The sequence below is a fragment of the Lentzea flava genome, from assembly GCF_014648475.1.
Classification (GTDB): Bacteria; Actinomycetota; Actinomycetes; order Mycobacteriales; family Pseudonocardiaceae; genus Lentzea; species Lentzea flava.
On record NZ_BMRE01000026.1, the window covers coordinates 1 to 115343 of the forward strand.

The window sequence follows — 115343 nt, forward strand, 5'->3', positions numbered from 1 at the left end:
CACGACATGCCGCCCGAGCTGCACATCTTCGGCAGGGCCGCTTAACTTAGCGGTATTGGGATCCAGCCAGGCCGGTGCGTAGAAGACCGGTAGGCCGTGCTCAATCTTCACTTCCCAGCCGCTGCGGTGGATCAGGGTGTGGTGGTGGCGGCAGAGCAGCACGCCGTTGTCGATGCGGGTGTCTCCGCCGTCGGCCCAGTGGTGAACATGGTGGGCGTCGCAATGCTTCGGTGGACGGCTGCAACCGGGAAACGCACAGCCGTGGTCACGCGCGACCAGGGCCCGGCGGATCCCCACGGTGAACAGCCGCGACCGGCGGCCCACATCGAGCGGCTGCGACCGGCCGCCCATCACCATCGGGATGATTCCCGCACTGCAGGCCAGCTGGCGGACCTGGTCGGCCGGAATCGGTTCGCCGTTGTCCAGCGTCGCCGCTCCCGTCTGCTCGGCCAGGTCCTGGTAGCGCATCGTCAAGGTCAGGGTGACCGGTTCGCCGCCGTGTTCGGGCAGCATGTCGGCGCGCAACGTCAGGTCGACCAGTTCGGCCAGCGCGTCGCCCTGACGCTCGTCGAGCGAACGCGGGTCCGGGCCCTCGTCGGTGGTCGGGCGGGGCTTGGCCAGCGGGTCGAGCAGGGTCGCGAACTTCGCGCCGGTGAGGGCGTCCAGGGTCGCCGCGAGCTTCCAGTGCCCGGTCTTGCTCTGGCGCAGCGTGAGCCGGTTGCCCGCAGGCTCGGGTTCGGGGTCGCGGGGTTCGGGGTCGTTCTGGAACAGCGCGTAGATCAGCCTCTTGCCCAGCACGCGCACCGCGGCGGGCGCGAACTGGCGCGCGTAGTCCACCATCTGCCCCTCGCGCTCAGCAGGCAAAGTCTTCATCGCCTCGGCGACCACCGCAACGTGATCGATCGACACCGCGCCCTCAGCCGCCGCCGCGGCGGCGATCGGAAGCCGGGCGGCGACCTCACTGCCGGTCGGGGTGATCTCACTGCTGAGCAGCGTGGCCTGCTCGACCCAGCGTTTCGCGGTGTTCTTGTCCCAGCGGACCGCATGCCGCAATACGTCCTGCAGATTCTTGTAGCCGAGGTCGGCGGCGGCTCCGCGCCGGTTCAGTTCGGCGATTTTCTGCATGACCGTGTATTCGCGGGCCCGGATTTCCGTCACCTCGTCGACGATGCCGCGCAGCAGCTCGCCGGTCGAGAGGAGAGGAAGGTCGGGGTCGCTCACGTGTTCGACTCTACCGCAAGATCACGAGAATATTACGATCTAAAATGAACACCATCGAGTGAACCGGACCACCGCGTAGCAATGCCACGCTGTTCAAGCGGTAATTTCCGGGAAACCGACCGCCCAAAAGCGACCACGCACGCATGCGATTGGGGCTTGACTTTGGGTGCGAGGTGCCAAGTCAAGCTCCAATCGTCGCGAAGCGGCGATGACGCAACCAAAGCTCGGCAAAGCGCCTACGCAACCACGCTGGGACGCAGGCTCATACGGGCTTGAGCACCACCACGTCGGCGTCGCTGGTCGGCGACCAGTCGAACGGCAGGCCGACGTGGGTCAGGTGCGCGGCGGAGTACACCTCGCCGTTCTCGTCCACATAGGACCGCGCGGTGAGGCCCTTCAGCTTCACGCGGGACGATCGGCCCGGCACCGCCGGTACGCCTGTCAGCGGTCCCGTGTTCCAGGCCAGGACCACCACGCGGTCGGGGGCGGAGTACTGGATCGCGTCGCCCAGCAGGTGCGCCTCGCCGTGGTGCACGACGTCGCGGATCTCCTTGTACCGCTTGATGAGCGTGGACGCCTCATCGCGTTCGCTCCTGGACCAGTGCCGGATGTCGGCGCCGATGCCGAGGACGCCCGCCATGGCCAGGACGAAGCGGAACTTCAGCGAGCGTGGGCGCGGGTCGAACAGGCCCGGGGCGTCGGTCACCCACGACGACATCAGGTGTGGGGCGTGCATGTGCAGGAAGCCCTGTTGGATGCGGAGGCGGTCCAGCGGGGCCGTGTTGTCGCTGGGCCACACCACGTCCACGCGGGCCGTGGTGGCCAGGTCGGTGCGGCCGCCGCCTCCCGCGCAGCCTTCTACCAGCACGTGCGGGTGGTGTGTGCGGAGGTGGTCCAGGATGCGCCAGTAGTTGCGGACGTGGGCGTTGTCCAGGTCGCCAGGGCGTTCGGTGGCGGGGCGGTTCAGGTCCCACTTGAGGTAGCTGATGCGGTGGTCGGTCAGCAGGCGGTCGAGGGTGGAGATCACGAAGTCGTGGACGGCGGGAAGGCCGAGGTTGAGGAGCAGCTGGTTGCGGATCAGCGTGGGCTCGCGGCCTTCCAGCCGGTACACCCAGTCCGGGTGTTCGGCGTGGAGCTGGGACTTCGGGCTCACGCACTCCGGTTCCACCCACAGGCCGAACTCCAGGCCCAGCGACCGCACGTCCTCCACGAACGTGCCGAAGTCCGGGGACTCCGGGTACCAGTCGCCGAGGCCGCCGGTGTCGTCGTGGCGGCCGGTGAACCAGCCGTCGTCGACCACGAAGAGTTCGACGCCGAGATCCGCGGCGATCTGGGCCAGCTCACGCTGTTCCGGGAGCGAGACGTCGAAACCCGTTGCCTCCCAGGAGTTGTAGAGGACCGGTTTGCGCGCGGGCCTCGAGCGCAGGCGGTCGTAGGCGTGCCAGACCCGAGCGAGACCGTCGACGCCGTACGCCAGCGCCACTTCCGGCGTGGTGAAGGTCTCCCCCGGCTCGACCACGACCGGGCCGAGCAGTCCGGCGCGCAGGCGCGTCAGTCCGGACGGCTCGACCTCGGCCGTGATCTCCCAGGAACCGGACCACGCCAGCGACACGCCCCAGGTGTCGTCCACGGACAACCAGGGCGCATAATTGTGCCCGGGGACGCCGTACGAGCTGCCGATTCGGAACCCGCCCGCGGGCAGGGTCACGTGGTCCAGCTGGAACTCGCGTGCCCATTCACCGTGCAGAAAGGACAGTCGCGGGGACGAGACCGGCAGGCAGACACCGGCCGATCCCACGCGGTCCAGACGCAACGGTGCGGTGGAGGTGTTGGTGATCTCGACCCAGCGGCACAGCACGTCGACGGTGCGTTCTGGGCGGTAGCAGAGCACGGCGCGGAACCCGGCGATCTTGTCGGCGAACGCCAGGCGCAGCACGCCGCCTGCCTCGGTGGCGCCGGCGAACGTGAACCACGAGTCGCCGGGCAGTTCCAGGTCGGCGCCGGTGAACGGGCGTTGGCCGCGTGGCGCGTACTCGATCGGGGCCGCGTCGGCCTCGGTGATGAAGTGGATCTCGCCGAGGTTCTTGAGTGGTGAAGGGCCTGCTTCTACGCCGTGCGGGCCCCACGCCACCAGTTCCGCCCAGCGGCCGCCGGGTTCGACGGCCACTGTGTAGGAGGTGGTCGCCATGCGGAGGGTCCAGGTCATTTCACAGCTCCCACCGCGAGTCCGGAGATGAAGTGCCGCTGGAACCGCAGGAACACCGCCACGGTCGGGATCGCCGCGATCACCGAGCCCGCCGCGATGACGTTCCAGTTCGACACGTACTGGCCCTGCAACGCCAGCAGTGCTGGTGTCACCGGCATGACGGACGACGAGCGCAGCACGGTGATCGCCCACAGCAGGTCGTTGAAGATCCAGGTGAACGCCAGCGCCGCCAGCGCGGCGAGAGCGGGCCTGGTCATCGGCAGCACGATCCGCCAGAAGATCTGCACCGGGCCCGCGCCGTCGATGGTGGCAGCCTCTTGGACCTCGTTCGGCATGGCGCGCATGAAGCCCTGCAGCACGAACGTGTAGAAGCCGAGACCGAAGCCCACCTGCACGACGATCAGCGCGATCAGCGTGTCGTAGATGCCGAGGAGCTCGGTCAGCTTCGACACCGGTACCAGCAGGATCTGCGGTGGTAACAGGTTGCCCGCCAGCATCAGCAGGACGATCGTGCGGCGGCCGGGGATCTCGAAGCGGCTCAACGCATACGCCGCGGCTGCACTCAGCGCCAGCGACAGGAACACCGTCGGCACCGTGACGAGCACGCTGTTCCACATCGCGCCCGCACCGCCGTTGGTCCACGCGTCAGCGAACCCGGCCAGCGTGAACGACCGGGGGAACGACCCGAGGCCGTTGGCGGCGATGTCGTCGAACGAACGAAAAGCAGTGTTGATCACCGCGGCGATCGGCAGGAGCCAGAGCACGGAGATCGTGCCCGCCACGGCGTGGAAGACGCGATTGGACATCTCAGTTCTCCCGGAACGCGCGGACGAGATAGGTCACGATCACGCCGAACGCCAGCACGAAGATCACGACCGCCAGCGCACTGGCGTAGCCGAGCTTCAAGGACTGGAACGCGGTCGCGTACATGTACGTGCTGAGCAGCTCGGACGAGTGGTAGGGCCCGCCGCGCGTCATCGACCACACCACGTCGAACGACCGCAGCGAGTCGATCACGATCACCGACAGCACGACCGAGTTGACCGACCGCAGCTGCGGCCAGGTCACGTGCTGGAACCTCTGCCAGGCCGTGGCACCGTCCAAAGTGGCCGCCTCGTAGAGCCCAGGGTCGATGCCCTTGAGCCCGGCCAGGTACAGCACCATCACGTATCCGGCCTGCCGCCACAGCGCCGGGACCAGCACCGCGTACAGCGCGGTGTCCGGGTCGGCGAGCGGCGAGGAGTCGAACAGCCCACCCGGCTGGTAGAGCATCTGCCAGATCAACGACGTGGCGACCAGCGAGAACACCACGGGCACGAACAACGCCGCCCGGTACACGCCGACGCCACGGCGTTCCTTCTGCAGCAACACCGCGAGCCCGAGGCCGCCGACCGCGGACAGCCCGCCGAACAGCACCAGCCAGATCGCGGTGTTGGTGACGGCGGTGTGGAACACCGGGTCGTCGATCATCCTGGAGAAGTTGCCGGCACCGGCGAACCGGGGCGCGGACACGCCGTCCCAGTTCGTCAGCGCGAGCCAGAAACCCTGCAGCGCGGGCCAGAAGACCCAGAACCCCTCCACGAGCAGCGGGATCAGCACGAACAACAGCAGGATCGGTGGTACCCGGCGCATGATCAGGCCGACCACACCTGCTCGGCGGCTTTCTGCCAGGTCGCGAGGATCGTGTCCAGCTGGTCGGGCTGCTGGAGGAACTTGACGAGCGCGGCGTCGGCGGTGGGTTGCAGCGCGTCGCTGGAGTCGCGGTTGAAGAACTGCGTGATCTCCGCGGCCTCCTCGAGGTGCCGGCGGCCCTTCTTGACCAGTTCGGTGCCGGAGTCCCTGGCCTTCGGGTGCGTGGGCAGGATGGTGCCGGAGGAGTTCCTGATGTAGACCTCCTGGCCCTCCGCCGTCGCCGCGTAGGTCAGGAACTCCTTCAGCTCCTTCACGTGTGGCGACTTCGAGCTCGCGAAGAACCCGTCGGTCGGGCCCTCCTCGGCCAGCGGCACGGCAGGGTCGATGATCGGGAACCGGAAGAAGTCGATGTCGTCGAGCGCGTCCTTCGGTGCCGCGTCGGCGAAGAACGCGCCGGTGAGCAGTATGCCGGTGCGGCCCTGCAGCATCGCGGTCGTGGCCTCCTGGAAGCCGATCGCGGTGCCGTTCGGGTCGGTGTACGGCAGGACTTCGCGCCACGGCGTGAAGATCGCCTTCACCTTCGGATCGTCGAACCGGTGCTTGCCCGCGAGCAGCTCCCGGTGGAACGGCGCTCCGTTGACGCGGATGTTGAAGTAGTCGAACCAGGCCGACGCGGTCCACGGTGAGTCGGACCCGGCGCCCATGCCCAGCGGGATGACGCCCTTGCCCTGCAACGACTTGCACAGCTCGACGAACTCGGCCCAGGTCTTCGGCGGGGTGACGCCCCACTTGGCGAAGTTCGACTTGCGGTAGAAGAAGCTCCACCAGTAGGTGGTGGTCGGCACGAAGACCTTGCCGCTCAACGTCCTGTACGCCTGCGGATAGTCGCCCATGGTCTGCCAGACGTCGCTGACGTCGAGCAGCAGCCCCTTCTCCTCGTAACCCTTGAGCAGCGAGCCGGGGTACCACGTGAAGAGGTCGGGCGGGTTGGCCGAGGTGAGGTAGCTCGGCAGCTGGGTGCGGAAGGTCTCCGACGCCACGGTGTTGACCGAGGCCTGCGAACCCTTCCTGTCGTTGAACGCCTTGACCAGCGCCTCGATCGCCGCCTTCGCCGCGGGCGCCGAGAGGTTCGACTGGATCGAGACCGTGCCCGCGGTCTGCGCGACCGGGCCGGAGGACGCCGACGTGGCGCAGGAAGCCGTGCTGCTGACCAGCAAACCTGCACCCGCGGCAGCGGTGACGCGGAGGAAGTGACGCCTGTCCATGGCCGACAAGACTGCGCCGCGATCATGATCAAGTCAAGAATAATTCATAATTTATGAGTGCCGTATGATCTGGCCCCATGAGCGAGAAACGGCTGCGGGGCGTGCACGGCCAGACCGTCGAGGCGCTGGCGGGCCGGATCCTGGCCGGCGAGATCGGCGAAGGCGACACCCTCGACCTCCCGGCGTTGCGCGAAGAACTCGACGTGTCGCTGACGGCCCTGCGCGAGGCGCTGAAGGTGCTGACGGCCAAGGGCATGATCGACGCCAGGCAGAAGCGCGGGACGTTCGTGCAGCCGCGCTCGTCGTGGAACCTGCTCGACACCGACGTGATGCGCTGGCAGACCCAGGCCGGCTCGGACCACGGCCTGTTCGGCGAGCTCACCGAGATGCGGGTGATCGTCGAACCCGCCGCCGCCCGGCTCGCCGCCGAACGCGCGACGGACGCGGACGTCGAGGCCCTCGCCGCCGCCGTGGAACGGATGGCCTCGGCACGCGACCTGGCCGCGACCGTCCGGGCAGACCTCGACTTCCACCGGCTGCTCATGGCCGCCACGCACAACACGTTCCTGACCCAGGTCGAACGGATCATCGCGATCGGCCTGGCCGAACGGGACAAGCTCGTGCACGGGACCGTGGAGGACGACCCGGTGCCGTCCCACCGCGCTGTTCTCGACGCGATCACGGCCCGCGACCCCGAGGCCGCCTACGCCGCGATGCGGGCGCTGGTCGACAAGTCGGGCGCGGACCTCGACCGGTTGCGCTGACGTTCATCAACGCTTGATCGATACGACACGCCCGCCCGGTTGTGAATGATTCTCACGTCCTTCACCATCGGGCCCCATGCGCCTGATCACGCTCGCCGCCGCCGTCGCGCTCACGATCCCGGCCGCACCCGCGGTCGCGGCACCGGCCGCCCCGAGGATCGCCACCCACAACGTGTTCATGCTGTCCCGCAACCTCTACCCGAACTGGGGGCAGGTGACGCGGGCCGACCTGATCGACAGCACCGGCGTGCTGACCGGTCAGGACGTCGTCGTGCTGCAGGAGGCGTTCGACAACACCGCCTCCGACCGCCTGCTCGCCAACCTGCGCGACACCTACCCGCACCAGACGCCGGTGCTGGGCCGCAGCACCGCAGGATGGGACGTCACCTCGGGCGCGTACCGCGACTCGACGCCGGAGGACGGCGGGGTCGCGGTGCTGAGCCGGTGGCCGATCACCACGCGGGTGCAGCACGTCTACCGCGACGCGTGCGGCGCGGACTGGTTCTCCAACAAGGGTTTCGCGTACGTGCGGGTCGAGGCGCCGACCGGGCCGCTGCACGTGATCGGCACCCACATGCAGGCAGAGGACTCCGCTTGCACCAGCGCTCCGGCCGGGTATCGCACGAAGCAGCGTGCCGAGATCAGGTCGTTCCTGGCCGCGCGGAACATCCCGGCGTCCGAACCCGTGTACGTGGCGGGCGACATGAACGTCGTCAAGGCGAGTGACGAGTTCCCGCGGATGGTCGCCGACCTTGGCGCCGCGACGCCGGAGATCACCGGGCACCCGTTCTCGTGGGACTGCGCGGACAACAGCGTCTGCCGCGACCAGTACGGGCCAGAGTACGCCTCCGAGCACCTCGACTACGTGCTCACGGTCCAGGGGCCGGTGCTGCGCAACGAGACCCGGCGGGTGAAGAGTCCCGAGTGGTCGACCTGGTCGTGGGGGCGCAAGTACACCTACACCGACTTCTCGGACCACTACCCCGTTTTCGCTAGCTGAGCACGGGAGCGACGGTCAGGCCGAGCTCGGGCATGCCCAGCCAGTCGAGGGTGCCGCCCGACTCGGCCAGCTTCACCCGCACCGCGTAGACGCTGAGCAGCAACGCCTGCAACGAGTCCACTCCGTACGCGGCACCGACCGAGTCGTCGCCGAGACCGGCGATCTGATGTGGACAGACCCAGTCGCCGTTGCCGCTCAACGGATCGGGGCGCGGGGCACCGAACCTGATCACCACCTCGAAGTGCGATCCGTCCGGTGCCACGCCCTCGATCTGTCGTTCCGCGACGACTTCTCCCAGCTCCATGCTCTCAGCCTAGTGCGGCGACCGGCCGAACGGCCGAACCTGGTAAGGGTGGAGGCATGTCAACGCAAGAGACCCGTGCCGTGATCGCCGAGTTCGACCGCCTGCTGAAGGCCTGGGACGTGGACGGCCTGGCCGCACTGTTCGCCGAGGAAGTGGACTGGGAGATCCCCGGCGACACCGCCACCGTGCCGTGGATCGGCAAGCGCACCACTCGGGCCGAGGTCCGCGCCTTCTACGCCGAGGACGTGCCGAAGTACCTGACGCCGGACCGGTTCGACGTCGACGCCACGCTGGTGGACGGCGAGCTGGCCGTCCGCACCGGAGACCTCCGCTCGCAGGTCCAGGCCACCGGGAAGTGGATCGAGACGCGGTTCGTGCAGGAGTTCACCGTCCAGAACGGCCAGATCACGCGCTATCTGATGCACGAGGACAGCTGGCTGGTCGCCGAAGCGGTCAAGCCCTAGGCGTAACGGCGCAACAGGTCCTCCTCGGTCTCGCGCCGCACGATCGGCCGCGCCGTCCCGTCCGCCACCGCGACGACGGGCGGCCGGCCGACCTGGTTGTAGTTCGAGGCCAGCGCGTGGTGGTACGCGCCCGTCGCCGGTACCGCGAGCACGTCGCCCGCGTGCACGTCGGCGGGCAACGGCACGTTCTCCGCCAGCACATCACCCGCCTCGCAGTGGCGTCCGACGACGGTCACCGGGTGCAGCTTCCCGCCGCGGCCAACGAGTCGAACCACGTATTGAGCGCCGTACAGCGCGGGCCGCGGGTTGTCGCTCATGCCGCCGTCGACGGCCACGAACGTGCGGCTGACACCACGCTTGACCGCGCACACCCGGTACAACGTCACGCCCGCGTTGGCGACGATCGCGCGACCCGGCTCGACGAGCACGCGCGGCACCGGGACGCGGTGCAGCCTGCATTCGTAGTTCAACGTGCCGCGAACCCGTTGGGCGAAGCCGAAAAGGTCGAACGACGGCTCCCCCGGCAGGTACGGCGCGCAGAAACCACCGCCGAGGTCGAGCTGCTCGATGCGGACACCGCAGGAGGCGATCAGCCCGACCATGCGCCGCACGGCTTCCTCGTACGACGCGACGTGGCGGACCTGCGAGCCGATGTGGCAGTGCAGGCCGACGAGCCGCAGCGAAGGCTGCTCGACCACCCGCAGAACGGCCTCCAGAGCAGCACCGGAAGCCAGTGAGAAACCGAACTTCTGGTCTTCCACACCGGTCGCGATGGCAGCGTGGGTGTGTGCGTCGACGCCGGGCGTCACGCGGATCATGACATGCTGGCCGTGCCGCGCGAGAGCGCCGAGCTGGGCGATCTCGTCGAACGAGTCGACCACGATCCGGGAGACGCCGTACTCCAGCGCGGCCTTGAGGTCCTCGCCGGTCTTCACGTTGCCGTGCAGGACGATGCGCGACGCCGGGAAGCCCGCGGCCCGCGCCAGGGCGAGCTCGCCGGCGGACGACACGTCGAGCGACAGACCGAGAGAGGCCATCCACCGGTAGACCTCGGGGCAGGGCAACGACTTGCCCGCGAACACGACCTCGGCGTCCGGCAGAGCGGCGGTGAAGGCCTGGGCGCGGCGTCGCACGGTCATCTCGTCCAGCACCTGGCACGGCGTGCCGAACTGGGCGGCCAGGCGCGTGGCGGGGACTCCACCGATGACGAGGTCCGAGCCGGACACGTGCGTCCCGTCCGGCCACAGACCCTCTTCCAGCACCGGCTCGGTGGAACACCCGATGCTGGGCAACAACTCCGCGAGTGTCATGACCTGATTGCACGCCGGAAGAACCTCGGTTCCCAGCGCTCGGACGAGACTCTGACACTCACGGCGCGAGCCTTGACGCGATCCTGACGAGCGCGGTGGCCCAGCTCACGGACGGGTCCACACCGCCACGTAGTCCACGGCCATCGACCGGCCCGGCGTGGTCTGCGGGGTCGGGGTGGCCCGGCCGGCCACGCCGTTGGGGAACGCGCCGCCCATCGCCACGTTCAGCAGGATGAAGTAGCCCTGGTGGGACGTCATGTTGTTCCAGGTGGTGGCGTCCATCTGGTTCTGCCGCACGGTGTGGAACTGCTGGCCGTCGACGTACCAGCGCAGCTGGTTGGGGCTGACCGAGCGGTCCCACTCGAAGCGGTAGGTGTGGAACGCGGACTGGCAGGCCGAGCCGGGGCAGGCACGGGACGCGCCCAGACCGTTGGTCTCGTTGCAGGGACCGCCGGGGTTGACGCCGCAGTGCAGAACGCCCCAGACGCTGTTGATGCCGTTGACGTTCTCCATGATGTCGAACTCGCCGATGGACGGCCAGTTCCAGTAGTTGCCGCGGTACGGCGCGCCCAACGCCCAGAACGCGGGCCAGTAGCCCAGCGCGCCGGTGCCGTCCAGGCGCAGGTTGGCGCGGTCGTTGGTGTAGCGCTGGATCTCGCCGGTACCCCAGTTGCCGGGACCTCCCGGATAGCCGTGGCCGGTGTCCACGATCCAGTTGTTCGCGTTGGGTGCCGAGTTGTTCGGACCGGTGAAGTCGTCCGACCAGGCCAGGGTCCAGCCGGGCGGAGTCGGTGGGACCGCTGCCTGGGCGGTGCCGGACAGCGGGAGTGCCAGCAGGAGGCCCAGCAGGGCGTACCGCAGTTTTCGAGCCACGATGATGACCTCTCTGTCACGATCGTGCGGCGGCTGACGTCCATGGAAGCGCTCTCACGCCCTGGAAGTCAACCGTCAGAGTTCCAGCCGGTACCCCATCCCGGGCTCGGTGATCAGGTGACGCGGGTGAGCCGGGTCGTCCTCCAGCTTCCGCCGCAGCTGGGCGAAGTAGACCCGCAGGTACTGCGACTCGTTGAGGTGCATCGGCCCCCACACGTCCTGCAGCAGCTGCTTCTGCGACACGAGCCGGCCGGGGTTGCGCGCCAGGATCTCCACGAGCCCCCACTCGGTCGGCGTCAGGTGCACCTCGCGTCCGTCCCGCCGCACCTTCTTCACCGCCAGGTCGACGACGAACGACGAGGTCTCGACAACCGGATCGCCGCCCTCGCGCGCCAGGCCCCGTCGCACGGCGGCACGCAGCCGGGCCAGCAGCTCGTCCATCCCGAACGGTTTGGTCACGTAGTCGTCGGCGCCCGCGTCGAGGGCCTCGACCTTGGCCGCGGAGTCGGTGCGGGCGGACAGCACGATGATCGGGATCGTGGACCAGCCGCGCAGACCGGCGATCACGTCCACGCCGTCGAGGTCGGGCAGGCCGAGGTCGAGCACGACGACGTCGGGTTTGCCCTCCACCGCGACGCCCAGGGCGGACTTGCCGTCATACGCCGTCATCACGTCGTATCCGCGCGCGCTGAGATTGATCCTCAACGCGCGGACGATCTGCGGTTCGTCCATCGACCACCAGCACTGACGTCATCATGACTCCTCGTGGGCGGGCAACGAGATCACGATGGTGAGCCCGCCGCCCGGTGTGTCCTCTGCGCTGATCTCACCGCCCATGGCGGCGGTGAAGCCCTTCGCGACGCTCAGCCCGAGCCCGACACCCGGCGTCGCGTCGCGGTCACCGAGTCGTTGGAAGGGCGCGAAAACCTTGTCCCCCGCCCGCTTCGGCAGGCCCTTGCCGTGGTCGACGACCCGCAGCTCGACCGACGAGCCGTGGCGGCTGGCCCTGATCGCGACCGGTCCCGGGGTGCCGTGCCGCACCGCGTTGTCCACGACGTTCGCGACGACGCGTTCCAGCAGGCCCAGATCGGCGAGCACGGGCGGCAGATGTTCGTCCACCTCAACGGAAACCGCGTGCCGTTCCTCGACACCGGCCAGCGCCCGCGCCACCGCCTCGTAGTAGCTGACCGGCCGCAACAGCGGTTCCACCGACCCGGTCGCGAGCCGCGAGGAGTCCAGCAGGTTGTCGACCAGCCCGGTCAGCCGGTCCGCCGACTCCTCGACGGTCGCCATCAGCTCCTTCACGTCCTCTGTGGACAAAGGCAGCGTGTCGTCGCGCAGGCTGCCGATCGCGGCCTTGATCGACGTCAACGGCGTCCGCAGGTCGTGCCCGACGGCCGAGAGCAACGCGGTGCGCAGCTCGGTCGTCTCGACCTTGCGCTGGGCGTCGCGGGCCTCGTCGGCCATGCGCTGCTGCCGCAACGCCATCAGTGCCTGTCCCGCGGCCGCCTCCAGCACCCGCTGATCGCTCGCGGGCAGGGTCCGTCCGCGCAACACCAGGTGCACGTCCGACGTCACCATGACGTCGGCATCGCCCTCGTCCGGTTCGTCGCACGGACGCGGTCCCACGCAGGCGACCCGTTGCCAGGCGCTGCCACGGCGTTCCAGCAGCGCGACCGACTCCAGACCGAAGTTCTCCCGGATCTTCTCCAGCAACCGTGCCAGCGGATACGGCGAGGTCAGCACCGTCCGGGCGTAGGAGGCGAGCAGCGCGGCCTCGGTCCGGGCGCGTGCTCCCTGCTCGGCGAGCCGTGCCGCGCGGTCCACGGTCAGCGCCACCACGGTCGCCACGACGACCATGGCCACCAGCGTGGTCACGTTCTCCGGGCTGTTCACCGCCAGGCTGTAGTACGGCTCGGTGAAGAAGAAGTTCAGCAGCCCGGCGCCGAAGAACGCGCACACCAACGCGGGACCGAGTCCGCCCGCAATCGCTACCACGCACGTGACCAGCAGAAACGCGACCAGGTCCGTGGAGTAGTCGACGTCGTCGCGCCACAGCATGCCGAGCCCGGTGACCGCCACGGGCAGCACCAGCGCCAGCGTCCAGCCGATCAGCCTGCGCCGCAACGACAACGGGTCCGTGCCGATCTTCCACCGCAGTCCGCGCCTGGCCTCGTCGTGCGTGACCATGTGCACGTCGATTGCGCCGGACTCCTGCACCACGGCCGCGCCGATGCCCTCGTCGAACGCCCGCGCGAGCCGTGACCTGCGGGACGTTCCCAGGACGAGCTGCGTGGCGTTCACCCCGCGGGCGAACTCCAGCAGCGCCGTCGGCACGTCGTCACCGACGACGGAGTGGAACGTGGCGCCGACGTCCTCGGTGATCTTGCGCGAGCGGGCGATGTGCTCGGGCGTCACGCCGGTGAGGCCGTCACCGCGCATCACGTGCACGACCAGCAGCTCGGCCCCGGCCCGCACGGCGATCCGCCGGGCCCGCCGGATCAGCGTCTCGCTCTCCGGGCCGCCGGTGATCGCGGCGACGACGCGTTCCCTGGTCTCCCAGGTGTCGGTGATCGACTTCTCGCTGCGGTAGCGCTGCAACGCCACGTCGACCTGGTCGGCCACCCACAGCAGGGCCAGCTCGCGCAACGCCGTCAGGTTGCCGAGCCGGAAGTAGTTGCCCAGCGCGGCATCGATCTTGTGGGCGGCGTAGACGTTGCCGTGGGCGAGCCGGCGGCGCAGCGCCTCCGGGGTGATGTCGACCAGCTCGACCTGTTCGGCGCGGCGGACCACCTCGTCGGGCACGGTTTCCCGTTGCCGCACACCGGTGATCCGCTCCACGACGTCGTTGAGCGACTCCAGGTGCTGCACGTTGACCGTGGACAGGACGTCGATGCCCGCCTCGAGCAGCTCCTCGACGTCCTGCCAGCGCTTCTCGTTGCGCGATCCCGGCGCGTTGGTGTGCGCGAGCTCGTCGATCACCGCGACCTCGGGCCTGCGCGCGAGGATCGCGTCCACGTCCATTTCGGACACTTCCACGCCGCGATGCCGCAGCACCTTGCGCGGCACGACTTCCAGGCCGTGGAGCAGCGAGGCGGTCTTCTCGCGGCCGTGGGTCTCGACGAGTCCCACGACCACCTCGGTGCCGCGCTCCCGGCGCCGGTGAGCCTCGCCGAGCATGGCGAAGGTCTTGCCGACGCCGGGAGCGGCGCCGAGGTAGATCCTCAGCTCTCCCCGGCGACCATCAACGAGTGGCTGCGTCGATGGCACGGTTCAACGCAGTCACGTTGACGGTGGTGGTGAAGGTCCCTCCGGTGCTGGCCGCGACCAGCTCCCGGACCTTCTCCACGGACAGCCCGGACGCGCGCGCCACGCGGGGCACCTGCAACGCCGCGTACTCCGGGCTGATGTTCGGGTCGAGACCGGACGCCGAGGCGGTGACGGCGTCCTGCGGCACCTGGCTCTCCGCCACGCCCTCGCGCTGGGCCACCGCCGTCCGGCGTTCGTCGATCACCTTGGTGTAGTCGGAGTTCAGCTCCCCCTTGTTCGAGCCACCGGACGCGGGCAGCGTCGCGGCGGACGGGCGCGGCACGAAGTACCTGTCGCCTTCCCGCGTGACGGCGACGAGCGTGGTGTCGACCGCCTCGGCGTTGGCGTGCAGACCGGGGAGGCGCGAGACGCCCCACACCGCCAGCGGGTACAGCACCCCGAGGAGCACCGTGAGGGCGAGCAGGATCCGCAGGCCCGCCCACGACTGCTTCAGAAAGTTGTCCATGTCAGCCGATCCCGGGGATGAGTCGCACGAGCAGGTCGATCAGCCAGATCCCGGCGAACGGCGTCACGACGCCGCCGAGGCCGTAGATCAGCAGGTTGCGCCGCAGCAACGCCGACGCGCTGGCCGGCCGGTAGCGGACGCCCTTCAGAGCCAGCGGGATCAGCGCCACGATGATCACCGCGTTGAAGATCACCGCCGACAGGATCGCGGACTGCGGCGTGGCCAGGTGCATGATGTTGAGCTTGTTCAGCGCCGGGTAGATCGCCGCGAACATGGCGGGCAGGATCGCGAAGTACTTCGCCAGGTCGTTCGCCACGGAGAACGTCGTCAGCGCTCCGCGCGTGATCAGCAGCTGCTTGCCGATCTCCACGATCTCGATGAGCTTGGTCGGGTCCGAGTCGAGGTCGACCATGTTGCCGGCCTCCTTCGCGGCCGACGTGCCGGTGTTCATCGCGACACCGACGTCCGCCTGCGCCAGCGCGGGCGCGTCGTTGGTGCCGTCACCGGTCATCGCGACCAGGCGGCCGCCCTCCTGCTCCTGGCGGATCAGGGCCATCTTGTCCTCGGGCTTGGCCTCGGCCAGGAAGTCGTCGACGCCCGCCTCCTCGGCGATGGCCTTGGCGGTCAACGGGTTGTCGCCGGTGACCATGACCGTGCGGATGCCCATCGCGCGCAGCTCGGCGAAGCGTTCCTTCATGCCGGGCTTCACGACGTCGGACAGCCGGATGATGCCGAGCACCGTGGCGTTCTCCGCGACGACGAGCGGGGTACCGCCCTGTGCGCTGATCTCGTCCACGATCTCGCGGGCCGTGTCGCTCAGCTCGAACGCGGACGCCGCGCCCTTGCGGATGCTGCGGCCGTCGAGGTCGATGCCGCTCATCCTGGTCTGCGCGGTGAACGGGACGAACTCGCCGGTCTTCTCGTGGTGGGTCGCGGGTTCCCCGCCCGCGAGCTCCAGGATGCTGCGACCCTCCGGCGTCTCGTCGGCCAGGCTCGCGAGCCGCGCCGCCGCCACGAGCGTCTCGGTGGACGTCGCCCCGACCGCGATGAACTCCGTCGCGCGACGGTTGCCCCACGTGATGGTGCCGGTCTTGTCCAGCAGCAACGTGTCGATGTCACCGGCGGCCTCGACCGCCTTGCCGGACGTCGCCAGCACGTTGCGCTGCACCAGCCGGTCCATGCCCGCGATGCCGATCGCGGACAGCAACGCGCCGATCGTCGTCGGGATCAGGCAGACCACCAACGCGGTCAGCACGATCACCGACTGCTCGCCACCGGAGTAGATCGCGAACGGCTGCAGCGCGACGACCGCGAGCAGGAAGATGATCGTCAGCGTCGACAGCAGGATCGTCAGCGCGATCTCGTTCGGCGTCTTCTGCCGTTCCGCTCCCTCGACCAGCGCGATCATCCTGTCCACGAAGGACTCACCTGGCTTCGTCGTGATCCGGACGACGATCCGGTCGGACAGCACCGTCGTGCCGCCCGTGACCGCAGACCGGTCGCCACCGGACTCGCGGATCACCGGCGCGGACTCGCCCGTGATGGCCGACTCGTCCACGGTCGCGATGCCCTCGACGACGTCACCGTCACCGGGAATGATCTCGCCCGCCTCGACGACGACCAGGTCACCGATCTTGAGCTCGGTGCCGGCGACGACGTCACCGTTCACGAGCCGGGCGACGGCGTCCTTCTTGGTCTTGCGCAGCGAGGCGGCTTGCGCCTTGCCACGGCCCTCGGCGACGGCCTCCGCGAGGTTCGCGAACAACACCGTGAACCACAGCCACAGCGCCACCGAGACGGTGAAGACGCTGGGGTCGGTGACGGCGAAGACCGTGACCAGCACCGATCCGGCCCAGACGACGAACATCACCGGGTTGCGCAGCTGGTGGCGGGGGTCGAACTTGCGGAACGCGTCGGGCACCGCGTCCTTGAGATGAGCCCGTGTGATCACTGCAGTGCCTCCGCGATGGGGCCGAGAGCGAGAGCGGGAACGAACGTGAGCGCGGCGACCAGGACGATCGCGCCGGTCAGCAGGCTCGCGAAGAGCGGCCCGGTGGTGGGCAGCGTGCCCGCCGTGACCGGCACCTTCTTCTGCGCCGCCAGGGATCCGGCCAGCGCCAGCACGGCGACGATCGGGATGAACCGGCCGAACAGCATGCACAGGCCGAGCGACGACTGGAACCAGTCGCTGGTCACCGTGATGCCGCCGAACGCCGACCCGTTGTTGTTCGACGCCGACGCGTAGGCGTAGAGGATCTCCGACAGCCCGTGCGAGCCGGGGTTGTTCAACGCTCCCTGCGTGCTGGGAAGAATCGCCGTGATGCCCGCGCCGATCAGCAGCACCGTCGGCATCGCGAGGATCGACACCGCCGCGGCCGTGACCTCCTTGCGCCCCAGCTTCTTGCCCAGGTACTCCGGCGTGCGGCCGACCATCAGACCGGCCAGGAACATCGCGATGATCGCCATCACCAAGATGCTGTAGATGCCGGTGCCGACGCCGCCCGGCGTCATCTCGCCGAACAGCATGTTCAGCAACGCGCCACCGCCACCGAGGCCGGTGTAGCTGTCGTGCAACGAGTTGACCGCGCCGGTCGACGTGCCGGTCGTGGCGTTCGCGAAGATCGCGCTGCCCGCGATGCCGAAGCGGAGTTCCTTGCCCTCCCACGGCCTGAGCCCGCTCGCCTCCGCACCCCAGATGACCGCGAGCATCGCGGTCCAGATCGTGGCCATGACGCCCAGCAGCACGTACCCCTGCTTGTTCTGCTTCACCAGCTGACCGAACGTGCGGGTGAGCGCGACCGGGATCACCAGGAGCAGGAAGATCTCGAGGAGGTTGGTCCACTCGTTCGGGTTCTCGAACGGGTGCGCGGAGTTCGCGTTGAGAACGCCGCCGCCGTTGGTGCCGAGTTCCTTGATGGCCTCCTGGCTCGCGACGGGAGCGTTCACGATGGCCTGCCCGTCGACGTCCACTCCGGACTTGAGGCTCATCGTGACGCCGAGCGCGATCAGCACGATCGCGAACACGAACGAGAGCGGCAGCAGGATCCGGAAGGTGCCGCGGACGAGGTCGACCCAGAAGTTGCCGAGCCGGTCGGTCTGGTGCCGCACGAAACCGCGGATGAGAGCCACCGCCACGGCCAGTCCCACCGCCGCGGAGACGAAGTTCTGCACCGTCAGGCCGATCATTTGGACCGCGTGGCCCATGACGGCTTCCGGCACGTACGACTGCCAGTTCGTGTTGGTCACGAAGCTGATGGCGGTGTTGAACGCCATGCCGGACGGGACGTTGCCGCGGCCGAAGTCGAACGGCAGCAACGACTGCAGGCGCTGGATCACGTACAGGAAGACGATGCCGACGAACGAGAAGCCCAGCACGCCGTACGCGTAGGTGCTCCACTTCTGCTCGCCGTCGGGATCGATCCGGGCGAAGCGGTAGACGGCTTTTTCGAGCTTCGAGTGGCTCTTCGCCTCGAAGACGCGAGCCATGTGGTCGCCGAGGGGCCGGTACGCGGCCGCCAGGGCCGCGACGAGGACGCCGACCTGAACCAGGCCGGCCACGAGAGGTGACATCAGAACTTCTCCGGCCTGATGAGTGCGATGAACAGGTAGACGATCAGCAGGAGCGCGAGGAGGCCCGCGACGGCGTTCGCGACGAGACCCGTGCCGCTCACAACTTCTCCAGTCCACGCACAGTCAGGGCCAGCACGACGAAACTCCCGATCAGCAGCAACGCGTAGGCCATGTCGGCCATGACGCCGCTCCCTTCAACGACGAGGTTTTTCTTGTGACGCCCGGAAGCGTGCATCAGGAAATCCCTGATCAGGCGGCGCCTGACAACGTCCTTACGGCGTTGGGGGCGGCCCTTACGCGTTCTTGATGCCCGCGAGACCCAGGTCTCATCCGAAAGGGGCCAACGCGGTGACGTTCCGTGAGATCGTCTGGGGCGTGACGCGAACTGGGGTGTTGGACGCCGTGGCCGACCTGCTGCCCGTCGAGGGGCTGGTCGCGGTGGACGGGGTCGACGGCGCGGGCAAGACGACGTTCTGCGACGACCTCGCCGCGGTGCTGCGCGCCCGTGGCCGCACCGTGGTCCGCGCCTCCGTGGACGACTTCCACCACCCGCGCGCGATCCGCTATCGGCGCGGCAAGACGTCGCCGGAGGGCTTCTTCCTCGACAGCTTCGACCACGAACGCCTCGTCGCCCGCCTGCTCGTGCCGTTCGCCGCCGGGCACCCGTTCCAGCGCGCGAGCCACGACCTGCGAACCGACGAGTACGTCGACGCGCCCTTCGAGGTCGCGACACCTCCGGCGATCCTGCTGGTGGACGGTGTCTTCCTGCACCGCGACGAGCTCGTGGACCACTGGGACTTCTCGGTGTTCCTCCACGTCGACTTCGCGGTGTCCGTGGCACGAATGGCCGTGCGCGACGGCAGTCCGTCCGATCCGGACGATCCCCGCAACCGCCGTTACGTCGAGGGCCAGCGGCTGTACCTCGCGACGTGCGCACCGGCGGCGCGGGCGAGCCTGGTGATCGACTACAACGACCTCGCCGAGCCGCGCGTGAGGACGACCTGAAGTACGGTGGCGCGCGTGACCGAGCCCGCCAGGAAGACAGCGCGACTCCCCCAGTGCCCGCAGTGCGAGTCCGACGACCTGCGCCCCTACGGCAACGGCTCCAAGTGGATCTGCCCGACCTGCCGGTTCCTGGCGCCGTGCTGCGAGCCCGACACCGCCTGCCGCTGGTAGATCGACCCCCCAATCGTTACCCGGCGTGATAACGCCAGGTCGCGTCGCGACGACGTACTCCCCACAGCGTCCGAAAGGCGTAACGAGGAGGCCGCCATGGCGACCACGTTCTGGGCTTGGCTCGTGTCCGCTCTCGTCATCGTGCTGCTCGCGGTCGTGGTACCCGGCCGTCTCGGCGCGCAGAACGTCCTGCGGGACGCGCGCGGCCGGTACAGCCTGTCGCGGCTGCAGATGATGTTGTGGACCGTCGTGCTGCTGTCGCTGATCTGCGGCATGGCGTTCGGGCGGTTCGCGGCCGGGCAGGTCGACGTCGCCGGGTTCCGCATCCCCGGTCAGGTGCTCACGTTGCTCAGCATCGCGATCGGGTCCGCCGTGGTGGCGGGCGCGATCAAGGTCGTGAAGAGCACGACGCGGCCGGGCTGCGTGGCGGCCTACCCGAAGGGGCGGGAAGGCGGGCGGCTGTGGGAGATGCTGACCGTCGAGGAGGGCGCGTCGGCCGGCAAGTCGATCGACCTGTCGAAGTTCCAGAACTTCCTCATCACGATCCTGCTGGTGCTGGCGTACGTCGCGCAGGCGGTGGCGGCGCTCAGGGCGGTCAGCAACCCCGCCGGCATCGGCGGGCTGCCCGCGTTCTCGGACACGTTCCTCGTGCTGCTCGCGGTGAGCCACGCCGGATACCTGCTGGGCAAGATCCCGTCGCCCACCGGCACACCCGAGAGCGGCACCATGGCGGACCGGCTGGCGGAAGCCGAACCCGAGGCAGCACCCGCCGCCGCGCCCAACGGCGTCGTTCCCGAGATGCGGCCGGCCGAAGCCGAGCCCCAGAAGGTCTGACGGCCCTCACCGCCCGGCGGCAACTGGTCAGCGGCTACGAACCGGCGGAGGGCAGGTGGTCCCCCGCCAGCACGGCACGGGCGACGACGGAGACGTCCAGCGCGTGCCGTGAGGCGTGGCCGGTGATCAGGTCGGACGCTTCGGCGACGGAGATGTCCCTGCGGGCGGCCAGCGCTCCCTTGGCCTGGTTGAGAGCGGCCTCGTCGGCCAGCGAGATCTGGAGGCGGGCGCCCGCGTGGTGGATGGCGGCGATGGTGTCGTCGAGCCGGTCGATGACGGCGTGCACGCGGTCGCGGCCCACCCCCTGTTGCCTGCTGAACACGCCCAGCACCGAGTGCAGGTCGAGATTGGCCGCGAGCAGCTGGTGCACGACCTGATCGAGCATGTCGTCGACCTCGGGCCGGCCGGTCCGCGACATGTGCGGCGCGGGATCACTCACCATTCCGACCTTGCCCGTTGGAGGGCCTCCAGGCAACCACTCGGCCGGCTGTCACGGCACCTGGTGACTCGTGCAAGGGCCTTTGTGGATCTCGACGTGGTCACAGGATTCGGACGTGATCGACCGGCAGATCCTTCCACCAGCGCGCGAAACGCCGGTAGATCTGCGTTTCCCGGTCGCCGAGGAACTTGTGCAACGCCCTGGCCTCCTCCGCGAGACCAGCCCACTGCCTCTTGCTCAGGGAGTGGAAGGCGGTCGCCTCGATGCCGCCGCCCTCGTGCGGACGCCAGACTCCCGCCACGTGGCCGTCGACGAGAAGCGTCGGCAGCGTGTCGCCGTTGTTGCGGATCACGAGCTTGCGGTACTGCTCAGGGATGATCCGGCTGCGGTCGGCGTAGGCGAGCAACGTGCTGTCCCACATGGCCATCAGCCGCGGTGGCGCCGGGGTGTCCTCGTCCGGGATCGTCCGGTTCGGAACGTCGTGGTAGTCGCCGTCCCGCACCAGGTCGAGCAGCTGCAGAGCGTCCCGGATCGTGGTGCGCGGCAGCATCGTGAACTGGTTCATGTCCGGGATGGTCGCCGGCCCGAACGAGGTGAGGTAGCGGCGCAGCATCTCGGCCAGCGCCGCCATCCGGTCACGCGGCTCGATCACCGCGGTCTGGAACGACAGCCGCGGCCCGAACGCCCACGGGCCGCCCGTCGGCACCCGCACCAGTGGCGCGTAGGACGCGAGCGCCCACCAGAGGCCCGGCTCCCCCACGTCGCCGACGTGCGAGTGCAGCAGCTCCTCCAGCTCCGGCTTGGTCCTCGGCTCGGCCGCGAACTCCACCAGGTGCGCGAGCACCTCGTCGGCCCGCTCGACCGTGAGCCCCATCGCTCGGAACCGCCTGTCGTTCAGCCGGGACGCCCTGAGCGCGGGCAGCATCGCGTGGTGGAACACCTCGTGGTCGGCCGCCGTCACCGCGTGCAGCGTGATGCGCATCAGCGACGCCTTGCGCACCGCGCCGCTGGTGAACGCCTCGTCCAGGTCGGCGGGGTCGAAGCCCTCGATCCGGTTCCACAGCGCGATGTACGGCGACGGAGGCTCCTGTGCCTGGATCGCCATGACCCTCTCGACCGCCGTGAGCACGTCCACCGGCTCGCGCCGCAGCAACATCTGCCGGTCGAGCGTCGCGCGGTTGAGCTGCCGTGCCGTGAAGGTCATGGCCGAGATCCTGGCTCACCGCAGCTTCGACGGCCACCAGATTCGGCCACCGATGTCCACCGCGAGCGCCGGCACGAGCAACGACCGCACCAGCAACGTGTCCAGCAGGACACCGAACGCCACGATGAACGCTATCTGCGTCAGGAACAGGATCGGCAGCACGGCCAGCGCCGCGAACGTCGCCGCCAGCACCACACCCGCCGACGTGATCACGCCACCGGTCAGGCTGAGGCCTCGCAACGTTCCCTCCACCGTGCCGAGGCGCCGGGTTTCCTCGCGGACGCGGGTCATCAGGAAGATGTTGTAGTCGATGCCCAGCGCCACCAGGAACACGAACCCGAACAGCGGCACCACCGGATCCGAGCCGGGGAAGCCGAAGACGTGGTTGAACACCAGCGCCGACACGCCCATCGTGGCCGCGAACGACAGCACGACGGTGGCGATCAGCAGGACCGGTGCCAGCAACGACCTCAGCAGCAGCGCCAGCACCAGGAAGATCACCACCAGCACGATCGGGATGATCAGCAGCCGGTCGCGCTCCGACGTCTTCCTGGTGTCCAGCAACGTCGCCGTCTGCCCGCCGACCTTCGCGTCGCCGATCCCGTGCACCGCCGCACGGATGCGCTCGACCGTCGCCACCGCCGCGTCGGAGTCCGGCGCGTCCTTCAGCGTGGCCTCGACGCGGACGAGCCCTTCCGCGGTACCGGCCGGCCTGACGTCGGCCACACCGTCCACCTTGGACTTCTGCAGGATCTCCGCCGTCTTGCTCTCGGCGGCGACGACGACCGTCGGCGAGCCCGTTCCGCCGGGGAAGTGCCTGGACAGCACCTCCTGTCCCGCAACGGATTCGACCTCGGTCAGGAAGACGTCGGACTGCGCGGTGCCGGACGCCTTGAGCTGCGGCAGGAACGCGGCGCCGACGAGCAGCACGATCGTGGTGACGATCCAGATCGCGCGCGGCCTGCGGCGCACCAGGTCTGCCGTGCGGCCCCAGAGTCCGCTCGTTTCCGGGTGCGGCGAGCCGAGTTTCGGCGCGAACGGCCAAAATGCAGCGCGTCCGCACAACGCCAGCGTCGCGGGCAGGAACGTCATCGTGGTCAGCAACGCGGCCCCGATGCCAATGGCCGCAACGGGTCCGAGGCCCTTGTTCGAGTCGAGGTCGCTGAACAGCAGGCACAGCACGCCGAGGATCACCGTGCCCGCCGACGCCGCGATGGGTTCGATGGTGCCGCGCCACGCCGTGCGGATGGCCGTGTACTTGTCCTGGGTGTCGCGCAGTTCTTCGCGGAATCTCGACACGAGCAGCAGCGCGTAGTCCGTCGCGGCGCCGAACACGAGGATCGAGAGAATGCCCTGGCTCTGACCGTTCAGCGCCAGCACGTCGTTCTTCGCCAGCAGGTACACGACGAAGCTGGCGAGCCCGAGCGCGAAGACCGCCGACAGCAGCACGACGACCGGCAGCAGCGGACTCCGGTAGACGACGAGCAGGATCAACGCGACCACCGCGCCCGCGACGACCAGCAGCAGCCCGTCGATCCCGCCGAAGGCTTCGACGAGGTCCGCGATCTGCGCCGCCGGGCCCGTGACCAGCACCTTCAGGCCTGGGGGCGCACCGCGCGTGCCGTCACGCAGCTGCAGGACCGAGTCACGCACCTCTTTCGCGGGGTCGAGCAGCACGACGAGCTGGGCGGCCTCGTTGTCGTTCGGCGCCGGGATCACCGGTGACGCCTGGAAGCCCTTGCCGCGGTCGGCGAGGTACTGCTTGTCCTGCTCGGTGAGCCCGCCCTGCCGTTCGACGACGACGATCGCCGGGATCGCGTTGCTGCGCTGGAACTTCTTCTGCAGCTCGGCGACCTGTGTGGACTCGGCGGAGTTCGGCAGGAACGCGCTGCTGTCGTTCTCCGCGACCTCCGACAGCTTGCCCGCGTACGGCCCGGTGAACCCGCCGAGTGCGAGCCAGACGACGAGCAGCACCCCGGCGAGGACTCGCATCAGCATTCCTTCGATCGTCGAACCTTTCGATGGACGAAACAGTATGCTGACCCCGTGAGCGACGCAAGTGACTACGACCTGAGCATGCTTCTGCGTGCGCTGGTCGCCGAGTCGAACCGGTTCTTGGAGATCTTCAGCGCGGCGCACGAGCTGCACCCGACCGACATGACGGCGCTGAACCTGATCATGACGGCCGACTCCCCCATGACACCGGGCTCGCTCGCCAAGGCGCTGAACCTGAGCGCGTCCGCGACGACGTCCGTGCTGGACCGGCTGGAACGGGCCGGTCACGTGGTCCGCGACCGCAGCCCCGACGACCGCCGCCGCGTCGAGCTCAGGGTGCTCTCCGCGGCGACGGCGCTGGCCTCCACGTTCTTCCAGCCGCTCGCCCGCGAGTTCTCCTCGACGTGGGAGCAGTTCAGCGCGGAGGACCGTCAGGTCGTGGCCCGGTTCCTCACGACGACGACCGAGGCGACGGCGCGGGTGCGTGCAGCGGTGAGCCCTCCGGCAGACGACGTCCGCAGATGAGCAGCAACAGCTCCTGAGCAGGACCTCTGACCGGCTCGCCCGCGCCGAACGTCCAGTCCATGTCCGTCGCCTCCAGCCTCTTGCCGCCGAGGTCGGCGCCGAAGTACCTGACGCTGCGCGGGGTCATGCCGTCGAGGACGAGCTTCAGGCGTTCGTGGGGCACTTTCCGGTTCAGTTTCAGTGCGACGGTGATGTCGAGGCCGTGGATGACGTCGTGCGAGAGCGCGCCGACCGGACCACCGCCGGGCGGGGTCCACGGGTGATCGATGTTGGCTTTGAGAACGTTGACCAGGTCGTTCGTGGACAGCGCTGCGGCGTCTTTGCGAGCCATGCGGTCGGAGGCGTGGTTGAACCGGCCGGCCGACCTGAGCATCTCGAGGAGCACGCGCCCGCCCGAGCTGCGGAACGGCAGCGTCGTGTGCGCGACGACCTCCTTGACGCGCCACCCCGCGCACAGACTCGGCGCGTTCCACTGCTCCTCGGTCAGGCTCGCGAGAAGTTCGGCCTGCTCACGTCGTTCCGCCGCCACCGCGGCCCTGATGTCTTCGGTCATGCTCGTGTGTACGGACCGGCCGACGAAAACTCATCGGTCCGCGTAGGGTCCTTCGCGTGATCGAGACGCTGGAGCCGTTCCGGATCGAGCTGACCGGCTACTGCTACCGCATGCTCGGCTCCGGCTTCGAGGCCGAGGACGCCGTGCAGGAGACCCTCGTGCGCGCGTGGAAGGCGTACGACAGCTTCGATCCTTCGCGCGCGTCACTGCGGACCTGGCTGTACCGCATCGCCACCAACATCTGCATCGACATGCTGCGCAGCGCCCAACGCCGCGCCCTCGCCATCGACCTGCGACCGGCCGGTGGCGATTTCGGCGCGCCCCTTCCCGAGCGGGCGTTCGTCCAGCCCGTGCCCGACGCTCGGGTCCTGCCAGAGGACACCGCGATCCGCCGCGAAACCGTGCGGCTCGCGTTCGTGGCGGCGCTGCAACACCTGCCGCCTCGTCAGCGCGCGGTGCTGATCCTGCGCGATGTGCTGGCGTGGAAGGCGGACGAGGTCGCCACGTTGCTCTCGATCTCGGTGGCGTCGGCCAACAGCGCGTTGCAGCGGGCACGGGCCACGCTGCAGACCGTTGATCCCGGCGAGCCCCTGAACCCCGCCGATCCGACGCAGAAGGCGTTGCTCAGCCGGTACTGCGAGGCGTTCGAGCGGCACGACGTGCGGACCCTGGTGGCGTTGCTGCACGAGGACGCGACGATGTCGATGCCGCCGTTCAGCTGGTGGCTGCGGGGCCGTGGCCCGATTTCTCTTGCGTTGAACGATCCGAACGCCGCCTGTGCCGGTGCCTGGCTGGTGCCGGTCGCGGCCAACGCGTCGCCCGCCTACTGGCAGATGCGGCCGGGTCTGGAGAAGCCGTTCGGGCTGGTGTTCCTCGACGTGCGCGGTGGGCTCGTCACGGGCAGCACGACGTTCCTGAACGTCGACGAGCTCCTGCCGCTGTTCACCTAGGGCGGTCTTCGTGATCCGGATCGTGCCGTCGGACGAGGTGCCGTGCGTGAAGGGCTGCGCGCCAGGTGTTCGAGGACGCCGGTTTTCGTCTGGCGCTAGACCGCCCCGACGAGGTCGCGTTCGCGCTTGACCGGTTGCGCCGGCTTGCGGATCCGGCCCCACGGCTTGAACACCGACAGGACGTAGGCGAACAACAGCAACGTCGGCGCGACGACGACCGGGTACATCAGGTCGGACGGGATCGCCGCGGCCTGGTCGCCCGCCATCATCCGCCTGCCGATCTCCGCCGCTTCGTCGACGCCAGGGCGGAGGGCGAACGCGATGAGCAGCGACATGCCGATGTTCATGAACAGCTTGATCGCCACCCACCAGTACTTGACGAGGCCGTACTTGCTGCCGAGGCCGAGGACCACGCCGGAGACCATGCAGACCGCGCTGGCGCCGAACATCGGCCAGATCGCGAAGATGTCGATCGACTGGACGGCGATGGCGGCGGTGGTCGCGTCCTCTGTGGACAGAGCTACCACGACCAGGATGCCCAAGGCCAGGTCGATGCCCAGCCACGCCGCTGACGACAGGACGTGCACCAGCAGCACTGCTTTGCGGGCGCGGCCGGTGAGCTTGCGAGTGGTGGTCATCGCGGTGCACTCCCTTGTCTCGTGGTGTTGTGCTCACTCTCGTCGTCGGGCTGGGGTGCTTCATCCGCTCACGTTCTGATCTCGCGTACGTCAGATTGCGTACGTGGTGGGATGCAGGTCGGGGGCGCGGGATCCGGCTTCGCCGACCGAATTTCTGTGGCCGGGTTGCGTGAGTGGTCACCAGGGCGCGGGTTGCGATCCGGAGGTGTCCCTGGGATCGCAACCCTGCGTGGCCGGTGGCCGTGGTCTAGAACGGTGGCGGGTCGTCGAAAACGTGGCCGTCCGGATCGACGCGCATCACCACCCGACCGGCCAGGCGCCGCACCTGCGCCCCCGTCCTGCCCTCGGCCTTGGCCAGCACCCGCTCCTCCACCTGCGCCGCCAGATCCGCCGACAACGGCATCGTCGAGTCGTGCAGCACCCGCGCCTTGTACAGGTCGATCTCACCCTTCTCCAGGGCGTCCAGCGTGCGCGGCAGCTTCGAGGCCAGATCCAGCGCCAGAGCGATCTGGTGGGACGTCCAAGCTGAAGTCCAGTGCATCGCGGCGGCGATCTCGGCGTCGAAGAACTCCTCACCCTCACACGCGAGGGCGTAATCCGCGAGAACCCGCAAACCCTGCGCCTGATGGTAGGCGACCTGTTTCTCGTGATAGGCGAGAGCATCGAGAACCTCGACGACGTCCATACCCCAATTCTATTCGAGATCAAATACAAAAACGGACATCGAGCGCCACACCATCGGGTGAAACCGCAGCTCAACCCCTATGGCACCGTATAGCAACCATCTCTCTCGACGTCACGCAACCACCTACGAAAAGCAGCCGCAGAAATTCGGGTTGGGCGAAGCCGAAAATCAGCCGCCCGGCGTCACAATCCCCTGCTCGTACGCGAATACGACCGCGTGCGTCCGATCCCGCAGCCCGAGCTTCGCCAGCACCCGCGACACGTGAGTCTTCACAGTCGTCTCACCGAGGAACAACGCGGCAGCGATCTCCGCATTGGAAGCACCCTTGGCCAGCTCCACCAGCACCTCGAACTCGCGATCGGTCAACGACGGCGGCCGGGTCCGCTGCTTGCCCACAGCGCTGAACCGCGCGATCACCCGCCGCGTCACCTCTGGCGACAACAAAGCGTCGCCACGCGCAACCACGCGCACGGACTCGACGAGGTCCTCCGGCGAGGCGTTCTTCAGCAGGAATCCGCTCGCACCGGCCTGCAACGCCTCGAACAGGTAGTCCTCGCGGTCGAACGTGGTCAGGATGACCACGCGGGTGCCGTGACCGGCGGCGAGGATCTGCCGGGTGGCTTCCAGGCCGTCCACGCGAGGCATCTGGACGTCCATCAGCACAACGTCGGGACGCAGGCGGAGGGCCAGGTCCACGGCCTCGGCGCCGTCGCCCGCCTCTCCCACCACCTCGATGCCCGGCTCGGTGCCCAGAATGACGCGGAAGCCGGCGCGGACCAGGTCGTGGTCGTCGGCCAGCACCACTCGCAAGCTCACGGCTTCTCCCCAGTTGGCAGTGATGCGCGCACGAGGTAGCCCGTGCCGCGGCGGGGACCCGCCTCCAGCGAACCGCCGTGCACCGCCAGGCGTTCGCGCATCCCCACCAGGCCGAAGCCCGAGACCGGTGCGGTGGACGGGCCGCGGCCGTCGTCGGCGATCTCCAGCTCCAGGGCGTTGTCCAGGTAACGCATTCGCACGTCGACGTGTTGAGCGGCCGCGTGCTTCACGACGTTGGTGAGGGCTTCCTGGACCACGCGGTAGGCCGACAACGCCACGGCTGACGGCACCTCTCGCGGTGCGCCGTAGACGCCGTGGGAGACCTCGAGGCCTGCGGCGCGGGCGTTTTCCAGCAGTTCTGGCAGGTCGTCCAGGCCTGGGGCGGCGCGGAGATCCGGTTCGGCGTCGGCGCGGAGCACGCCCAGCAGGCCGCGGAGTTCGTTGATCGCGGTGCGAGCCGTTTCCTCGACGGTGTGCAGGGCGTCGCGGGCCATCGCGGGGTCGGAGTCGAGGACTCGGCGGGCGGCACCGGCCTGGATGCCCATCACGGACACGTGGTGTGCCACGACGTCGTGGAGGTCGCGGGCGATGCGCATGCGTTCGGCGGTGATGGCTCCGCGGGTGTTCTGTTCCTGGGAGAGCCGCAGTTCCTCGGCCTGGTACCCGAGTTCGGCCTGGCGGCGGGCAGCGGTCCACGCCATTTCGCCCACGACGTACGCGAAGACGAAGAAGAAGATGTTGAACTCGAGCCCGTAGACGACGGAGGCGAGCACCGGGTCCAGCGGGCCCGCGGCGTTCTTGAAGTTGCCCGGCGGGCCCAGCAGGGCGCGCACGAGGCTGAAGCCCAGCCAGAAGAACATCGTGGCGATGACGCCGATGCGGGACCAGCGCGCCACGCGGCGGTTCTGTTCCCAGGCGCCGACGGTGAAGATCGCGAGGAACAGGATCGCGGACGGGACCAGGTTGTCGCCGAGCTGCCGCCACTGCGCGGCGATGAACAGCGCGGACACCACGAGCATGACGGCCAGCGGGTAGCGGCGGCGCACCACGAGGGGAAGCGAGAGGGCGAGCACCCAGGCGAGCTGCTCGCGCAGGTCGGGTGCGCGGCCCTGGGCGAAGGCGCCCATGCTGTTGACCAGCACGGTGAACTCGACTGCGCAGAGCATCACGAGCACGGCGATGCCGATGTCGCGTCGTCGCTGGGCGGGAGTGGGGCCTGGCCGCCGCCATTCGTTCCACACGGGCTCTTCCACTCGATCACGGTACCCGGCGGGACATTTCCATCGTTAATCGAAGGTTTCACCCCGGAGGGTGTTTCGGGCCACATGATTGGACTACCTGGTGTGGATTACTCAATACTGCGCGTTACCCACGAGTAACGTCCCCCTGCGACAAGGCCTCGAATGCGCATTCGTCCCCTGTTCCTGTCCGCCACCCTGCTCTTCGGCACGCTCACGGCGTGCGGGTCAGATGACCAGATGACTGAGCCTGTTCGCACTGGTCCTGGCGTCTCGGCTGAATCGATCTCGCTCGGCGTGTTGACAGACATGACAGGCCCGTTCAAAGGGTCGTCGATTTTCCGTATTCGCGGATATGAACTCTATCTGGACCAGGTCAACAAACGTGGCGGCGTGTGCGGGCGGCGCATCGAGCTGAAGCAGAAGGACCACGCCTACGACGTCCAGAAGGCGCTCGACGGCTATTTCGAGCTCGAACCGCAGGTGCTCGGATTCATCGACGTGCTGGGCCAGCCGATGACCGCCGCCATCGAACCGGACCTGATGCAGACGCGGGCGCTCACCGTGCCCGGCTCGTGGGCGGCCGACCTGCTCGGCAACCCGCACATGATGATCGTCGGCACGACGTACGACCTCGACATCATCAACGGGCTCGACCACTACAAGCGCAACGGCGTCCTCGCGGCCGGCGACACCATCGGGCACGTGCACCTGCGCGGCAGCTTCGGCGACAACGCCCTGGAGGGCAGCCGGTTCGTCGCCGAGAACTGGGGCATGAAGATCTCCGAGCAGGCGGTCACCGAGACGACGGCGAACTTCGCCGAGCAGATCGCCGCGCTCAAGGCCGCCAACGTGAAGGTGCTCGTGCTCAGCCTGACGCCACCGCAGGCCGCCGCCGCGGTGGGCATCGCCGCGCAGCTCGGGTGGAACGTGCCGATCCTCGCCAACGCCGTCAGCTACGACGCCGCGATCATGCAGTCGCCGGTCGCGCCGGTGTTCGCGAAGCAGGTGCTGATCCCCACGCCCGTCGCACCGTGGAGCGGTAACGCGGAGGGCGTGAAGGAGCTGCGCGACGGCTATCAGGAACGCTGGCGCGGCGAGGCGGGAACGCTCAACACCGTGCACGGGTACACGGTCGCGATGGCGTTCGTCGCCGTGCTGGAGAAGGCCTGCGGCAAGAAGGACCTGACGCGGGACGGCGTGCTGCGCGCGTTCCACGACACGACCGGTCTGACCACCAAGGGCATCACCGGCCCGCTGAAGTTCTCGTTGGTCGGACGGCCTTCCAGCACCCAGTCGTACATGACGCGGCCGGACGCGAACGTGCCCGGCACGCTCAAGGTCGTCGAGGACCTCTACGAGTCGGAGCTGGTGAAGCTCAAGGGCACCCGCGCACGTTGACCTAGAGTCGGCGAATGGGACTCAGCCTGACCGTCCTCGGGTGCGCGACGCCGTACCCGAGCACGGACAACCCGTGCTCCGGTTACCTCGTGGAGCACCACGACACTCGACTGTGGATGGACGCGGGCACCGGCACGCTCGGCCCGCTCCAGCGCTACACGAGGCTCGAGGACGTCGACGCGATCTGGATCTCGCACCTGCACGCCGACCACAGCGCGGATCTGCTGACCGCCTACTACGCGTTGCTGTTCGCGGACGTCAAACGCGACCCGATCCCGCTCTTCGGCCCGCCCGGCATCGCCGACCGCCTCGCGGGCTTCCTCACCAACGGCCCGACGCGCAGCCCGGTCGAGGACGCGTTCGAGATCACCGAGCTCCACGACGGCCACCAGACCACGATCGGAACGCTCCTGCTCACCACCAGGGCCGTGCACCACGGCATCCCCGCGTTCGGCGTGCGCGTCGAGGCGGACGACGTGTCGCTCACCTACTCCGGCGACACAGCGCCGTGCCAGAGCCTCGTCGAACTGGCCCGCGACACCGACGTGCTGCTGTGCGAGGCCGAGAGCGCCGAGAAGACGCCGGACATGGTCCATCACACGCCGGAGGACGCGGGCGACACCGCGACGAGCGCGAACGCGGGCAGGCTGATCGTGACGCACGTGGGCCGCTTCCTGTCGCCGCAGGAAGCGGTCGCACGCGCGTCGTCCCGCTATCAGGGACACGTCGACTACGCGGCTCCCGGAACCACGTTCACGCCCCGGTGATACGCGCCTCGTCTGTCCCAAGTGGACGGTAGCGGGTGGAACTGTTGCGCATTGTTGCCAGGTAACGCACCCTGGAGATCGAAAACGATTTCGACAATGCGCCACAAGTCGCAGAAATCGTCGAATGAGCAGTCGAATCTCGTTCGAAAGGATTTCGATGGGGAGACGGCGATCGGACGCGATCACACTCAGGGACGTGGCCCGGCTGGCGGGCGTGTCGATCGCCACCGCGTCCAAGGCGATCAACAACCGCGACGAGGTGGCTGCGGCCACCCGCGCCCGCGTGCTGCGTGCGGCGGCCGAGTTGTCCTTCCGCCCCAACGTTCTCGCGCAGGGTCTCGTGGCCGGCCGCACCCGTGCCATCGGCCTGCTGACCGACGAGCTCGACGGCCGGTTCGCCATTCCGATCCTGCTGGGCGCCGAGAACGCCCTGTCGCACCAGGAGATGTCGGTGCTGCTGTGCGACACGCGTGGCGACGCGATCCGCCGCAACCACTACATCCGCACCCTGCTGGCGCGCCAGGTGGACGGGTTCATCATCGTCGGCGACAGCAACGACGTGCACCTGTCGCTGACGGCCGACATCCCGGTGCCCGTGGTGTACGTCTACTGCAGATCCACCAACCCCGCCGACCTCTGCCTGGTGTCCGACGACGAGGGCGGCGCGCTGCTCGCCGTCGAGCACCTGATCGCGTTGCGGCGCAAGCACATCGCGCACATCACCGGCCCGCAGTCCTGGCGCGCCGCCCGCGACCGCGCCGCCGCGACCTGTGCCGTCCTGCACGACCACGGCCTGATGCTGGCCGGCGGGCAGCCGCTGCACGGCGAGTGGTCCCAGCACTGGGGCAGGCACGCCACGCGGTTGCTGATGGCGACGACGCCCGAAGTGGACGCCATCTTCTGCGGCAACGACCAGATCGCCAGCGGGGCCGCACAGGCACTGGCGGACCTCGGTCGCCGCGTGCCGGACGACGTCGCGATCGTGGGGTACGACAACTGGGAGATCTTCGCTGCGGACAGCAAGCCGCCGCTCACCACCGTCGACCTGAACCTGCAGCAGGTCGGCGAGACCGCGGTGCGGCACCTGCTCGCTGCGCTCGACGGCACCCCGGCGTCCGGCGTCTTCCGGCAGCCGTGCCGGTTGGTGATCCGCGAGTCGACGGCGTGAAGGGACACGCGATACGGCACTGCTCGCGGCCCAGCGACACACCGGAGCCGCGCGAAGTCCAGTCATGGCAACACTTCCTGACAGGGCGGTCCAGGAGCGCTCCCTCCGGGGTTCGTGTCCGGAGGGAGCGCTCGGCGGGGCCGGGACGGCCGAGCGGCAGGAACACCGTTCGACGCCGGGGAACAGAACGGCGAGACACCACCGCGCTGCCGTCGCGGGACGCGCGCTGACCTCCACGACGCCGCACCGTGTCGGTCCACATCCCAAGCCGACCCCGAGTCAGGGACCTGGGAGCGCTCCCAGGCGAAACGGGACTGTAACGGCCGCGAACAGGCTCGGGAAGCGTTGTCGAACGCCCGTCGATGTCCGAGCGAATTTCATGTTGCACGCAAAGTCACCGTCGCAAGGGGCGATCATGTGGCATTCCGGGCTCAACCACCACCGGAACAGCCCTGCAGGGATGCGCACGGTGTCCCGCTTTCCGGTTCGCTGCGCCATTTCAGTGATGAGCCGAAGAAAGTGATCGACAAGGTCTGCGCGATGATCGACGAGAAAAATACGACGAACGGTCACGGTTCGTTGTGCCGAACGGGCCAGCATTGCGGCGGCTGGCTACTTTCTGCCACCTGAACGATTGTGAACCCGTTCGGCACAGCGCCAGGGCGACATCCGGCCGACGTCCAGGGGCCGGCTGTCGGCATTTACGAGTGCATTCAGCAGGCGCCCCTTCCGGAATGTTTTCGTGACCGTTACAGTCGGCCGAACTGGGAGCGCTCCCATAAGCATCCGAACCCTGTCATCGGAGGCTCAAGTGCTCAATCGCAGGTCACGAGCCATCACCACCGCGATCGTCGTGCTGTTCGCCGGACTGGTGGTGCCACGAGCGGAAGCGGCGCCCGCGTTCAACTACGCGGAGGCGCTGCAGAAGTCGATCTGGTTCTACGACGCACAGCGGTCCGGGAAGCTGCCGGCGGACAACCGGGTGAGCTGGCGCGCGGACTCCGCGCTGCGCGACGGCTCCGACGTCGGGCTCGACCTGTCCGGCGGGTTCTACGACGCCGGTGACCACGTGAAGTTCGGGCTGCCCTTCGCGTTCAGCATGTCGATGCTCGCGTGGGGCGCGGTGGAGAACCGCGCGGCCTACGCGGACTCCGGGCAGCTCAAGCACTTGATGGCGAACCTCAGGTGGGGCACGGACTGGATCATCAAGGCGCACCCGTCACCGAACGTCGTCTACGGCCAGGTCGGCGCGGGCAACCCCGACCACGCCTGGTGGGGATCGGCCGAGGTCATGCCGATGGCCCGTCCTTCGTACAAAGTGGACGCCTCGTGTCCCGGCTCCGACCTCGCGGGCGAGTACGCCGCCGCGATGGCGTCGGCCTCGATGGTCTTCAAGGACACCGATCCCACCTACGCGGCCACGCTGCTCACCCACGCCAAGCAGCTCTACACGTTCGCGGACACCTACCGCGGCAAGTACAGCTCCTGCATCACCGACGCCGCGAACTTCTACAACTCGTGGAGCGGCTACCAGGACGAGCTGGTGTGGGGCGCGATCTGGCTGCACCGCGCGACCGGTGACGCGAGCTACCTGACCAAGGCCAAGGCGGAGTACCAGAAGCTCAGCACCGAACCGCAGAGCTCCGAGCGTTCCTACAAGTGGACCATCGCGTGGGACGACAAGTCCTACGGCGCCTATGTGTTGATGGCCAAGCTCACCGGCGAGCAGACCTACATCACCGACGCCAACCGCTGGCTCGACTTCTGGACCACCGGCTACAACGGCAACCGGGTGCGGTACTCCCCCGGCGGCCAGGCCGTGCTCGACAGCTGGGGTTCCCTGCGCTACGCCGCCAACACCGCGTTCGCGGCGCTGGTGTACTCGGACTGGCTGTCCACTCGCGACAGCGCGCGGGCCAGGACGTACCACGACTTCGCTGTGCGGCAGGTGAACTACGCCCTCGGCGACAACCCGCGCAACTCGAGCTACCTCGTCGGCTTCGGCGCCAACCCGCCGCGCAACCCGCACCACCGCACCGCGCACGGATCGTGGGCCGACAGCATCCAGGAACCCGTCACGAGCCGGCACGTGCTCTACGGCGCGCTGGTCGGCGGCCCCAGCACCAACAACGACGCGTACACCGACAGTCGCAGCGACTACGTGATGAACGAGGTCGCGCTCGACTACAACGCGGGCTTCACCGGCGCTCTCGCCCGCCTGTACCGGGAGTTCGGCGGCACCCCGCTGGCGAGCTTCCCCGTGGCGGAGACCCCGGACGGGCCCGAGCTCACGGTCCAGGCGTCGGTGAACCAGAGCGCCGCCCAGTTCACCGAGATCAAGGCGTTCGTGCTCAACAAGAGCGCGTGGCCGGCGCGGACGTTCAACGGCACGCTGCGCTACTTCTTCACGCTCGACGGCGCCACCACGCCCGGCCAGATCTCCGTGACCACCAACTACAACCAGTGCGGCACGGCGAGCGCGCCGACGCAGTACCGCGGAGCGGTGTACTACGTGGAGATCCCCTGTTCCGGCATCGCTCCCGCCGGGCAGTCCGCGTACCGCAAGGAAGTGCAGTTCCGCATCACCAGCACCGGCACGTGGGACCCCGCCAACGACTGGTCGTACGCCGGGCTCGGCAGCGGCAACACCGTCGCCCAGACCGACCGGATCGTGCTACGCCAGGACGGGAAGACGGTGTGGGGCACCGAACCCGGCGGCGGCGTCGACGACAACGAGGCGCCGACCGTCCCGACAGGACTGACCGCGTCGAACGCCGGCAGCTCCAGCGTCACGCTGAACTGGACCGCCGCCACCGACAACGTCGGCGTCACCGGATACGAGGTGATGAACGGCACGAGCGTCGTCGGCTCGGCGACCACGACCAGCCTGCTCGTCACCGGGCTGGTTCCGGACACGCAGTACACGTTCTCGGTGCGCGCCAGGGACGCCGCGGGCAACGTCTCCGCGGCGAGCGCACCGGTGAGCGTGCGCACGCTGCCCGGTGTCCGGAGCACGCTCTCGGTGCAGCACAAGGGAACCAGCGCGGCCAGGACGAACCAGATCGGCGCGACGCTCCAGGTGACCAACAACGGCACCGGTCCGGTCAGCCTCACCACCACGACCGTCAGGTACTGGTTCACCGGCGAGCCCGCGGCCGGGTACCAGGTCTGGTGCGACTGGGCGCAGATCGGCTGCGCGGGCATCCGGGCCCAGGTCGTCAAGCTCGCCACCCCGCGACCGGGAGCCGACGCGTACCTGGAGGTGTCCTTCACCACCGGCAGTCTCGCCGCGAACGCCGCCACCGGCGAGATCCAGCTGCGGGTGGCGAAGTCCGACTGGTCCGCGTTCGACCAGGCCGACGACCACAGCTACCGGGTCAGCGCCGCGCTGACCGACTTCGACAGGGTCACCGCCTACTCCGCGGGCGCGCTCGCGTGGGGCGCCGAACCCTGACCAGATCTCGGCGCTGGACGTTCTGCGCGCCCAGGCGTCCCGCGCCGATCCCACTCCCGGTCTCGTGACCGGATCCCCTCCGCGTCCCCGGCACAGCGTTGTGCCGGGGACGCCTCCGTTGCTGACCGGAGCTGTGGGCGACACGCGAAGTTCGTCCACATTCGAATTGACGCGCGCTGACTCCTACGATGAACGACATGACGGAAATCGACCGGCACCGGCGGCCTGGTTCGCGCATCGAGGAGGTCGCGCGGCTGGCCGGAGTGTCCAAGTCGACCGTCTCCCGGGTCATCAACGACGAGCAGTACGTGAGCGCCAAGTCCCGCGAGGCCGTGCACGCGGCGATCGCCCGGCTCAAGTACAGCCCGAACCAGGCGGCGCGAACCCTGGCGGGCAGCAAGGCCAGCGCCATCGCGCTGATCGTCTCCGAACAGGGCAGCCGCGTGCTCGGCGACCCGTTCTTCGCCGGGGTGCTGCGCGGGGTGCACGCCGAGCTGACCGGGCGGCACATCCAGCTGCTGCTGATGCTGAGCCAGCCGGAAGGGCACGACGACCTGGTCACGTACCTGGCAGGTGGGCACGTCGACGGCGCGCTGCTGGTGAGCCTGCACGGCGACGACCCGCTTCCCGGACGGCTGCGCGAGATCGGCCTCCCGATCGTCGTCGGCGGCCGTCCGCTCGGCTCCACCTCCGTCCCGTTCGTCGACTCCGACAACTTCACCGGCGGTCTCGAGGCCGCGCGGCACCTGGTGTCGCTGGGCCGCGACCGGATCGCGACCGTGACGGGTCCGCGTGACATGGCAGCCGGGCTCGACCGGCTCAGCGGCTGGCGCCGAGGCCTCGGCGAGGCGAAGATGTCCGCCGATCTCGTGGCGGAGGCCGACTTCACGCCGGAGAGCGGCGCGCGTGCGATGACCGAGCTGCTGGACCGGGCGCCGGACCTCGACGCGGTGTTCGTCGCGGCCGACATCATCGCCGTGGGAGCGCTCCAGGTCCTGCACTCGCGGGGCCGGCGCGTCCCGGAGGACGTGGCGGTCGTCGGGTTCGACGACTCGTTGCTGGCGTCGACGGCGACCCCGCCGCTCACCACGGTCCGGCAGGACGTCGAACAGCTCGGCCGCACCATGACGTGGCGGCTGCTGGGCGAGCTCGCCGGGGAGGCAGGACTGCCGCCCTCGTTGCTGTTGCCCACCACCCTCGTGCGTCGCGCCAGCGCCTAGTCGCGCAGGCAGAGACCCCGAATCCGGGCCCAGGTCTTGGGAGCGCTCCCAGTTTTTCAAAACGTGACCCACACTGGAAACCCCGAGGTCACACCGGCGTCGTACGCGGAACCCGCTGCTGCTACCCACGAGTGAGCCTTGACACACTTGTGACACGGCGCGAAACTCCTCCGCATCTGGGAGCGCTCCCAGAATCCCGCCGAGACCAGAGGAGTTCTCCCGTGCGACAGCGTTGGGTCAGCGTGCTGATCTGTGCCGCCGTGTCCGCCGCCGCCACCACCGCCTGCGGCTCGGGAGGGGCCAGTCAGTCCCCGGACGGCAAGACCGAACTGACGATCGCGACGTTCAACGAGTTCGGGTACGAGGACCTGTTCAAGGAGTACGAGGCCGCGCACCCGGACGTGAAGATCACACAACGCAAGACAGGCCAGGGCCAGCCGCACCACCAGAACCTGTTCACCAAGCTCGGTGCCGGTTCCGGTCTCGCCGACATCGAGGCCGTCGAGGAGGGCTACCTGAGCCAGGTCATGGCGAAGGCGAGCCAGTTCAACGACCTCAAGGAGATCGGGCCGCAGATCGAGGACGGCCGGTGGCTCAAGTGGAAGTCCGACGCGGTCACCACCAAGGACGGCAAGCTGATCGGTTACGGCACGGACATCGGCCCGCTGGCGATGTGCTACCGCAAGGACCTGTTCCAGCAGGCCGGTCTGCCCTCGGACCCGGAGGGCGTCAAGACGCTGTTCGCCACGTGGGACAGCTACTTCGCCGCCGGTGACCAGTTCGTCGCCAAGGTGCCGGGTGTCGCCTGGTTCGACAACGCCGCGCAGGTCTTCAACGCCATGCACAACCAGCACCAGGTCGGCTACTACGACCGCGACGACAAGCTGGTCGTCGAGTCCAACCCCGACATCAAGGCCGACTGGGACGCGGTGACGAAGGCGGTCTCGAAGGGACAGTCGGCGCGGCTCGCCGCGTTCAGCAACGAGTGGAACACCGGGTTCAAGCTCGGCAAGTTCGCCACGAAGACGTGCCCGTCGTGGATGCTCGGCGTGATCGAGTCGCAGGCGGGGCCGGAGAACAAGGGCAAGTGGGCCGTCGCCGACGCGTTCCCGAACGGTGGCGGCAACTGGGGCGGCTCGTACCTGAGCGTGCCGAAGCAGAGCAAGAACGCCAAGAAGGCCGCCGAGCTCGCCGCCTGGCTGACCGCGCCGGAGCAGCAGATCAAGGCGTTCAAGGCCAAGGGCACCTTCCCCAGCCAGGTCAAGGCACTCGACGCGCCCGCGCTGCTGGAGCAGACGAACCCCTACTTCAACGACGTCAAGGCCGGTGCGCTGTTCGCGACCCAGGCCAAGAAGGTCACGGCCGCGCAGTACAAGGGCCCGAAGGACGGCGAGATCCAGGAGACGGTGTTCAGCCCGGCGCTGCAGTCGGTGGAACAGGGCAAGAACGCCGACGAGGCGTGGCGCACCGCGGTGCAGGGCGCTGAGAAGGCGGCCAAGTGACCGCCGTGCTTCCTCAGGTCGACCGCGGGCGGGAGCAGCAGCCCCGCCCGCGGCCGGCCCGGCGGTACCCGTTGTCCAAACTGGACAACAAGGTGTCGCCGTACCTGTTCGTCGCGCCGTTCTTCGTGTTGTTCGGCGCGATCGGGCTCTTCCCGTTGCTGTACACCGCCTACGTCTCGCTCTTCGACTGGGAGGTGGGCGCCGACGACCCGGCGTTCATCGGCCTGGACAACTACCGGACGCTGGTCGAGGACGCGCAGTTCTGGCAAGCGCTGTTCAACACCTTCAGCATCTTCGTGCTCTCCAGCGCACCGCAGATCGTCGTCGCCGTGCTGATCGCGGCGCTGCTCAACGAGAACCTGCGCGCCCGCACCGGCTGGCGGATGGGCGTGCTGCTCCCCTACGTCGCCTCGCTCGTCGCGTTGACGATCATCTTCGGCAACCTGTTCGGACCGCAGTACGGCCTGGTCAACACCGTGCTGTCGGCCGTGGGAATTCCGCCGATCGACTGGCAGGCCAGCACCTTCGGCAGCCACGTCGCCATCGCCTCGATGGTCAACTGGCGGTGGACCGGCTACAACTCGCTGATCGTGCTCGCCGCGATGCAGGCGATCCCGCGCGAGGTCCACGAAGCCGCACTCGTCGACGGCGCGGGGCCGCTGCGCCGGTTCTTCAGCATCACGCTGCCGATGCTCAAGCCGACGCTGATCTTCGTGATCGTCACCTCGACCATCGGCGGCCTGCAGATCTTCACCGAACCGAAGCTGTACGAGCCGTCCGGCGGCAGCGGCGGCGGCGCGGAACACCAGTACCAGACCGTCGTGCTCTACCTCTACCAGACCGCGTTCCAGGGGCTCGACCTCGGTTACGCCTCCTCGATCGCGTGGGTGCTGTTCTTGATCATCATCGCCGTCGCCGGACTCAACTTCCTCATCACCAGGAGGGCGGTGCGATGATCAACCGCAGGCCCTCGTTCCTGGTGTACGGGTTGCTCGGCGCCTTCGTGCTCGGCTCGGCCTTCCCGTTCTACTGGTCCTACCTGGTCGCGAGCCGCGACAACTCCGTGCTGACCGGCGACTTCACGCTGATCCCCGGCGGGAACTTCTGGGCGAACGCCACACGGGTGTTCGACACCATCCCGTTCTGGAAGGCGCTGGGCAACAGCTTCATCGTCTCCGGCTCCGTGACCGTCTCGGTCGTGCTGCTCTCGGCGCTCGCGGGGTTCGCGTTCGCCAAGCTGCGGTTCCGCGGCCGGGGCGTTCTCTTCCTCTTCGTCGTCACGACGCTCGCCGTGCCGACGCAGCTCGGCATCATCCCGCTGTACATGGCGATGGCCGAGTTCGGCTGGGCCGGTGAGCTCGAAGCCGTCATCGTGCCCAACCTCGTCACCGCGTTCGGAGTCTTCTGGATGCGGCAGTACCTCGTCGACGCCGTGCCCGACGAACTCGTCGAGGCCGCCAGAATGGACGGCTGCAGCCTGTGGCGGACGTTCTGGCACGTCGGAATGCCCGCCGCGCGCCCCGCCGCCGCGATGCTCGGCGTGTTCACGTTCATGCAGTCCTGGAACGACTTCCTCTGGCCGCTGGTCGTGCTCAACGCCGACAACCCGACTCTCCAGGTCGCCCTGGAGAAGCTGCAGAGCGGCTACTACGTCGACTACTCGCTCGTCCTCGCCGGGACCACGCTCGCCACGATCCCGGTGCTGATCATCTTCCTCGTGCTCGGGCGGCAGATCGTCGCCGGTGTGATGCAGGGCGCCGTCAAGGGGTGAAAATGGAGAACATTGTTTTCCCACAGGGTTTTCTGTGGGGCGCCGCGACCGCGGCGTTCCAGGTGGAGGGTGCGACCGACGTCGACGGTCGCACCGACTCCATCTGGGACGTCTTCTGCCGCGTACCCGGCAACGTCGTGGGCGGCGACTGCGGCGAACCCGCCGCCGACCACTACCGGCGGTTCGAGCAGGACGTGGCGCTGATGGCCGAGCTCGGCCTGAAGGCGTACCGGTTCTCCATCGCCTGGCCGCGGGTGCGGCCGGACGGCGGCGAGGTGAACCAGGCAGGCCTCGACTTCTACAAGCGGCTCGTGGACACGTTGCTGGCGCACGACATCGTGCCGTGGCCGACCCTCTACCACTGGGACCTGCCGCAGACGCTGGAGGATGCGGGCGGCTGGGCCGCCCGCGACACCGCGTTCCGGTTCGCCGACTACGCGACGTCCACGGTGGAGGCGCTCGGCGACCGGCTCAGCACGTGGACGACGTTGAACGAGCCGTGGTGCTCGGCGTTCCTCGGCTACGCGTCCGGTGTGCACGCGCCCGGCCGCACCGATCCGCGCGCGGCCGTCGCGGCGGTGCACCACCTGCTGCTCGGGCACGGGCTCGCCGCCGGCGCCATCCGCTCCGCCGCTCCGGGAGCGCAGGTGGGCATCACGCTCAACATGTACCCGATCATCCCCGTCGATCCCGGGAACCCGGCCGACCTCGACGTCGCGCGCAGGCTCGACGGGCTGCAGCAGCGGATCTTCCTCGACCCGTTGCTGCGCGGCGAGTACCCCGCCGACGTCGTGGCGGACCTCGACCCGTTCGGGTTCAGCGACAACGTGCGCGACGGCGACCTCGACGTGATCTCGGCGCCCATGGACATGCTCGGCGTGAACTACTACACCGAGCACTACGTCAGCTCCTCGCCCAACGGCAGCGTCGACAAGGCCTCGCCGTGGGTGGGCGTCAAGAGCGCCTCGTTCCCGCGCCGTGACGCCCCCAGGACCGACATGGACTGGGAGGTCAGGCCGGACGGCCTCACCGCCGTGTTGTTGCGGCTGCACCACGACTACCCGAGGCTTCCGCTCTACATCACCGAGAACGGCGCCGCGTTCCGCGACCACGTCTCCGGTGCCGGTGCGATCGACGACGTCGACAGGACCGGCTACATCGCGGCGCACCTGCGCGCCGCGCACACGGCGATCAAGGCGGGAGTCGACCTGCGCGGCTACTTCTGCTGGTCGCTGCTGGACAACTTCGAGTGGGCCGAGGGGTACGCGAAGCGGTTCGGCATCGTCCACGTCGACTACGACACCCAGATCCGCACGCCGAAGATGAGTGCGAGGTGGTTCTCCAGAGTGGCACGCGACAACGCGTTGGTCGCGGTCTCATGACAGAAGGCAGGAGTCGGCGCCCCGGCCCGCGCATCGAGGAAGTCGCGCGCGTGGCCGGGGTGTCGAAGTCCACCGTCTCCCGCGTGATCAACGGAGAGAAGTACGTGAGCGAGCGGTCCCGGCAGGCGGTGCACCGCGCGATCGCGCTGCTCGGGTACAGCCCGAACCACGCCGCGCGGACGCTCGCCGGCAGCAAGGCCAACGCCATCGCGCTCGTGATCTCCGAGCAGGGCAGCCGGGTGCTCGCCGACCCGTTCTTCGCCGGTGTCCTGCGCGGCGTCCACGCCGAACTCGCCGGGCGGCACGTGCAGCTCCTGCTGATGATGAACCAGCCGTCGGACGGCGCCGGCCAGATCGCCTACCTCACCGGCGGTCACGTCGACGGCGCGCTCGTCGTGAGCCTGCACGGCGAGGACCCGCTGCCGAGGACGTTGCACGAGACCGGTCTGCCGATCGTGGTGGGAGGCCGTCCACTCGCCGCGGGCTCGTTCCCGTTCGTCGACTCGGACAACTTCAACGGCGCGCTGGAAGCGGTGCGCCACCTCATTTCCCTGGGGCGCGAGAAGATCGCCACGATCGCCGGCCCCGCCGACATGGCGGTCGGCATGGACCGGCTCAGCGGGTGGCGGTGCGGTCTCGCGGAACATGGTCTGGCCGTGAAACTGGTGGTGCACAGCGACTTCACGCCGGAGGCCGGCGCGCTCGCGATGGAGAAGCTGCTGGGCATGGCACCCGACCTCGACGCGGTCTTCGTGGCGGCGGACATCATGGCGCTGGGCGCGATGATGGTGTTGCAGGCACGCGGTTACCAGATCCCCGGCGACGTGGCGGTGGTCGGGTTCGACGACTCGGTGGTGGCGGCGACGGCGGTGCCACCGCTCACCACCGTGCGCCAGGACGTGGAACAGTTCGGCCGCACCATGACCTGGCGCCTGCTCGCCGAGCTCGCGGGCGAGGAGAAGCTGCCGCTGTCGATCCTGCTGCCGACCTCGCTGGTGCGCAGAGCCAGCGCCTGACCGCCGAGCGCCACGAAGACTCCGAACGCCGTCTTGACCCCCAGCGGCCCGATCTGGACTCTGGGAGCGCTCCCAGAAACCGTCGACGAGGACGTGATGCGCATGGCACGCCGCAGGCTTCTCCTGGTGATCGCGCTCGTCGCGGCCTGCCTGCCCGCGATGGCGAGCACCGCGGCCGGAGCACCGGACGCCACGGTCGTGGTCAACGCGAAGGCCGGGCTTGCCACCGTGCCGGACACCGCGATCGGCGTGAACCACGCGATCTGGGACAGCCAGCTCGGCACGAACGCGGTGAACGACCTGCTCGGGGACGCCGGTGTGCGGATGATGCGGTATCCCGGTGGTTCGTACGGCGACATCTACCACTGGAAGGACCACACGGCGCCGGGCGGGTACGTGGCGCCGAACACCGACTTCGACTCGTTCATGGCAGGTGTGCGCAGAGCACAGGCGCAACCGATCGTCATCGCGAACTACGGCACCGGCACACCCCAGGAAGCCGCCGACTGGGTCCGGCACGCCAACATCACCAAGGGCTACGGCGTGAAGTACTGGGAGATCGGCAACGAGCTCTACGGCAACGGCCACTACGGAGCCAACTGGGAGGCCGACAACCACCCCGACAAGAGCCCTGCCGGGTACGCCAGGGAGACCGTCGCGTTCGCCCAGGCGATGAAGGCGGTCGACCCCACCATCAAGGTCGGCGCGGTGCTCACGACTCCGGCGAACTGGCCGGACGCGATCGTCGGCACCGGCGACGCCGCGAACTGGAACCAGACCGTGCTGTCCATCGCGGGGCCGCACGTGGACTTCGTCATCGTGCACTGGTACCCCGGCGGGTCCACGACGGCACAGGTGCTGGCGAACGCGGACCAGATCCCCGACATGATGTACCTGCTGCGTCAGCAGATCAGCCGGTACGCCGGGCCGGACGCGGACCGCATCGGCATCGCCATGACCGAGCTGAACACCACGTACGGCCGCAACACCCAGCCCGGCGCGCTCTTCGCCGCGGAGGCCTACACCTCGTTGCTGGAGAACGGGGTGTTCACCGTCGACTGGTGGAACGTCCACAACGGACCCGGCAAGCCGTCCACAGTGGGCGGTCAGCCCGACTTCGACGACTTCGGCCTGCTCTCCAGCGGTGGGTGCACACAGGAAGGCCCGTGCGAGCCGCCGTTGAACACCCCGTTCGCGCCGTACCACGCGGTCAAGATGCTGAGCCTCTTCGCCCGCCCCGGCGACCAGCTCGTCCGTGCGGGCTCCGGCGATCCGGCGGTCCGGGCGCACGCGGCACGCCGGCCCAACGGTGATCTCGCCGTGCTGCTGCTCAACTCCGACGAGAACAACCCGCGCACGGTCAGCATCGACTACTCCGGCTACACACCTTCTTCTGCCGCGCCGACCGTCCACACCTTCACCAACGGCGCGACCGGGATCGTGACGTCCACGGGCGGCAGTGCCGCCAGCCAGACGCTGCCGCCGTTCTCGCTCACCACGCTCGTGCTGCACCCGTCCGGCCAGGCGACGCTCCCCGCGGCGCCGGGACAGCCGACCGGCTCGGCCACCGACCGGACCGCGACGATCACCTGGCCGTCCGTGCCGGGCGTGGTGAAGTACGAGGTCCACCGCCAGCTCGGCACGACGAGCGAGCAGTGGGGCGAGACGTCCGGGACCTCGTTCACCGCCGGGAACCTCAACCCCGGCAGCAGGTACACGGTCAACGTGCTGGCGCGGGACGCCGCAGGTGCGTTGTCGTGGTCGTCTCCCCCGCTCACCGTCACCACCGGCAGCCCGGCGCAGAGCACCTGCCGGGTCCGGCTGACCAACGTGAGCGACTGGAGCAGCGGGTTCGTCGGCGGCGTCGACATCACCAATACCGGAACCCAGCCGATCACCGACTGGACGCTGACCTTCAGCTGGCCCACCGGTCTGCAGCAGGTGTCCTCCGGCTGGAACGCGACGTGGACCCAGACCGGCCGCGCGGTGACGGTCACCGGCTCCACCCGCATCGAACCGAACGCGACCGTCGGCACCGGCTTCGTCGGCAGCTACACCGGGCCGAACATCCCGCCGACGGCCTTCACGTTGAACGGAACGCCTTGCTCAAAGGAGAGCGAATGAAGCGGCGGCACAAGGTTCTCGGCGCTCTGCTCGCGGCTGTGGTGGCCGCGGGCGGGATGGTCTCCATCGCCACGGCCGGTCAGGTCGCGACGGTGGCGGCGGCCGGCGGCACGGGCACGGGATACCTGCACACCAGCGGGAACAAGATCCTGGACAGCACCGGCGCGACGGTCCGGCTGACCGGCATCAACTGGTTCGGCATGGAGACCGACAACAAGACGTTCCACGGTCTGTGGGCCAGCGTCACGTGGCGCCAGCAGCTCGACCACATGGCGCAGCTGGGCTACAACACCCTGCGGATCCCGTTCTCCAACGACGCCCTGAAGCCCGACGCCAGGGCCACCGGCATCAACGACTACACCAATCCCGACCTGGTCGGGCTGTCCCCGTTGCAGATCCTCGACAAGGTGATCGGCTACGCGGGCCAGAAGGGGATGCGGGTGATCCTCGACCGGCACCGCCCGACCAGCGCGGGCCAGTCCGCCCTCTGGTACACGGCGGGCGTTCCGGAGAGCACGTGGATCAACGACTGGAAGATGCTCGCCCAGCGGTACGCGGGCAACACCACGGTCATCGGCGCCGACCTGCACAACGAGCCGCACGCCGAGGGCACCAACCCGGCGGCGACCGGTTCGTGCTGGGGCTGCGGCGACACCAGCCGCGACTGGCGGCTGGCCGCCGAACGGGCTGGCAACGCGATCCTGGGCGTGCAGCCGAACTGGCTGATCTTCGTGGAGGGCGTGAGCTGCCCGAGCGGCGGGCTGTCGAACGTGTGGGACGGCGACCCGTCCAACGACGAGGACTGCGGCTGGTGGGGCGGGAACCTGTCGAAGGCCGGCCAGTTCCCGGTGCGGCTGTCCGTGCCGAACCGGCTGGTGTACTCGCCGCACGAGTACGCGACCTCGGTCTACAACCAGCCGTGGTTCAGCGCACCGGACTACCCGGCGAACATGCCGGGGATCTGGGACAAGTACTGGGGTTACCTGTACAAGCAGAACATCGCGCCGCTGATGATGGGCGAGTTCGGCACGACGCTCGCGAACCCCGTCGACAAGGTGTGGCTCGAGAAGCTGATGGCCTACACCGGGACCGGCGTCGACGGCATCTCGTTCACCTACTGGTCGTGGAACCCCAACTCCGGTGACACCGGCGGCATCGTCGGCGACGACTGGACCACGGTGAACCAGGCGAAGCAGAACATCCTGCAGCCGTACCTGATCCCGCCCACCGGTGGCGGGCCCGGCCCGACGACGACCACCACGACGGGTGGCGGCGGCACGGGCGGGTGCAAGACGGCGTGGAAGCTGGACAACTCGTGGCAGGGCGGCTTCCAGGGCGCGCTGACCGTCACGAACACCGGCACGAGCGCCGCCAACCCGTGGACCGTGGCGTTCACGCTGCCCAGCGGAGTGACCGTGTCCAACGGCTGGAACGGCACCTTCAGCCAGTCCGGCACCACGGTCACCGTGACGGCGCCGTCGCACAGCCCGTCCCTTGCGCCAGGAGCGGCCGTATCGCTCGGCTTCACGGCCAACGGCACGACGGCAACACCTTCGGCCGTGACGCTCAACCAGGCGGCCTGCACCGCGTGAGACGGTTCCGGCCGCGGTGCCCTTCCGCACCGCGGCCGGACCTCACGTCACACGGTGACGTTGTGCCGCACGATGAACTGGGCGATCTGCTCGGCGACGGCCGCGGGGTTCGTGGTGACGGAGAAGTGGTCTCCACCTTCGAGAACGCACTCCTCGCACCGCGGGAACAACTCCCGCAGGAACGCGCGCGTCGCGGGCGTGATCGCGTTCTCCGGTGCCGTGCTCCACGACAGCACCGGGCAGTCGACCGCCGCCGCGTGCCCGGCCCCGTAGTCCCACCCGACCAGTGCGGACGCTTCTCCTTCGACGAACGTCGCCGCGTCCGCCATCCCCTGCTCGAGGACATCGGGCCCGGCTGCCTTCGCGGCCGCACGCCAGTCCAGGCCCGTCGGCTCGAAGAGCGCGTCGTAAGCGCCCGCGATGTCACCCGCCTGGTAACGACCCGCCATCGCCTCGAACGCCGGCCCCAGCGCACCCAGCAGGTCCGCGTAGTCGCTCGTCACCAGCCAGCTGCTCGACGGCAGCGGCTCGAGCAGGGCCAGCGACCGCACCCGGTCCGGGTGGGCGGCCGCGAGCACCAGGGCGATCATCGCGCCCTCGGAGTGACCCACGACGTGCGCCCGGTCCACCCCGAGGTGGTCCAGCAGCGCGACGACGTCGGCCGCCTGCACGTCGAAGCCGGCCGCTGTTCCGCCGCTGCTGCCGTACCCGCGCCGGTGGTGGCGGATTCTGCGGAACCCGTCGAACGCGGACTGCCCGGCCAGCGGACGGAGGAAGTCCGCCCAGATGGCGCCGTGCACGAACAGCACCGGTTCCCCTTCACCCCGGACGTCGTAGGCCAGCTCGACGCCGTTCACGTTCGTCGTCCTCATCGCACACTCCCTGGTTCGCAGGACTCGTGTGGCGAGCTTCTGCTCCGGGAGCGCCGTCCGGATCGGCATTGGCCGCCAACTGGTGTCCGGGGGCGTGGGTACAACTACCCAATTCCACTGAGGAGGGTCATGCTGAGGGCATGGATGCCGTCGCCACGGCACACCTGACCCGCGCACGGGAGCTGCACCGGGACTCCCGGTGGGAGGAGGCGTGCGGGGAGTACGCGGCGGCGGACGTCGAAGAGCCGCTCGGGGTCGAGGACCTGGAAGCGTTCGCCGAGGCGGCCCAGGTCTGCGCACGGGGTGACGAGGCGGCAGGCCTGCTCCGCCGCGTGTTCGACCTGCGGGTCGCCGCCGGCGAGCTCGACGCCGCGGCGCAGGTCGCGTTCTGGCTGTGGTGGGTGCTGCTGAACACCAACCAGCTCGTCCAGGCGAACGGCTGGCTCCAGCAGACGAGCCGCATCCTGGGCCCGGTCACCAACCCGTGGCTGAAGATCCCCGAGGTGATGTTCGAGAGAACGACGGGCGACCGCTCTCGCGCGGGAGAGCTGCTGGGGGCGATCGTCCGCGAGAACAGCGGCGAGGTGGTGCCCTGGGCGTTGAGCATGTGGGGCCAGACCCTGATCGACGACGGACGGCTCCAGGACGGGCTCGATCGCCTGGAGGAGGCGATGGCCGTGCTCCACGACGACGGTCTGTCGCCGCGGGTCACCCCGTGGATCTACTGCGCCGCCGTCCGCGGGTGCTGTCTGGCCCGCGACTTCGCGCGCGCCCAGGCCTGGAACCGGTCGATGGCCGGGTGGCTCGACTCGCTGAGCAGCCTGGGAGGCGCGTACCTCGGTAACTGCCGCATCTACCGCTCGCGGCTGATGTGCCTGGGCGGCGCCTGGCCGGATGCCCTCGACGAGATCGCCGCGGTCTGCGACGACCTCGACGGCCACACCGGGTGGATCTGCGGCCACGCGTACTACCAGCTCGGTGAGGTCCGGCGGCTGCGCGGCGAGTGGGACGCCGCCGAGGACGCCTACCGCCGCGCGGCGGAGCACGGCTGCCCGATCCAGCCGGGACTCGCCCTCCTCAGGCTCGCCGAAGGGGACGCAGACGCCGCGTCAGCGGGTGTGCGCAGGGCGTTGACCGAGGTGACCTCGCGGCCAGAGCGCATCGACCTGCTGAAGGCCGCGGTCACCATCCACCTCGAGGACGGGAAGATCCAGGCGGCCAGGGACGCGGTGACCGAGCTCGAGGAGATCACGGCGGAGCTGCCGATGCCGGTGATCGAGGCCGAGAGATCCGCCGCCAGGGGCGAACTGGCCCTTGCCGAGGGCGATCCCGCGGGCGCGTTGCCACTCCTGCGGCGTGCCGCCGGCATCTGGGAGGACCAGAACGCCCCGCACGAGGTGGCCAAGCTGAACGTCCTCATCGGACAGGCTTGCCGCGCGCTCGCCGACCACGACGGCGCACGGCTGCAGTTCACCGCGGCCAGGCGGACGTTCGAGCGACTCGGCGCCCGTCCGGATCTGGCAGTGCTCGACCGGATCGGCGCGGCCGAGGCCGGGACGCACGGGCTGACCCGACGCGAGGTCGAGGTCCTCCGCCTCATGGCCAGAGGCAAGGCGAACCGTGCGATCGCCGCGGAGTTGCACCTCAGCGAGCGCACGGTTCACCGGCACGTGTCCAACATCTTCGGCAAGCTCGGTGTCGACTCCCGCACCGCGGCGGTCACGTACGGGATCAAGCACCGGATCGTCGAGATGGGGACCCTTTGAGGTTCAGGTCAGACGGTGGCGGCGGCGCGCGCGGCCAGGCCCTCGATCACCGCGCCCAGCTTCTCGGTGACCTCGGGGTCGTCGACGGGGTGCAGCTCGGCGAACCGGACCACCGAGCCGGGGATCGACAGGGTCAGGTCCTCGGCGACCTCGGCGCCCGCGATCTTGACGGCCTTGCGGGCCTCGTCCTGCGCCCAGACACCGCCGTACTGCCCGAACGCGGTGCCGACGACGGCGACCGGCTTGCCGGACAGGGCACCCGCGCCGTAGGGGCGCGACAGCCAGTCGATGGCGTTCTTCAGCACGGCCGGGATGGTGCCGTTGTACTCGGGCGAGACCAGGAGCAGCGCGTCCGCCTCGGAAGCGGCCTCGCGCAGCTTGACCGCGGCGGCGGGAACGCTGCCCTCGACGTCGATGTCCTCGTTGTAGAACGGCACGGTGTCCAGGCCCTCGTACACGTTGACCTCGATATGCTCCGGCGCGATCTGCGCGGCGGCCTCGGCGAGCCTGCGGTTGTGCGATCCGGCGCGGAGGCTGCCGACGAGGGTGAGGATGCGGACGGCCATGACTTACTCCCGAGTGCAGGCTGTGTGTAACGGTCCTCACCGTAAACGGGACGCGGCCCGTTTACCTTCCCAGTAGGCTGTGAACGTGATCGACAGCACACCTCTGCCCCTCATCGGCGCGGAAACACAGCTCCGCGCGGACGCGGTGCGGAACCGGGCGCGCCTGCTGGAGGCCGCCGCCCGGCTGGCGGCCGAACACGGCGCAGCCGCCATCACGATGGAGTCCGTGGCCGCCGAGGCCGGGGTCGGCAAGGGCACGGTGTCCCGCCGCTTCGGCGACCGCAACGGCCTGCTCCAGGCCCTGCTCGACCACTCGGAGCGGCAGTTCCAGGAGGCGTTCATCAGCGGCCCGCCACCACTCGGCCCCGGCGCCGACCCGCGTGCGCGGCTGCGGGCGTTCGGACCGGCCCTGCTCCGCCACGAACGCACCCACCTGGGCCTCTACCTGGCCGCCGAGCCCGTCGCCGAGCGACGGTTCTCGGTGCCGGCGCAGCGAGTGCGCCACACCCACGTCGCGGCACTGCTGCACGCGGCCCTCCCGGACGCCGACGCCGAACTGCTCGCCCACACGCTGCTGTCGTCAGTCGACGTCGTGCTGGTGGACCACCTCATCCGCAACCACGGCATGTCCCTGGAACGGATCGAGGCGGGGTGGCACGAGCTGGTCGGCCTGATGGTTGAGCGCGCCTGACCGGAACGCCGTGAGCTCGGCACCGTCGAACCCGGCCGCACGGACGACGCCGGCCAGCGCGGCCCGGATCTCGTCCGTGGCGAGCTCCGGGTCGAGCTCGACCCGTCCGACGTCCCCGAGATCGCGCACCCGCAGATCCTTGGTTCGCCGCCCGTGCGCGGCGAGCCAGGCCCGCACGGCCACCTCGGCCCGTTCGACCCTGGCCAGACGCGCGGGCGTGATCGTGAGCCCGTACCGCACCCGGCTCGCCAGACACGGCATCGCCGGTTTGTCCCACGTGGACAGTCCCCACCGGCGGCTCAGGGCGCGGACGTCGGCCTTGCTCATGCCCAGGTCTCGCAGCGGGGTGTGCACCCCGATCTCGTCACCGGCGCGGATGCCCGGCCGGAACGGGTCGACGGCGTCGTCGGCGTTGGTCCCGGTCGCGACCGCCGTCAGCCCGTGCTTCCGCGCCTCGGTCGTGATGGCGTCCAGAACCGTGGATTTGCAGAAGTAGCAACGGTCGCGGCCGTTCGCGGCGTACCCGGGGTTGTCCAGTTCGGTGGTGTTCGGGGTGATGTGGCGGACGCCTTGGGCTTCGGCGAATACCTTGGCGTGCTCGAGTTCCGCGGCGGCCAGGCTGGCGGAGTTGGCGGTGACCGCGAGGACCGCCTCGGGTCCGTTCGCGCGGACGGCGGCGGCGAGGACCAGGGCGGAGTCGGCGCCGCCGGAGAACGCCACGGCGAGTGGGCCGATTTCGGCCAGGCGGGTAACGAGCTGTGTGTGCATCAACGCTCCTCTTTCGGGGCCAAGGCCAGCACGGACCGCCTGGCCACGGCGAGTAGGCCGATCTCGGCCAAGCCCGCAACCCCCCGTGCGTCCATCAACGCTCCCCTTCCGCCGCCACGACCAGCACGGACCGCCTGGCCACGGCGAGTGAGCCGATCTCGGCCAAGCCCGCAACCACCCGTGCGTCCATCAACGCTCCCCTTCCGCCACCACGACAACGACCGCGCCGATCTCAGCCAAGCCCACAACCACCCGCGCGTCCATCAACGCCCCTCCAGGTTGGGCGGTGTCGCCAGCCCCAGCACCGTGCGCAACGGCAACCCCGTCTGCCTGGCCACCGCGACGGCGTCGTCGTACTCGGGCTTGCCGTGGTGCGGGCCGTGTTTGCGTCGCACCGGCATGCCGTGGACGTGGACGACGTCCGTGGTCCGGTCCGCGGCCGTGCGGCGCACTTCGCTGCGCCGCACGCCGAGCGTTCCGGTCTCGGCGAACATCAGACCCTCGATCTCGTCGGCCGTCTCGGGAGTCGCGAGGGCGTGCAGGACGTGTGCCGGTCGTCCCTTCTTCATCACGGCCGGCGTGACCCAGCTGTCGAGCGCGCCCCGGTCGAGCAGGTGGCCGACGACGTAGCCGAGCACCTCGCCGCTCACGTCGTCGAGGTTGGTCTCCAGCAACACCAGGTCGCGCACCCGCGCCGTCGCCACCTCGCCGAGCCGCACGACCGCGATGTTGGGGCGGTCGGGCAGTGTCCGCGTGCCCGCCCCGTAGCCGGTGGCGGTCAGCCGCATCGGGGGTGGCGGGCCGTAGTCGGCGTCCAGTGCGCGCAGGAGTGCGGCCGCGGTCGGGGTGACGGTCTCGCCTCGCAGCGCCGTTCCGGTGACGACCGCTCCTTCGAGCAGCGCCGCCGTCGCCGGGGCCGGGCAGGGCAGGACGCCGTGGGCGGTGCGGACCTCGCCGGTGCCGAGCGGCAGCGGTTCACAGTGGACGGTGCTGACGTCCATCGCGCGCAGGGCGGCCGCCACCCCGACGACGTCGACGAGCGTGTCGTGGCCGCCCAGCTCGTGCAGGTGCACCTCGCCGGGATCCTCGCCGTGCAGGCGTCCCTCGACTTCGGCGATCGCGCGCAACGTCCTGGTGGCGATGTCCGCCACCGTGCGGTCGCGGACGCGGCCGGCCATGGCGATCAGTTCCTCCGCCCTGCGGCTGGTGGCGTCGTCCGACACCGACACGACCGCCCTCCTGGCCGTGATCCCTCGGGTGAGCACCTGCGGGACGGTGAGGTCCCAGCCGGTGAGCCCGGTGTCGGCCACGGCGGCGCGGATCGCGTCCAGCGGTGCACCGGCGTCGACGAGGGCGGCGAGCAGCATGTCCCCGGCCAGACCCGTGAACGGCGAGATGACGCAGACCCGGCTCATCGCGCCACCCGCGACAGCCGGAACGCGGCCATGGCCGCACCGAACCCGGAGTCGATGTTCACCACGGTGATGCCGGCCGCGCAGGACGCGTGCATGGCGAGCAACGCGGTGATGCCCTCCAGCCCCGCGCCGTAGCCGGTGGACGTGGGAACCGCGACCACCGGGCAGGCCACCAGCCCGCCGATCGCACTGGCCAGAGCGCCTTCCATCCCGGCCACGACGATGACGGTGTCCGCGGCGCGCAGCCGGTCCTGCTCGGCGAGGAGCCGGTGCAGGCCCGCCACCCCCACGTCGGTGACGGTGGTGACGGTGAGACCCGCCGCGGTGGCGACGGCCGCGGCCTCGTGGGCAACAGGCTGGTCGGCGGTGCCGGCTGCGGCCACGACCACGGTGAACCCGACCGGTGCGGCTGGGCGCCAGACGAGCAGGCGGGCCTGGGCGTCGTAGGTGCCGTTGCCCACCGCGTCGAGGACGGAGGCCGCTGTCGAGGCGTCGACGCGGGTGGCGAGCACCGGGCCGGTGTTGTGCCGCAACAACGTCTGCGCGATCGAGGCGATCTCGGCGGCCGTCTTGCCGGTGCCGTAGATGACCTCGGGCAGGCCCTGGCGGGCCTCTCGGGCGATGTCCACCCTGGCGAAGCCGAGATCGACCGCGTCGGATCCGGTCATGCCGCACCTCCTCGCGCTACGACGCCGGGCAGCTCCCGCCCGATCTCCGCGAGCAACGCCGGCGCCCTGCCGATCGCGGCATCGAGACTCCCGGCACGATCCAGCAACGACCACGCACCGACCACGCCGATCTCGCGCAGCCGTTCGGCGGAAAGCCGGACGTCACCGGCGACCACCACGACCGGCACACCGTGCCGCCGCGCCAGCGAGGCCACGCCGACCGGGGCCTTGCCGCGCAGGCTCTGTTCGTCGAACCGCCCCTCGCCGACCACGACCAGCGACGCCTCCCGCATCGCCTCCGCAACGCCGAGCTCGTCGAGAACGAAGGACGCGCCCGCAACACGCCGCGCACCGAGAGCCGCCAGAGCCGCGAAGCCGGTGCCACCAGCGGCACCCGCACCGGGCGCGGAGCTCAGGTCACGGCCGATCGCGGCAGCCACCACCGAGGCGAACCGGCGCAGCCCTCGCTCCAGCACCTCCACGTCCCGCGGCGAAGCGCCCTTCTGCGGGCCGAACACGAAAGCGGCGCCGGCAGGTCCGGTCAACGGATTGTCCACATCGGACACGAGAGTCACGCGTGCCAGACGGAGCCGGAAGTCCAAGGTGGACAGATCGATGTGGGCCGCGGTCGTCAGAGCGGCACCTCCCGGACCCACCGGGACGCCGCGCGCGTCGGTGATGACGGCACCCAGGGCTCGCAGCAGGCCCGCTCCCCCGTCGGTGGTGGCGCTGCCGCCCACGGCCAGCACGATGTCCAGGCAGCCGTGGTCGAGGGCGGCACGGATCAGTTCGCCCGTGCCGTGGCTGTCGGCCACGAGTGGTGCCGGGCGGCCCGGCACCACGTCCAGGCCGCTCGCCCTGGCCATTTCGATCACGGCGCGGGCGCCTCGCACGGCGAACGCGGCACGCAGGGGACGGCCGGTGGGTCCGCTCACGTCGGCGTGCACCAACCGGTAGCCGACGCCGGCCAACGCGGCGAGAGTGCCCTCGCCGCCGTCCGCCACCGGTATCGTCACCGCGCATCCGCCCGCCGCGGTCACGCCGACCGCCACGGCCGAGCTGGCCTCGGCCGCAGTGAGGCAGCCGCGGAACTTGTCCAGGCAGATCAGCACCGGGGCGGTCATCGCGGAGTCCCGGCGACGTACGGAATCGTCTGCGGACCCTCTGGCAGCACGCACAAGCGGGCATCCGGGCCCGCCGACGCCAGAGCCTCGGCCACGAAAGAAGAGATGTCCGTGGTTTGGGAGAGGTGAGCACTGGCCAGGTCCGCGTCGCTGAGGTACGAGGTGTGCATGACGACCCGGCACGCGGACTGGATGCGGGCCTGGATCTGCACCTGCCACTGGTCGGGTTCGGTGACCGTGCGCGCGGAGATCGACTCGAACAGCTCGGCGGGCGAGCCGGCCGACGCCAGGACCGCCCGGTACGAACCGTGATCGGGGAAGCCGTCACGGCACTCCGCCGCGCACACGATCGTGCCGCCCGGCTTCACCACTTGGAAGGCCGCCGACATGCCCTTCACCGACTGGTACAGGTTCTGGTCCAGCGGATAGCCGGAGTTGGTCGTCACCACCACGTCGAACAGGTGCGGCACCGGCTGCATCGCGACGCCGCGTGCGGTGCGCACGGCCGAAGCGTGCATCTCGAGCAGGTCGCCGCCGAACGCCGCCACGACCTCCTTGTCCTGGTTCAGGACCACGTCGAAGCCGAACGTCACGCCGGTGGCGGCCGCGATGGCGCGCACGTCGTCGTGCACCGGGTTGCCCTCGATGATCCCCCACGCCGCCTGCGGGTGACCGATCCGGCGGGCGTCGTGCAGCACCAGCACGGTTTCCAGCGCCGCGAGACCGGGTGCGACCAGCTTCGGGCCTCCCGAGAAGCCGGCGAAGAAGTGCGGTTCGACGAAACCGGTGGTGATGCGGACGTCCGCATCGACCCATTCGCTGTTCAGCCACACCGGCACGGAAGCACCGAGCTCACCCATCCACGTCAGGCTGCTCCGGTCACGCGCGTCGTGGTTGACGATCCGGACCGAGTCGACGACCGCGTCACCGAACATCTCGCGCAGCTCGGCCGGGGAGTTGCCCCGGTGCGTGCCGGTCGCGACCAGCACCACGACGTCGTCGAGGTCGACCAGGCCGTCGAGCTCCTCCAGGATCGCCGGGATCATCAGGTGGCGCGGCTGCGGGCGCGTGCCGTCGCAGGCCGAGATCGCCACGGTCTGGCCACGACGCACGCGCTCGCGCAGCGGCGGGCCTGCGACCGGAGCACGTAACGCCTTGCGGAGGATCTCCTGCGGTGGTGCGGAAACCGGGTGGTGGCGAGGAGTCACGACCGTGGTCACCGCCGGATCGCACAGCAGGTCCAGGCCAGTCTCGCCGTAAGCCAGTCGAACCTTTTCCATCAGCGAGTTCCCAACCCGTAGACGCGGGCCGCCGTGCCACCGAAGAGCTCGGAGCGCTCGGCGGCGGACAGACCGGAGCACAGAGCCGAAGCCGCGTCGAAGACCTCGGAGTAGGAGGCGGCGAGCAGACACACGGGCCAGTCCGAACCGACCATCAACCGGTCCGGCCCGAACGCCGCCAGGGCAACGTCCACGTAGGGCTTCAGCGCGTCGACGGACCACTCCGGACCGGCCTCGGTGACGAGACCGGACAGCTTGGCGGTCACGTTCGGTTCCGCGGCCAGCGCCGCGAGGTGGGTGGCCCAGGGTTCGACCAGACCACCGGCGATGTCCGGTTTGGACAGATGGTCCAGCACGAACACCATGTCCGGCACCGCCCGCACCGCCATCAGCGCCGCGGGGAGCTGATGTGGACGGGTCAGCACGTCGTACACGAGCCCGGCGTCGCGCACCGCACGCAGCCCGGCGATCACGTCGGGACGCATCAGCCAGTCCGGGTCGGGCTCGGACTGCACCAGGTGCCGGATGCCCACCAGCCGGTCGCCACCAGGACCCGACCGCAACCGGTCGAGCTGCTCGGCGACGTCGGGCGCGGTCAGGTCGACCCACCCGACAACGCCCGCCACGAGGTCGGATTCGACGGCGAGGAACTCCGCCGTCTCGTCGATGTCGTTCAGCACCTGGACCAGCACGGTGGCGTCCACGCCCGCCGGTTCGGCCACCGCACGCAGGTCCGCGGGCGAGAACGAACGGCGGATCGGGCCGGACAGCCAGTCCTGCGGCCGGGCAGCGAGATCCCACAGGTGGTGGTGGGCGTCGATCCGGCGCATCACGCCTGCCCGATCCGCTGCCGCTGCGCACCCAGACGGTCGATGCTGAGCTCGACCGTGTCACCCTCGCGCAGGTACTCGAAGTCGTTGACGCCGAGCGCCACCCCCGCGGGCGTGCCCGTGTTCACCACGTCACCGGGCTCGAGCACCATGAACTGGCTGAGGTACCAGATGATGTGGTGCACCCCGAAGAGCATGTTCTTGGTGTTGCCGTCCTGCCGGAGCTCGCCGTTCACGCTCAGCTTCAGGCCGAGTGCCTGCGGGTCGCCCACCTCGTCCGCGGTGACGAGCCACGGCCCCAGCGGGTTGAACGTCTCGCAGGACTTGCCCTTCGTCCACTGGCCGCCGCGCTCGATCTGGAACTCGCGTTCGCTGACGTCGTTGGAGATCGCGTAGCCGGCGATCACCGCCGCCGCGTGCTGCGGGCTCTCCAGGTATCGCGCGGTGTCCCCGAGCACGACGGCCAGCTCCACCTCGTAGTCGGTCTTCACGCTCTTCCTGGGCACCAGCACCGTGTCGTTCGGCCCGATGACGGTGTTGGTGTTCTTCATGAACACCACGGGTTCGCTGGGCGGTTCCGCCGACGTCTCCGCCGCGTGGTCGGAGTAGTTGAGCCCGATGCACACCAGGGCACCGGGACGGGCGACGGGCGCGCCGATCCGCAGCCCCGAGGCGTCCAGCTCCGGCAGACCGCTCAGGGCGTCGCGCACCCGCGCGACACCACCGTCCGCCAGGAAGTCGCCGTTGATCTCACTCGTCACCGCGCGCAGATCGCGCACGCGACCGGCGTCGTCCAGCACCGCGGGAACCTCGGCGCCGGGGTCGCCCACACGCAGCAGGCGCATTGCCTACCTCACTCTGTTCTCGTCAGCGGGATCACGGAGTCGGCACACCGGCCGCGAGCAGTCCTTCGGCACGCAGGTCAGCCCACAGCTCCGGCGGCGGAGGCGCGGCGAAGGCCGCCACGTTCGCGGTGAGCTCGGCTTCGGTGCGAGCCCCGATCAGCGCGCCGGTCACCGCCGGGTGCCCGAACGGGAACCACAGCGCGGCGGCCGGCAGCGTCGTGCCGTGCCGGGCGCACACCGCGGCGATCCGCCTGGCGCGGCCGACCACGTCCGCCGGTGCGGTCCGGTAGTCGTAGGTGGCGTCGTCCGGCACGTCGTGGCGCGCCAGCAGACCGGAGTTGAACAACCCGGCGGCGAGCACGTCGACCCCGCGCTCGGCGCACAACGGGAGGAGCTCGTCCAGCGCGGGCTGTTCCAGCAACGTGTACCGGCCGGCGAGCAGAATCGTGTCCACAGAGGACTCGCGCACGAACCGGGCGAGCATCTGCCACTGGTTCATCCCGGCCCCGATCGCGCCGATGACGCCCTGCTCGCGCAGTTCCGCCAGCGCGGGCAACGCCTCGCCGAAGGCCTCGTCCCAGTGGTCGTCCGGGTCGTGCAGGTAGACCACGTCCACCCGGTCGAGCCCGAGCCGTTCGAGCGACGACTCCAGGCTCCTCCGCACGCCGTCCGCGCTGAAGTCCCACACGCGGCGCCATCGGGCCGGAACCGCGAACCCGTCGTCGTCGAGCCGATCCGCTCCGGACGGGTCGGGCACGAGCAGCCTGCCCACCTTGGTGGACAACACGAACTCGTCGCGAGGGCGGTCCTTCAGCGCCGCGCCGAGCCGCTTCTCCGCGAGCCCGAGCCCGTAGTGCGGTGCGGTGTCGAAGATCCGGATTCCGGCCTCCCACGCCGCGTCGACCACGGCACGGGCCTCGCGGTCGGTCACCTCGGCGTAGAGGTTGCCCAGCGGTGAGGTGCCGAGTCCCAGCCTGCTCAGGACGTCAGCCACGGGGACGCAACCTCAGCCCGTCCATGCCACCGTCGACGGCGAGCACGGTTCCGGTGGTGGAACCCGACAACGGGCTCGCGAGGTACGCGATCGCCCCGGCGACCTCGTCGGCGCTGACCAACCGGCCGTGCGGCTGCCTGGCCTCCAGCGCCGCGCGCTCGGCAGCCGGATCCGGTGCCGAGTCGAGCAACCGCTGCACCCACGGCGTGTCGGCGGTGCCGGGCGCGACCGCGTTCACCCTGATGCCCTCGCGGACGTGGTCGGCTGCAAGAGCACGGGTCAGCGCGTGCACCGCGCCTTTGCTCGCCGAGTACACGGCCCGCTGCGGCAGACCCGCGGTGGCCGCGATGGAGCCGGTGTTCACGATGGCGGCGGCACGGGACTTCCGCAGGTGCGGTAACGCCGCGCGCGCCACCCTGGCCATCCCGACCACGTTGACGTTCAACACCTTCAGCCACTCGTCATCGGTCGCAGCGCTCACGTCGCCCTGCGCACCGATGCCCGCGTTGTTGATCACGATGTCGAGGCCGCCGAAGTGCGCGACCACCGCGTCCACCGCATCGCGGACGCTCTGGTCGTCCGTGACGTCCGCTCGCACGAAGAGCATGCCGTCCGGCAGATCGTTCGCCGCGAGGTCGAGCACGGCGACCCGCGCACCGCGGCCGGACAACAGCTCGGCCGTGCTCCGGCCGATGCCCGAGCCGCCGCCGGTGACCAGCGCCACCAGCCCGTCGAAGTCAGCCATGATCAGTCGCTCCGTTCGTCGGTTGCTTGCCGGGTGAGCGCACGCCGCACAGGCGGAACCCCTGTCCGCCAACGGATGCACGCCGATAGACCTAACGGTCGAGACGGCCGGGCTCTCCTGCGTCGCTGCGGCGCACGAGCCAGGCCTCGGTGATGTGGGTGAACATGGCTTCCGCCGCACCGGCCGCATCGCCTGCCGCGATGCGTTCGCAGATCAGGCGGTGCCCGCGGTTCGACGCCGCGCACAGGTCGCGATCGGTGCGGCCGGTGTAGCGGGCGGTGTGGAAGACCTGGCTTTCCAGCGCTCGCACCACACCTCTCGCGATGCGGTTGCCGGAAGCTCGCATGATCGTGTCGTGGAACGCGTGGTCGTACTCGCGGTAGGCGACCGGATCGTGCAGCACCTGCTCCATGCGGTCGACGAGATCACGAAGCGCCGCAACGGTTTCCGCATCGGCGGTGCGGGCGGCGACCTGCGCCATGTCCGATTCCAGCAACCGGCGCGTGACCACCAGGTCGTCCAGCACGCCCAGCGTCTCGTCCTCGGCGACGACCGCGCCCAGGACGAGCTCGTCGAGCATGTTCCACATCGACGGCGGGGTGACCATCGTGCCCGCACCCTGCCGCACCTGGACCAAACCCTTCTCCTGCAGCACTTTCATCGCTTCGCGGATGACGGTCCTGCTCACCGAGAAGGACTCGCACAACGCGGGTTCCGGCGGCAGCGACGTTCCGGGAGCGTGCTCACCGCGCACGATGCGGCCCACGAGCTCGGTCGTGATCGCCCCGGTCAGGTTCATCGGCCGGCGCGCCCAGCTCGGGGCTTCCGGTGCGCTGGGCCGCTGGCCTGGTGCAGTCATGGCGGGGAGTGTACCGTCAAACAGGCGTTGACGTAATACGTCATACGAATTACGTTCAGCCCCACCTCGTCGGGCCTCTCACCGCGCCCGGCCACCGTCTCTCGGGAAGTGAGCAGCGATGAAGCAGCGCACACCATGGACTGCCGCCCTCGTGGTGGGGCTGGCGTTGACCGCCGCCGGGTGCGGAAGCGCGTCAGGGCCCGGCAACTCGTCCGGCGGTTCGAGCGACAAACTCGTGGTCTGGGACTGGAAGTCGGGCGACGCGAAGGCGGCCGGCTACGTCCAGAAGGCGAAGGAGGACTTCGCCAAGAAGCACCCCGGCGTCACCGTCGAGTTCGTGGCCCAGCCCTTCGACCAGTACTACACCCTGCTCGGCGCGGCCATCCAGTCCGGCAAGGGACCCGACGTCATCCTGTTCAACGGCGGCGGGCAGATCCGCGACCGGTCCGACGCGCTCGCCCCGCTGGACTCCTACGTCGCCGACGACAAACAGCGGCTCGCCGGGTGGGACGCGTTCACCAAGGGCGGCAAGATCTACGCGGAACCGGTGACGCTGCAGGGCCACCCGATCTACTACAACAAGGACCTCTACCAGAAAGCCGGCCTCAACCCCGACGCTCCCGCCAAGACGCTGGACGAGTTCATCCGCAACTGCGGTGTCATCACCCAGAAGACCGGCGCGAAGTGCTTCTCGCTGGGCAACAAGGAAGGCGTCGGCATCCAGTTCTGGCTGTCCGCCCTGGGTTCCGCGGTGCTGACGCCGCAGGAGTACGACGACTGGATCGCGGGCAAGCGCAACTGGTCCTCGCCGGACGTCAAGAAGATCTTCGAGCTCTGGAAGCAGGCCGGTGACACCGGGCTGAACACCGACGGCGCCAACTCCACCGCGATGTTCAACGACGCGTTCGCGTCCTTCAACTCCGGCAAGGCCGCCAACATCATCGGCCTGATGTCGGACGTCGGGCACTGGAAGGACTTCGCCGAGTTCCTCACCCCGGAGAAGGTCGGTGTCACGGTCGCGCCCCAGGTCAACCCGGCGGCAAAGCCGAGCCTGCCCTACGACGGCGGCATCGGGTACGCCGTCGCGAAGTGGACGAAGGACCAGAAGCTCGCCGCGGACCTGGTGCGGTCGCTGACCTCGACCGACGCGCTCAAGGCGTTCTTCGTGGACGGCGGCGCGATCGCCTCGGACACCACGATCGACACCTCCGCGGGCGGCCCGGCCGTCAAGACGATCGTGTCCGACGTGAAGAACGGCAAGCCCGCCCTGCACGTCGCGCTGGGGTCCAAGACGGTCGACCTCATGGGCCGTCTCTCCCAGCAGCTGCTCAGCGGCTCGATCACGGTGGACGAGGTGCTGCAGCAGCTGGCCGCCTCCGACAAGACGGGCTGACCGGCGTGGCCGCCCAGTCACTGTCCGCTGTGGACGCCGCCGTGCCGGCGTCCACAGCGGGGGCCGCGTCGTCGCGCCGCAACCGCAGGGGTTCGCGGGCCGAACGCCTGGCACCGCTGGTCCTGCTCGCGCCGGCCGTCCTCGTCATCGCCGGGCTGCGACTGTGGCCGCTGGTGCTCGGGATCAACTTCTCGTTCACCGGTGACGGCGACCGCAACGGCCTGGCGGTCGGGTTCGACAACTACCTGACGCTGCTCGGCGATCCGCTCTTCCGCACGGCGTTGCGCAACGTCGGCCTGCTCGTGCTGTTGCTGCCGGTGGCGGTGGCGATTCCCGGCCTGCTCGCCACGTTCATCTTCCTGAAGGTGCCGGGACACCGCCTCTACCGCGGCGTCTACTTCTTCCCCGCCGTGCTCTCCCCCGTGATCGTCGGCGCGATCTTCAACCTGCTGCTGGCCTTCGACGGTCCGTTCAACGCGCTGCTCGGCGGTCTGGGCATTCCGCCGGTGGACTGGCTCGGCGATCCGGACGTCGCGATCTTCGCGGTCGTCGGCGTGCACGTCTGGGCGACGTTCGGCATGGCACTGGTCGTCTTCCTCGCCGGGTTCGCGACGCTGGACTCCTCGCTGCTGGACGCGGCCAAAGTGGACGGTGCGTCGCTGCCTCAGACCATCTGGCACGTCATCGTCCCGAGCCTGTCGCGCACCATCCAGTTCGTCTTCGTCACCACGATGATCGGCATGCTGACGTCGATGTTCGGCCTGGTGTACGTGATGACCAGCGGCGGGCCGGAGGGGTCGACGTACCTGCCCGAGTACTACGTCTGGATCCAGCAGGGACAGATGAACCAGCCCGCGCTCGCGTCCGCGGCGTCCACCGCGCTGTTCCTGATCATGCTCGTGGTGGGACTGGCCCAGATCAGCATCCTGCGCCGCGCGGGAAAGGAGGATTAATGCCCCGCACCCGGTTGACCGGATGGGTCGTCGCGATCCCGATGGCCGTGCTCGCGCTGGCCACGATCTACCCCGTCGTGTTCACCACCAACGTCGCCATGAAGACCCGCCGCGAGTACGTCCTCGACAGGTTCTCCCTGGCCGATTCGCTGAGCTGGGACAACATCGTCAAGGCGTGGACGAGTGTCGGGATGTCCCGCTACTTCCTGAACTCGGTGATCGTCGTGGCGTGCTCGGTCGCGCTGCTGCTGCTGCTGATCGGGTCGATGGCGGGTTTCGCGCTCGCCAGGCTGCGCTTCCGCGGTTCGTCCACGCTCTTCCTGGGCGTGCTCGCCGCGTTGTTCATCCCGTTCCAGGTGATCATGGTTCCGCTGGCGCGGATCATGGCGGACACCGGCCTCGTCGACACCTATCCCGGGCTGGTGCTCGCGTACGTGGCGCAGTTCCTGCCGTTCACGATCTTCCTGCTGACGAGCTACTACTCGACCGTGCCGGCGGACATCGTCGACGCCGCGCGCATCGACGGGAACACCGTGTACGGCGTGTACTGGCGGATCATGCTGCCGATCGGCGCACCCGCGTTGTTGTCCGTCGGCGTGCTCAACGCGTTGTTCTGCTGGAACGACGTCCTCATCTCGTTGCTGATGATGCCGTCCGCCGAGCACCGCACGCTCATGGTCGGCGTCACGTCGTTGCGCGGTCAGTACTCCGACGACATCCCGACGTTCGCCTCGGGTGTGCTGATCGCCGCCGTACCGGTCCTCGTCGTCTACCTGTTCCTGCAACGCCAGATCGCCGACGGGGTCACCGCCGGGTCCACGAAGGGCTGACATGCGCATCACGGCATACCGGACTCTCACCACGGTCCAGGACTGGGGCCGGCCGGTCGGTGACGCCAACGGGGTGTACGCCGACGGCCTCGTCAGGGTCCCGCTCGTCGTCGTCGAGACCGACGAGGGCATCACCGGTGTCGGGCTCGGCCCCCACGTGGAGATCGAGAACGTCTTCGCGGCCATCGAGGGCGAGGATCCGCGCTCGGTCACCGCGCTCTACGACCGGATGTTGCGCCGGACGTTCAAGGCCGGCCACGCCGGAGCGGTGTTCGGCACCATCGGCGCCCTCGACACCGCGTTGTGGGACATCAAGGCCCAGGCGGCGGGCGAACCGCTGTGGCGGCTGCTCGGCGGACGCGACCGCCGCGTCCCCGCCTACGCCTCGGCTCTGTGCATCGCGCTGAACGACGAAGAACTCCTTGCCGTGTACCGGACCTACGCCGAGCTCGGCGTGCGCGCGGCGAAGCTCAAGGGCGGTCTCGACGTCGACCGCGACCGCCACCGCCTCACCCTGCTGCGCGACCTGTTCGTCGACGCCGGTCACGGCGCACGGCCGAGCCTGATGCTCGACGTCAACGAGGCACTGACGCGCAAACAGGCGGTGCGCCACGTCGGTGAGATCGAACGAACCCTCGACCTGACCTGGATCGAGGAACCGGTGCGGCGCTGGGACGCGGAAGGGCACGCAGTGGTCAGCCGCGGCGTGCGTGCGTCGGTCGCCACCGGCGAGAACCTCACCGGCCTCGAACAACACCGGTCGCTCATCGCGGCCGGAGCGGTCGACATCGTGCAGACGGCCGCGGTCTGGGGCATCACGCACTTCCTGCGCGTCGCCACCCTCGCGCACGCGCACGACCTTCCCATCAGCCCCATCGGCACCACGCCGGTCGGCCTGCTGCACGCCGCCACGTCGATCCCCAACCACCTGGTGAGCGAACTGCAGGACCTCCAGCCACCGGTGGGCGTCTCCGCCGATCTGCACGTCGAGGACGGGTCCTACGTCCTCGGCGACAGTCCCGGCCTGGGCGTGCGCCTCGACGAGGAGGCGATCGCCGCCGCCGGTCACCTCATCCCCCACCCGGCCTCCGGTGGCGCGCACATCAGGCCGGAACGCGCGGGCCATCGCCTGCTTCCGGCCAGGATCGACGGAACCGCCGTGCTCAACGCTCAGCCCTGAAGGAGAACGATGGACCGCCCACAGCGCTACGGCATGGTGATCCGCCTTCGCCCGGAACGACGCGAGGAGTACCTGCGGCTACACTCCGCCGTCTGGCCTGCCGTCGAGCAGACCATGCGCGACGCGAACATGCGGAACTTCACGATCTTCCTGCACGGGGATTTGTTGTTCGGCTACTACGAGTACATCGGTGACGACCACGAAGCCGACCAGGCGCGCATCGCCGCCGACCCGGAGACGCGGCGGTGGTGGACGTTCACCGATCCGTGCCAGGAGTCGCTGATGCCGGCCGGGTCCGGGCAGTGGTGGGCGCCGATGCAGGAGGTCTGGCACATGGACTGAATCAGAGTCCGAATGCTGCTCCCACCGCGGCGCCTTCGCGGACGAAGACGGGGATGTGGTCGAGCGGCGCCGCGGCGTCGACGGTCGTCCCTCCATCGTGGACGGTGCCGATCGCCGTGTCCTGCCACCGGGTTCCCGCCGGCAGGTACACCGGCCGGGCCCGCCTCCCCGCCTCGGTGACCGGTGCGACCAGGACGTCGGGGCCGAGCAGGAACTCGTCGTCGACCGTCCACGCGTGCCCGTCACCGGGGAAGTCGAAGAACAACGGACGCATCGGCGGAGCACCGGTGCGGTGGGCGGCCTCGGACAGTTCGGCGAGGTACGGGCGCAGGCGTTCGCGCAGGCGCAGGTGTGCTGCGAGGATCTCGTAGGCCTCGTCGCCGTAGGACCACACCTCGTTCGGCCCGCCGGACATCGAGGTGCTGAAGGCCTGGTTCGGTGCCCGGTCGCCGTGCAGCCGCATGATCGGGCTGAACGTGCCGTACTGGAACCAGCGAACGAGGACCTCGCGGTAGGCCGGGTCGTCCGGGTCGCCGCCGTGGAAACCGCCGATGTCCGTGTTCCACCACGGGATGCCGCTCAGCGCGACGTTCAGGCCCGCCCGGAGCTGGGTCGTGAGCGACTCGAACGTGGTGGGGATGTCGCCGGACCACAGCGCGGCGCCGTGCCGCTGGCTGCCCGCCCACGCGCTGCGGATCAGGCTGAGCGGACGGTCCTCGCCGGTCGACCGCAGGCCGTCGGCCACTCCCTGGGCGTGCAGCAGCGGATAGAGGTTGGCGACCTGGGCGCCCGGACCGGCGGCGTAGACCGCGCGAGCGGCGAGATGCGGTGACACGTCCGGTTCGCAGGCGTCGAGCCAGAACAGCGTGATCCCGTTGGCGTGGTAGTGCTCGCTCAGCTGCTGCCACAACAACTTCCTGGCCTCCGGGTGGGTGGCGTCGTACCAGGCCATCGGTTGGTAGGCGGGTCCTGGTTCGCGGGACGGCCAGTGGCTCGTGAGCAGACCACCGTGGATGTCGCGGACCAGCAACCCGTTCGTGCGCAACGCTTCGTGGTTGTCGCTGCCCGGTTCCACCGTGGGCCACACCGACACCGCGAGCTTGACGCCGAGTTCCGACAGCTCCTTCACCATCGCCGCCGGGTCGGGCCACTCGGTGGGTTCGAAGCGCCAGTCACCCATGTGCGGCCAGTGGAAGAAGTCGCAGACGATGACGGACAGCGGCAGGTCGCGCCGGGCGTACTCGCGGGCCACGGCGAGGAGCTCCTCCTGGTCGCGGTAGCGCAGCTTCGACTGCCAGAAGCCGCTCGCCCACTCCGGCAGCAACGGCGGATGGCCGGTGGCGTCCGCGTAACTCGCCATGATCTCGGCGGGGGTGTCGCCCGCGGTGATCCAGTAGTCGATCTGGCCGGTGGACTCGGCGACCCAGCGCGTGGCGTCCGCGCCCAGTTCCACCCGGCCGAGCGCGGGGTTGTGCCACAGCAGGCCGTAGCCGCGCGACGAGTGCAGGAACGGGATGGCGGCGACGACGTTCGCCTGGACCAGGTCGACCACCACGCCCTTCTGGTCGAACCGGCCGTTCGGGTTCTGGCCGAGGCCGAAGATCCGCTCGTCCTCGTACGCGGCGAAGTGCTGCTGGACGTGGTAGCCGCCGTCACCCCGCGGTGTGAAGATCCGCGGTCCGCTGTGGCCCAGGTGCGGCCGTTTCTCGGCGAGGAGTTCGCGGCCGGTCGCGGTGTGCACGAACCGAAGCGTGCCGGTGGAAGCCAGTTCGACGGTGAGCCTGTCGTTGACCAGACGGGCCGAGCCGTCGTCCAGGACGGTCTGTTCGACGCCGGGTGATGGTGGTGGTGTCGAAGCGAGGGCGCCGGGCAGACCGCTCCCGATCGCCGTCACGGCGCTGCGGACGCGCACGGCGTGCGGGCCCCAGGGTTCGACGCGCAGAACCTCCTGCGGCGTGCGCAGCTCCAGGCCGCCGGTCTCGTCGAGAAGGACTGGCATGGTGCCCCCAGTGCTGTCAGCGGATTTCGTCGCGCCCCACGTGCTCGCGCAGCCACCGTTCCGTGGTGTTGACGTGCACGAGGGCCGCGGCCTGCGCCAGCGCGGCGTCCTTGTCCACCAGCGCCTGGTAGATCGCCTCGTGCTCGGCGAGCGTGCGGCTCGCCGCGTTGTCGTCGACCAGCCCGCGCCACACCCTGCCCCGGACAGTGCGGCTGGAGATGCCCTCCAGCAGGGTGGTGAGCGTGGCGTTGCCGGTGGCCGCGACGACCGCGCGGTGGAACGCGGCGTCGTGGGCGTTGAGCAGCTCGACGTCGTCGCGGGCCGCGCGCATCGCGTCGAGGTGCCGTTCGACCTCCAGCAGCTCGCGGGCCGAGATGCGGGTGGCGGCGAGCCCGGTCGCGATCGGCTCGAACAGCCTGCGCACCTCCGTGAGCTCGAGCAACGTGTCGCCGCGCAGCAGTTCCACCGCGGAGGAGATGCCGCCGAGCAGCACCTCCGGTTCGAGGCTCGTCACGTACGTGCCGTCGCCGCGCCGGATCTCCAGGACGCGGGCCACCACGAGCGCCTTGACCGCCTCGCGCATGAGGTTGCGGGACAGGCCCAGTTCGGCCGCCAGCTGCTGCTCCGGCGGGAGCTTGGACCCCGGCGGCAGCTCACCCGACCCGATCAGGTCCCTGATGCGGTCGATCGCCTTGTCGGTCAGTGACACCGCAGGAGGGTAGCAACACATCCCACCTCTACCCAAGACATGGGATGTCGCCCCACTTCGTCACGTGACGCACTTTTCCCTTCCTAGCTGGATTTTTCGGTCCTGCGGCGCACGTCGACTCTGGACACCCACCCGTTCGTGGCCTATAAATCCATCCCATGTCCGGTTACTGATCGTTGCACCGCGGACACACGGCTGACACGCGACGAGGGGGTCTGCGATGCCACGGACCGAGCTGATCACCGCGGTCGAGGCGGTGGACGTGCGGTTTCCGACCTCCCGCGAGCTGGACGGCTCCGACGCGCTGAACCCCGAGCCCGACTACTCGGCCGCGTACGTGACCATCCGCACGAGCGAAGGCGCGCGAGGCCACGGGCTCGCGTTCACCGTGGGGCGCGGCAACGACGTCCAGGTCGCCGCCGTGCGCGCGCTGGCTCCACTGGCGACCGGGCTGGCCGTGCACGAGGTCCTGGACGACCTCGGCGCCTTCTCGCGCCGGCTCACCGGCGACAGCCAGCTGCGGTGGCTCGGCCCCGAGAAGGGTGCCGTGCACATGGCGGCGGCCGCGATCGTCAACGCGATGTGGGACCTCTACGGGCGCAGGGAAGGAAAACCGGTCTGGCAGCTGCTGTCCGAGATGACGCCGGAGCAGCTGGTCGACCTCGTCGACTTCCGCTACCTGAACGACGCCCTCACCCGTGAGGAGGCGCTCGCCATCCTCCGCCGCGCCGAACCCGGTCGCGCCGCACGTACCACCCACCTGCTGCACCACGGTTATCCCGCGTACACGACAACTCCCGGCTGGCTCGGTTACGACGACGAGAAGCTCGTGCGGCTGTCGCGGCAGGCCGTCGCCGACGGGTTCAGCCTGATCAAGCTGAAGGTCGGTGCCGACGCCCTCGACGACATGCGCCGCCTGCGGCTGGCCCGCGAGGCGGTCGGGCCGGGGATCAGGATCGCCGTCGACGCCAACCAGGCGTGGGGTGTGCGGCAGGCCATCGACTGGATGGCGAAGCTCGCACCGTACGACCCGTACTGGATCGAGGAGCCGACCTCACCCGACGACGTGCTCGGCCACGCCGCGATCCGCAGGGCCGTGGCGCCGGTGAAGGTCGCCACCGGCGAACACACCCACAACCAGGTGATGTTCAAGCAACTGCTGCAGCTGGAGGCGATCGACGTCCTGCAGCTCGACGCGTGCCGCACCGCGGGCGTCACCGAGAACGTCGCCATCCTGTTGCTGGCGGCCAAGTTCGGCGTCCCGGTCTGCCCGCACGCGGGCGGGGTCGGGCTGTGCGAGATGGTCCAGCACCTGGCGATGTTCGACTACGTGGCCGTCAGCGGCACCACCGAGAACCGCTTCATCGAGTACGTCGACCACCTGCACGAGCACTTCACCGACCCGGTGCACGTCCACGACGGACATTACCTCGCACCGACGGCTCCCGGCATCAGCGCCGAGCTGCACCCCATGTCCGTCGCCGCCCACCGCTTCCCCGACGGGCCCGTCTGGAACCTCACACCCGATCCCGCCACCCGTTAGGAGATCCGCTGTGAACACCAGTTCTCGCACCTGTCTGGGCATCGTTCTCGCCGTCGTCCTCAGCGCTTGCGGCACTTCGGGTTCCGGCGGGGGCGGCGGGCCGGTGGTCGGCGTCGACTACCCGCGGTCCGACACCGACTTCTGGAACTCCTACATCAAGTACACCCCGGAGTCCGCCAAGGAGCTCGGGCTGGAGCTCAAGACCACCAACTCGCAGAACGACGTCGCCAAGCTCACCGCCAACGTCCAGACGTTCATCAGCCAGGGCGTCAAGGGCGTCGCGATGGCGCCTCAGGACACCGCGGCCATCGCACCCGCGCTGGAACAGCTGGCGGCCAAGAAGATCCCGGTCGTCACGGTCGACACCCGGCCCGACAGCGGTGACGTGTTCATGGTCGTCCGCGCGGACAACCGGGCCTACGGCGAGAAGGCGTGCCGGTTCCTCGGCGCGAAGCTCGCCGGCAAGGGCAAGGTCGTGATGCTGCAGGGCGATCTCGCGTCGATCAACGGCAGGGACCGGACCGAGGCGTTCAACGACTGCATGAAGGCCAACTACCCCGGCATCACCGTGCTCGGCGAGGCCACGAACTGGGACGGCGCGGTGGCGGCGCAGAAGCTGCAGACCGACCTCACCGCCAACCCCGACATCAAGGGCGTCTACATGCAGTCGAGCTTCGCCCTCTCCGGCACCCTGCAGGTGCTCAAGCAGAAGGACCTGCTCGTCGCGCCGTCGGACCCCAAGCACGTCTTCATCGTCTCCAACGACGGCATTCCCGAGGAGCTCAAGAACATCGCGGAGGGTCACGTCGACGCCACCGTCTCGCAGCCGGCCGACCTCTACGCCAAGTACGCCCTGCAGTACCTGAAGGCCGCGATCAACGGCGAGTCGTTCAAGCCAGGCAAGACCGACCACGACAGCACGATCGTCCAGGTCCGCGACGGGCTGCTGGAGGACCAGCTCTCCGCTCCCCTGGTGACCTCCGACGGCGGCACGTACGACGGTGTGCCCAGCCTCAAGCACGACGACAAGTCCCTGTGGGGCAACAAACTCCAGTGAGCAGGAGGCGACATGGTCGCAGCGCCGCCCGTCGTCGAGGCGACGGGAGTGACGAAGCGGTACGGGTCGACCGTGGCCCTGCACGACGCCGCCATCACCATCGAGCAGGGACAGACCCACGCGCTGGTGGGACGCAACGGGGCAGGCAAGTCGACCCTGGTGTCCGTCCTCACGGGACTGCAGGCACCGGACGAGGGCACCATCACGTTCGGTGGTGAGCCCGCTCCCCGGCTCACCGACCGCGACGCGTGGCGGCAACGGGTCGCGTGCGTCTACCAGAAGTCCACCATCCTGCCGGAGCTGACGGTCGCCGAGAACCTGTTCCTCAACCGGCACGACCACGGTCGCAGCGGCCTGATCAGCTGGAGGACGGTGCGGACCAAGGCACGCGAGCTGCTCGACACCTGGTCGGTCGACGTGGACGTGCGGCTGCCCGCCGGCGAGCTGGACGTCGAGCAGCGCCAGTTCGTGGAGATCGCGAGAGCGCTCTCGTTCGGCGCCCGCTTCATCATCCTCGACGAGCCGACCGCCCAGCTCGACGCCGCCGCCATCGCGAGGCTCTTCAGCCGCATCACCGAGCTCCAGCGACAGGGCGTCACGTTCCTGTTCATCAGCCACCACCTGCAGGAGGTCTACGAGATCTGCGACGTCGTGACCGTGTTCCGCGACGCCCGGCACGTGCTGACCGCCGCCGTCGACTCGCTCCCCCGCGCCGACCTGGTGGCGGCGATGACCGGTGAGGCGGCGACGGAAACCGGCACGGGCCGCCGCACTCCAGCCGAGCACGCCGCCCCGGTGCTGGAGATGACGGACGCGGCGCTGCCCGGCGCGTACGAGGACGTGTCGTTCCAGGTCCGCGCGGGTGAGATCGTCGGACTGGCGGGCGCGGCGAGCAGCGGCCGGATCGAGATCGCCGAGACGATCGCGGGCCTGCGCGCCCCTGCCACCGGCTCACTGGAGATCGCGGGCACCCGCCCGCGTCCCGGCAGCGTGCCCGCGGCGCTGAGGGCGGGCGTCGGCTTCGTCCCGCAGGACCGCCACCACCAGGGTTACGTCGCGCAGATGTCCATCGCGGACAACGGAACCCTGACCATCCCGGATCGCCTGGGCAGAGCGGGTTTCATCGACGGGCGCCGCCGGGACGGCTTCGCCCGCGACATGATCGGCAAGCTCGCGATCAAGACACCGGGACCGGAACTGCCGGTGTCCGGCCTCTCCGGCGGCAACCAGCAGAAGGTCGTGATGGCCCGCGCACTGGCGAACAACCCGAAGCTGCTGGTGCTGATCAACCCGACCGCCGGTGTCGACGTGCGGTCCAAGGAGTTCCTCCTCGGCAAGGTGGAAGAGGTCGCCGAGTCCGGTGCCGGTGTGGTCATCGCCTCCGACGAGCTCGACGACCTGCGGCTGTGCGATCGGGTTCTCGTGGTGTTCGGGGGACGCGTGGTCGCCGAGATGCCGCGCGGGTGGCACGACCACCGGCTGGTGGCCGCGATGGAAGGAGTCGAGCTCGATGACTGACACCCAAACCGCAGTCACCACTGCCGCCCCCGCCCCCACCAGCCGGAAGATCGCCATCGCCCGGCTGCGCGACCTCGCCCTGATCCCCGCGATCATCGTGATCGCGATCGTCGGCCAGCTGGTCAGCCCGGTCTTCCTGCGCGGCGACAACCTCGTGAACGTCCTGCAGACCATGTCCGAGATCGCGATCCTGGTCCTGGCGCAGACCCTGGTGCTGATCGTCAAGAAGATGGACCTGTCACTGGAGTCCACGGTCGGCCTCGCACCCGGTGTCGCCGCCTGGCTCACCGTCCCCGTCGGCGCCGGGCACGGGCTCGGGCTGCTGCCGGGCGGCTGGTCGGTGCCGATCACGCTGGCGGTCGGCGTGGTGATCGGCGTGATCAACGCGTTGTTCATCATCCGGTTCGGGCTCAACGGTTTCATCGTCACGCTCGGCATGCTGATCGTGCTGCGCGGCATCCTCACCGGCATCTCGGGCGGCCAGACGTTCTTCCGGCTGCCCGCGTCCATGCTCTACCTCGGCACGACGCAGTGGCTCGGCATGCCGGCGTCGGTCTGGCTGTGCCTGATCCTGTTCGCCGCGGGCATCGTGGTGCTCGGGTTCACGAGTTTCGGCCGGTCCCTCTACGCGATCGGCGGCAACGTCGACGCGGCGAAGGCCGCGGGCATCCGCACGGATCGGGTGCTGTGGATCGTGATCGTGACGGCGAGCCTGCTCGCGGCGCTCAGCGGTTTGCTGCTCTCCGGGCGCCTCGCCTCGGTCGCCTCGGCGCAGGGCAACGGTTACATCTTCACCGTGTTCGCCGCCGCCGTGATCGGTGGCATCAGTCTCAACGGCGGCAAGGGAACGATGTTCGGTGCCTTCACCGGCATCCTGCTGCTGTTCCTGATCCAGAACGTGCTGACGCTCGCGGGTGTTCCCGCCCAGTGGATCGGCGCGCTCAACGGCACGATCATCCTCATCGCGCTGGCGTTGTCCCGGGTCACCGGAGGCAAGGCCCAGGAGTAGGAGTTCTCGTGACGCACCTCAACCGCAGGCGTTTCCTCGCCGCCACCGCGCTCACGGCAGGAGCGGCGTTGTCCGGTACCACGGCGAAGGCGGCACCGCCCGATCGCGGCATTCACGACACCAGCCCGGCATCGTCCTGGATGGACGGTTTCCTCACCGGCAACGGCGAGTACGGCGCGGTGCTCCACGGCGCGCCCGCGAGCGAGAAGGTGATCTTCAACTACCACCGGCTCGTGCTGCCGAACGGCACGCGTGCGGTCACGCCACCGGTGCTCGCCGGACGCCTGAACGCCGTGCGGGACAAGGCGCTCGCCGGTGACTACGCCGGTGCGAACCGGGACTTCGCCGCTGGCTGGTCGCTGCGCTGGACCCAGACCTACCACCCGGCGTACGAGCTGCGGATCACGACGGCGACCACCAGCTTCGCAAACTACAGCAGGGTCACCGACTTCCGCACCGGCGAGGTCAGCTCCAGCTGGACGGACACCAACGGCACCTGGACCAGACGGGCGTTCGTCTCCCGTGCCGACAGGGTGATCGTCCACGAACTGCTGCCCGCGACCGGCCGCACGGTCGACGTCACGCTGAGCGTGAGCACCGCGCTGGACGGAGCACCGTCGAGCGTCGGCTACGCCACGCTGGCCACGGTCTCGAACGGGTCGGGCTACCTGAACCTGCGCGGCACCTATCCGGCCGGGCAGGGCGCGTTCGGCTACGAGGGCGTCACCAGGGTCGTGCCCACCGGCGGCACGGTCACCGCGAACGGCGCCACGATCGTCGTGACCGGAGCGAGCAGACTGGTGCTGCTCACCAAACTCGACCGCTACGAGTCGGCGGCCTGGGACGCCAAACCGCTGCACGCGGCGTTGGCGTCGATCAGCGCGGACTACGCGGCGCTGCTCGCCAGGCACACCGCGATCCACACCGAGATGTACGACCGCTCGCGGCTGGACCTGAACGTGTCCGACGCCGACCGCAGGCTGTCCACCAGCGAGCTGATCGCACGGCAGAACAACAACAAGAGCGTCATCGACCTGGCGTTGCTGGAACGTCTCTACGACTCCGGCCGCTACCTCTTCATCAGCTCCAGCGGTGTCCTCCCACCGCGCCTGACCGGCATCTGGACGGGCACCTGGTCCGGTGCCTGGGCCGACGACTTCACCACCGACGCCAACGTCAACCTCCAGGTGGCGGGCGGCAACATCCTCGACACCACCGAGGCGATGCAGGGCTACTTCACCCTGATCCTCGGCCAGCTGAACCACTGGCGCACCAACGCGCGAAACCTCTACGGGGCACGCGGTTTCCTCGCGCCGACCCGCACCGACGGCGAGTACGGCCACATGCTGCACTTCGACAGCGGTTTCCCCGGCCAGTGCTGGACCGGCGGCGCCGACTGGCTGCTCTACCCGCTGCTCGAGTACTACGAGGTCACCGGCGACCAGGCGTTCCTGCGCGACAAGCTCGGGCCCGCGCTCATGGAGCTGGCCCTGTTCTACGAGGACTTCCTGACCCGCACGGACGCGAGCGGCAAGGTCGTCTTCGTGCCCTGCTACTCGGTGGAGAACGCGCCCGGCAACACCGGCGTCGGCCTGAGCGTCAACGCCACCGGCGAGATCATGGCGGGCAAGCACGCGCTGCAGGCGGCGATCTTCGCCGCCACCACCCTGGGCGTCGACCAGGCCGGCGTCCAGCGCTGGAAAGCGTTGCTGGCCAAGATGCCCGCCTACCGGACCAACAGCGACGGCGCGCTCGCCGAGTGGTCGTGGCCGAGCCTGAGCGACCAGTACAACCACCGGCACGTCCAGCAACTCTACGGCGCGTGGCCGTTGCACGAGATCAACCCGGAGGAGACCCCAGACCTCGTCCGCACCGGGCTGCGGGCACTGGAGGTCCGCGGCGACCAGAACATCTCCGCCCACGGCAGCCTGCACCGCGCACTGGCGGGCGCCCGGCTCAAGGACGGCGGCAAGGTCTACGACAACCTGCGCAAGATCATCGGCAACAACATGGTCTTCAAGTCGCTGATGACGTCGCACAACCCCAACCTGGACATCTACAACGCCGACGCCGCCAACGCGATCCCCGGCGTGCTCGGCGAGGCCCTGCTCTACTCCCGGCCCGGCGTGCTGGAACTCCTGCCCGCTCTGCCGGGACAGCTCACCAAGGGCACGATCACCGGCATGCGCGCCCGCGGCCGCATCCGCGTGCACAGCCTCAGCTGGGACCTGTCCGCGCGCACGGCCACCGTGTCGATCACCTCCGCCGTCGACCAGACCGTCACCCTCATCAGCCGGCGCGGCATGACGTCCGTGTCCACCACAGCGCCGATCGCCCCGTCACCACTCGGCTCACACGCCAGGCAACTCACTCTCGTCGCCGGACAGCGCACCGATGTCGCGGTGTCCTTGCAGAGCGGCTGGTTCCGGTTGGTGAACCGCCGCAGCGGCAAGGTTCTCGACGTCACCGGCGCGGGCAGCGGTGACGGCGCCAAGGTGATCCAGTGGACGTGGTCGGGCAGCACCAACCAGCAGTGGCAGCTCGCGTCCAACGCGGACGGCTCGGCCCGGCTCGTCGCCCGGCACAGCGGCCGCGTTCTCACGAGCCCTGGCGGCTCCGCCCAGGGCGCCCAGCTCGAACAGTGGACGGACACCGGCGGCGACCACCAGTGGTGGAAGGTCGTCGACGCGGGCGGCGGGTACGTGCAGCTCGTCAACGTGCGCACCGGGTGGTACGCGGACGTCGACGGCGGCTCCCAGACCGACGGCGCCAAGGTGATCCAGTGGCCTGCCAACGGTGCCACGAACCAGCAGTGGCAAATCGTCTGGCTCTGACCCCACCCCGAACCCCGATTTGTTGATCTCGATGAAGGGCTCCTTCATCCACGAGGGGTCGATGAAGGGGCCCTTCATCCCGAACTTGCGCGCCACGCGAGTTCACCCGGTCGTTCAGGTGACGTAGTGGGCTTTACCGCGCTCGGACCAGCGAGCTGAGCCGAGTGCCCCGTCCTGGTAGCGGCTGAACGGCGCTTGTCGGCGCCGTTCAGCTCACCCTACGGTCATGTGGGAGCGCTCCCAGAAATCCCGTCGACGAGGACGGAGAACCTCACGACCATGAGAACGCAACCCCCACGCCTGCTCGCTGCCGCCCTGGTGACAGCACTGGCCGCGAGCACGTTCCCCGCCGTGGGCACGGCCTTGGCCGTGGACTACGAGCGCGTGCTCAACGGCACCTTCGAGAACGGCTCCGCCGATCCCTGGTGGAGCAGCGCCGGCGTGACCAACCGGGTCACCGGTGGCGAGCTGTGCGCCTCGGTCACCGGCGGCACGACCAACCCCTGGGACGCTCTCGTCGGGCAGAACGGCGTGCCGTTCGAGAGCGGGCAGTCGTACACCCTGTCGTTCGACGCGCACGCCACCACCGCGCAGACCGTCGCCGCCGCGGCCGGCGAAAGCGTGAGCCCGTACCGGGGAATCGCCCGGCAGGAGTTCGCGCTCACGCCCGCGAAGCAGCGCTTCACCTTCACCTTCACGTCCACTCTGGACTTCCCGGACGCGGGCAACGGCCAGCTCGCCTTCCAGCTGGGCGGCCAGTCGTTCGCCAACACGATCTGCGTCGACAACGTCTCGCTGATCGGCGGCGTGAAGCCGCCCGGCGGCATCACCCCCAACCCCACCAGGAAGGTTCAGGTCGACCTGGTCGGCTACGTGCCCGGCCTGCCCAAGCGGGCCACGCTCGTCTCCACCGCCACCACCCCGCAGACGTGGACGCTGAAGAACTCGGCCGGTGCGACCGTGGCCACGGGTCAGACCACGCCGAAGGGTGCGGACGCGACGTCCGGCGACTCGGTGCACCTGATCGACTTCTCGTCGTTCGACACGCAGGGCACCGGGTACACGTTGTCCGTCGGTGCCGACAGCAGCTTCCCGTTCGACATCTCCTCCGACGCGATCAAGAAGCTGCGCTACGACTCGCTCGCGTTCTTCTACCACCAGCGCAGCGGCACCCCGATCGACGCGCAGTTCGTGGGCGCGGAGTACGCACGCCCGGCCGGCCACGTCAACGTCGCGCCGAACCAGGGCGACAACAACGTGCCGTGCCGCACCGATCTGGCCTGCGGCTACACGCTCGACGTGCGCGGCGGCTGGTACGACGCGGGCGACCACGGCAAGTACGTGGTCAACGGCGGCATCGCGGCGTGGCAGCTGCTCAACTCCTACGAGCGGGCCTCGAGGATCGGTGACGCGTCGGCGTTCCGCGACGGCTCGATGGCCATCCCGGAGAAGTCCAACGGCGTGCCGGACCTGCTCGACGAGGCACGCTGGGAGGTCGACTTCCTGCTGAAGATGCAGGCACCGGACGGCATGGCGCACCACAAGATCCACGACGCGGCGTGGACGGCACTGCCGACCCGGCCGGAGCTGGACGACCAGGTGCGCAGGCTGTCGGCGACCAGCACCGCCGCGACGCTGAACCTGGCCGCGGTGGCCGCGCAGGCGTCCCGGCTCTGGCGCGGCATCGACGCGACGTACTCCGCGAAACTGCTCGCGGCGGCGCGCAAGGCGTACACGGCGGCCAAGGCCAACCCCGCGAAGCTCGCCGACCCCAACGACAACGTCGGCGGCGGCGCGTACGACGACAAGACCGTGAGCGACGAGTTCTACTGGGCCGCCGCGGAGCTGTACGCGACCACCGGCGAGGCCGCGTACCGCACCGACGTGACCGCGTCCCCGCACTACAAGGCGGCCAGCCTGAGCAGGGCCGGCTTCTTCTGGGGTGGAACGGCTCCGCTGGGTGACATCACGCTCGCCCTGGCCCCGAACGGCCTGCCGGCGGCGGACATCGCGGCGATCAAGTCCGCGTTCGCCTCCGTGGCGGACCAGCACCTGACCGCCATGGCTGCAATGGGGTACGCGGCGCCGTACGACAACAGCACCGACGGCTACGTCTGGGGCTCGAACTCCGCCGTCCTGAACAACGCCCAGGTGCTCGCGCTGGCACACGACTTCACCGGTGCCGCCAAGTACCGCGACGGCGTGTTCGAGGCGCTGCACTACCTGCTCGGCCGCAACCCGCTCAGCACCTCGTACGTCGCGGGCTACGGCGACCAGGCCGTGCGCAACGTCCACCACCGGTTCTGGGCGCACCAGAACGACGCCACGCTGCCGATCGCGCCGCCCGGATCGTTGTCCGGCGGCCCGAACAGCGCGTTGCAGGACCCCGTGGCCCAGCGGGTGCTCGTCGGCTGCCCGCAGCAGAAGTGCTGGGTCGACGACATCGGCGCCTACTCGGTGAACGAGGTGGCGGTCAACTGGAACTCGGCACTCGCCTGGGTGTCTGGCTGGGCGGCGGAGAAGTCCGGCACGCCGGTGACGAAGCCGGACTGCGAGGTCCGCTACGACGCCAACAAGTGGCAGACCGGCCTGTCCGCGCACGTGTCGCTCACCAACACCGGCACCACGGCGTGGAACGGGTGGAAGCTCGCGTTCTCCTTCCCCGGCACGCAGAAGGTCACCACCGGGTGGTCGGCGAACTGGAGCCAGACCGGCCGCGACGTCACCGCGACCAACATGCCGTGGAACGGCCAGGTCGAACCGGGCAAGTCCGTCTACATCGGATTCAACGCCTCCGGCAGCGGATCCGATCCTGCCGCGTTCACCGTGAACGGCAAGACCTGCAAGACCGGCTGATCGGGCTCATTCCTGATCCAGCCTGAACCGCTGCCGCACACGGCCGACGCGCCCCGGCCTGTGCGGCAGCGGCGTCCGGATCCCGGGAGGAGACCACTGTGGAGCGCGACCACGGCAGTGCCTCCGCCCGGCTCATCGCGGACGCGCTCGCACAACTCACGCGCGAACACCGCGAGGTGATCACGCGGGCGTACTACCGCGGCGAGACCGTCGCCGAGCTAGCGGAGACGCTGAACGTCCCGCAGGACACCGTGAAGTCCCGGATGCACCACGGTCTGCGCGCGTTCCGCCGGGCGCTGCGGGAGAACGGCGTCACCGTTGCGTGAACGACCGCACCGCACGGGGTGACTGCCCCAGCTCGCGGCGGCACACCTTGTTGAACGCCTGCAGGTCCGGGATGCCGACCGCCGCCGCCACGGCGCTGACCGACAGCGTCGAAGCCGTGAGCAGGTGCCGGGCCCGTTCCACCCGGCGCCGCCGGATGTAGGCCACCACCGTGGACCCGGTGCGGGCGCGGAACAACCGCGTCAGGTGGTTGTGCGACACCCCGGCCACCTTCGCCACCTCCGCGACCGACAACGACGTCGCCAGGTTCGCCTCGATGTGCGCGGCGGCCACCGCGACCGGATCGGCCACGTCCCGCCCCGCCGGACCCGCGTCCGTCAGCTGCCACAGCACGGTCCACAGGTGAGCCGCGGCCCGCGCGGGTGCGGCGGCGAGAGCGCCTCGCATCAGCCCGGTGATCAGCGGCCTGCTCGGCCCGACGTCCTGCATCACCTGTGCCACCTGACGTTCCGCGGTGCCGTCGAGGCGCAGGTGGGCGTAGAGGTGCTCGGACCTGCCGCGGTACCGGTAGCGCACCTCGGCTCCTGGCGGGATCAGGCTCGCGCGGCCGGGAGCGATGCGGTGGACCACGCCACCCACCTCGACCGCGCCTTCGTAGCCGTAGAGGTGCAACTGCCAGAGGTCGGGCAGCAGGAAGACATCCTCGAGCGTCGTGACCCCGTGCACCCCGACGCCCATGTCCGCCACGAAAGGCGGCTCGCTCAAGGGAAGCACGACCTCCAGCACGGTGAAAAACTACCAGCAGTGGGTGATTTCAACCCACGCCAAGCACGGACCACGCGCTTACGTTCGTCCCATGCGAACCACCATCACATCCGTGCAGCTGGCGCGTTTCGTCTCGCACGGCTACCTGCGGATGGACGCCGTCGTACCGGACGAGATGAACCAGGAGGCGCTGGACCTGCTCCCGAAAGGACTGCCGGACGTGCCGTACGGCACGCCGGTCGCCAACGCCTACCCGGAAGGCTCCTTCCCCCGGCGCCTGGTCGAGCTGCCCGCCGTCGCCGGCGCCCTGCGGGCCCTCGTCGGCCCCGACCCTCACGTGGATCATCACGCGGTGCACGTGCGCGAACCCCACGAGGGCCACGCCCAGCCGTTGCACGGGGACGCGATCATCGACGTGCGGCCGGACGCGTTCGACGTCCAGCTGATGTACTACCCGCAGCGGGTGAGTCCGGACATGGGCGGCACGCTCGTCGTGCCGGGCAGCCACCTGCGCCGCACCAACGAGAGCGACACCGGCCGCTACCAGAACCTGCGCGGCCAGACCAGGCTGGTCTGCCCGGCGGGCACGGTTCTGCTGCTGCACCACGGTATCTGGCACGGCGGACGCCGCAACGACAGCGACCTGCCCCGGTACATGTTCAAGATCCGCTTCAACCCGACGACCCCGCAGGTGCGCCTGTGGGACACCGCCGACATGGCCGACCCCGCGGTCGCCGCCGAGCTGAGCCGGTACTTCCCGTGGTACGAGCAGGCCACCGCCCGGCTGGAGATCTACAACCGCGTGCTGCTCTGGCGGGCCCTGACGGGCGACCCGTCGTTCGACGTCGAGCACTGGGTCACGCGCGTCACCAACCGTCCCGCAGACAGGAGCCACGCGTGACTCTCCGCCAGCAGGTCCTGGTCCTCTACCTCTCCACGTCCGCCCTCGACTCCCACGTGGTGGGCTGGTCCCGCTACGACGGCACGGGAAACTCCCAGCCCACCACCGGCGACTCCGACGAGCCTCCCTACCCGGACGGGGTCGCCGCGCTGCGAGACGGCTGGCGCCTCATCCAGGCCTCGCAGCTGCTCCCGCCCCAGGTGGGAGCCGAGTACGGCACGTCTTTCCTCAAGCACGAGTTCTTCTTCGAGAAGCTCGCCTAGGGAGTCGAGAGCTCGAACCTCGACACCGTGACCGCGCCACCGAGCGCCTGCGTGGCGTGGTTGAAGATGCCGAACCGGTAGCCCATGAAGAACTGCCATTCGTTCTTGAGCGTGAACCCGGTGCCGAGCGGCGTGAAGGTCACCCCGTCCGTGCTGTAGGAGAACCGGGCCTGCCGCCCGCTGCCGGGACGGATGTCGGCGTTGGCGCGCAACCAGATCCGGCTGCCGGTGAAGTTCGCGCTCGCGACCTCCGTGCCGGTGCCGGTGGTGTTCCAGTTGCCGTCCATGGTCAGGCCGTTGACCATCACGACGCGGTTGCGGCCGTTGTCACGCTTGATCCCGATCCACGCCGAGGAGTCCCGCAGCATCGCGAGGCCGCTGCGGTCGCCGTCGCGCATCGACGTCACGTCGAGCGCGACGGTGGCCGTGGAGCTCGGGCCCTGGATGCGGTGGGTGAGCGTGTTGCGGGCGTTGTACAGGTCGTTGGTGACGGTCGCCGTGGACAGCCGCAAACCGTTGTTGACGCTGTACTTCGTGGTGTCCGGGTTGTGGTTCCACTCCCACTGCGGCCCGAGTTTCGTGCCCTCGAAGGTGTCCACGCCGGTCATCGGTTTGACCTGACGTGGTGGCGGCGGCAGGTTCGGCATCGGGTAGCTCGCGCCCCAGCCGCCGTTGACGGTGGTGATGCGCGGCCAGCCGTCGGAGGTCCAGGTGATCGGCGCGAGCACCGGCATGCGGCCGCCGGGATAGGCGTCGATGAACGCCATATAGTACCAGTCGCCGTTCTGCGTCTGCACGAGACCGCCCTGGTGCGGCACTCCCGCGCCCTGGACCGGTGACGGCATGTTCAGCAGCACCTGCTGCACGGTGTAGGGGCCGAACGGGCTGGACGACTTGAGCACGTACTGGCCGTTCGCGGGCCTGGTCAGCCAGATGTAGTAGCTGCCGTTGCGCTTGTAGAAACGCGCGCCCTCCAGGGTGCCGATGTTCGACGGGGTCTGGAACACCTGCTGCGAGCGCACCTCGGACTTCCCGTCCGGCGAGAGCTGCGCGACGCTGATCTGGGTGTTGCCGTAGGCGACGTACATCGTGTCGTTGTCGTCGACCAGCATTCCCGCGTCGTAATAGCACTTGTTGATGGTCGACAGCTTGGACCACTGCCCGTCCACCGCCGTGGCGCTGTAGATGTGGGTCTGGGCGAAGTCGACGCAGCCGCCCCAGTAGTACGTCTTGTTGCTCTTGCGGTAGTTCAGGAACGACGCCCAGATACCCCGGACGTATCCCCTGCCGCCGTTGAGGTCGTACTTGGCGCCGAAGTCCAGCCGTGGCACGGAATGCCCGGCGTACTCCCAGTTCACCAGGTCGTAGGAGCGCAGGACCGGTGCGCCGGGCGAGTAGTGCATGGTCGACGCCGAGTAGTAGTACGTGTCGTCCACGCGGATGATGTCGCCGTCCGCGAAGTCCTGCCACATCACCGGGTTCGTGAACGACGCGGGCTTCGGGGTGCTGGTCGTGGTCGTCGTCGTGGTGGTGGTAGTGGGGGTGCCGGTGTCGTTGCACGTCGTGCCGTTGAGGCGGAACGACACCGGGTCGGGGTTCGCCGAGGTGTACGTGGCGTTGAACCCGAACTCGACCTTGCCACCGGAGGGCACCGAGCCGTTGTAGGCGGCGTTGCGGGCACTGACCTCGTTGCCGCTCTGGGTGATCACGGCGTTCCAGTGCTGGCCGACCTGCTGGCCGGAGGCGTACGTCCACTCGAGCGTCCAGCCGGTGATCGCGTCACCGGTGTTCGTGATGGACACGGACGCGCCGAAACCGCCCTGCCACTCCGAGGTCTTGGTGTAGGTGACCGAACAGCCGGGAGCGGCCTGGGCACCCGTGCTCGCCGCGAGTCCTCCCGCGACGAGGGTGAGGGCGGACAGCGCCGCCGCGATCGGTGCGCGCCTCATGACCGCGCCCACTTCTGGTTGCTCTGGCCGTTGCAGGTCCACAGCACGATCCGCGAGCCGTTGGCGGTGCCCGACCGTTCCACGTCCAGGCACAGTCCGGCGTTGGCGTTGCGGATCGACCCGTCGGAGCCGACGGTCCAGCGCTGGTTCGCCTGGCCGTTGCACTGCCAGCTGATGACCCGCGTGCCGTTGGCGGTGCCCTGGTTGTAGGCGTCGAGGCACTTGTCGCCGAAGACGCGGATCTCGCCGTTCGGCCACGTGGTCCACTGCTGGCTCGCCGCGGTGTGGCAGTCCCAGATCACCGTGTTGGCACCGGAGGCGGTGGAGGAGTTCTCGAGGTCGAGGCACCGGTTGGACGCCGCGCCGCGCAGCCGTGCGGTGGTGGCCGCGATCGGGCTGCCGCCACTCACCCGGTAGGCGGCGACGCCGTGGGCGGGAACGGAAGCGGAGATCGCGCCCGAGGTGGTGGAGGTGCCACCGGTCCACAGGTCGGTCAGCGTGAAGCTCGTGCCGGACAAACCGATCTGGGCCGCCGTGGTGGAGACTGTGGTGGTGCCGCTGCCCCGGTTGAACAGGCCGACGGCGACCGAGCCGTCCGCGAGCGGCTTGGCGAACACCTCGGTGGCGCCGTCATCGCGCACGCGACGTCCGCCGGCGCCGAGGCTGTCCTGGTTCACCGCGATCAGGCGCGGGTTGCGCAGGACCGCGCTGATGTCGGCCGACATCGTGCGGATGTCGTTGCCCGCCATGAGCGGCGCGGCCATCAACGACCACAGCGCGAAGTGCGAACGGGCCTCGGTGAGGGAGAGTCCCGGTCGTCCGACGACGAGCATGTCCGGGTCGTTCCAGTGGCCGGGGCCGGACTGGACGGCGAGCGGGGCGGTGACGTCGACGACGTTGCCCACGCCCATCGGATAGCTGTTGACGTTGTTGTTCTGCCAGATGTCCAGCAGATCCTCTGTCGTGCGCCACAGGTCGGCGACCTCGCCCCAGTTGTACTTGTCGCCGGTGATGGGGTGGAAGCTGTTGGGGTTGATGCTGTAGACGATCGGGCGGCCGGTGGCGCGCAGGGCGTCGCGCATGATCGTGAACCGGGCGACCTGCTCGTCCCTGGTGCCCGCACCGGAACACCAGTCGTACTTCAGGTAGTCGACGCCCCACGACGCGAACGTGCGCGCGTCCTGCACCTCGTGGCCCTTGCTGCCGGTCGCGCCGGGGAAGGCGCCGGTGCCCTGCGCGCACGTCTTCTCGTTCGGCACCTGGTAGATGCCGAACTTCAGGCCGCGCGCGTGGATGTAGTCGCCCAGCGCCTTCATGCCGCTCGGGAACTTCGTCGGGTGCGAGCGCAGGTTGCCGGCGGAGTCGCGCTGCGGGTCGAACCAGCAGTCGTCGACGACGACGTACTGGTAGCCCGCGTCCCGCATGCCGGAGGACACCATCGCGTCGGCGGCCTGGCGCACCTGGGCCTCGGTGATGCCGCACCCGAAGCTGTTCCAGCTGTTCCAGCCCATCGGCGGGGTCAGCGCGGGACTGCCGGGAGCGGCGGTCGCCGAGGTGGGGCCCGCGGTGACGGTCGCGATCACTGCCAGCGCGGCGGCGGCGAGGTGCGGAAGTTTTCTTGGCCGGGAGAACATCGCCGGTTCCTTTCTGGCAGGGTGACGCCGCCGGGGATCCGGGTTCCCGGCGGCGCCTGTCCTGTGGGGGTCGGTCAGCAGGTCGAGTTCGTCTGGGTCAGCAGGCCCAGCCGCCAGGGCAACTTGTTGTAGTCACCACCGGAGTTGGGGTTCATGCCTTGGTAGAGGAAGCGGAGCCCGCAGGGGTTGATCTCCATCGTCTGGTCGACGCCGGAGCGGATCATCTCGCCGTGGCTGAAGTCGCGCGTCCACGATCCACTCGGGAACGTCACGTTGTTCGAGCGGGCGAACGGGTTCGACTCCTCGGCAGCCAGCGGGGTCCACGGTCCGGTGATCGCCGGAGCGGTCCAGGTGCGGAACCAGCGCCTGCCGTCCGACCCGATCGCCTCGTGCACCAGCAGCCACTGGTTCTTCCCCGCGACCTTGTAGACGTTGGAGGCCTCGAACAACCGGTTGCGGTTCGAGTCCTGCATCGCGATCACGGTGTTGGTGAACCCGTTGGGGAACTGACCCATGGTCGTCTCGGACCGGTAGAGGTGACCGTTGTCGTCGGACGAGAACAGGTAGCACTTGGCGTTGTCGCACACCAGCCAGAAGTCGACCCAGTATCCGTTGCCGATGTTGTCGCGGATGATCTGCGGCATTCCGTTGGCGTAGAAGTTCTTCGGCGCCGACCAGGACGACGGGTTCGAGATGTCCGTCGTCGTCGAGTACGACGCGTTCGATCCCGTTTGGTACACGAGGTACCACAGGCGTTGTGGCGCGAAGTAGAACACGTGCGGCGCGGCCTTGTAACCGCTGCCGACCGCCGTGCGGTCAAGGTAGTAGTGCGGCGCCGACGCGGCCTGCGACCAGTCGGTGAAGCTCGTGTACATGATGTTGTAGCCGGTCGTGTACACCGACGCGAACACGTGGTACTTGCCGTTGTAGTACACGACGCTCGGGTCCTTGACCGAGTACACGTTGGGGTGCGCGGAGTCCGGCTTCGGGCTGATCAGCACGCCGCTGGAGGACCACCGGAAGCTCGACGGCAGGTTGCCGGCGGGAGGGTTGCCCGTGGTCGTCGTGGTCGTGGTGGTCGTCGTGGTGGGGCCGACGTCGCCGGTGCACAGGGTGCCGTTCAGCGTGAACGCCGTGGGGTTCGGGTTGTCCGTTCCCGTGCTGGAGCCGTTGAACCCGAACTCGACCTTGCCGCCGGTGGGAATGGTCGCGTTGTAGGAGACGTTCCGCACGGTCACATCGGCGCCGGACTGCGTCGCCTCGGCGTTCCACGCCTGCTTCACCTGCTGACCGGCACCGAAGCTCCAGGTCAGCGTCCAGCCGTTGATCGCGTCACCGAGGTTGGTGATGCTGACACTGGCGGTGAACCCACCGTCCCATTGCGACGGTGCGGAGTACGTCACCGAACACCCCGGTGCCGCCGCGGCGGGAGGCAGCGTCGCCGCGGTCATGGCGGACACCGCGACGAGCGGCACGGCGGCCACGGCCGTGAGCCGGGCTCTCCGGGAGTTGAACAGTCGTGCGAAGAACATGATCACCCTTCGTCGTCGGAGGGATCGGTCACGAGCTGGAGCACGTGGCGGCGCCGATGGACGCCGCACCGGGGCCGGAGGCGATGAAGCCGAAGGTGGCGGAGCCGTTGGGGGCGATCGTGCCGTTGTAGTCGGCGTTGGTGACCGTGACCGAACCGCTGGCGACGCCGCCCCAGATCTGTGTGACGGTGTGGCCACCGGGGAGGGTGAACCGGACGGTCCAGCCGGAGATCGCCGCCGCGGTGGGGTTGGCGACGGTGACCTCCGCCTGGAAGCCGCCGTTCCACGTGCTCGCCACCCGCGGTGTCGCCGTGCAGGTGTCGCCTGGCTGCTGCGGGTCGCCGATGCTGCCGGGCACCGACGACAACGCGGCGTACCAGACCGCGGCCATCTTGCTGTAGCCGGCGGCGTTCGGGTGAATGCCGTCGGGAAGGTCGGAGATCGGCACCGCCGGGTACATGTCCACGACGTGCACCCGCTTGCCCGCTGCGGCCTTGGCCCGCAGGAGCGGCACGATCGCGGAGTTGTAGTTGCGCACGGTGGCGTCGGCGAACCGGATCGGGATGATGGTCGAGACGAACACCTCGGCGGACGGCGCCTGGCTGGTGATCTTGTCCACCAGCGCGGAGAGCCGCCTGGGCGCGCCCGCCGGATCGCTGCCGTACATGTCGTTGGTGCCGATGTGCAGCAGGATCGTGCGCGGAGTGTAGGTGCGCAGCCAGTTCACGACGTTCGCGTCGATCTGCGCGATGGTCCAGCCGGGGTGGCCCTCGTGGTTGCGGTCGGGCATGGAGGACGGGCCGTCCGACAACGAGCCGACGAAGTCCACGTTGCGCCCGGCGGCCCGCAGCTTCGTCCCGAGGTCGAGGCGATAGCCACCGATCGAGCCGCCCTGGGTGATCGAGTCGCCCAGCGGCATCACCCGCACGGGATCAGCATTGACGTCCACAGTGGACTCATCGGCTCCTGCGGACGGCGCCGTCAGGAGCACGGCGATCAGCGCCGCGCACACGGCCTTCAGCGGGCTCGACATGGTGAGCCTTCCCGGGAGACCTGGGGTTGCAGGGCCAGGTCCTCCCTGCGTCTTCGTTGACGGGAGGTCAGCGACAGGGTCGACGTCCAGCAATGTAATGACGCCGTCACACACGGTCAAAGCTAAAATGTGAGCGCTAACTTTAGCGGGTTGGCGATCGACGATGTCGAATTTTCATTCGACAGATGGGCGAGGGTCTTTTGGGCACGACACGTTGCCACAGCCCGCAGAGCTTGCGCTGTTAGCGTGAACATCGAGTTCACCCGCGCGGCGCCGCCACCGAACCACCTTCACGCACCGGCATCGGCACCCGGTGCACCACCGGGCCCCGCGCACCACGACCACGCCGCAACACCATCTCCACCAGCACCTTGACCGCCCACGCCCCCAGCTCGTAGTGCGGCAGGGCGACGGTCGTCAGCCGCGGCCGCATGCACGAGGCGATGGGGTGGTCCTCGAAACCGATCACCGACACGTCTTCCGGCACCGAGAGGCCCGCCTCGGCGAGCGCCTGGTACGCCCCGAACGCCAGCCGGTCGTTCAGGCACACCAACGCCTTCGGTCGCTGGGTGCGCAGCAGCTCGGCCGTGGCGGCGAAGCCGTGCTCCGGCGTCCACTTCGGACACCACCGTGCGCTGGCCACCTCGGCTCCCGCCGCGGAGAAGACCTCGCGCAGGCCGGCGAGCCGTTCCTCGGCCGCGGTGCTGTGCGGCGGGGTGTCGCACCTCCCGGGTCCCGCGCCGATCAGGTGGATGCCGCGGTCGTGGCCGGCCTCGACCAGGACGCGCGCGGCCGAGCGGCCGGCCTGCACCTCGTCGGGCAGCACCGAGGGCGCGGCCGTGCGGGAGGCGGGCGTGGCGTTGAGCAGCACGGCAGGGCCGTCGTACAGGCCGTCCGGCACGGCGACCGTCCTGGTGTGCATGGACGCGAGCACCACGCCGTCCGCGCGCCGGTCGCCCATCGCGTCGACCAGCGTCCGTTCGACCACCGGGTCTCCGCCGGACTCCCCGACGAACAGCATGAACCCGTGCCGGTACGCGGCGTCCACGGCACCTTTCACCATGTCGCCCGCCCAGCCCGATGACGCCACCGTGTCGGACACGAACCCGATCGTCTGCGACCGTCCGGCGCGCGGGCCCGCCGTCAGGGTGTTGCGCCGATAACCCAGCTCCTGCGCGGTCGACCGGACCCGCCGCTCGGCGTCCGCCGAGATTCGGAGCTCCCGTGCCCGTCCCGTCAGGACCAGCGACGCCGTCGTGACCGAGACTCCGCTCGCCGCCGCGACGTCGGCCAGTGTCACTCGCGTCCGTCCCACCGCCGATCCGCCTCCTGTTGCCGTGCGGTTCCGGCCGCTTGGTCCGGCCGGACTTCCACGAGATGCCTGCGAGGCCGGACGTTCCTGGGCGGAAGGACCGTCCGGCGCGCGCTCACCGCTTCAGACGACCAGGATCACCGGCCTCACCACGGCGCACGAGCCAGGCGTCGGTGATGTGGGTGAACATGGCGTCCGCCGCGCCAGCCGCGTCCTTCGCGGCGATGCGTTCGAGGATGCGCCGATGGCCCGCGTTGGAGGCCTTGCACAGATCGCGGCTGCTCTTGCCGAGGTAACCGGCCGTGGTGATGGCCTGCGCCTCCAGCGAACGCACGACACCGCGGGCGATGCGGTTGCCCGACGCCTGCATGATCGTGTCGTGGAAGAGCCGGTCGTGCTCCTCGTAGGCGGGGACGTCGCCGACCAGCTCGTCCATCCGGTCCACGAGCGCGCGCAACCGGTCGACCGTGTCCCGGTCGGCGGTGCGCGCCGCCACCTGCGCCATGTCGGACTCCAGCAGCCGCCGCGTCACGACCAGGTCGTCGAGGATCGAGAGGCTCTCGTCCTCGGCGATCGTGGCGGCGAGCACCAGCTCGTCGAGCATGTTCCACCGCACCTGCGGGTTGACCATCGTGCCGGAGCCCTGGCGCACCTGGACCAAACCCTTCTCCTGCAGGACTTTCACCGCCTCGCGGATCACCGTCCTGCTCACCGAGAAGGTCTGGCAGAGCACCGGCTCCGGGGGCAGCGTGTCGCCGGCGGGATAGGTGCCGCGGACGATGCGCTGCACCAGCTCGGCGGTCACCGCCGACGCGAGGCTCGCCGGCCTCCGCGTCCACCCCGGGCTCGGTTCCTGCTGCCGACCTGTCGCTGTCATCTTCGACTCCGTTGCGCCGCGGCCTGCTGGTCCGGGCTCACACTATAGGTAACATTGACGTCACACGTCATACGAGTTAGTTTCGCAGTGGTCCGCACTGCCGGGTGCGAGCGCGATCGCCGTCGGTTGATCCCCGCCACCCCTCCGCTGTGAGTCCACAAAGGACACGAGCTGCCCCCTCCGCCGCCACGGGAAGCCGATTTCAGCACCCCTCAGGAGGTCCCTTGTCCACGTCCTCGTTCCCTGCTGTGCGACGGCGAATCGCACTCGCCGCCGCCACGGTGGTGGTCACCGCCGCGATCGCCACGGCTCCCCCGGCGTCCGCCGCCACCACGACCCTGTACGCCTCCCCCACCGGCACCGGCACCTCCTGCACCGCCACCGAACCGTGTTCGCTGGCGGGCGCACAGGCCGCTGTGCGGTCCCGCACCGGATCGATGTCCGGAGACATCGTCGTCGAGCTCGCCGGCGGGGTGTACCGGCTCTCGCAGCCGCTGCGGTTCACCGCGGAGGACTCCGGCAAGAACGGCTATCGCGTGCTGTGGCAGGCCGCGGCGGGCGCTCGCCCGGTCATCAGCGGCGCCAAGGCCGTCACCGGGTGGACGGTCGCCGACTCCGGCAAGAACATATGGCGCGCCGGCGTCGGCACCGGCCTCGACAGCCGCCAGCTCTACGTCGACGGCGTGATCGCCACCCGCGCGCGAACGCAGGTGAACCGGTCCGACTTCACCTTCACCGAGTCGGGCCTGCGGTTCTCGAACAGCGCGCTGAGCTACCTGAACAACCTCGCGAACCAGAACCGCGTCGAGGTGGAGAGCGTCAACTCGTTCACCGACAGGTACTCGCCGGTGCAGAGCATCAGCGGGAACTTCATCACGATGCAGCAACCCGCGTGGAACAACAACACGTTCGGCTACGACGCACTCAACAACCCGTTCCGCGCGGGGCCGCTCTACCTGGCGAACGCGTACGAGTTCCTCGACGCGCCAGGCGAGTGGTACCTCAACCCCGGCACCGGCGTGCTCTACTACATCCCGCGTGCCGGGCAGAACATGAGCAACGTCAGCGTCGAACTGCCGACGTTGCAGTCGCTCGTCGGCGTCGGCGGCACCTACGACGCGCCCGCGCGCAACATGACGTTCAGCGGCATCACCTTCACCGGCACGTCGTGGCTCGGCCCGAGCAGCAACCAGGGCTTCGCCGACCAGCAGACCGGCGCCTACATCGCCGGCAACTGGAACTGGCCGGCCGACCGGCTGAACTCGTGCAGGAGCGGCTGCCCGTTGTTCGAGGCGGTCAGGCCGCACTGGTTCCAGATGCCCGCCGCCGTGCAGATCTCCGCGGCGTCCGGCATCACCTTCACCGACTCCCGCTTCGTCAACCTCGGGCAGATGGCGATCGGCATCGGCAACGACGCCAACGCGCACGCCAGCGGCGTCGGCCTGGGCGCGTCCGACATCACGATCACCAAGTCGGAGATCGCCCAGAACTCGGCGGGCGGCATCGTGGCCGGCGGTGTGCGCGCCGACGCCCACCACCCGAGCGACCAGCGGATGGTCAACCGGAACATCACGATCAGCTACAACCGCATCCACGACCTCGGCATCGAGTACCGGGGCAACGTGTCGGTGCTCAGCACCTACGTCAGCACCGCCACGGTGGCGCACAACGAGGTCTACAACATGCCGTACTCGGGGATGTCCCTCGGTTACGGCTGGGGCTCCAACGACGCGGGCGGCAGCAACCACTACGCCGGCCGCGGCCTGTACAACTACCAGCCCCGGTACTCGACGCCCACCACGGCGTCGAGCAACAAGCTCCTCAACAACTACGTCCACGACGTGATGCAGCAGATGACCGACGGCGGCTGCATCTACACGCTGGGCTGGAACCCGAACGCGGAGATCAGCGGCAACTACTGCCTGCGCACCAACGGGTGGTTCGGCCTCTACTTCGACGAGGGCTCCAAGTACTACCGCGCGACCGGCAACGTCTTCTCCGCCACCGGCACGTGGGCCACCGCGAACTACGGCGGTGGCGAGAACATGGGCAACTGGACGGTCACCAACAACTGGTCGACCAACGGCAGCACCAACATCACCAACGGAGACCGGGGCAACGTCGTCAGCGGCAACGTCGTGGTCTCCAACGGCAACTGGCCGGCAGGAGCCCAGGCCGTGATGGCGAACGCCGGACCGGGCGGCAGCAGTGGCGGTGGCAGGGAGAACGTCACCGTCGTCGGCACCCAGTCCGGCCGCTGCCTCGACGTGGCCAACACGAACAACAACACCCAGGCGAGGCTCTGGGACTGCACCGGTTCGGCGAACCAGCGCTGGAACCACACCGCTGCCAAGCAGCTCACGGTCGGCGGCAAGTGCCTCGACGCCTCCGGGCAGGGCACCAGCAACGGCACGGCGGCGATCCTCTGGGACTGCCACGGCGGCCTGAACCAGCAGTGGAACGTGGGCGCCGACGGCAGCATCACCGGAGCGCAGTCCGGGCTGTGTCTCGACGCCAGCGGCAACGGGACCGCGAACGGCACGCTGGTCCAGCTCTGGACGTGCCACGGCGGGACGAACCAGCAGTGGAGCCTGCGCGGCTGACCGTCCACACACGACGGTTCCCCGTCCCGGCCGGGACGGGGAACCGTTTTCTCGTCGCGAAAGCCGTCAGGAGCAGGCGGTGCCGTTGAGCGACGCCGACGAGAACGGCGGCGCCGACCCGCTGTAGTTCGCGTTGTACCCGATGCTTACCTGGCCACCGGTCGGGATCGAACCGTTGTAGGACGCGTTGACGACGCTGACCACGTCACCGGTGTCGGTCCACGTCCCGTTCCAGCCCTGCGTGACGGTGACGCCCGGGGCCGAGAACTTGAAGGTCCAGCCGTTGACCGCCGCCCCGCGGTTCTCGATCACGATCTCCGCGCTGTAGCCGCCCTGCCACTGGCTGGTCACGCGATGAGTCGCCCGGCAGCCACTTCCGGGGTTGCCGCCCGAGGTCGTGGTCGTGGTGGTGGTCGTGGTGGTCGGCCCTGCCGCCATCGCCAGTTCGTAGGCCCGTTGCGGGACGAACTGACCGGCCGGCGCGATGCAGCCGTCGGCCTCGCCGGGCAGCTTGACCCACAGGAACGCGTCGATCCTCGAGTCACCGGTGTTCACCGTGCTCGGGGTGCCGATCGCGCGTCCTGGCGGGTCGCACCACTCGGTGCCCTGCGGGCCGTTGCCGTTGCGGCTGGTGTCCACCACGGCCTTGAGGCGGCTGTCCCCAACGGCGTTGAGCACGTTCTTGGCGTAGTTCACCTCGTCGGAGGTCCAGCGGTAGTTCGACACGTTCGTCGAAATGCCGTCGGCGCTGTTCGACACGTCCGCGCCGCGCAACCTGTTCGCGGCCTCCGACGGGTTCAGCCACGCGGAGTTCCCGATGTCGAAGTACACCTTGGCCCGCGAGGAACCGGACTTCAGCTTCTTGCCCGCGTAGGCCATGGACGCCTTGGTCTGGTTCTGCTGGTCCGCGGTCTGGCAGTTGCTCATGATCGGCAGGACGTCCGGTTCGAGCACGATCGTCGCGGCACGCCCGGCGAGTCCGGCCGCCACCTCGTCCACCCACGCCCGGTACGCCGCGTGGGACGGCGCCCCGCCACCGCTCGCGCCACCGCAGTCGCGGTTGGGGATGTTGTAGACCACCAGGATCGGGATCTTCCCGGCCGAGGCGGCCGCGCCGACGAACGAACTGACCTCCGAGCGGACCGACGAGGTGTTGGTGGTCGTGTACCACCGCGCCTGCGGCACCGAGGCGATGCGGTCGCGGATGACCGGAGCCCGCGAGTCACCGGGGTTGGCGGCCACCCATCTGGCGCTCGAGCTCGCCGGGTCGACGTAGAACGCCGACTCGGCGGCACTGACCGAGGTTCCTCCGCTGAGGGTCAGGGCGACGGTGCCGGCGACGAGCACGCCCACGGCCGCGCAGGCGCCCAGCGCGGGCTTCCACCGTGTCGTGCTGCCGCTCGTCGAAACGCCCGGTGAGTGGTGCGGCCGGGACGAGGGATCGCTTGCGCTCATTCATGTCCTCGCAGCGTCGTTGCTGGTGCGGTAAGGGGTGTGAGAGCGCTCTCATGAATGGCGGCAAGCATCCGCCTGTGAGAGCGGGTTCGACTCGGGGTCAACGTAGCCAGGGCTCCACAGGCCGTCAAATGCTAAAAATGTTAGCGCTAACTTTAGCAATATCCATCCGAGTTGGGCTCCAGGACAGGTGGTCCAGGCCATTTTTCGTGCAGATTGGGAGCGCTCCCTTCTTTTCGTACTCCATTCGGCTCAATCTGCCCGCAAAAATGGCAACGCCTTCTTGTGAGCGCGAACACGGAGCTGCCACACTCCTGCACGGCGTGCCCCACGCGGCCCCTCTACAACGCTCACCCGCACGTGAGTGAAGGGAGACGGCAGTGAACAGTTCTGGTTGGTACCGAAGACGTTCCGGCCACGAGGCCAGCACGCCACCGCGCCGCGGGTGACGGCGCTCAGCACCTTCGCGATTCCGCGCACACCGAGACTCCCGGCACCGCCGCACCGGATCTCACCCCGTGCGCGGGGATCGTCCTCCCTGCCCATCACGCCCGCATTCCGGGCGAGTTTTCGAAAGTTGGAAGATGAAACTGACATCGAGGTCAGTGTCACTTGTCCCGATCGTGTCGACTGTCGCGGCGGCGGCACTCGGCGCAACCCTGATCATGGCCGGCAGCGCGAACGCCGCGACCACTCTCGGAGCGGCGGCGCAGCAGAGCGGCCGCTACTTCGGCACGGCGGTGGCCGCGGGCCGGATGGGTGACTCGACCTACATCGGGATCCTGAACCGCGAGTTCGACATGGTCACGGCCGAGAACGAGATGAAGATCGACGCGACCGAGCCGAGCCAGGGCCGGTTCACCTACGGCAACGCGGACCGGATCGTGAACCACGCGCGCAGCCAGGGCAAGCGGGTGCGTGGCCACACGCTGGCGTGGCACTCGCAGCAGCCCGGCTGGATGCAGAGCATGTCCGGCAGCGCGTTGCGCAACGCGATGCTCAACCACATCACACAGGTCGCGACGTACTACCGCGGCAAGATCTACGCCTGGGACGTGGTGAACGAGGCCTTCGCCGACGGCAGCAGCGGCGCACGGCGCGACTCGAACCTCCAGCGCACCGGCAACGACTGGATCGAGGCCGCGTTCCGCGCCGCCCGCGCCGCCGATCCCGGCGCGAAGCTCTGCTACAACGACTACAACACCGACGACTGGTCGCACGCCAAGACCCAGGCCGTGTACCGGATGGTGCAGGACTTCAAGGCCCGCGGCGTCCCGATCGACTGCGTCGGCTTCCAGTCGCACTTCAACCCGCAGAGCCCGGTGCCGTCGAACTACCAGACGACCCTGCAGAACTTCGCCAACCTCGGCGTCGACGTGCAGATCACCGAGCTGGACATCGAGGGTTCCGGCTCCGCCCAGGCAGCCAACTACGAGCGCGTGACGCGTGCCTGCCTCGCCGTGACCCGGTGCGCCGGCATCACCGTGTGGGGCATCCGCGACAGCGACTCGTGGCGTGCTTCCGGCACTCCGCTGCTGTTCGACAGCAGCGGAAACAAGAAGGCCGCCTACACGTCGGTGCTGAACGCCCTGAACGCGGCCGGCCCCGGTCCCACGACGACAACGACGACGACCACGACCACCACGACCACGACGTCCAACAACCCCGGTCCCGGTGACTGCACCGCCACGGTGTCGTTGAACCAGTGGGCAGAGGGCTTCGTCGCCACGGTCAAGGTCACCGCCGGATCCTCAGCCCTGAACGGCTGGCGGGTCACGACGACTCTGTCGAACGGCACGGTCACGAACTCGTGGAGCGCCAACCGCAGCGGCAACAGCGGAACCGTCAACTGGACCAATGTGGACTACAACGCCTCCGTGCCCGCTGGAGGGTCCACCGAGTTCGGCTTCCAGGGCACCGGCAGCGGATCGGGGCTCAACCCGACCTGCGCCGCGAGCTGACCTTCCGCAGCACACCACCCTCCAGGGACCCGCGGACCGGGCCGAACCCCGGTCCGCGGAGCCTCCCTGCCCTCGCAGGAGACGATGATGCCCACGAAACGAAGGCTCTGGACGACCATCGCCGCGGTGGCGGGCCTCGTCCTGACGGTGATCGCCCCGGCGAGGGCGGACAACCCGATCGTGCAACACATCTACACCGCGGACCCGGCGCCGCTGGTCCACAACGGACGGGTCTACCTCTACACAGGACACGACGAGGACAACTCCACCTGGTTCACCATGAAGGAGTGGCGGGTCTGGTCGTCCGCCGACATGGTCAACTGGACCGACCACGGCTCGCCGATGAGCCTCGCCACCTTCAGCTGGGCCAAGCAGGACGCGTGGGCAGGGCAGGCGATCGAGCGCAACGGCAAGTTCTACTGGTACGTCCCCGTCGTCACGAAGGCCACCGGACGCCCGGCCATCGGTGTCGGCGTCGCCGACAGCCCGACCGGCCCGTTCCGCGACGCCCTCGGCCGACCCCTGGTGGAGAACGGTGAGATCGACCCCACGGTCATGATCGACGACACCGGTCAGGCCTACCTGTACTGGGGCAACCCGAACCTCTCGTACGTCCGCCTCAACACCGACATGATCTCCTACTCCGGCGGCATCAACCGGATTCCGCTCACCACCGCGGGGTTCGGCACCCGCACCGGCGACCCCAACCGGCCCACGCTGTACGAGGAAGGGCCCTGGGTCTACAAGCGCAACGGCCTGTACTACAACGTCTTCGCCGCCAAGTGCTGCTCGGAGTTCATCGCCTACTCCACGGCTCCCGGCCCCACCGGCCCGTGGACCTACCGCGGCACCGTGATGCCCACGCAGGGCAGCAGCTTCACCAACCACGCCGGCATCATCGACTTCAAGGGCAGCTCGTACTTCTTCTACCACAACGGCGCGCTGCCCGGCGGTGGCGGCTTCACCCGGTCCGTCGCGGTCGAGAAGTTCAGCTACCACGCCGACGGCACGATTCCGCAGATCAACATGACCACGGCGGGCCCACCTGCCGCCGACACGCTCAACCCCTACGTGCGCCAGGAAGCCGAGACGATCGCGTGGGGCAGCGGCATCGAGACCGAGCCCTCCAGCGAAGGCGGGATGAACGTCGGCTACATCAACAACGGCGACTACATCAAGCTGAAGAACGTCGCTTTCGGTTCCGGCGCAACGACCTTCACCGCACGTGTGGCGTCCACCGTCGCGGGCAGCTCGGTCGAGGTGCGCTCGGAGGGTCCGAACGGCCCGCTCGCCGGTCGCTGCACCGTGCCCAACACCGGCGGCTGGCAGTCCTGGACCACGGTCTCGTGCCCGGTCAGCGGGCTGACCGGCACGCGTGACCTCTACCTGCGATTCGCCGGTGGCAGCAACTACCTGCTCAACTTCAACTGGTGGCAGTTCACGGGGGCCGCGTCATGACCGTCCACCGCCATCGGGACAGCCTCGGCATTGTCGCGCTCGTCGCCGCGGTGCTGCTGCTGGTCGCCGCCGTCGCGCTTTCGCTGGTACCGCAACAGGCTCTCGCCGCGTCGCTGGTGCGCGTCACGAACTTCGGCACCAATCCCACCAACCTGAACATGTACGTCTACGCTCCCGACCGGCTCGCGGCACGCCCGGCGATGCTCGTGATGGTGCACTACTGCAGCGGATCCGCGAGTGCCGTCCACAACGGCAACGGACGTGACTACGTCACCGCCGCCGACCGGTTCGGGTACCTGATCGTCTACCCGGAGGCCACGAGGGACGGCCACTGCTTCGACGTGTCCACGCCGAACGCCCTGCGGCGCAACGGAGGCAGCGACTCCACCGGGATCATGTCGATGGTGTCGTACGCGCGGCAGCGCTACAACGTGGACCCCGAACGCATCGTCGTCGCCGGCTTCTCGTCCGGCGCGATGATGACCAACGTGCTGGCCGCGCAGTACCCGGACGTCTTCAGCGCGGGCTCGGCGTTCTCCGGAGTTCCCGCGGGCTGCTTCGCGACGACGAACGGCTCGCTGTGGAACAGCCAGTGCTCGAGCGGCAACCTGCAGAAGACCCCGCAGCAGTGGGGTGACCAGGCCAGGGCCATGTATCCGGGCTACACAGGCCGGTACCCGCGGATGCAGCTGTGGCACGGCACGACCGACACCACGCTGGCGTACCCGAACTTCGGCGAGGAGCTCGACCAGTGGACCAACCTCCACGGGGTGAGCAGGACGCCGCTGTCCACCGACCAGCCGCAGCCGAGCTGGACGCGCACCCGGTACGGCACAACGGGTACGACGGCGACGATCGAGGGCATCAGCATCCAGGGCACCGGGCACAGCCTGCCGATGGCGGGGATGCTCGCCTACTCCATCGCCTTCCTCGGCCTGGACAAGCCGCCCACCACCACCACCACGACCACGACCACGACGACAACGACAACGACAACGACGACCACCACTCCGGTTCCCACCAACGGATGCAAGGTCGCGGCTTCGGTCAGCGCCTGGAACACCGGCCTGACCGAGACGATCACCATCACCAACACGTCCACCGCCGCCGTGAACGGCTGGCAGCTGCGGTTCACGCTGCCCGGCGGGCAGACCATCACCGGCGGCTGGAGCGCGAGCTACTCCCCCGCCACCGGCGAGGTGACCGCGCGCAACGCCGACTACAACGCCCAGATCCCGCCGAACGGTTCGGTGTCGATCGGTTTCCAGGCAACGCACACCGGTGACAGCGCGGCCGCCACCGGTTTCACGCTCAACGGCGAGCGGTGCGACGTGGCCTGACCGTCACAACCATTGGAGGAACAGCATGTCCCACCTGAACCGGCGGCAGCTCATGAAGCTCGGCGCGGGAGCTGTGCTGACGCAGGCAGGGTGGACAGCGACGGTCGCCGCGGCACCCCCGCAGGTACGGGCGGCCGGCGACCTCTCGCTGTGGTACGACCGCCCGGCCGGATCCGACTGGCTGCGCGCCCTGCCGATCGGCAACGGCAGGCTCGGCGCGATGGTGTTCGGCAACACCGACACCGAACGCCTGCAGCTCAACGAGGACACGGTCTGGGCGGGCGGCCCGCACGACTACAGCAACCCGCGGGGTGCCGGAGCGCTCGCCCAGATCCGGCAGCTGGTGTTCTCGAACCAGTGGACGCAGGCGCAGTCGCTGATCGACCAGACGATGCTCGGCAACCCCGCAGGGCAGCTCGCGTACCAGCCCGTCGGCGACCTCCGGCTGGCGCTGCCGTCCGCGACCGCGTCCGGGTACCAGCGCTCGCTCGATCTCACGACGGCGACGACGGTCGTGACGTACACGGCGAACAACGTGCGGCACAAGCGCGAGGTGTTCGCCAGCGCGCCGGACCAGGTGATCGTCGTGCGGCTGACTGCGGAGACACCGGGCTCGATCACGTTCTCCGCCTCGTTCACCTCACCCCAGCGCACCACGGCGTCCAGCCCGGACGCGACGACGATCGCGCTGGACGGGATCTCCGGTACCCAGCGCGGTATCGCGGGCACCGTCCGGTTCCTCGCCCTGGCCAGGGCAGTGGCCGAGGGCGGCACGGTCACCAGCTCGGGCGGGACGTTGCGGGTGAGCAACGCGAGCGCGGTGACCGTGCTGATCTCCATCGGCACCAGTTACGTCGACTTCCGCACGGTCAACGGCGACTACCAGGGCATCGCGCGCAGCCGCCTGAACGCCGCGCAGGGCCTCTCCTTCGACACGCTGCGGGCCCGCCACGTCGCCGACTACCAGGCGCTGTTCGGCCGCGTGAAGCTCGACCTCGGGCGCACCGCGGCGGCCGACCAGCCGACCGACGTCCGCATCACCCGGCACGCGAGCACGCCGGACCCGCAGTTCTCCGCGCTGCTGTTCCAGTACGGCAGATACCTGCTGATCTCGTCGTCGCGGCCCGGCACGCAACCGGCGAACCTGCAGGGCATCTGGAACGACCAGATGGCCCCGTCGTGGGACTCGAAGTACACGCTGAACGCCAACCTGCCGATGAACTACTGGCACGCGGACACCACCAACATCGGCGAGTGCTTCCAGCCGGTGTTCCGCATGATCAACGACCTGACCGTCACCGGCGCGCGCACCGCCCAGGTGCAGTACAACGCCCGCGGCTGGGTCACCCACCACAACACCGACGCCTGGCGCGGTTCCTCGGTCGTCGACTTCGCGGCGGCGGGCATGTGGCAGACGGGCGGGGCGTGGCTCTCCACCATGATCTGGGACCACTACCGGTTCACCGGCGACGTCGACTTCCTGCGCACGTACTACCCGGCGCTCAAGGGCTGCGCGCAGTTCTTCCTCGACACGCTCGTCACCGAGCCGAGTCTCGGGTACCTCGTCACCAACCCGTCCAACTCGCCGGAGCTCAACCACCACTCGAACGCCAGCGTCTGCGCGGGCCCGACGATGGACATGCAGATCCTGCGGGACCTGTTCGACGGGTGCGCGAGCGCGTCCGAGGTGCTGGGTGTCGACGCGGACTTCCGCACGCAGGTGCGCGCGGCGAGACAGCGGCTGGCCCCCATGAAGGTCGGCTCGCGCGGCAACGTGATGGAGTGGCTGTACGACTGGGTCGAGACCGAGCCCAACCACCGGCACGTCTCGCACCTCTACGGCCTGCACCCGAGCAACCAGATCACCAAGCGCGGGACTCCGCAGCTGCACACCGCGGCCCGCAGGACGCTGGAGCTGCGCGGTGACGCGGGCACCGGGTGGTCGCTCGCCTGGAAGATCAACTACTGGGCGCGGCTGGAAGAGGGTGCCAGGGCGCACGACCTGATCCGGTCGCTGGTCACCACGGACCGGCTCGCGCCCAACATGTTCGACCTGCACCCGCCGTTCCAGATCGACGGCAACTTCGGCGCGACCTCGGGTATCGCGGAAATGCTGCTGCACAGCCACAACGGCGAGCTGCACGTGCTGCCCGCCCTGCCACCGGCGTGGCCGGCGGGCAGCTTCAGCGGCCTGCGCGGACGCGGCGGCTACACGGTCGGCGCGACGTGGGATGCCGACGGTGCCATCACCCTGTCCATCACGCCGGACCGCGACGGCACCGTCCGCGTCCGCAACCGGATCTTCGCCGGCACCTTCGAGCTGCGCGACACGACGACCGGCACCGCGATCCAGCCGGTGAAACCGGAAGCGGACGTGGTCGAGTTCTCCGTCCAAACCGGACACAGCTACCGCGCGACCGGGCAGGGCACGGGGTCCGGTCCGGTGGTGCGGCCCGGCGTGAACTACCGGCTCGTCGCCCGCCACAGCGGGAAGGCGATCGAGATCGCGGGTGCCTCCACCGCGGCGGGCGCGCTGCTGCAGCAGTGGTCCCAGACCGGCGGGCTCAACCAGCAGTTCGACTTCGTGGACTCCGGTGGCGGCTACTACCGGGTCAGGGCCCGGCACAGCGGTCTGGTGCTCCAGGTGTCGAGCTCGAGCACCGGCGCCGACATCAGGCAGCAGGCCGACACGAACGCGACCAGCCAGCAGTGGCGGGTGGTCGACCAGGGCGGCGGGGTGATCAGCCTGATCAACCGGCAGAGCAACCTCGCGATGGACGTCTGGAGCGTGTCGACCGCCGACGGTGCCCGCGTCTCCCAGTGGAACCCGACCGGCGCGGACAACCAGCGATTCCAGGTCCAAGCAGTGTGACGAGAACCGAAGGGGACAACGATGTTCCACAAGCGCAAGGGACCGTGCCATGTTCCGGCATAGGACCGTCATGGCCATGGCCGCCGCCAGCGCCGTGGTCTTCCTCGGTGCCGCGGGCATCGCGCTCGGCGGCACGACTCCCGGCGACCACGCCGGAATCACCGCGGGAACCGCGGGATGCGGCAAGGCGCCGACGCTGACGAGCGGTCAGCACACGATCAACACGGGCGGCCAGAACCGCTCGTACATCCTGCGGGTGCCGTCCAACTACGACAACAACAGGCAGTACCGCCTGTTCGTCGGGCTGCACTGGCTGGGCGGGACGGCCAACGACGTCGACTCCGGCGGCTCGGACGGCTACAACTGGTCGTACTACGGGCTGCGCAAGCTCGCCGACGCGGAGAACAACGGCACGATCTTCGTCGCGCCCCAGGGCAACAACAACGGCTGGGCCAACCCGAACAACCAGGACCTCACGTTCATCGACGACCTGGTCAAGCTGATCGACAACGGGCTGTGCGTCGACACGACGCGGCGCTTCGCCGGTGGCTTCAGCTACGGCGGCGGCATGTCGTACGCGATCGCCTGCGCCCGTGCCAACGTCTTCCGCGCGGTCGTCGTCTACTCCGGCGGCGTGCTCAGCGGCTGCACCGGCGGCAACGATCCCATCGCCTACATGGGCATCCACGGCATCAGCGACAACGTGCTCAACATCTCGCAGGGCCGCAGCATGCGCGACAGGTTCGTGCGCAACAACGGGTGCACGCCGCAGAACGCCCCGGAGCCCGCCCCAGGCAGCCGCACGCACATCGTCACCAACTACAGCGGCTGCCGACCTGGCTTCCCGGTGGTGTGGGCCGCGTTCGACGGTGGCCACACGCCAGGCCCCATCGACTCCGGTGGTGACGGCTGGCGCACCTGGACGTCCGGCGAGGCGTGGAAGTTCATCACCCAGTTCGCGGGTGGCGGTGGCCCCACGACCACCACTACGACCACCACCACCACGTCCAACCCGCCCGGCGGAGACTGCCAGGTCAAGGACGCGATCAACGCGTGGAACACCGGGCTGACCTCGAACATCACCATCACGAACACCGGCTCGGCGCCGATCAGCGGGTGGTCGCTCACCTTCACGCTGCCCGGCGGGCAGACCATCACCTCCGGCTGGAGCGCCACCTACTCGCCGGCCTCCGGCCAGGTGACCGCCAGGAACGTCAACTACAACGGCGACATCGCGCCGAACGCGTCGATCACCATCGGCTTCCAGGCCAACCACACCGGCAACACGTCCGCACCGGACTCGTTCGCCCTCAACGGAAAGACCTGCTCTATCTCCTCCTGATCCCACCATCGCCGGACCGCCGCCCGGAGGAACCCCTCACCACCACAGAGAGCGCGAACATCCATGGGACACCGAAACACTCTCCGCAAGGCGGGGTGGCTGGTCGCTGCCGCCGCTTTGATCCTCTCCGGCGCGAGCGTCGCCAACGCACAGGCACCCGCCACGTCAGCCGGTGAGGTCAGCGCCACCGCGACTCCGGGCTGCGGCAAGGCCCCCACGCTGCGCAACGGCAACCAGACCATCTCCAGCAGCGGCAGGAACCGCTCGTTCATCCTGAGCATCCCGGACAACTACGACAACAACCGGCAGTACCGGCTGGTCTTCGGCTTCCACTGGTGGGGCGGCACCGCCGACCAGGTGGCGGGCGGCGGCAGCGACGGCGACGTCTACGCCCACTACGGACTGCGGCGGCTCGCGAACAACTCGACCATCTTCGTCGCGCCGCAGGGCATCGACAACGGCTGGGCCAACTCCGGTGGTCAGGACGTCACCTTCGTCGACGACATGATCCGCCGGATCGAGAACGACCTGTGCGTCGACACCACGCAGCGGTTCTCCCTCGGCTTCAGCTACGGCGGCGCGATGAGCATCTCGCTGGCGTGCTCCCGTCCGACCGTCTTCCGCGCCATCGCCGCCATCGCTTCACCCGGCGAGATCAGCGGCTGTGCGGGCGGCACCGCCCCGGTGGCCTACATGGGCATCCACGGCATCAACGACAACATCGGCTCGGGCCGCGGCCAGCGCGACCGGTGGGTCCGCAACAACGGCTGCACCCCGCAGAACGCGCCAGAGCCGCGAGCCGGCAGCGCCACGCACATCACCACCACCTACTCCGGCTGCAAGACCGGCTACCCGGTGGTCTGGGCACCCTTCGACGGCGGACACCAGCAGGGCCCCGTGGACGGCTGCGCGGGCTGTGAGAGCGGCGCCCGCAGCTGGGTGAAGAACGAGGTGTGGAAGTTCTTCACCGGTGACACGACTCCCCCGAACCCCGGCCCGACCCCCTTCCGGTTGCGCGGCGAGGCGTCCAGCCGGTGCCTCGACGTCAACGGCGCGGGCACGGCCAACGGCACGCAGATGATCGTCTGGGACTGCCACACCAACGCCAACCAGCAGTTCACCCAGAACGGTCAGGCCCTGCAGGTCACCGGCAAGTGCCTGGACGTGCCGAACAACGCGGGTTCCGGCACCAGGGTGCAGATCTGGGACTGCCACGGCGGCGCCAACCAGAACTGGAGCCTCGGCACCAACGGCACCATCACCAGCGTCCAAACAGGACTGTGCCTCACCGCGGGCGGCACGAACAACGGAGCCGCGGTGACCGTGGCGACCTGCCAGGGCGGCACGAACCAGCGCTGGGCCAAGGCGTAGTGCCGTGACCGCCAACCTTCACCGCGTCTTCCGGCGCTCAGCAGGGCACCTCGCGACACCGGCCCCCGCCCCCCATATGCCCGATATGAAGGGCGGGGGCCGGCGCCGCGATGCACCCGTCTGCCCGTCGAAAGACGGGGCAAAGGCTGGCGGTCACGGCACTGCCACCAAGGCGGGGTGACGGCGGCACCGGGCGCGGGGCCGCCGTCACCCGCCGATTTCCCACCAGTGAGAAACGGAAGGGACAATGATGTTCCAGCAGCACAAGGGGCCCTGCCATGTCCCGGCATAGGTTCGTGATCGCCATGGCCGCCGCCAGCGCTGTGGTCTTCCTGGGCGCGGCGGGCATCGCGCTCGGTGGCACGACGCCGGACGGCAAGGTCACCATCGCCGCGGGCACCGCGGGATGCGGCAAGGCACCTGCCCTGAACAGCGGGCAGCACACCATCAACAGCGGAGGCCAGAACCGCAGCTACATCCTGCGGCTGCCACCGAGTTACGACAGCAACCGGCAGTACCGGCTGTTCGTCGGCCTGCACTGGCGCGGCGGCACCGCGAACGACGTCGACTCCGGCGGCACCGACGGCTACAACTGGTCCTACTACGGCCTGCGGCGGCTGTCCGACCAGGCGAACAACGGCACGATCTTCGTCGCCCCGCAGGGCAACGGCAACGGCTGGGCCAACCCCGGCGGCCAGGACCTTACCTTCATCGACGACCTGGTCCGGTTGCTCGACAACAGTCTCTGCATCGACACGGGCCAGCGCTACGCCGGTGGCTTCAGCTACGGCGGCGGCATGTCCTACGCGATCGCCTGCGCCCGCGCCAAGGTCTTCCGCGCGGTCGTGGTCTACTCGGGTGCGGAGCTCAGCGGCTGCAGCGGCGGCAACGACCCCATCGCCTACATGGGCATCCACGGCGTCAGCGACAACGTGCTCGGCATCGGCCTGGGCCGCGGCCTTCGCGATCGGTTCGTCCGCAACAACGGCTGCACGGCCCAGAACGCACCGGAACCACCCGCGGGCAGCCGAACCCACATCATCACCAACTACAGCGGCTGCCGCGCGGGCTATCCCGTGGTCTGGGCGGCGTTCGACGGCGGCCACACCCCTGGTCCGATCGACTCCGGCGGCGACGGCTGGCGCACCTGGACCTCCGGTGAGGCGTGGAAGTTCATCACCCAGTTCGGCGACGGTGGCCCCGGCCCGACGACGACCACCACGCCGCCGCCCGACCCGACCACGTTCCGGCTGCGCGGCGAGGCGTCCGGCCGCTGCCTCGACGTGACCGGCGCGGGTACGGCCAACGGCACCCAGCTGATCATCTGGGACTGCCACACCAACGCCAACCAGCAGTTCACCCAGAACGGCCAGACCCTGCGAGTGTCCGGCAAGTGCCTGGACGCGCCGAACAACGCGGGTTCCGGCACCAGGGTGCAGATCTGGGACTGCCACGGCGGCGCCAACCAGAGCTGGAACCTCACCAACGGCACCATCACCAGCGTCCAAACAGGACTGTGCCTCACCGCCGGTGGCACCGGCAACAACTCGGTCGTCACCGTGGCGACCTGCCAGGGCGGCACCAACCAGCGCTGGGCCAAGGCCTAGCCGCGTTGTGGATGAACGGAACCTTCGTCCACCCTGGGTGGACGAAGGTTCCGTTCATCCACCTGGGGTGGACCCTTGGCGGTCCGGTGTGCTTGCGCGCCGGGACAACGAGGGCGGCAACAACACCAGCGGTGGTGGCCGCCTGCCGTCCAGCTCCGCCACGAGCAGCTCCACCGCGTGCCTGCCGAGCTCCTCCGCGGGCAGCCGCACCGACGTGAGCGGCGGCGACATCCGTTCGGCCACCTCGTCGGCGCAGATGGCGACCACGGCGATGTCTTCGGGCACCTCGCGTCCCACCGCACGCAGGCACGCGGTGATGCCGCCGAGCGCCGCCTCGTTGTGCACGACCAGCGCGGTCGTCGACGGGGTGGCACGCACCAGCGTCTCGATCGCCCTGAGCACCGCGCCGCGGTCGTCCTCGACGGACACCGCCGTCGCCGCGACACCCCGGCGCATCGCCGCCGCGTTGAACCCCGCCATCGCCCGGTGAGCGAATCCGGTGCTGCGGCGGTACACGGAGCTCGGCGCGCCCAGGAAGCCGATCGAGCGGTGGCCGAGGTCAGCCAGGTGGTCGACGCACTGCGCACCCGCGGCCTCGAAGTCGAGATCCACGCAGGTGAGGCCCGTCGTCGCCGACGGGCGTCCGATGAGGACGGACGGGGCGGGCAGCTGCCGCAACCGGCCGTCGTCCATGTCCGCGTCCATCACCAGAAACCCGTCGACGTGGGCGCTGCTCGCCACACGCCGCAGTGCGGGCATCCCGTCCTCCGCGGTCATCAGCAGCAGATCCACGCCGTACCTGCGCGCGGTCGTGGCGGCACCGGTGACGAACCGCGTCACCGGCGGCAGGTACGTGCCCGTGCGCAGCGGCAGCACGACGCCGATCACGTTGGCCCTGGTTCCGTCGGCCGTCCTGGCGGCGACGGGAGGCTCGTAGCCCAGTGAGCTGATGCTCGCCCGGACCTTGGACTTCGTGCCGGCCGAGATCGGCCGCTTGCCCGTGAGCACGTAGGAAACGGTGCTCGGGGCGACTCCCGCGTGCTGCGCCACGTCCGCGATGGTGACCACGGGGTCTCCTTGTCCACAGGAACGCCGAGCGCCGCCGTCGCGGATGCGGGCCGCGACGGCGGCGGGCGGCTCCCGCGCGAGCGGAATTCGCGCGGGAGCCGATTCAGGGCAGTCTCGTCGTCACAGCGCGGGGTAGGCGTTGCGCATGAGTTCCTGGAACTGCGCGGAGAACCACTTGCCCGACAGCGGGGCGTCCGGCAGCGCGCCCGACATGTTGTTGCCGTTGCGGATGTTGCCGGTGTAGGCCGGGTCGCACATCTTGTCCGCGCCCTTGCCCTCGTTGTTCGGGATCTCCTTGCTCGCGCCGTCGGACTCGCCCGGCGGCTTCATCCACACATACGCGTCGATCCCCGCCGCCGGCGCCGCCTTCGGCCGCTCACCCAGCCCGGCACCGGCCTGGTTGCACCAGTTACCGGTGTGAATACGCCGATCCAGCCTGCCACCGTTGACGTAGGCGTCCACGCTCGTCTTCGGACCAGGACCCGCCGGGCGCGCGGCACCGCCCCAGCCGTTGCGGCTGGTGTCGATCAGCATGCCCACCCCCGGATCGAACCCCGCCTGCACCGCACGCTGCCGGAACGCCTGCGCATACGACTGCTCATCGACATACCGGTTCCAGTCCACCCACTTCGACTGCCGCACCGACGTGCCGTTCACCGAATCCTCGATCGTGAAGTACGGCTCCTTCAACGCACCGTAGTTCGCGGTGTTGGCGATGAACCCGTGCACGTTCGCCTTCGTGCTCCCCGAGGCGTTCGCCGCCTGGAACAACAGCTCCGCGGTCGGGCCGAAGTTGTCGTCCCAGCCGATCCAGCCGTGGTGACCGATGTCGAGGTAGTTGTACACGTTCGGCACCGCGCCCAGCTTCGCCAGCGCGTACCCGACACCGGTGACGTAGTTGCCGTTGGCCTTCATCACATCACACGCCGGCACCGCCGTCGGCCGCGGCGTCACGTTCGTCACCAGGTTCGGCAACGAGTCGATCTCCACCGTCGTCACGATCCGCAGATCCTTGTACGCCGGCTTGGCGAAAATAGCCGCGATCGGATCGATGTACTCCGTCTTGTACCGGCCGATCTCATCCGGCTTGAGCTCACCGTTGGACGCCAGCGCCGAACAGTCACGACCAGGCAGGTTGTAGATCACGAACTGGATCACCAGCGGCGCACCCGCCGCCTGCCGCACCGCCTCGTCCAGATGCCCCTCGATACCACGGGAATCCACCGTGCCCGTGATCGCCGCGATCCGGTCGATCCACACCCCCGTCGGCTGATTCGCCACCCTGCTACCACCCGGCTCAGCCGCCGCCTTCGCCGACCAGTCCGGATTCACGTACATCTTCGCGCCCACATACGGGTTGTCGACACGATTGCCCGGGTTCGGGTTGTCGGACGTCGTGGTCGTCGTGGTGGTCGTCGGCTGTTGCTGGCCCGTGCACACCACACCGTTGAGCGAGAACGACGCCGGGTCGGTGTTGGTACCGGTGTAGCTGCCGTTGAAACCGATCTCCGTCGACGCACCGGTGCCCAGATTGCCGTTCCACGACATGCTCGTCGCGGTCACGTCGGCGCCGGACTGCGACCAGGTGGCACTCCAGCCCTGAGTCACCTTCTGGGAGCCGGGGAACGTGAACTTCAGCGTCCACGACGACAGGGCGTCACCCAGGTTGGTGATCTTCACCTTGCCGCCGAAACCACCGCCGCCCCAGTTGTTCGCCGTGTAGTCCACCCGGCAGCCGGGTGCGGCGCCGGCGGGTGCGCTGAGCACCACCCCGAACGTCGCGACGGAGGTGGCGACCACGACTCCCGCCGCGGCCCACCGCCTTTGTCCGTTGAGCCTCATTGCCACGGATCTCCTGTCCTTCAATGGTGTTTGATCTCTGTCAGCGAGCACGCGGCGGGCGTGCACTCGAGTCGTTTCAGGCCGAGGTGCTCCATGCCGGTCGAGCCGGTGATCGCGAAACCGTCGCCGAACACGAGGTCCGGGTCGCCCCTGACCTCGCCGCTCGCCAGCGCCCTGCGCCAGGCCTCGTCCAGGCCGGGCCGGAGCACCAGCAGCCCCAGCTGTTCGTAGGGCGGTTTGGTGCAGGTGCCCCACTCCGCGATGTACGGCTCGTAGACCTTCGCCCGCACCGGCCCGGCGAACGCGGTGAAGTCGCCGCCCTTGCGCACGTCGGTGCAGTCACCGCTGACCTGGTTCAGCCAGGCGGCGATGCCGTCGACACCGCGAGCCGGGTCCGGGGCCGGTTCGGCGCGGACGACCACGATGGCGACCGCGACCGAACCGGCCACGAAGAGGGCGAGGAGGACCCTCATCACGGAACGGCGCAGGAGACGCCGTTGAGCGTGAAGTTCACCGGATCCGGTGCGGAGCCGGTCGTCGACACGTTGAAGCCGAACTCGGTGGTGCCGCCCGCGGCGATGTCGGCGTTCCAGGACGCCCCCTTCGCCGTGGCCTTCCCGTTGGCGACGGTGATCGTCGACGACCACGACGACGACAACTGGTGCCCGGACGGGAAGTCCCACACGAGCTGCCACGCCCGCACGGCCTCCGCGCTGCCGTTGGCGATCTTCACGTTCGCCGTGAAGCCGCCGTTCCAGGTGCTCGGCTTGGAGTAGGTCACCGTGCAGGCGCCGGAACCGCTGCCGGTGCGGACCGTGACGCCCGCCGACGCCGGTGACGCGTTGCCCGCGGAGTCCAGCGCCACCACGGTGAAGGAGTAGGCGGTGTTCGCCGTCAGACCCCTGACCGTCACCGAGTTCGTGGCCGAGGTGGCCACCACCTGGCTGCCGCTGTACACGCGGTACTCCGACACCCCGAAGTTGTCCGACGAGGCCGGCCAGTCCAGCCGCACCGAGCTGCCGGTGACCGACGACGCGACCGGTGTGCCGGGCGCGGTCGGTGGCTGAGTGTCGGGCACACCGCCGCCGAACACGACGTCGGAGCAGCTGTAGAACGCCTCCGGGCTGTCGGAGCGCTGCCAGAGCGAGTAGATGATGTGCCTGCCCGACTTGTTGGGCAGCTTCGCCTGCCAGCTGTACTCACCGTTCGCCTGCGGCGGGTTGGTGACCTTGTCGAACGGCACGGGCTCCAGGTCCGACCACTTCAGCGGCTTCGTCACGTCGAAGCCGTCCTTGGTGACGTACTGCTCCCAGGTGCCGGGGTGCGGCGCCCACGCGTTGTACCGCAACGTGACCGTGGCGTTCGCCGTCACCTGGGTCACCGGCCAGTCGGCACGAGCGAGGTTGTAGGCGTCGTACTTCGTGGTCGGGCCGCAGAGGTGCCCGTCGGAGATGATCTCCCGGTGCCGTCCGGCCGCGTTGCTGATCAGGTTGCCGTACCAGTCCCACAGCGGTTGCTTGCCGCCGAGCGCGACCGCTTCGACGCACGCCGGGTTGGTGGGCTTCAGGTCACCACCACCGCTGCCGGCCCTGCCGTCCTCGTAGCAGGCGTAGGTGCGGCTGGCGGGCCACACCATGGAGCCGTGCGCGAGCGCCGTGCCACCGGTGTGCACCAGAACCGCGCCGACCGCCGCTGCGACCGCCAGGAGTGCGATGCGTTTTCTCATCTCTGTGCTCCTCACCCGAAGATCTCGGCGTGCAGGGCGAAGGCGGTGGCGATCTCCGCCTGGGCCCAGAACCGGTGGTAGGTGAACGTCGGTGCCGGTCCACCGTCCAGATAGGACTGCACCTTGGGCCACTGTGGGTCGTTGCGGAAGCCGGAACGCATGGACAGGAACGTCGCGCCCTGGGCGATCTGGTCGCCGTTGGGCATCTTCCCGGTCCACCCCGGCGGCACGTACGGACCCTCGCCCGTCGACGCGTTGTACACGTCGTCGAACCGGTTGTAGTCCGTGCGCGTCTCCGGCGTCGCGATACCGAGGCTGTCCTGATGCGACAGCAACGACGTCAGCAGCGCTTCACCCGTCGCCTTCGCCTGGGCGTGCCCCGACTTGGCCGCGTAGTTCAGCAGCACCTTGGCGTACGACGCCGCCACACCGACATCCTGGTTCTTGTTGACCACGCGCACCCGCAGGTTCGCGTTCGCACCAGGGCTGGTGGGGTTCCACGTGTCCGGCGCACCCGTCCACTCCAGGTCAGCGGGGATCTCGAAGTTGGTGCCGGTCGTGGTGTTCGCGAGCGCCCACGGCACCCACTTGTCCAGGATCTTCTTGGCACGGGCGTCGCCGGTCATCCGGTACAGGGCCGCGGTGCGTTCGAGGCCCCACACCTGGAAGCCGAACCAGCGGTTCGACGGCGGGTCACGCCACACCGGGTGCGGGTCGTAGAACATGCCGTAGAACGTCGGCGTGCCCGCCGGAGGCGTGCCGTACTGGCCCTCCCACGAGTTCGTCACACCACCCGCGAGACCACCGTCGGCCGACTGCAACCACTGCAACAGCTCCATCTGCCGGTCCAGGCTCTTGGCCCAGTCCTGCTGCCCGGTAGCCGACAACGGCTTGAGCGCCGGCACGTTCGACAACGCGTACGCCGCCAGCGGGTTCTGGTAACCCTGATGCGAAGCACTGTCACCGATCCGCCACGCCCACCCGGCACTGGTGTCGGTCGCACCACCCCACGCGTAGTACCACGACATCAGGTAGTGGTCGCTGCTCTTGCCGGAACCTGCGGGGCAGGAGCTCGCGCCGACGCAGTTGCCGATGCGCTTGAAGTACTTGTCGAACATGGCGTACCGCAGATAGTCACCCATCTTCGCGGCCTTGCCGACCTCGGACGCGATCTGCGACCCCTTGCCCTGCGCGGTCGCCCACTGCTGAGCCAGCAACGCCACCTGCACCGCACGAGCGTCCGCGTCGGGTGCGTTGGTGTACTTCCATTGCTTGGCGTACGAGGAGTCCTTGGTGAACAGGTCCAGGAACCCGTTCGGGCCACCGTGCTTGAACGTGTCACACGACGGCTGCGGGATCGTCTCCCACACCGACTCCGACGAACCACGCTGATAGGTGTTGATGTACGACGGTGCGGTGGTGCCGTCGCCGCAGCGGCCGAAACCGTAGGTGTTGTCCACATCCAGCAACCAGTGCATGCCGTAGACGTCATCGCTGCCGTACGCGGACTTCAGCTCCGCCGCGATCGGGTCGGAGCCCACCGCAACGCTGCTGTCCAGCACCGCCGGATAGCGATCCATCCGCGGATGCTCCGGCGCGTAGGTCGCGGGCTTCGACGCGTTGTACTTGTCGTTGGTGGGCTGATCGGCCTTCGCCGGGATGATGAACTTCTCCATCGACGCCCACGCCGACTTGAACGGCGCCCAATCACCCGTCACCCGGCCATAGCTCGCCTCCAGCCACAGGTAGTAGCTGAACGCCTCCGACGTCGTCTGATGACCGTGATCCGGAGCCTCCACCATCAACGTCTCCACCGAGTGGTACGGCACCAGCAGATCACCGAACCTGCGGAAATACCCGCTCGCCGGATCCTTGATCTTGTTGTACTGGTCCAGGAACGCCTTGCTGAAGTCCGAAGTGGACGGGTCGATCTCCTTGACCGTGACGCTCGCCGGGCTGTGGCCCGGTGCCGACGCCGTGAAGGTCGCCGTCGCGAGCTCACCACCGTTGGCCGCGGACGACACCGTCACGGTCTGCTTGGCCGTACCGGTGAACGTGAGCGTTTCCGGCGACACCGTCAGGTCCGCGCTGCCGGTGCGGGCGATCGTCACGGTGACCGGCTGGCTCGGGGCCGTGGCCAGCGAGACGTCGAAGGTGGCCTTCTGCCCCTGCCGCACCGACACCGCACTCGGCGACGCCAGCACCGCGGGCCCGGCCAGCACCTTCACCATCACCGGCGCCGAAGTGGTTGCGGCACCGCGGTTGTCGGTCGCCCTCGCGGTGATCGGGTGATCACCCGCCGTCGGCGTCCAGCTGCCGGTGAACGGCGCGCTGGTGTCGGTCGCGATCAACTGGTCACCCGCGAAGAAGTCGACCTTCGCCACCGTGCCGTCGCTGTCCTGCGCCGTCGCCGCCAACGGAACAGTCGCGGGCAAGGTGTACGTGCTCCCCGCCGTCGGCGCCGTCAGCGCCACCGACGGAGACTGGTTCGGACCGGTGCACGCCACGCCGTTGACCGCGAAATCGGTCGGCGGCCGGTTCTGCGCACCCTTGCTGCCGTTGAACCCGACCTGCGCCGAACCACCGGACGGAATCGTCCTGGCCCAGTCCGGATTGGTCACGCTGACCACAGCGCCGGTCTGGCTGAACGTCCCGTTCCAGCCCTGCGTGACCCGCTGCCCGTCCGGGAACGTCCACGTGAGATTCCAGCCGTTCAGCGCGTCACCGTCGTTGCGGATCGTCGCCGTGGCACCGAAACCGGTGCTCCACTCGTTGGTGATCTGATACGTGACAGTGCAGGCAACGGCGGCGGGTGCCGCCATGGCGGGTACCCCGCCGGTCACCATCACCGCCGCCACCATCAATGCCGTTGTTCGCCGAGTCATGCCGCCGCCTCTCGACTCCTGGGAGCGCTCCCAGAGTTCACGGCACTGTAACGCGAGTCACTTAAGGCGACTGACCCCTGATGTAGCGCGTTCTACTCCACTCAGCCGGACTGTCTACCCGAAACACCGCAACGACAGATCGTCCGGCGGACCCTCTTACTGCTCCCTTCGAGTGGAATTCCGGGAACGCTCCCAGATGTCACAAATGGCTGTAACGCAGCACTTCCCGCAGCACGCGCGAAATGTTTCGAAACATCACCACGCCAGGTTCAGCCCGGAGATCACGTTGCCGAGTGCCGCGGAGACCAACCGGTGGTCCGGCCACCGCTCACCGGGCCTGAGCAGTCAGTGCGGTGGCGATGGCCGCAGCCGCCTCCGGTTTGAACCGTGTCACCCTGGCACTCCCAAGGTCCGTCCATTGTGGACGAGTTGGTGTCGTGGAAGCGCATGGTCTGCCCTCGACCCCGCCACCCGGCTGGCGAAAACCTGCCAGTCGGGGGACGACGCCTGCCAGGTTTCGGATGGCCCCCGCACGCCGGCGTTGGCGAGACTGGGCCGGGATCCACAAAGGAGAGTGACATGATTCGGGTGGTCGTCGTGGACGACGAGGAGCTGGTGCGGACGGGGTTCCGCCTCATCCTCCAGGCGGCCGGGGACATCGAGGTGGTCGCGACACCGTCCGGCGCGCAGGCGGTGCGCGAGGTGAGCCTGCACAAACCCGACGTCGTGCTGCTCGACATCCGGATGCCGGACGTGGACGGCCTCACCGTTCTGCGGCAGCTCCAGGGCCTGAAGTCCCCGCCCGTCGTCGCCATGCTCACGACGTTCGACTCCGACGAGTACATCGCGATGGCGCTGCGGTCCGGCGCGGCCGGGTTCATCCTCAAGGACACCAGGCCCGAACAGCTGGCCCAGATGGTCCGCACGCTCGTCAGCGGCGGTGTGGTGCTCTCCCCCAAGGTCACCAGGACCGTCGTCGACGGCTACCTCGGGTCCGGGGCGGGCTCGGCGGCGGCGGAGCAGGTCGACCTGCTCACCGAACGCGAACGCGCGGTGCTCGTGCTGATCGCGGAAGGGTTGTCCAACACCGACATCGGGGCGCGGATCCACGTCAGCGTCGGCACGGTGAAGGACCACGTCAGCGCGATCCTCACCAAGCTGCGCGTGGGCAGCAGGGTGCAGGCGGCGCTGGTGGCCCAGCGGGCCGGCCTGCTGGACGGCCGGCCATGACACGAAGAGTTCCCTCCTGGCTGGTCGACGCCGTGGCGATCGCGGCCGCCGCGGTCGAGGGCGTGCTGACCGCGATCGGTGAGGAGTCGATCACCGGTCTCGTCGTGAGCATGGTCGCCGTGCTCGCCCTCACGACGCGCGACCGCTGGCCCGTGCCGTCCTTCGTGGCGACGCTGCCCGCCGTCGTGTTCCCCGGCGCGGTCGTCGCGGTGATCGTCACGCTCCACTCGGTGTCGTCCCGGTACCGCAACCGGTGGCTGCTCGCCGGGTGCTGGCTGGTCGCGTCGGGCATCGTCGCCTTGCCGCTGTTCGACCTCGCGCCGGAGTTCTGGCACACGGACATGCTGCTCGGCACCATCTACTTCACGTTGACCGCCGGGGCGCCGATCCTGCTCGGCCAGTTCCTGCACACCCAGCGCGAGCTCGCCCTGCGGCTCGACGAGGTCAAGCAGGCGCGGGAACACGAGCGGCGGCTCGACGCCGAGGCGATCCTCGCGAGGGAACGCAACCAGCTGGCCCGCGAGATGCACGACGTCGTCTCCCACCAGGTGAGCCTGATCGCGGTGCAGGCGGGGGCGCTCGGTGTGAGCACCGCGGATCCCGTCGTGAAGCAGGCCGCCGAGAACGTGCGGCAGCTGTCGGTGAACACGCTCGACGAGCTGCGGCACATGGTGAACCTGCTGCGCGCTTCCGGCACCCCGGCGACCGAACTGACCCCGCAGCCCACGCTGACCGATCTGGAACGGCTCATCGCGAACAGCGCGATCGACGCGCGGCTCGTCGGCGCCGCCCCGCAGGACCTGGAGCCGCCGGCGCAGCGCGCGATCTACCGCACCATCCAGGAAGCGCTGACGAACGTGCGCAAGCACGCCCCCGGCGCCAGCGCCACGATCGACATCAGCCACGACGACACCGACCTGACCGTCACCGTCACCAACACCCCGCCCACGCGCCCCGACCTGGCCCTGCCCAGTGCCCGGCACGGACTCGTGGGGCTGCACGAACGGGCCGCGCTGCTGGGCGGCAAGCTCCACACCGGACCCACGTCCGACGGCGGCTTCCAGCTGCAGCTGCGGCTGCCGGTCGGCACGGCGCGCGGCTGACCGTTCGAGAGCCCCTCTGACCACGCCGCGGGACGGAAACCCTGATCCGGCCCGTGGCACGGGCGGGTACCGCGCCACGCCACTCCCCCTGGCGCGGTACCCGTCTCCCGTTCAGCGTTGTACGGCGGCGAACACCGGGTTCGAGTAGCACCACAGGTCTTCCCACGGGTCCGCCTGGCCGACGACGTCGATCGCCGGGCCCGCCGGATCCACGGCCGCGCCGTGGTAGCCGGGTGCGGTGCGCTTGCCGTCGGTGCCCCTGACCCGCACGTAGAACGGCCCGTCGACGGTGATCCGGTGGACCAGTTCGACGGTGCCGGCCCGGTCTCGGACGTCCCACGACCGGGCGACCTTCGTCTGCGGGGCGCGCAGCACCGACCGGTCGGTGGCCGGGCCGGTGACCGCGCCGACGATCAGGTCGACCCGTGCCAGCCGCGGCACGAAACCCG

The 115343-nt window shown here is 69.2% G+C and carries 97 protein-coding genes and 1 pseudogene (1 of these 98 running past the window's edge); 47 read left to right on the forward strand and 51 right to left on the reverse strand.

Features of this window, described 5'->3' with window-relative positions; genetic code table 11:
- The 5 genes from IEZ09_RS26290 to IEZ09_RS26310 form a co-directional block, all read right to left on the reverse strand.
- The coding region (locus IEZ09_RS26290; RefSeq protein WP_189256438.1) for an HNH endonuclease signature motif containing protein at window positions 1-1221 on the reverse strand (1221 nt) is incomplete at its 3' end.
- Window positions 1222-1483: 262 nt separating this feature from the next.
- On the reverse strand, window positions 1484-3427 hold the full coding sequence (locus IEZ09_RS26295) for an alpha-galactosidase (RefSeq protein ID WP_189256439.1): 1944 nt from the start codon (window positions 3425-3427) through the stop codon (window positions 1484-1486).
- Window positions 3424-4233, reverse strand: coding sequence for a carbohydrate ABC transporter permease (locus IEZ09_RS26300; RefSeq protein WP_189256440.1), 810 nt, complete (start codon window positions 4231-4233; stop codon window positions 3424-3426). Before IEZ09_RS26300 ends, IEZ09_RS26295 begins: the two co-directional genes overlap by 4 nt.
- Before the next feature lies 1 nt (window position 4234).
- Window positions 4235-5059 carry a carbohydrate ABC transporter permease gene (locus IEZ09_RS26305; protein ID WP_189256441.1) on the reverse strand — a complete coding sequence of 275 codons (825 nt, stop codon included), beginning with the start codon at window positions 5057-5059 and terminating at the stop codon, window positions 4235-4237.
- Window positions 5060-5061: 2 nt separating this feature from the next.
- Window positions 5062-6324 carry an ABC transporter substrate-binding protein gene (locus IEZ09_RS26310; protein ID WP_189256442.1) on the reverse strand — a complete coding sequence of 421 codons (1263 nt, stop codon included), beginning with the start codon at window positions 6322-6324 and terminating at the stop codon, window positions 5062-5064.
- A 77-nt stretch (window positions 6325-6401) separates the two neighbouring features.
- On the opposite strand from IEZ09_RS26310, the gene IEZ09_RS26315 reads away from it, so the two are divergent.
- Both IEZ09_RS26315 and sph read left to right on the forward strand, forming a co-directional pair.
- Window positions 6402-7088, forward strand: coding sequence for a FadR/GntR family transcriptional regulator (locus IEZ09_RS26315; protein ID WP_189256443.1), 687 nt, complete (start codon window positions 6402-6404; stop codon window positions 7086-7088).
- 76 nt (window positions 7089-7164) lie between these two features.
- Window positions 7165-8088 (forward strand): sphingomyelin phosphodiesterase, encoded by a 924-nt coding sequence (gene sph / locus IEZ09_RS26320; RefSeq protein WP_189256444.1) that lies wholly within the window; start codon window positions 7165-7167, stop codon window positions 8086-8088.
- Here the strand turns inward: sph and IEZ09_RS26325 are convergent.
- Window positions 8081-8392, reverse strand: a complete 312-nt coding sequence (locus IEZ09_RS26325) for a DUF6968 family protein (RefSeq protein WP_189256445.1) — start codon at window positions 8390-8392, stop codon at window positions 8081-8083. The genes sph and IEZ09_RS26325 overlap by 8 nt on opposite strands.
- A 56-nt stretch (window positions 8393-8448) precedes the next feature.
- Here IEZ09_RS26325 and IEZ09_RS26330 point away from each other — a divergent pair, with 56 nt between their 5' ends.
- Window positions 8449-8856, forward strand: coding sequence for a nuclear transport factor 2 family protein (locus IEZ09_RS26330; protein ID WP_189256446.1), 408 nt, complete (start codon window positions 8449-8451; stop codon window positions 8854-8856).
- On the opposite strand, the gene lysA is transcribed toward IEZ09_RS26330, so the two are convergent.
- From lysA to IEZ09_RS26375, 9 genes and pseudogenes are all read right to left on the reverse strand, one after another.
- Entirely contained in the window at window positions 8853-10166 is a 1314-nt protein-coding gene (gene lysA, locus IEZ09_RS26335; RefSeq protein WP_189256447.1) for a diaminopimelate decarboxylase, read from the reverse strand. The genes IEZ09_RS26330 and lysA overlap by 4 nt on opposite strands.
- A gap of 105 nt (window positions 10167-10271) precedes the next feature.
- Entirely contained in the window at window positions 10272-11039 is a 768-nt protein-coding gene (locus tag IEZ09_RS26340; protein ID WP_229812972.1) for a family 16 glycosylhydrolase, read from the reverse strand.
- A 75-nt stretch (window positions 11040-11114) separates the two neighbouring features.
- A pseudogene (locus tag IEZ09_RS26345) lies at window positions 11115-11793 on the reverse strand (response regulator).
- On the reverse strand, window positions 11793-14309 hold the full coding sequence (locus IEZ09_RS26350) for a sensor histidine kinase (RefSeq protein WP_189256449.1): 2517 nt from the start codon (window positions 14307-14309) through the stop codon (window positions 11793-11795). Before IEZ09_RS26350 ends, IEZ09_RS26345 begins: the two are co-directional and overlap by 1 nt.
- Window positions 14284-14814 carry a potassium-transporting ATPase subunit C gene (locus IEZ09_RS26355; protein ID WP_189256450.1) on the reverse strand — a complete coding sequence of 177 codons (531 nt, stop codon included), beginning with the start codon at window positions 14812-14814 and terminating at the stop codon, window positions 14284-14286. The genes IEZ09_RS26350 and IEZ09_RS26355 overlap by 26 nt, the downstream gene beginning before the upstream one ends.
- 1 nt (window position 14815) lies before the next feature.
- Window positions 14816-16765 carry a potassium-transporting ATPase subunit KdpB gene (kdpB, locus tag IEZ09_RS26360; RefSeq protein WP_189256451.1) on the reverse strand — a complete coding sequence of 650 codons (1950 nt, stop codon included), beginning with the start codon at window positions 16763-16765 and terminating at the stop codon, window positions 14816-14818.
- Window positions 16762-18384 carry a potassium-transporting ATPase subunit KdpA gene (gene kdpA, locus IEZ09_RS26365; protein WP_189256452.1) on the reverse strand — a complete coding sequence of 541 codons (1623 nt, stop codon included), beginning with the start codon at window positions 18382-18384 and terminating at the stop codon, window positions 16762-16764. Before kdpA ends, kdpB begins: the two co-directional genes overlap by 4 nt.
- A complete protein-coding gene (gene kdpF, locus IEZ09_RS26370) occupies window positions 18384-18485 on the reverse strand; it encodes a K(+)-transporting ATPase subunit F (RefSeq protein ID WP_189256453.1) in 102 nt (33 codons plus the stop codon). Before kdpF ends, kdpA begins: the two co-directional genes overlap by 1 nt.
- On the reverse strand, window positions 18482-18619 hold the full coding sequence (locus IEZ09_RS26375; RefSeq protein WP_189256454.1) for a hypothetical protein: 138 nt from the start codon (window positions 18617-18619) through the stop codon (window positions 18482-18484). Before IEZ09_RS26375 ends, kdpF begins: the two co-directional genes overlap by 4 nt.
- A gap of 113 nt (window positions 18620-18732) precedes the next feature.
- Between IEZ09_RS26375 and IEZ09_RS26380 the strand changes: the two genes are divergently transcribed.
- The 3 genes from IEZ09_RS26380 to IEZ09_RS26390 all read left to right on the forward strand — a co-directional run bounded on the left by IEZ09_RS26380 (window position 18733) and on the right by IEZ09_RS26390 (window position 20394).
- A complete protein-coding gene (locus tag IEZ09_RS26380) occupies window positions 18733-19389 on the forward strand; it encodes a nucleoside/nucleotide kinase family protein (protein WP_229812973.1) in 657 nt (218 codons plus the stop codon).
- A gap of 15 nt (window positions 19390-19404) precedes the next feature.
- Complete coding sequence (locus IEZ09_RS26385) at window positions 19405-19560, forward strand: hypothetical protein (protein WP_189256456.1); 156 nt, start codon at window positions 19405-19407, stop codon at window positions 19558-19560.
- A 96-nt stretch (window positions 19561-19656) separates the two neighbouring features.
- On the forward strand, window positions 19657-20394 hold the full coding sequence (locus IEZ09_RS26390) for a hypothetical protein (RefSeq protein WP_189256457.1): 738 nt from the start codon (window positions 19657-19659) through the stop codon (window positions 20392-20394).
- A 34-nt stretch (window positions 20395-20428) separates the two neighbouring features.
- On the opposite strand, the gene IEZ09_RS26395 is transcribed toward IEZ09_RS26390, so the two are convergent.
- From IEZ09_RS26395 to IEZ09_RS26405, 3 genes are all read right to left on the reverse strand, one after another.
- Entirely contained in the window at window positions 20429-20833 is a 405-nt protein-coding gene (locus IEZ09_RS26395; protein WP_189256458.1) for an ANTAR domain-containing protein, read from the reverse strand.
- Window positions 20834-20933: 100 nt separating this feature from the next.
- The gene (locus tag IEZ09_RS26400) at window positions 20934-22037 is read right to left on the reverse strand and encodes a winged helix DNA-binding domain-containing protein (protein WP_189256459.1); all 1104 of its coding nucleotides are present in this window, start codon (window positions 22035-22037) and stop codon (window positions 20934-20936) included.
- Between the two features lie 15 nt (window positions 22038-22052).
- Complete coding sequence (locus IEZ09_RS26405; protein ID WP_370467751.1) at window positions 22053-24035, reverse strand: MMPL family transporter; 1983 nt, start codon at window positions 24033-24035, stop codon at window positions 22053-22055.
- 48 nt (window positions 24036-24083) lie between these two features.
- Here IEZ09_RS26405 and IEZ09_RS26410 point away from each other — a divergent pair, with 48 nt between their 5' ends.
- Window positions 24084-24557, forward strand: coding sequence for a MarR family winged helix-turn-helix transcriptional regulator (locus tag IEZ09_RS26410; protein ID WP_229812974.1), 474 nt, complete (start codon window positions 24084-24086; stop codon window positions 24555-24557).
- On the opposite strand, the gene IEZ09_RS26415 is transcribed toward IEZ09_RS26410, so the two are convergent.
- Window positions 24484-25110: a maleylpyruvate isomerase family mycothiol-dependent enzyme gene (locus IEZ09_RS26415; protein WP_189256460.1), complete on the reverse strand. Its 627-nt coding sequence runs from the start codon at window positions 25108-25110 to the stop codon at window positions 24484-24486. The genes IEZ09_RS26410 and IEZ09_RS26415 overlap by 74 nt on opposite strands.
- A gap of 56 nt (window positions 25111-25166) precedes the next feature.
- On the opposite strand from IEZ09_RS26415, the gene IEZ09_RS26420 reads away from it, so the two are divergent.
- Window positions 25167-26060: an RNA polymerase subunit sigma-70 gene (locus tag IEZ09_RS26420; protein WP_229812975.1), complete on the forward strand. Its 894-nt coding sequence runs from the start codon at window positions 25167-25169 to the stop codon at window positions 26058-26060.
- A gap of 95 nt (window positions 26061-26155) precedes the next feature.
- On the opposite strand, the gene IEZ09_RS26425 is transcribed toward IEZ09_RS26420, so the two are convergent.
- From IEZ09_RS26425 to IEZ09_RS26440, 4 genes are all read right to left on the reverse strand, one after another.
- Complete coding sequence (locus IEZ09_RS26425; protein ID WP_189256461.1) at window positions 26156-26698, reverse strand: hypothetical protein; 543 nt, start codon at window positions 26696-26698, stop codon at window positions 26156-26158.
- A 247-nt stretch (window positions 26699-26945) separates the two neighbouring features.
- Window positions 26946-27383 carry a DUF222 domain-containing protein gene (locus tag IEZ09_RS26430; RefSeq protein ID WP_189256462.1) on the reverse strand — a complete coding sequence of 146 codons (438 nt, stop codon included), beginning with the start codon at window positions 27381-27383 and terminating at the stop codon, window positions 26946-26948.
- 168 nt (window positions 27384-27551) lie between these two features.
- Window positions 27552-28199 (reverse strand): response regulator, encoded by a 648-nt coding sequence (locus IEZ09_RS26435; protein WP_189256463.1) that lies wholly within the window; start codon window positions 28197-28199, stop codon window positions 27552-27554.
- Window positions 28196-29452 carry a sensor histidine kinase gene (locus tag IEZ09_RS26440; protein WP_229812976.1) on the reverse strand — a complete coding sequence of 419 codons (1257 nt, stop codon included), beginning with the start codon at window positions 29450-29452 and terminating at the stop codon, window positions 28196-28198. Before IEZ09_RS26440 ends, IEZ09_RS26435 begins: the two co-directional genes overlap by 4 nt.
- A 225-nt stretch (window positions 29453-29677) precedes the next feature.
- Here IEZ09_RS26440 and IEZ09_RS26445 point away from each other — a divergent pair, with 225 nt between their 5' ends.
- The 13 genes from IEZ09_RS26445 to IEZ09_RS26505 all read left to right on the forward strand — a co-directional run bounded on the left by IEZ09_RS26445 (window position 29678) and on the right by IEZ09_RS26505 (window position 46834).
- Window positions 29678-30838, forward strand: coding sequence for an ABC transporter substrate-binding protein (locus tag IEZ09_RS26445; protein WP_268247650.1), 1161 nt, complete (start codon window positions 29678-29680; stop codon window positions 30836-30838).
- Window positions 30839-30852: 14 nt separating this feature from the next.
- On the forward strand, window positions 30853-31605 hold the full coding sequence (locus IEZ09_RS26450) for an MBL fold metallo-hydrolase (protein WP_189256465.1): 753 nt from the start codon (window positions 30853-30855) through the stop codon (window positions 31603-31605).
- Window positions 31606-31762: 157 nt separating this feature from the next.
- Window positions 31763-32773: a LacI family DNA-binding transcriptional regulator gene (locus IEZ09_RS26455; protein ID WP_189256466.1), complete on the forward strand. Its 1011-nt coding sequence runs from the start codon at window positions 31763-31765 to the stop codon at window positions 32771-32773.
- A gap of 417 nt (window positions 32774-33190) precedes the next feature.
- Entirely contained in the window at window positions 33191-33403 is a 213-nt protein-coding gene (locus tag IEZ09_RS26460; RefSeq protein WP_189256467.1) for a hypothetical protein, read from the forward strand.
- A 181-nt stretch (window positions 33404-33584) separates the two neighbouring features.
- Window positions 33585-36227, forward strand: a complete 2643-nt coding sequence (locus IEZ09_RS26465) for a glycoside hydrolase family 9 protein (protein WP_229812977.1) — start codon at window positions 33585-33587, stop codon at window positions 36225-36227.
- Between the two features lie 197 nt (window positions 36228-36424).
- Window positions 36425-37447: a LacI family DNA-binding transcriptional regulator gene (locus IEZ09_RS26470; protein ID WP_229812978.1), complete on the forward strand. Its 1023-nt coding sequence runs from the start codon at window positions 36425-36427 to the stop codon at window positions 37445-37447.
- 221 nt (window positions 37448-37668) lie between these two features.
- Window positions 37669-38949 carry an ABC transporter substrate-binding protein gene (locus IEZ09_RS26475; RefSeq protein WP_189256469.1) on the forward strand — a complete coding sequence of 427 codons (1281 nt, stop codon included), beginning with the start codon at window positions 37669-37671 and terminating at the stop codon, window positions 38947-38949.
- Window positions 38946-39905, forward strand: coding sequence for a carbohydrate ABC transporter permease (locus tag IEZ09_RS26480; RefSeq protein WP_189256470.1), 960 nt, complete (start codon window positions 38946-38948; stop codon window positions 39903-39905). The genes IEZ09_RS26475 and IEZ09_RS26480 overlap by 4 nt, the downstream gene beginning before the upstream one ends.
- Window positions 39902-40720 carry a carbohydrate ABC transporter permease gene (locus IEZ09_RS26485; protein WP_189256471.1) on the forward strand — a complete coding sequence of 273 codons (819 nt, stop codon included), beginning with the start codon at window positions 39902-39904 and terminating at the stop codon, window positions 40718-40720. The genes IEZ09_RS26480 and IEZ09_RS26485 overlap by 4 nt, the downstream gene beginning before the upstream one ends.
- 2 nt (window positions 40721-40722) lie before the next feature.
- Window positions 40723-42102, forward strand: a complete 1380-nt coding sequence (locus IEZ09_RS26490) for a GH1 family beta-glucosidase (protein WP_189256472.1) — start codon at window positions 40723-40725, stop codon at window positions 42100-42102.
- The gene (locus tag IEZ09_RS26495; RefSeq protein WP_189256473.1) at window positions 42099-43118 is read left to right on the forward strand and encodes a LacI family DNA-binding transcriptional regulator; all 1020 of its coding nucleotides are present in this window, start codon (window positions 42099-42101) and stop codon (window positions 43116-43118) included. Before IEZ09_RS26490 ends, IEZ09_RS26495 begins: the two co-directional genes overlap by 4 nt.
- 96 nt (window positions 43119-43214) lie before the next feature.
- On the forward strand, window positions 43215-45242 hold the full coding sequence (locus tag IEZ09_RS26500) for a cellulose binding domain-containing protein (RefSeq protein ID WP_189256474.1): 2028 nt from the start codon (window positions 43215-43217) through the stop codon (window positions 45240-45242).
- The gene (locus IEZ09_RS26505) at window positions 45239-46834 is read left to right on the forward strand and encodes a cellulase family glycosylhydrolase (protein WP_189256475.1); all 1596 of its coding nucleotides are present in this window, start codon (window positions 45239-45241) and stop codon (window positions 46832-46834) included. Before IEZ09_RS26500 ends, IEZ09_RS26505 begins: the two co-directional genes overlap by 4 nt.
- 47 nt (window positions 46835-46881) lie before the next feature.
- Here the strand turns inward: IEZ09_RS26505 and IEZ09_RS26510 are convergent, their stop codons facing one another.
- A complete protein-coding gene (locus tag IEZ09_RS26510; RefSeq protein WP_189256476.1) occupies window positions 46882-47706 on the reverse strand; it encodes an alpha/beta fold hydrolase in 825 nt (274 codons plus the stop codon).
- Window positions 47707-47846: 140 nt separating this feature from the next.
- On the opposite strand from IEZ09_RS26510, the gene IEZ09_RS26515 reads away from it, so the two are divergent.
- Window positions 47847-49472: a response regulator transcription factor gene (locus IEZ09_RS26515; RefSeq protein WP_189256477.1), complete on the forward strand. Its 1626-nt coding sequence runs from the start codon at window positions 47847-47849 to the stop codon at window positions 49470-49472.
- 8 nt (window positions 49473-49480) lie between these two features.
- Here the strand turns inward: IEZ09_RS26515 and IEZ09_RS26520 are convergent, their stop codons facing one another.
- A complete protein-coding gene (locus tag IEZ09_RS26520) occupies window positions 49481-50038 on the reverse strand; it encodes an NADPH-dependent FMN reductase (RefSeq protein WP_189256478.1) in 558 nt (185 codons plus the stop codon).
- Window positions 50039-50123: 85 nt separating this feature from the next.
- Between IEZ09_RS26520 and IEZ09_RS26525 the strand changes: the two genes are divergently transcribed.
- Window positions 50124-50729 (forward strand): TetR/AcrR family transcriptional regulator, encoded by a 606-nt coding sequence (locus IEZ09_RS26525; RefSeq protein WP_229812979.1) that lies wholly within the window; start codon window positions 50124-50126, stop codon window positions 50727-50729.
- Here the strand turns inward: IEZ09_RS26525 and larE are convergent.
- From larE to IEZ09_RS26575, 10 genes are all read right to left on the reverse strand, one after another.
- On the reverse strand, window positions 50619-51497 hold the full coding sequence (gene larE, locus IEZ09_RS26530; RefSeq protein ID WP_189256480.1) for an ATP-dependent sacrificial sulfur transferase LarE: 879 nt from the start codon (window positions 51495-51497) through the stop codon (window positions 50619-50621). The genes IEZ09_RS26525 and larE overlap by 111 nt on opposite strands.
- A gap of 263 nt (window positions 51498-51760) precedes the next feature.
- Window positions 51761-52912: a nickel pincer cofactor biosynthesis protein LarC gene (gene larC / locus IEZ09_RS26535; protein ID WP_189256481.1), complete on the reverse strand. Its 1152-nt coding sequence runs from the start codon at window positions 52910-52912 to the stop codon at window positions 51761-51763.
- Window positions 52909-53580: a nickel pincer cofactor biosynthesis protein LarB gene (gene larB, locus IEZ09_RS26540; protein ID WP_189256482.1), complete on the reverse strand. Its 672-nt coding sequence runs from the start codon at window positions 53578-53580 to the stop codon at window positions 52909-52911. The genes larC and larB overlap by 4 nt, the downstream gene beginning before the upstream one ends.
- Window positions 53577-54704, reverse strand: coding sequence for a glycerate kinase (locus IEZ09_RS26545; protein WP_189256483.1), 1128 nt, complete (start codon window positions 54702-54704; stop codon window positions 53577-53579). Before IEZ09_RS26545 ends, larB begins: the two co-directional genes overlap by 4 nt.
- Window positions 54701-55984 (reverse strand): nickel-dependent lactate racemase, encoded by a 1284-nt coding sequence (larA, locus tag IEZ09_RS26550; protein ID WP_189256484.1) that lies wholly within the window; start codon window positions 55982-55984, stop codon window positions 54701-54703. Before larA ends, IEZ09_RS26545 begins: the two co-directional genes overlap by 4 nt.
- Window positions 55984-56814, reverse strand: a complete 831-nt coding sequence (locus IEZ09_RS26555) for an amidohydrolase family protein (protein ID WP_189256485.1) — start codon at window positions 56812-56814, stop codon at window positions 55984-55986. The genes larA and IEZ09_RS26555 overlap by 1 nt, the downstream gene beginning before the upstream one ends.
- Window positions 56814-57659 (reverse strand): fumarylacetoacetate hydrolase family protein, encoded by an 846-nt coding sequence (locus tag IEZ09_RS26560; protein WP_189256486.1) that lies wholly within the window; start codon window positions 57657-57659, stop codon window positions 56814-56816. Before IEZ09_RS26560 ends, IEZ09_RS26555 begins: the two co-directional genes overlap by 1 nt.
- 31 nt (window positions 57660-57690) lie before the next feature.
- Window positions 57691-58653, reverse strand: a complete 963-nt coding sequence (locus tag IEZ09_RS26565) for an aldo/keto reductase (RefSeq protein WP_189256487.1) — start codon at window positions 58651-58653, stop codon at window positions 57691-57693.
- Window positions 58646-59398 carry an SDR family NAD(P)-dependent oxidoreductase gene (locus IEZ09_RS26570; protein WP_189256488.1) on the reverse strand — a complete coding sequence of 251 codons (753 nt, stop codon included), beginning with the start codon at window positions 59396-59398 and terminating at the stop codon, window positions 58646-58648. The genes IEZ09_RS26565 and IEZ09_RS26570 overlap by 8 nt, the downstream gene beginning before the upstream one ends.
- Before the next feature lie 91 nt (window positions 59399-59489).
- Complete coding sequence (locus tag IEZ09_RS26575) at window positions 59490-60257, reverse strand: FadR/GntR family transcriptional regulator (protein ID WP_189256489.1); 768 nt, start codon at window positions 60255-60257, stop codon at window positions 59490-59492.
- Window positions 60258-60375: 118 nt separating this feature from the next.
- Here IEZ09_RS26575 and IEZ09_RS26580 point away from each other — a divergent pair, with 118 nt between their 5' ends.
- The 5 genes from IEZ09_RS26580 to IEZ09_RS26600 are packed head-to-tail and all read left to right on the forward strand — an operon-like array spanning window position 60376 to window position 64955.
- Window positions 60376-61650: an ABC transporter substrate-binding protein gene (locus tag IEZ09_RS26580; RefSeq protein WP_189256490.1), complete on the forward strand. Its 1275-nt coding sequence runs from the start codon at window positions 60376-60378 to the stop codon at window positions 61648-61650.
- Window positions 61651-61655: 5 nt separating this feature from the next.
- Window positions 61656-62603: a carbohydrate ABC transporter permease gene (locus tag IEZ09_RS26585; RefSeq protein WP_229812980.1), complete on the forward strand. Its 948-nt coding sequence runs from the start codon at window positions 61656-61658 to the stop codon at window positions 62601-62603.
- Window positions 62603-63433: a carbohydrate ABC transporter permease gene (locus tag IEZ09_RS26590; protein ID WP_189256491.1), complete on the forward strand. Its 831-nt coding sequence runs from the start codon at window positions 62603-62605 to the stop codon at window positions 63431-63433. Before IEZ09_RS26585 ends, IEZ09_RS26590 begins: the two co-directional genes overlap by 1 nt.
- Before the next feature lies 1 nt (window position 63434).
- The gene (locus tag IEZ09_RS26595; protein WP_189256492.1) at window positions 63435-64613 is read left to right on the forward strand and encodes a mandelate racemase/muconate lactonizing enzyme family protein; all 1179 of its coding nucleotides are present in this window, start codon (window positions 63435-63437) and stop codon (window positions 64611-64613) included.
- Window positions 64614-64622: 9 nt separating this feature from the next.
- Window positions 64623-64955 (forward strand): L-rhamnose mutarotase, encoded by a 333-nt coding sequence (locus IEZ09_RS26600; RefSeq protein ID WP_189256493.1) that lies wholly within the window; start codon window positions 64623-64625, stop codon window positions 64953-64955.
- Between the two features lies 1 nt (window position 64956).
- Here the strand turns inward: IEZ09_RS26600 and IEZ09_RS26605 are convergent, their stop codons facing one another.
- Both IEZ09_RS26605 and IEZ09_RS26610 read right to left on the reverse strand, forming a co-directional pair.
- A complete protein-coding gene (locus tag IEZ09_RS26605; protein ID WP_189256494.1) occupies window positions 64957-66954 on the reverse strand; it encodes a glycoside hydrolase family 31 protein in 1998 nt (665 codons plus the stop codon).
- A gap of 16 nt (window positions 66955-66970) precedes the next feature.
- Entirely contained in the window at window positions 66971-67663 is a 693-nt protein-coding gene (locus IEZ09_RS26610) for a FadR/GntR family transcriptional regulator (protein ID WP_189256495.1), read from the reverse strand.
- 220 nt (window positions 67664-67883) lie between these two features.
- Between IEZ09_RS26610 and IEZ09_RS26615 the strand changes: the two genes are divergently transcribed.
- The 7 genes from IEZ09_RS26615 to IEZ09_RS26645 all read left to right on the forward strand — a co-directional run bounded on the left by IEZ09_RS26615 (window position 67884) and on the right by IEZ09_RS26645 (window position 78806).
- The gene (locus tag IEZ09_RS26615) at window positions 67884-69206 is read left to right on the forward strand and encodes an enolase C-terminal domain-like protein (protein WP_189256496.1); all 1323 of its coding nucleotides are present in this window, start codon (window positions 67884-67886) and stop codon (window positions 69204-69206) included.
- A 10-nt stretch (window positions 69207-69216) separates the two neighbouring features.
- The gene (locus tag IEZ09_RS26620; protein ID WP_189256497.1) at window positions 69217-70263 is read left to right on the forward strand and encodes a sugar ABC transporter substrate-binding protein; all 1047 of its coding nucleotides are present in this window, start codon (window positions 69217-69219) and stop codon (window positions 70261-70263) included.
- Window positions 70264-70275: 12 nt separating this feature from the next.
- The gene (locus tag IEZ09_RS26625; RefSeq protein WP_189256498.1) at window positions 70276-71781 is read left to right on the forward strand and encodes a sugar ABC transporter ATP-binding protein; all 1506 of its coding nucleotides are present in this window, start codon (window positions 70276-70278) and stop codon (window positions 71779-71781) included.
- Window positions 71774-72790, forward strand: a complete 1017-nt coding sequence (locus IEZ09_RS26630) for an ABC transporter permease (RefSeq protein ID WP_189256499.1) — start codon at window positions 71774-71776, stop codon at window positions 72788-72790. The genes IEZ09_RS26625 and IEZ09_RS26630 overlap by 8 nt, the downstream gene beginning before the upstream one ends.
- An 8-nt stretch (window positions 72791-72798) precedes the next feature.
- Entirely contained in the window at window positions 72799-75624 is a 2826-nt protein-coding gene (locus tag IEZ09_RS26635) for a glycosyl hydrolase family 95 catalytic domain-containing protein (RefSeq protein WP_189256500.1), read from the forward strand.
- 279 nt (window positions 75625-75903) lie between these two features.
- The gene (locus IEZ09_RS26640) at window positions 75904-78480 is read left to right on the forward strand and encodes a glycoside hydrolase family 9 protein (protein ID WP_189256501.1); all 2577 of its coding nucleotides are present in this window, start codon (window positions 75904-75906) and stop codon (window positions 78478-78480) included.
- Window positions 78481-78578: 98 nt separating this feature from the next.
- On the forward strand, window positions 78579-78806 hold the full coding sequence (locus tag IEZ09_RS26645) for a sigma factor-like helix-turn-helix DNA-binding protein (RefSeq protein WP_189256502.1): 228 nt from the start codon (window positions 78579-78581) through the stop codon (window positions 78804-78806).
- Here IEZ09_RS26645 and IEZ09_RS26650 read toward each other — a convergent pair.
- Window positions 78793-79551, reverse strand: coding sequence for an AraC family transcriptional regulator (locus tag IEZ09_RS26650; RefSeq protein WP_229812981.1), 759 nt, complete (start codon window positions 79549-79551; stop codon window positions 78793-78795). The two genes, IEZ09_RS26645 and IEZ09_RS26650, sit on opposite strands and share 14 nt — an antisense overlap.
- 70 nt (window positions 79552-79621) lie before the next feature.
- Here IEZ09_RS26650 and IEZ09_RS26655 point away from each other — a divergent pair, with 70 nt between their 5' ends.
- Window positions 79622-80431, forward strand: coding sequence for a phytanoyl-CoA dioxygenase family protein (locus IEZ09_RS26655; RefSeq protein ID WP_189256503.1), 810 nt, complete (start codon window positions 79622-79624; stop codon window positions 80429-80431).
- Window positions 80428-80694: a hypothetical protein gene (locus IEZ09_RS26660; RefSeq protein WP_189256504.1), complete on the forward strand. Its 267-nt coding sequence runs from the start codon at window positions 80428-80430 to the stop codon at window positions 80692-80694. The genes IEZ09_RS26655 and IEZ09_RS26660 overlap by 4 nt, the downstream gene beginning before the upstream one ends.
- On the opposite strand, the gene IEZ09_RS26665 is transcribed toward IEZ09_RS26660, so the two are convergent.
- The 6 genes from IEZ09_RS26665 to IEZ09_RS26690 all read right to left on the reverse strand — a co-directional run bounded on the left by IEZ09_RS26665 (window position 80691) and on the right by IEZ09_RS26690 (window position 89031).
- Complete coding sequence (locus tag IEZ09_RS26665; RefSeq protein WP_189256505.1) at window positions 80691-82643, reverse strand: family 43 glycosylhydrolase; 1953 nt, start codon at window positions 82641-82643, stop codon at window positions 80691-80693. The two genes, IEZ09_RS26660 and IEZ09_RS26665, sit on opposite strands and share 4 nt — an antisense overlap.
- Window positions 82640-84277 (reverse strand): glycoside hydrolase family 27 protein, encoded by a 1638-nt coding sequence (locus IEZ09_RS26670; protein ID WP_189256506.1) that lies wholly within the window; start codon window positions 84275-84277, stop codon window positions 82640-82642. Before IEZ09_RS26670 ends, IEZ09_RS26665 begins: the two co-directional genes overlap by 4 nt.
- A 74-nt stretch (window positions 84278-84351) precedes the next feature.
- Window positions 84352-85809 carry a glycoside hydrolase family 62 protein gene (locus tag IEZ09_RS26675; protein ID WP_189256507.1) on the reverse strand — a complete coding sequence of 486 codons (1458 nt, stop codon included), beginning with the start codon at window positions 85807-85809 and terminating at the stop codon, window positions 84352-84354.
- Window positions 85810-85837: 28 nt separating this feature from the next.
- Window positions 85838-86842 carry a cellulose binding domain-containing protein gene (locus tag IEZ09_RS26680; RefSeq protein WP_189256508.1) on the reverse strand — a complete coding sequence of 335 codons (1005 nt, stop codon included), beginning with the start codon at window positions 86840-86842 and terminating at the stop codon, window positions 85838-85840.
- Between the two features lie 259 nt (window positions 86843-87101).
- Window positions 87102-88157, reverse strand: coding sequence for a LacI family DNA-binding transcriptional regulator (locus IEZ09_RS26685; protein WP_189256509.1), 1056 nt, complete (start codon window positions 88155-88157; stop codon window positions 87102-87104).
- Window positions 88158-88269: 112 nt separating this feature from the next.
- The gene (locus IEZ09_RS26690; protein ID WP_189256510.1) at window positions 88270-89031 is read right to left on the reverse strand and encodes a FadR/GntR family transcriptional regulator; all 762 of its coding nucleotides are present in this window, start codon (window positions 89029-89031) and stop codon (window positions 88270-88272) included.
- A gap of 248 nt (window positions 89032-89279) precedes the next feature.
- Between IEZ09_RS26690 and IEZ09_RS26695 the strand changes: the two genes are divergently transcribed.
- A complete protein-coding gene (locus tag IEZ09_RS26695; protein ID WP_229812982.1) occupies window positions 89280-91634 on the forward strand; it encodes a ricin-type beta-trefoil lectin domain protein in 2355 nt (784 codons plus the stop codon).
- Between the two features lie 66 nt (window positions 91635-91700).
- Here the strand turns inward: IEZ09_RS26695 and IEZ09_RS26700 are convergent, their stop codons facing one another.
- Window positions 91701-93089: a glycoside hydrolase family 6 protein gene (locus tag IEZ09_RS26700; protein ID WP_189256511.1), complete on the reverse strand. Its 1389-nt coding sequence runs from the start codon at window positions 93087-93089 to the stop codon at window positions 91701-91703.
- 584 nt (window positions 93090-93673) lie between these two features.
- On the opposite strand from IEZ09_RS26700, the gene IEZ09_RS26705 reads away from it, so the two are divergent.
- The 7 genes from IEZ09_RS26705 to IEZ09_RS26735 all read left to right on the forward strand — a co-directional run bounded on the left by IEZ09_RS26705 (window position 93674) and on the right by IEZ09_RS26735 (window position 105040).
- Window positions 93674-95050 carry a glycoside hydrolase family 10 protein gene (locus IEZ09_RS26705; RefSeq protein ID WP_189256512.1) on the forward strand — a complete coding sequence of 459 codons (1377 nt, stop codon included), beginning with the start codon at window positions 93674-93676 and terminating at the stop codon, window positions 95048-95050.
- 87 nt (window positions 95051-95137) lie between these two features.
- Window positions 95138-96508, forward strand: coding sequence for a glycoside hydrolase family 43 protein (locus IEZ09_RS26710; protein WP_189256513.1), 1371 nt, complete (start codon window positions 95138-95140; stop codon window positions 96506-96508).
- A complete protein-coding gene (locus IEZ09_RS26715; RefSeq protein WP_229812983.1) occupies window positions 96481-97848 on the forward strand; it encodes an extracellular catalytic domain type 1 short-chain-length polyhydroxyalkanoate depolymerase in 1368 nt (455 codons plus the stop codon). The genes IEZ09_RS26710 and IEZ09_RS26715 overlap by 28 nt, the downstream gene beginning before the upstream one ends.
- 25 nt (window positions 97849-97873) lie before the next feature.
- Window positions 97874-100720, forward strand: a complete 2847-nt coding sequence (locus IEZ09_RS26720) for a glycosyl hydrolase family 95 catalytic domain-containing protein (protein ID WP_189256514.1) — start codon at window positions 97874-97876, stop codon at window positions 100718-100720.
- 76 nt (window positions 100721-100796) lie between these two features.
- Window positions 100797-102062: a CE1 family esterase gene (locus IEZ09_RS26725; protein ID WP_189256515.1), complete on the forward strand. Its 1266-nt coding sequence runs from the start codon at window positions 100797-100799 to the stop codon at window positions 102060-102062.
- 63 nt (window positions 102063-102125) lie between these two features.
- Window positions 102126-103433, forward strand: a complete 1308-nt coding sequence (locus IEZ09_RS26730; RefSeq protein WP_189256516.1) for a ricin-type beta-trefoil lectin domain protein — start codon at window positions 102126-102128, stop codon at window positions 103431-103433.
- 278 nt (window positions 103434-103711) lie between these two features.
- The gene (locus IEZ09_RS26735) at window positions 103712-105040 is read left to right on the forward strand and encodes a ricin-type beta-trefoil lectin domain protein (protein ID WP_229812984.1); all 1329 of its coding nucleotides are present in this window, start codon (window positions 103712-103714) and stop codon (window positions 105038-105040) included.
- Window positions 105041-105094: 54 nt separating this feature from the next.
- Here IEZ09_RS26735 and IEZ09_RS26740 read toward each other — a convergent pair whose 3' ends face one another.
- From IEZ09_RS26740 to IEZ09_RS26760, 5 genes are all read right to left on the reverse strand, one after another.
- Complete coding sequence (locus IEZ09_RS26740; RefSeq protein ID WP_189256517.1) at window positions 105095-106108, reverse strand: LacI family DNA-binding transcriptional regulator; 1014 nt, start codon at window positions 106106-106108, stop codon at window positions 105095-105097.
- 120 nt (window positions 106109-106228) lie between these two features.
- Window positions 106229-107950, reverse strand: coding sequence for a glycoside hydrolase family 6 protein (locus IEZ09_RS26745; RefSeq protein ID WP_189256533.1), 1722 nt, complete (start codon window positions 107948-107950; stop codon window positions 106229-106231).
- A gap of 20 nt (window positions 107951-107970) precedes the next feature.
- Entirely contained in the window at window positions 107971-108423 is a 453-nt protein-coding gene (locus tag IEZ09_RS26750; RefSeq protein WP_189256518.1) for a hypothetical protein, read from the reverse strand.
- Entirely contained in the window at window positions 108423-109676 is a 1254-nt protein-coding gene (locus IEZ09_RS26755; protein WP_189256519.1) for a lytic polysaccharide monooxygenase, read from the reverse strand. The genes IEZ09_RS26750 and IEZ09_RS26755 overlap by 1 nt, the downstream gene beginning before the upstream one ends.
- Window positions 109677-109687: 11 nt before the next feature.
- Window positions 109688-112561 (reverse strand): glycoside hydrolase family 48 protein, encoded by a 2874-nt coding sequence (locus IEZ09_RS26760; protein WP_229812985.1) that lies wholly within the window; start codon window positions 112559-112561, stop codon window positions 109688-109690.
- A gap of 579 nt (window positions 112562-113140) precedes the next feature.
- Between IEZ09_RS26760 and IEZ09_RS26765 the strand changes: the two genes are divergently transcribed.
- Together IEZ09_RS26765 and IEZ09_RS26770 are read left to right on the forward strand one after the other, a co-directional pair.
- Window positions 113141-113791: a response regulator gene (locus tag IEZ09_RS26765; RefSeq protein WP_189256520.1), complete on the forward strand. Its 651-nt coding sequence runs from the start codon at window positions 113141-113143 to the stop codon at window positions 113789-113791.
- On the forward strand, window positions 113788-114894 hold the full coding sequence (locus IEZ09_RS26770) for a sensor histidine kinase (RefSeq protein ID WP_189256521.1): 1107 nt from the start codon (window positions 113788-113790) through the stop codon (window positions 114892-114894). Before IEZ09_RS26765 ends, IEZ09_RS26770 begins: the two co-directional genes overlap by 4 nt.
- 111 nt (window positions 114895-115005) lie before the next feature.
- Here the strand turns inward: IEZ09_RS26770 and IEZ09_RS26775 are convergent, their stop codons facing one another.
- Window positions 115006-115343: the final stretch of a PHP domain-containing protein gene (locus IEZ09_RS26775; protein WP_189256522.1), read on the reverse strand. Its footprint extends 1264 nt past the window's final position; the window shows 338 of its 1602 coding nt (coding positions 1265-1602); its start codon lies beyond the right edge, outside the window; it ends in the stop codon at window positions 115006-115008.

Coding starts and splice junctions, on each gene's coding strand:
- IEZ09_RS26295 (WP_189256439.1), bottom strand. CDS start 3,427: ATGACCTGGACCCTCCGCATGGCGACCACCTCCTACACAGTGGCCGTC.
- IEZ09_RS26300 (WP_189256440.1), bottom strand. CDS start 4,233: ATGTCCAATCGCGTCTTCCACGCCGTGGCGGGCACGATCTCCGTGCTC.
- IEZ09_RS26305 (WP_189256441.1), bottom strand. CDS start 5,059: ATGCGCCGGGTACCACCGATCCTGCTGTTGTTCGTGCTGATCCCGCTG.
- IEZ09_RS26310 (WP_189256442.1), bottom strand. CDS start 6,324: ATGGACAGGCGTCACTTCCTCCGCGTCACCGCTGCCGCGGGTGCAGGT.
- IEZ09_RS26315 (WP_189256443.1), top strand. CDS start 6,402: ATGAGCGAGAAACGGCTGCGGGGCGTGCACGGCCAGACCGTCGAGGCG.
- sph (WP_189256444.1), top strand. CDS start 7,165: ATGCGCCTGATCACGCTCGCCGCCGCCGTCGCGCTCACGATCCCGGCC.
- IEZ09_RS26325 (WP_189256445.1), bottom strand. CDS start 8,392: ATGGAGCTGGGAGAAGTCGTCGCGGAACGACAGATCGAGGGCGTGGCA.
- IEZ09_RS26330 (WP_189256446.1), top strand. CDS start 8,449: ATGTCAACGCAAGAGACCCGTGCCGTGATCGCCGAGTTCGACCGCCTG.
- lysA (WP_189256447.1), bottom strand. CDS start 10,166: ATGACACTCGCGGAGTTGTTGCCCAGCATCGGGTGTTCCACCGAGCCG.
- IEZ09_RS26355 (WP_189256450.1), bottom strand. CDS start 14,814: ATGGACAACTTTCTGAAGCAGTCGTGGGCGGGCCTGCGGATCCTGCTC.
- kdpA (WP_189256452.1), bottom strand. CDS start 18,384: ATGTCACCTCTCGTGGCCGGCCTGGTTCAGGTCGGCGTCCTCGTCGCG.
- IEZ09_RS26375 (WP_189256454.1), bottom strand. CDS start 18,619: ATGCACGCTTCCGGGCGTCACAAGAAAAACCTCGTCGTTGAAGGGAGC.
- IEZ09_RS26390 (WP_189256457.1), top strand. CDS start 19,657: ATGGCGACCACGTTCTGGGCTTGGCTCGTGTCCGCTCTCGTCATCGTG.
- IEZ09_RS26400 (WP_189256459.1), bottom strand. CDS start 22,037: ATGACCTTCACGGCACGGCAGCTCAACCGCGCGACGCTCGACCGGCAG.
- IEZ09_RS26405 (WP_370467751.1), bottom strand. CDS start 24,035: ATGCTGATGCGAGTCCTCGCCGGGGTGCTGCTCGTCGTCTGGCTCGCA.
- IEZ09_RS26415 (WP_189256460.1), bottom strand. CDS start 25,110: ATGACCGAAGACATCAGGGCCGCGGTGGCGGCGGAACGACGTGAGCAG.
- IEZ09_RS26425 (WP_189256461.1), bottom strand. CDS start 26,698: ATGACCACCACTCGCAAGCTCACCGGCCGCGCCCGCAAAGCAGTGCTG.
- IEZ09_RS26430 (WP_189256462.1), bottom strand. CDS start 27,383: ATGGACGTCGTCGAGGTTCTCGATGCTCTCGCCTATCACGAGAAACAG.
- IEZ09_RS26445 (WP_268247650.1), top strand. CDS start 29,678: ATGACTGAGCCTGTTCGCACTGGTCCTGGCGTCTCGGCTGAATCGATC.
- IEZ09_RS26450 (WP_189256465.1), top strand. CDS start 30,853: ATGGGACTCAGCCTGACCGTCCTCGGGTGCGCGACGCCGTACCCGAGC.
- IEZ09_RS26455 (WP_189256466.1), top strand. CDS start 31,763: ATGGGGAGACGGCGATCGGACGCGATCACACTCAGGGACGTGGCCCGG.
- IEZ09_RS26470 (WP_229812978.1), top strand. CDS start 36,425: ATGACGGAAATCGACCGGCACCGGCGGCCTGGTTCGCGCATCGAGGAG.
- IEZ09_RS26485 (WP_189256471.1), top strand. CDS start 39,902: ATGATCAACCGCAGGCCCTCGTTCCTGGTGTACGGGTTGCTCGGCGCC.
- IEZ09_RS26490 (WP_189256472.1), top strand. CDS start 40,723: ATGGAGAACATTGTTTTCCCACAGGGTTTTCTGTGGGGCGCCGCGACC.
- IEZ09_RS26495 (WP_189256473.1), top strand. CDS start 42,099: ATGACAGAAGGCAGGAGTCGGCGCCCCGGCCCGCGCATCGAGGAAGTC.
- IEZ09_RS26500 (WP_189256474.1), top strand. CDS start 43,215: ATGCGCATGGCACGCCGCAGGCTTCTCCTGGTGATCGCGCTCGTCGCG.
- IEZ09_RS26505 (WP_189256475.1), top strand. CDS start 45,239: ATGAAGCGGCGGCACAAGGTTCTCGGCGCTCTGCTCGCGGCTGTGGTG.
- IEZ09_RS26510 (WP_189256476.1), bottom strand. CDS start 47,706: ATGAGGACGACGAACGTGAACGGCGTCGAGCTGGCCTACGACGTCCGG.
- IEZ09_RS26515 (WP_189256477.1), top strand. CDS start 47,847: ATGGATGCCGTCGCCACGGCACACCTGACCCGCGCACGGGAGCTGCAC.
- IEZ09_RS26520 (WP_189256478.1), bottom strand. CDS start 50,038: ATGGCCGTCCGCATCCTCACCCTCGTCGGCAGCCTCCGCGCCGGATCG.
- larE (WP_189256480.1), bottom strand. CDS start 51,497: ATGCACACACAGCTCGTTACCCGCCTGGCCGAAATCGGCCCACTCGCC.
- larC (WP_189256481.1), bottom strand. CDS start 52,912: ATGAGCCGGGTCTGCGTCATCTCGCCGTTCACGGGTCTGGCCGGGGAC.
- larB (WP_189256482.1), bottom strand. CDS start 53,580: ATGACCGGATCCGACGCGGTCGATCTCGGCTTCGCCAGGGTGGACATC.
- IEZ09_RS26545 (WP_189256483.1), bottom strand. CDS start 54,704: ATGACCGCCCCGGTGCTGATCTGCCTGGACAAGTTCCGCGGCTGCCTC.
- larA (WP_189256484.1), bottom strand. CDS start 55,984: ATGGAAAAGGTTCGACTGGCTTACGGCGAGACTGGCCTGGACCTGCTG.
- IEZ09_RS26555 (WP_189256485.1), bottom strand. CDS start 56,814: ATGCGCCGGATCGACGCCCACCACCACCTGTGGGATCTCGCTGCCCGG.
- IEZ09_RS26560 (WP_189256486.1), bottom strand. CDS start 57,659: ATGCGCCTGCTGCGTGTGGGCGACCCCGGCGCCGAGGTTCCCGCGGTG.
- IEZ09_RS26570 (WP_189256488.1), bottom strand. CDS start 59,398: ATGGCTGACTTCGACGGGCTGGTGGCGCTGGTCACCGGCGGCGGCTCG.
- IEZ09_RS26575 (WP_189256489.1), bottom strand. CDS start 60,257: ATGACTGCACCAGGCCAGCGGCCCAGCGCACCGGAAGCCCCGAGCTGG.
- IEZ09_RS26580 (WP_189256490.1), top strand. CDS start 60,376: ATGAAGCAGCGCACACCATGGACTGCCGCCCTCGTGGTGGGGCTGGCG.
- IEZ09_RS26590 (WP_189256491.1), top strand. CDS start 62,603: ATGCCCCGCACCCGGTTGACCGGATGGGTCGTCGCGATCCCGATGGCC.
- IEZ09_RS26595 (WP_189256492.1), top strand. CDS start 63,435: ATGCGCATCACGGCATACCGGACTCTCACCACGGTCCAGGACTGGGGC.
- IEZ09_RS26600 (WP_189256493.1), top strand. CDS start 64,623: ATGGACCGCCCACAGCGCTACGGCATGGTGATCCGCCTTCGCCCGGAA.
- IEZ09_RS26605 (WP_189256494.1), bottom strand. CDS start 66,954: ATGCCAGTCCTTCTCGACGAGACCGGCGGCCTGGAGCTGCGCACGCCG.
- IEZ09_RS26615 (WP_189256496.1), top strand. CDS start 67,884: ATGCCACGGACCGAGCTGATCACCGCGGTCGAGGCGGTGGACGTGCGG.
- IEZ09_RS26625 (WP_189256498.1), top strand. CDS start 70,276: ATGGTCGCAGCGCCGCCCGTCGTCGAGGCGACGGGAGTGACGAAGCGG.
- IEZ09_RS26630 (WP_189256499.1), top strand. CDS start 71,774: ATGACTGACACCCAAACCGCAGTCACCACTGCCGCCCCCGCCCCCACC.
- IEZ09_RS26640 (WP_189256501.1), top strand. CDS start 75,904: ATGAGAACGCAACCCCCACGCCTGCTCGCTGCCGCCCTGGTGACAGCA.
- IEZ09_RS26655 (WP_189256503.1), top strand. CDS start 79,622: ATGCGAACCACCATCACATCCGTGCAGCTGGCGCGTTTCGTCTCGCAC.
- IEZ09_RS26665 (WP_189256505.1), bottom strand. CDS start 82,643: ATGAGGCGCGCACCGATCGCGGCGGCGCTGTCCGCCCTCACCCTCGTC.
- IEZ09_RS26670 (WP_189256506.1), bottom strand. CDS start 84,277: ATGTTCTCCCGGCCAAGAAAACTTCCGCACCTCGCCGCCGCCGCGCTG.
- IEZ09_RS26675 (WP_189256507.1), bottom strand. CDS start 85,809: ATGTTCTTCGCACGACTGTTCAACTCCCGGAGAGCCCGGCTCACGGCC.
- IEZ09_RS26680 (WP_189256508.1), bottom strand. CDS start 86,842: ATGTCGAGCCCGCTGAAGGCCGTGTGCGCGGCGCTGATCGCCGTGCTC.
- IEZ09_RS26690 (WP_189256510.1), bottom strand. CDS start 89,031: ATGACAGCGACAGGTCGGCAGCAGGAACCGAGCCCGGGGTGGACGCGG.
- IEZ09_RS26700 (WP_189256511.1), bottom strand. CDS start 93,089: ATGAGCGCAAGCGATCCCTCGTCCCGGCCGCACCACTCACCGGGCGTT.
- IEZ09_RS26705 (WP_189256512.1), top strand. CDS start 93,674: ATGAAACTGACATCGAGGTCAGTGTCACTTGTCCCGATCGTGTCGACT.
- IEZ09_RS26710 (WP_189256513.1), top strand. CDS start 95,138: ATGCCCACGAAACGAAGGCTCTGGACGACCATCGCCGCGGTGGCGGGC.
- IEZ09_RS26720 (WP_189256514.1), top strand. CDS start 97,874: ATGTCCCACCTGAACCGGCGGCAGCTCATGAAGCTCGGCGCGGGAGCT.
- IEZ09_RS26725 (WP_189256515.1), top strand. CDS start 100,797: ATGGCCGCCGCCAGCGCCGTGGTCTTCCTCGGTGCCGCGGGCATCGCG.
- IEZ09_RS26730 (WP_189256516.1), top strand. CDS start 102,126: ATGGGACACCGAAACACTCTCCGCAAGGCGGGGTGGCTGGTCGCTGCC.
- IEZ09_RS26735 (WP_229812984.1), top strand. CDS start 103,712: ATGTCCCGGCATAGGTTCGTGATCGCCATGGCCGCCGCCAGCGCTGTG.
- IEZ09_RS26745 (WP_189256533.1), bottom strand. CDS start 107,950: ATGAGGCTCAACGGACAAAGGCGGTGGGCCGCGGCGGGAGTCGTGGTC.
- IEZ09_RS26750 (WP_189256518.1), bottom strand. CDS start 108,423: ATGAGGGTCCTCCTCGCCCTCTTCGTGGCCGGTTCGGTCGCGGTCGCC.
- IEZ09_RS26755 (WP_189256519.1), bottom strand. CDS start 109,676: ATGAGAAAACGCATCGCACTCCTGGCGGTCGCAGCGGCGGTCGGCGCG.
- IEZ09_RS26760 (WP_229812985.1), bottom strand. CDS start 112,561: ATGACTCGGCGAACAACGGCATTGATGGTGGCGGCGGTGATGGTGACC.
- IEZ09_RS26765 (WP_189256520.1), top strand. CDS start 113,141: ATGATTCGGGTGGTCGTCGTGGACGACGAGGAGCTGGTGCGGACGGGG.
- IEZ09_RS26770 (WP_189256521.1), top strand. CDS start 113,788: ATGACACGAAGAGTTCCCTCCTGGCTGGTCGACGCCGTGGCGATCGCG.